At 28.4% G+C, this 81957-nt stretch carries 81 protein-coding genes, 6 tRNA genes, 1 other RNA gene and 2 pseudogenes (1 of these 90 running past the window's edge); 51 read left to right on the top strand and 39 right to left on the bottom strand.

Annotation, left to right across the window (positions count from 1 at the left end; translation table 11 throughout):
- The first annotated feature begins 122 nt into the window (after positions 1–122).
- Entirely contained in the window at positions 123–599 is a 477-nt protein-coding gene (ruvC, locus tag CINS_RS07555) for a crossover junction endodeoxyribonuclease RuvC (protein WP_039651245.1), read from the top strand.
- On the opposite strand, the gene CINS_RS07550 is transcribed toward ruvC, so the two are convergent.
- Both CINS_RS07550 and CINS_RS07545 read right to left on the bottom strand, forming a co-directional pair.
- Positions 596–1222, bottom strand: coding sequence for a hypothetical protein (locus tag CINS_RS07550; RefSeq protein WP_039651244.1), 627 nt, complete (start codon positions 1220–1222; stop codon positions 596–598). The genes ruvC and CINS_RS07550 overlap by 4 nt on opposite strands.
- A 60-nt stretch (positions 1223–1282) precedes the next feature.
- The gene (locus tag CINS_RS07545; RefSeq protein WP_039651241.1) at positions 1283–2044 is read right to left on the bottom strand and encodes an IclR family transcriptional regulator; all 762 of its coding nucleotides are present in this window, start codon (positions 2042–2044) and stop codon (positions 1283–1285) included.
- 211 nt (positions 2045–2255) lie between these two features.
- Here CINS_RS07545 and CINS_RS07540 point away from each other — a divergent pair, with 211 nt between their 5' ends.
- From CINS_RS07540 to CINS_RS07500, 9 genes are all read left to right on the top strand, one after another.
- Positions 2256–3164, top strand: a complete 909-nt coding sequence (locus CINS_RS07540; RefSeq protein ID WP_039651239.1) for a dihydrodipicolinate synthase family protein — start codon at positions 2256–2258, stop codon at positions 3162–3164.
- On the top strand, positions 3161–3424 hold the full coding sequence (locus CINS_RS07535) for a D-galactarate dehydratase / altronate hydrolase (RefSeq protein ID WP_039651237.1): 264 nt from the start codon (positions 3161–3163) through the stop codon (positions 3422–3424). The genes CINS_RS07540 and CINS_RS07535 overlap by 4 nt, the downstream gene beginning before the upstream one ends.
- Positions 3421–4587, top strand: coding sequence for a D-galactarate dehydratase / altronate hydrolase (locus CINS_RS07530; RefSeq protein WP_039651235.1), 1167 nt, complete (start codon positions 3421–3423; stop codon positions 4585–4587). Before CINS_RS07535 ends, CINS_RS07530 begins: the two co-directional genes overlap by 4 nt.
- Positions 4588–4614: 27 nt before the next feature.
- Positions 4615–5397 (top strand): SDR family oxidoreductase, encoded by a 783-nt coding sequence (locus tag CINS_RS07525; protein ID WP_039651232.1) that lies wholly within the window; start codon positions 4615–4617, stop codon positions 5395–5397.
- A gap of 18 nt (positions 5398–5415) precedes the next feature.
- A complete protein-coding gene (gene fucP / locus CINS_RS07520) occupies positions 5416–6660 on the top strand; it encodes an L-fucose:H+ symporter permease (RefSeq protein WP_039651230.1) in 1245 nt (414 codons plus the stop codon).
- Between the two features lies 1 nt (position 6661).
- Positions 6662–7432, top strand: coding sequence for an amidohydrolase family protein (locus tag CINS_RS07515; RefSeq protein ID WP_039651228.1), 771 nt, complete (start codon positions 6662–6664; stop codon positions 7430–7432).
- Between the two features lie 2 nt (positions 7433–7434).
- The gene (locus CINS_RS07510; protein ID WP_039651225.1) at positions 7435–7752 is read left to right on the top strand and encodes an L-rhamnose mutarotase; all 318 of its coding nucleotides are present in this window, start codon (positions 7435–7437) and stop codon (positions 7750–7752) included.
- 21 nt (positions 7753–7773) lie between these two features.
- Entirely contained in the window at positions 7774–9213 is a 1440-nt protein-coding gene (gene aldA, locus CINS_RS07505; RefSeq protein WP_039651223.1) for an aldehyde dehydrogenase, read from the top strand.
- A 105-nt stretch (positions 9214–9318) separates the two neighbouring features.
- Positions 9319–9738: a DUF417 family protein gene (locus CINS_RS07500; RefSeq protein WP_039651221.1), complete on the top strand. Its 420-nt coding sequence runs from the start codon at positions 9319–9321 to the stop codon at positions 9736–9738.
- Between the two features lie 26 nt (positions 9739–9764).
- Here CINS_RS07500 and CINS_RS07495 read toward each other — a convergent pair whose 3' ends face one another.
- The 3 genes and pseudogenes from CINS_RS07495 to CINS_RS08025 all read right to left on the bottom strand — a co-directional run.
- Complete coding sequence (locus tag CINS_RS07495; protein ID WP_052251999.1) at positions 9765–12806, bottom strand: restriction endonuclease subunit S; 3042 nt, start codon at positions 12804–12806, stop codon at positions 9765–9767.
- A 504-nt stretch (positions 12807–13310) separates the two neighbouring features.
- Positions 13311–13760: a type I restriction enzyme HsdR N-terminal domain-containing protein gene (locus CINS_RS07665; RefSeq protein ID WP_052251998.1), complete on the bottom strand. Its 450-nt coding sequence runs from the start codon at positions 13758–13760 to the stop codon at positions 13311–13313.
- Positions 13760–14037 (bottom strand): annotated as a pseudogene (locus CINS_RS08025) (site-specific DNA-methyltransferase); the annotation flags it as partial. The pseudogene CINS_RS08025 and the gene CINS_RS07665, both read right to left, overlap by 1 nt.
- Before the next feature lie 460 nt (positions 14038–14497).
- Here CINS_RS08025 and CINS_RS07490 point away from each other — a divergent pair.
- On the top strand, positions 14498–14917 hold the full coding sequence (locus CINS_RS07490) for a TOBE domain-containing protein (protein ID WP_039651219.1): 420 nt from the start codon (positions 14498–14500) through the stop codon (positions 14915–14917).
- A 103-nt stretch (positions 14918–15020) separates the two neighbouring features.
- Here CINS_RS07490 and CINS_RS07485 read toward each other — a convergent pair.
- From CINS_RS07485 to CINS_RS07475, 3 genes are all read right to left on the bottom strand, one after another.
- Positions 15021–15096: transfer RNA gene (locus CINS_RS07485), tRNA-Val, on the bottom strand.
- 48 nt (positions 15097–15144) lie between these two features.
- The gene (locus CINS_RS07480) at positions 15145–16335 is read right to left on the bottom strand and encodes a replication-associated recombination protein A (RefSeq protein ID WP_039651217.1); all 1191 of its coding nucleotides are present in this window, start codon (positions 16333–16335) and stop codon (positions 15145–15147) included.
- Positions 16335–17510 carry a hypothetical protein gene (locus CINS_RS07475; protein WP_039651215.1) on the bottom strand — a complete coding sequence of 392 codons (1176 nt, stop codon included), beginning with the start codon at positions 17508–17510 and terminating at the stop codon, positions 16335–16337. The genes CINS_RS07480 and CINS_RS07475 overlap by 1 nt, the downstream gene beginning before the upstream one ends.
- Positions 17511–17641: 131 nt before the next feature.
- Here CINS_RS07475 and glmM point away from each other — a divergent pair, with 131 nt between their 5' ends.
- The 3 genes from glmM to hemJ are packed head-to-tail and all read left to right on the top strand — an operon-like array spanning position 17642 to position 19867.
- Positions 17642–18979: a phosphoglucosamine mutase gene (glmM, locus tag CINS_RS07470; RefSeq protein ID WP_039651213.1), complete on the top strand. Its 1338-nt coding sequence runs from the start codon at positions 17642–17644 to the stop codon at positions 18977–18979.
- On the top strand, positions 18972–19424 hold the full coding sequence (gene lspA / locus CINS_RS07465; protein WP_039651212.1) for a signal peptidase II: 453 nt from the start codon (positions 18972–18974) through the stop codon (positions 19422–19424). The genes glmM and lspA overlap by 8 nt, the downstream gene beginning before the upstream one ends.
- Positions 19418–19867, top strand: a complete 450-nt coding sequence (gene hemJ, locus CINS_RS07460; RefSeq protein ID WP_039651211.1) for a protoporphyrinogen oxidase HemJ — start codon at positions 19418–19420, stop codon at positions 19865–19867. The genes lspA and hemJ overlap by 7 nt, the downstream gene beginning before the upstream one ends.
- A gap of 25 nt (positions 19868–19892) precedes the next feature.
- On the opposite strand, the gene CINS_RS07455 is transcribed toward hemJ, so the two are convergent.
- Both CINS_RS07455 and CINS_RS07450 read right to left on the bottom strand, forming a co-directional pair.
- Complete coding sequence (locus CINS_RS07455; protein WP_039651484.1) at positions 19893–20567, bottom strand: class I SAM-dependent methyltransferase; 675 nt, start codon at positions 20565–20567, stop codon at positions 19893–19895.
- Positions 20568–20617: 50 nt separating this feature from the next.
- Positions 20618–21949: a coproporphyrinogen III oxidase family protein gene (locus tag CINS_RS07450; RefSeq protein ID WP_039651210.1), complete on the bottom strand. Its 1332-nt coding sequence runs from the start codon at positions 21947–21949 to the stop codon at positions 20618–20620.
- Positions 21950–22019: 70 nt separating this feature from the next.
- Between CINS_RS07450 and CINS_RS07445 the strand changes: the two genes are divergently transcribed.
- Positions 22020–22211, top strand: coding sequence for a mini-MOMP protein (locus CINS_RS07445; RefSeq protein ID WP_126437501.1), 192 nt, complete (start codon positions 22020–22022; stop codon positions 22209–22211).
- Positions 22212–22226: 15 nt separating this feature from the next.
- Here the strand turns inward: CINS_RS07445 and CINS_RS07440 are convergent, their stop codons facing one another.
- From CINS_RS07440 to ccoG, 5 genes are all read right to left on the bottom strand, one after another.
- Positions 22227–23669, bottom strand: a complete 1443-nt coding sequence (locus CINS_RS07440; protein ID WP_039651208.1) for a TolC family protein — start codon at positions 23667–23669, stop codon at positions 22227–22229.
- A complete protein-coding gene (locus CINS_RS07435; RefSeq protein ID WP_039651207.1) occupies positions 23662–26784 on the bottom strand; it encodes an efflux RND transporter permease subunit in 3123 nt (1040 codons plus the stop codon). Before CINS_RS07435 ends, CINS_RS07440 begins: the two co-directional genes overlap by 8 nt.
- Positions 26784–27878, bottom strand: coding sequence for an efflux RND transporter periplasmic adaptor subunit (locus CINS_RS07430; protein ID WP_039651205.1), 1095 nt, complete (start codon positions 27876–27878; stop codon positions 26784–26786). The genes CINS_RS07435 and CINS_RS07430 overlap by 1 nt, the downstream gene beginning before the upstream one ends.
- 90 nt (positions 27879–27968) lie before the next feature.
- Positions 27969–28592 carry a TetR/AcrR family transcriptional regulator gene (locus CINS_RS07425; protein WP_052251997.1) on the bottom strand — a complete coding sequence of 208 codons (624 nt, stop codon included), beginning with the start codon at positions 28590–28592 and terminating at the stop codon, positions 27969–27971.
- Between the two features lies 1 nt (position 28593).
- The gene (gene ccoG, locus CINS_RS07420; RefSeq protein ID WP_039651200.1) at positions 28594–29958 is read right to left on the bottom strand and encodes a cytochrome c oxidase accessory protein CcoG; all 1365 of its coding nucleotides are present in this window, start codon (positions 29956–29958) and stop codon (positions 28594–28596) included.
- Positions 29959–30140: 182 nt separating this feature from the next.
- On the opposite strand from ccoG, the gene rpsU reads away from it, so the two are divergent.
- The 8 genes from rpsU (at position 30141) to CINS_RS07380 (ending at position 36471) form a co-directional block, all read left to right on the top strand.
- Entirely contained in the window at positions 30141–30353 is a 213-nt protein-coding gene (gene rpsU / locus CINS_RS07415) for a 30S ribosomal protein S21 (protein ID WP_002780697.1), read from the top strand.
- Positions 30354–30393: 40 nt separating this feature from the next.
- The gene (locus CINS_RS07410) at positions 30394–30999 is read left to right on the top strand and encodes a LysE family translocator (protein ID WP_052251996.1); all 606 of its coding nucleotides are present in this window, start codon (positions 30394–30396) and stop codon (positions 30997–30999) included.
- Positions 31000–31060: 61 nt separating this feature from the next.
- Complete coding sequence (locus CINS_RS07405) at positions 31061–31672, top strand: UPF0323 family lipoprotein (protein WP_039651196.1); 612 nt, start codon at positions 31061–31063, stop codon at positions 31670–31672.
- A 13-nt stretch (positions 31673–31685) separates the two neighbouring features.
- Positions 31686–32855, top strand: coding sequence for a glutathionylspermidine synthase family protein (locus CINS_RS07400; protein WP_039651194.1), 1170 nt, complete (start codon positions 31686–31688; stop codon positions 32853–32855).
- The gene (locus CINS_RS07395; protein WP_039651192.1) at positions 32852–33784 is read left to right on the top strand and encodes a D-2-hydroxyacid dehydrogenase; all 933 of its coding nucleotides are present in this window, start codon (positions 32852–32854) and stop codon (positions 33782–33784) included. Before CINS_RS07400 ends, CINS_RS07395 begins: the two co-directional genes overlap by 4 nt.
- On the top strand, positions 33774–34265 hold the full coding sequence (locus CINS_RS07390) for a YajQ family cyclic di-GMP-binding protein (protein WP_039651190.1): 492 nt from the start codon (positions 33774–33776) through the stop codon (positions 34263–34265). Before CINS_RS07395 ends, CINS_RS07390 begins: the two co-directional genes overlap by 11 nt.
- On the top strand, positions 34265–34747 hold the full coding sequence (locus CINS_RS07385) for a hypothetical protein (protein ID WP_145961683.1): 483 nt from the start codon (positions 34265–34267) through the stop codon (positions 34745–34747). The genes CINS_RS07390 and CINS_RS07385 overlap by 1 nt, the downstream gene beginning before the upstream one ends.
- Before the next feature lie 11 nt (positions 34748–34758).
- Complete coding sequence (locus CINS_RS07380; protein ID WP_039651186.1) at positions 34759–36471, top strand: ATP-binding protein; 1713 nt, start codon at positions 34759–34761, stop codon at positions 36469–36471.
- 35 nt (positions 36472–36506) lie between these two features.
- Here the strand turns inward: CINS_RS07380 and CINS_RS08105 are convergent, their stop codons facing one another.
- Together CINS_RS08105 and CINS_RS08100 are read right to left on the bottom strand one after the other, a co-directional pair.
- On the bottom strand, positions 36507–36947 hold the full coding sequence (locus tag CINS_RS08105) for a methyl-accepting chemotaxis protein (protein WP_414973615.1): 441 nt from the start codon (positions 36945–36947) through the stop codon (positions 36507–36509).
- Positions 36948–37772: 825 nt separating this feature from the next.
- Positions 37773–38342: pseudogene (locus CINS_RS08100) on the bottom strand (cache domain-containing protein); the annotation flags it as partial.
- A gap of 291 nt (positions 38343–38633) precedes the next feature.
- Between CINS_RS08100 and CINS_RS07370 the strand changes: the two are divergent.
- From CINS_RS07370 to CINS_RS07355, 4 genes are all read left to right on the top strand, one after another.
- A tRNA-Gly gene (locus CINS_RS07370) sits at positions 38634–38708 on the top strand.
- A gap of 10 nt (positions 38709–38718) precedes the next feature.
- A tRNA-Leu gene (locus CINS_RS07365) sits at positions 38719–38807 on the top strand.
- A 22-nt stretch (positions 38808–38829) separates the two neighbouring features.
- A tRNA-Cys gene (locus tag CINS_RS07360) sits at positions 38830–38903 on the top strand.
- Between the two features lie 36 nt (positions 38904–38939).
- Positions 38940–39027, top strand: a tRNA-Ser gene (locus CINS_RS07355).
- Between the two features lie 9 nt (positions 39028–39036).
- Here the strand turns inward: CINS_RS07355 and ilvD are convergent.
- The gene (gene ilvD, locus CINS_RS07350; RefSeq protein ID WP_039651182.1) at positions 39037–40710 is read right to left on the bottom strand and encodes a dihydroxy-acid dehydratase; all 1674 of its coding nucleotides are present in this window, start codon (positions 40708–40710) and stop codon (positions 39037–39039) included.
- 127 nt (positions 40711–40837) lie between these two features.
- Here ilvD and CINS_RS07345 point away from each other — a divergent pair, with 127 nt between their 5' ends.
- Positions 40838–42190 (top strand): Na+/H+ antiporter family protein, encoded by a 1353-nt coding sequence (locus tag CINS_RS07345; protein ID WP_039651180.1) that lies wholly within the window; start codon positions 40838–40840, stop codon positions 42188–42190.
- Positions 42191–42222: 32 nt separating this feature from the next.
- Here the strand turns inward: CINS_RS07345 and CINS_RS07340 are convergent, their stop codons facing one another.
- A complete protein-coding gene (locus CINS_RS07340) occupies positions 42223–42810 on the bottom strand; it encodes a molybdenum cofactor guanylyltransferase (RefSeq protein WP_039651178.1) in 588 nt (195 codons plus the stop codon).
- 42 nt (positions 42811–42852) lie between these two features.
- Between CINS_RS07340 and CINS_RS07335 the strand changes: the two genes are divergently transcribed.
- The 8 genes from CINS_RS07335 to CINS_RS07300 are packed head-to-tail and all read left to right on the top strand — an operon-like array spanning position 42853 to position 50877.
- Positions 42853–44157: an NFACT RNA binding domain-containing protein gene (locus tag CINS_RS07335; protein ID WP_039651176.1), complete on the top strand. Its 1305-nt coding sequence runs from the start codon at positions 42853–42855 to the stop codon at positions 44155–44157.
- Positions 44158–44159: 2 nt separating this feature from the next.
- Positions 44160–44480, top strand: coding sequence for a hypothetical protein (locus CINS_RS07330; RefSeq protein WP_039651174.1), 321 nt, complete (start codon positions 44160–44162; stop codon positions 44478–44480).
- A gap of 10 nt (positions 44481–44490) precedes the next feature.
- The gene (locus CINS_RS07325) at positions 44491–45219 is read left to right on the top strand and encodes a phosphatidate cytidylyltransferase (protein ID WP_039651172.1); all 729 of its coding nucleotides are present in this window, start codon (positions 44491–44493) and stop codon (positions 45217–45219) included.
- Positions 45216–46292, top strand: a complete 1077-nt coding sequence (gene dxr, locus CINS_RS07320) for a 1-deoxy-D-xylulose-5-phosphate reductoisomerase (RefSeq protein WP_039651169.1) — start codon at positions 45216–45218, stop codon at positions 46290–46292. The genes CINS_RS07325 and dxr overlap by 4 nt, the downstream gene beginning before the upstream one ends.
- A complete protein-coding gene (gene pgp1 / locus CINS_RS07315; protein ID WP_039651167.1) occupies positions 46292–47680 on the top strand; it encodes a peptidoglycan D,L-carboxypeptidase Pgp1 in 1389 nt (462 codons plus the stop codon). The genes dxr and pgp1 overlap by 1 nt, the downstream gene beginning before the upstream one ends.
- Entirely contained in the window at positions 47677–48684 is a 1008-nt protein-coding gene (tsaD, locus tag CINS_RS07310; RefSeq protein ID WP_039651164.1) for a tRNA (adenosine(37)-N6)-threonylcarbamoyltransferase complex transferase subunit TsaD, read from the top strand. Before pgp1 ends, tsaD begins: the two co-directional genes overlap by 4 nt.
- Positions 48681–49247 carry a type II secretion system protein gene (locus tag CINS_RS07305; protein ID WP_039651162.1) on the top strand — a complete coding sequence of 189 codons (567 nt, stop codon included), beginning with the start codon at positions 48681–48683 and terminating at the stop codon, positions 49245–49247. The genes tsaD and CINS_RS07305 overlap by 4 nt, the downstream gene beginning before the upstream one ends.
- Before the next feature lies 1 nt (position 49248).
- A complete protein-coding gene (locus tag CINS_RS07300; protein ID WP_039651160.1) occupies positions 49249–50877 on the top strand; it encodes a multidrug ABC transporter permease/ATP-binding protein in 1629 nt (542 codons plus the stop codon).
- 36 nt (positions 50878–50913) lie between these two features.
- Here the strand turns inward: CINS_RS07300 and cgb are convergent, their stop codons facing one another.
- Entirely contained in the window at positions 50914–51342 is a 429-nt protein-coding gene (gene cgb / locus CINS_RS07295) for a single-domain globin Cgb (RefSeq protein ID WP_039651158.1), read from the bottom strand.
- 186 nt (positions 51343–51528) lie between these two features.
- Between cgb and CINS_RS07290 the strand changes: the two genes are divergently transcribed.
- From CINS_RS07290 to CINS_RS07275, 4 genes are all read left to right on the top strand, one after another.
- The gene (locus CINS_RS07290) at positions 51529–52533 is read left to right on the top strand and encodes a Fe(3+) ABC transporter substrate-binding protein (protein WP_039651156.1); all 1005 of its coding nucleotides are present in this window, start codon (positions 51529–51531) and stop codon (positions 52531–52533) included.
- A gap of 82 nt (positions 52534–52615) precedes the next feature.
- Positions 52616–54145 (top strand): ABC transporter permease, encoded by a 1530-nt coding sequence (locus CINS_RS07285; protein WP_126437499.1) that lies wholly within the window; start codon positions 52616–52618, stop codon positions 54143–54145.
- The gene (locus CINS_RS07280) at positions 54133–55110 is read left to right on the top strand and encodes an ABC transporter ATP-binding protein (RefSeq protein ID WP_052251994.1); all 978 of its coding nucleotides are present in this window, start codon (positions 54133–54135) and stop codon (positions 55108–55110) included. Before CINS_RS07285 ends, CINS_RS07280 begins: the two co-directional genes overlap by 13 nt.
- Positions 55111–55198: 88 nt before the next feature.
- Positions 55199–56422: an HD domain-containing protein gene (locus CINS_RS07275; protein WP_039651154.1), complete on the top strand. Its 1224-nt coding sequence runs from the start codon at positions 55199–55201 to the stop codon at positions 56420–56422.
- A 5-nt stretch (positions 56423–56427) separates the two neighbouring features.
- On the opposite strand, the gene ffs is transcribed toward CINS_RS07275, so the two are convergent.
- An RNA gene (gene ffs, locus CINS_RS07705) (signal recognition particle sRNA small type) lies at positions 56428–56525 on the bottom strand.
- 52 nt (positions 56526–56577) lie between these two features.
- On the opposite strand from ffs, the gene CINS_RS07270 reads away from it, so the two are divergent.
- Positions 56578–57009 (top strand): hypothetical protein, encoded by a 432-nt coding sequence (locus tag CINS_RS07270; RefSeq protein ID WP_039651151.1) that lies wholly within the window; start codon positions 56578–56580, stop codon positions 57007–57009.
- 9 nt (positions 57010–57018) lie between these two features.
- Here CINS_RS07270 and CINS_RS07265 read toward each other — a convergent pair whose 3' ends face one another.
- From CINS_RS07265 to CINS_RS07250, 4 genes are read right to left on the bottom strand one after another with little or no spacing between them, the layout of a single operon-like run.
- Positions 57019–58644: a flagellar hook protein FlgE gene (locus tag CINS_RS07265; protein ID WP_039651149.1), complete on the bottom strand. Its 1626-nt coding sequence runs from the start codon at positions 58642–58644 to the stop codon at positions 57019–57021.
- Positions 58645–58647: 3 nt separating this feature from the next.
- Positions 58648–59745: a flagellar hook assembly protein FlgD gene (locus tag CINS_RS07875; RefSeq protein ID WP_052251993.1), complete on the bottom strand. Its 1098-nt coding sequence runs from the start codon at positions 59743–59745 to the stop codon at positions 58648–58650.
- Between the two features lie 50 nt (positions 59746–59795).
- Complete coding sequence (locus tag CINS_RS07255; protein ID WP_039651147.1) at positions 59796–61442, bottom strand: flagellar hook-length control protein FliK; 1647 nt, start codon at positions 61440–61442, stop codon at positions 59796–59798.
- Positions 61443–61445: 3 nt separating this feature from the next.
- Positions 61446–61778, bottom strand: a complete 333-nt coding sequence (locus CINS_RS07250; protein WP_039651145.1) for a hypothetical protein — start codon at positions 61776–61778, stop codon at positions 61446–61448.
- Positions 61779–61904: 126 nt separating this feature from the next.
- On the opposite strand from CINS_RS07250, the gene typA reads away from it, so the two are divergent.
- A complete protein-coding gene (gene typA / locus CINS_RS07245) occupies positions 61905–63713 on the top strand; it encodes a translational GTPase TypA (protein ID WP_039651142.1) in 1809 nt (602 codons plus the stop codon).
- A complete protein-coding gene (locus CINS_RS07240; RefSeq protein WP_039651140.1) occupies positions 63713–64351 on the top strand; it encodes a hypothetical protein in 639 nt (212 codons plus the stop codon). Before typA ends, CINS_RS07240 begins: the two co-directional genes overlap by 1 nt.
- Positions 64352–64354: 3 nt before the next feature.
- On the opposite strand, the gene CINS_RS07235 is transcribed toward CINS_RS07240, so the two are convergent.
- The 9 genes from CINS_RS07235 to CINS_RS07195 all read right to left on the bottom strand — a co-directional run bounded on the left by CINS_RS07235 (position 64355) and on the right by CINS_RS07195 (position 70654).
- Positions 64355–64978: a protein-L-isoaspartate(D-aspartate) O-methyltransferase gene (locus tag CINS_RS07235; protein WP_256374749.1), complete on the bottom strand. Its 624-nt coding sequence runs from the start codon at positions 64976–64978 to the stop codon at positions 64355–64357.
- Positions 64979–65073: 95 nt separating this feature from the next.
- Positions 65074–66591: a disulfide bond formation protein DsbI gene (gene dsbI / locus CINS_RS07230; protein ID WP_039651138.1), complete on the bottom strand. Its 1518-nt coding sequence runs from the start codon at positions 66589–66591 to the stop codon at positions 65074–65076.
- Between the two features lie 10 nt (positions 66592–66601).
- On the bottom strand, positions 66602–66769 hold the full coding sequence (gene dba / locus CINS_RS07225) for a disulfide bond formation protein Dba (protein ID WP_039651135.1): 168 nt from the start codon (positions 66767–66769) through the stop codon (positions 66602–66604).
- 125 nt (positions 66770–66894) lie between these two features.
- Positions 66895–67917 carry an aerobic ribonucleoside-diphosphate reductase Ia, B2 protein subunit NrdB gene (locus tag CINS_RS07220; RefSeq protein WP_039651133.1) on the bottom strand — a complete coding sequence of 341 codons (1023 nt, stop codon included), beginning with the start codon at positions 67915–67917 and terminating at the stop codon, positions 66895–66897.
- Positions 67910–68329, bottom strand: a complete 420-nt coding sequence (locus tag CINS_RS07215; RefSeq protein WP_039651130.1) for an RDD family protein — start codon at positions 68327–68329, stop codon at positions 67910–67912. Before CINS_RS07215 ends, CINS_RS07220 begins: the two co-directional genes overlap by 8 nt.
- 8 nt (positions 68330–68337) lie before the next feature.
- The gene (gene pyrE / locus CINS_RS07210) at positions 68338–68946 is read right to left on the bottom strand and encodes an orotate phosphoribosyltransferase (protein WP_039651127.1); all 609 of its coding nucleotides are present in this window, start codon (positions 68944–68946) and stop codon (positions 68338–68340) included.
- Position 68947: 1 nt separating this feature from the next.
- Positions 68948–69505 carry a ribosome recycling factor gene (gene frr, locus CINS_RS07205; RefSeq protein ID WP_039651125.1) on the bottom strand — a complete coding sequence of 186 codons (558 nt, stop codon included), beginning with the start codon at positions 69503–69505 and terminating at the stop codon, positions 68948–68950.
- A 10-nt stretch (positions 69506–69515) separates the two neighbouring features.
- Positions 69516–69848: a preprotein translocase subunit SecG gene (gene secG / locus CINS_RS07200; protein ID WP_039651123.1), complete on the bottom strand. Its 333-nt coding sequence runs from the start codon at positions 69846–69848 to the stop codon at positions 69516–69518.
- 104 nt (positions 69849–69952) lie between these two features.
- Positions 69953–70654, bottom strand: a complete 702-nt coding sequence (locus CINS_RS07195) for a Bax inhibitor-1/YccA family protein (RefSeq protein ID WP_039651121.1) — start codon at positions 70652–70654, stop codon at positions 69953–69955.
- 156 nt (positions 70655–70810) lie between these two features.
- Between CINS_RS07195 and CINS_RS07190 the strand changes: the two genes are divergently transcribed.
- Both CINS_RS07190 and CINS_RS07185 read left to right on the top strand, forming a co-directional pair.
- Positions 70811–71443 (top strand): carbonic anhydrase beta, encoded by a 633-nt coding sequence (locus CINS_RS07190; RefSeq protein ID WP_039651120.1) that lies wholly within the window; start codon positions 70811–70813, stop codon positions 71441–71443.
- On the top strand, positions 71440–73314 hold the full coding sequence (locus CINS_RS07185; protein WP_039651118.1) for a mechanosensitive ion channel family protein: 1875 nt from the start codon (positions 71440–71442) through the stop codon (positions 73312–73314). The genes CINS_RS07190 and CINS_RS07185 overlap by 4 nt, the downstream gene beginning before the upstream one ends.
- Here the strand turns inward: CINS_RS07185 and CINS_RS07180 are convergent.
- The 4 genes from CINS_RS07180 to dnaG form a co-directional block, all read right to left on the bottom strand.
- Entirely contained in the window at positions 73311–73652 is a 342-nt protein-coding gene (locus CINS_RS07180; protein WP_039651115.1) for a hypothetical protein, read from the bottom strand. The two genes, CINS_RS07185 and CINS_RS07180, sit on opposite strands and share 4 nt — an antisense overlap.
- A gap of 8 nt (positions 73653–73660) precedes the next feature.
- Positions 73661–74011, bottom strand: a complete 351-nt coding sequence (locus CINS_RS07175) for a hypothetical protein (protein ID WP_069107218.1) — start codon at positions 74009–74011, stop codon at positions 73661–73663.
- Positions 74012–74115: 104 nt separating this feature from the next.
- A complete protein-coding gene (locus CINS_RS07170; protein WP_039651113.1) occupies positions 74116–75099 on the bottom strand; it encodes an MnmA/TRMU family protein in 984 nt (327 codons plus the stop codon).
- Positions 75100–75157: 58 nt separating this feature from the next.
- Complete coding sequence (gene dnaG, locus CINS_RS07165; RefSeq protein WP_039651110.1) at positions 75158–76951, bottom strand: DNA primase; 1794 nt, start codon at positions 76949–76951, stop codon at positions 75158–75160.
- Positions 76952–77026: 75 nt separating this feature from the next.
- Here dnaG and CINS_RS07160 point away from each other — a divergent pair, with 75 nt between their 5' ends.
- Genes CINS_RS07160 through CINS_RS07135 form a run of 6 tightly spaced genes read left to right on the top strand, consistent with a single transcriptional unit; the run spans position 77027 to position 81919 of the window.
- Positions 77027–77989 (top strand): hypothetical protein, encoded by a 963-nt coding sequence (locus CINS_RS07160; RefSeq protein WP_039651108.1) that lies wholly within the window; start codon positions 77027–77029, stop codon positions 77987–77989.
- Complete coding sequence (rnhA, locus tag CINS_RS07155) at positions 77986–78426, top strand: ribonuclease HI (RefSeq protein ID WP_039651106.1); 441 nt, start codon at positions 77986–77988, stop codon at positions 78424–78426. The genes CINS_RS07160 and rnhA overlap by 4 nt, the downstream gene beginning before the upstream one ends.
- Entirely contained in the window at positions 78383–79087 is a 705-nt protein-coding gene (gene rnc, locus CINS_RS07150; protein ID WP_052251992.1) for a ribonuclease III, read from the top strand. Before rnhA ends, rnc begins: the two co-directional genes overlap by 44 nt.
- A complete protein-coding gene (aroC, locus tag CINS_RS07145) occupies positions 79084–80169 on the top strand; it encodes a chorismate synthase (protein WP_039651101.1) in 1086 nt (361 codons plus the stop codon). Before rnc ends, aroC begins: the two co-directional genes overlap by 4 nt.
- Positions 80170–80223: 54 nt before the next feature.
- Positions 80224–81267 (top strand): Cj0069 family protein, encoded by a 1044-nt coding sequence (locus CINS_RS07140; protein WP_039651099.1) that lies wholly within the window; start codon positions 80224–80226, stop codon positions 81265–81267.
- Positions 81268–81298: 31 nt separating this feature from the next.
- Entirely contained in the window at positions 81299–81919 is a 621-nt protein-coding gene (locus CINS_RS07135; protein ID WP_039651097.1) for a trimeric intracellular cation channel family protein, read from the top strand.
- Positions 81920–81937: 18 nt separating this feature from the next.
- Here CINS_RS07135 and CINS_RS07130 read toward each other — a convergent pair.
- Positions 81938–81957 (bottom strand) — tRNA-Glu (locus tag CINS_RS07130); it runs 55 nt beyond the window's last position.

The following is an 81957-nucleotide window of genomic DNA, read 5'->3' as shown; positions in this document are numbered from 1 at the left end:
GCAATTTTCTTAAAAATGTAGTAATTATTATCGTTAAAATTCTATCTTAATTTTTATAAAAACTGGTTAAAATTATTCACTTAAATAAATTTCACACTATGTTGTGAAATAAAGGTGAAAAATTGAAAGTATTAGGAATTGATCCTGGTTCTAGGTATTGTGGCTATGCTATCATTGAAAGAAATAATGGTAAAAATCAACTTATAGAAGCAGGACTGATAAAAATTAAACCTAACAATTTACAATATCAAATTACAGAGCTTTGTGAAGGACTAGATTTAATATTTAAAAATCACCAATTTGATGAGGTTGCTATAGAAGATATATTTTTTGCATATAATCCAAAAACGGTTTTAAAATTAGCACAATTTCGTGGAGCTTTAAGTCTTAAAATTTTACAACTTCATGGAGATTTTGCAGAATATACTCCATTACAAGTTAAAAAAGCAGTTACAGGTAAAGCTAAAGCTACTAAAGAACAAGTTTCTTTTATGGTAAAAAGATTGCTTGGTATATCTAAAGATATAAAACCATTAGACATTACAGATGCCATTGCAGTAGCTTTAACACATCTAGCAAATTTGAGAATAAGAAATTAATTTCCTATGAAATAAATTTCTACATCTCGCAAAAGTTTTTCACATATAGCAGAGTCTGTATTTTTATCCACAACTAAATTTATATGGTTTTTTGTGTCTCTAAAACTTCCAGCTGATTTTGAATTTTTCACTTCTAATTTTTGATTATCTTTTAAATATTTAATTGTTATCACAAATTTAGTAGCTGCAGAAGCTTCTCCAAGATTAGTTTCTATGACTACATTCATATTTGCAGCTTTGGTTAAAGTTGCTTGAGTTTTATTAAGAATTTCTTTCATTCTTCTGTTAAGTTCTATAATTTTTGAAATATATTTATTATCAATACTTTCAAAAGAAACCTTTAATTTATTCATAGTTTCTTGATTTGTTAGTTTATCAGGAGCAACATACACCATATAAAATCCATTTTTAATATCAACTTTAGTGCTTTTTGTATCTCTTCCTGTAGCAAAAACTTTAACATAAACAGCATTATCAAGATACACTCTATCTATCATAGGACCATAAATTTCGTATTCTCTTTTTCTTACTATGACTTCTCTTGCTGCTACTTGAATTTTTACTGAACATTCATGAATTATTGGTTCCATTTCTTTTTTTATTTCAAGTAGTTCTTTAAGCATCAATCATCCTTGTTGAATTATTTTTTTGCGATTATAACAAAAAAATATTTAATTTTTTAGTTAGTATATTTTTTCTATATTAGGAAAGTTTAATAAAAGAGTTTTTTCTATTTTATTTTTTTCTTCAAGTAAAATCTTTTTATTTTTTTCTCTAAAATCTTCATTAGAATAAAAGATAAGATAAGAAATACTAATTGCAGCTATAATTTTTCCTTTATGTTCTATACCTATAGCCATACATTCAATTTGAGGATTCATTTCTCCACTTTCTATAGCAATTTTTTCTTTTTTAATTATTTGTAATTGCTCATATAGTTGCTCAATGCTATTTAAAGTATTTGGTGTAATTTTTGTAAGTTTTTTTTCATATATCGTTTGAAGTTCTTTTTTACTTTTTTTTTCTAATAAAGCTTTTCCTAAAGAGGTTGCATAGGCAGGATAAGTTGTTCCTATAAAAGATTTAAGTTGTATTTCATTATTTGTGTCAAATTTTTCAAGGTATAATACTTGTCCCCCTTTTAAAATTCCCATTTGACAGGTTTGACCACTTAAATCTCTTATAATTTTCATATGTTTTTTTATAAGTTCCATAACGCTATTTTCATTTTTTATACTTAAGCTTAATTCTAAAATTTTATTATCAAGACAATAAAATTTATTTTTACAAAATATATATCTATTTTCTTGTAAAGTTTTTAATATTGGCGAGAGTGTTCCTGTTGGAATATCTAAGTTTTTTGCAATTTGACTTAAAGTTAAATTTTTTTCACAAGCTAATAACTCTAAAATTTTTAATACTCTTAAAGTAGGTTGATGTTTCATTTTTACTCCTTTAATTATATTTTTTTACATTTTGTAACACTTTGTATAAAATATTTTTTTAGCTAATTGTATAAAAATTATGTGATTTATTCGTAATTAGGCTTATTTTATTGAATTTTTGCTTATTTTTAAAATTTAGAATATTTTGTTATATTTTTTGCATATAAATAATATTTTGTATATACAAAAAATATAAGTTAAAGGATTGAAAATGGGAATTTTAAAAGGAACTTTGCCGGCTTTATTGACTCCTTATCATAAAGATGGAAGTATCAATGAAAAAGAATTTATTAATTATTGTGAATTTGGAATTTCTAAAGGATTAGATGGGCTTTTTTGTAATGGTAGTGCAGGTGATTCTCAAGCTTTAAGTGTAGAAAAACAAATACAACTTATGAAATTAAGTAAAGAAGCTTCAAAAAATAATGTACCCATAATTACAGGTATTACTTCAAGTGTTTATGAAAATACAACTATTTTGGCTCAAAAAGCTTATGAAATAGGTCTTGATGCACTTTTGCTTGCTATGCCGTATTATTATAAGTTTAATGAAGAGACGCTTTTTGAATATGTTAAAGATATAGCAAGCAAGGTTAAGCTTCCTTTATATATTTATAATATACCGCTTTTTGCTCCACCGCTTCCATTAACACTTATTGAAAAACTTTCTAAAATTGATAATATAGTTGGTATTAAGGATAGCAGTGGAGATGCTCTACTTTTAAACCATATTTTAGATATTGTACCTGATGGTTTTGATGTTTTTGTAGGTAGAGAAGAATTTTATGCTGGAGCTTTATTTGCTGGAGCTAAGGGTTCTATGACAAGTGCAGGAGCTGTGTTTCCAGAACTTATGAGCGAAATTTATAAAGCTATGAATGAAAAATCTTACGAAAAAGCTTTAAAGATACAAAAAAGTTTATTAAAGGCTATAAGATTTGGTATGAGTATAACTTTTCCTATGGGCTTTGCTTTGCTTTTAAAAGCTAGAGGTTTTGATTTTGTAGACTTTAGTCCACACCCTCTTTCAAAAATAACTCAAGAAGCTTTGCACAATCGTTTTGATGAAGCTAAAAATATTATTAAAGAACTAGAAGAACAAACAGGAATTAAATTATGAAAGGCTTTGTTATAGTTAATGAAAAAGACAATGTAGCAACAGCCTTGCAAAATTTTCAAAAAGGGCAAAACATTGCAGGAGTTATTTTACAAGAAGATATACAAAGTGGTCATAAATTTGCACTTAAAGACATTAATACTAAAGAATTAGTGATTAAATATGCTGAAGCAATTGCAATTGCAAGTTGTGATATTAAAGCAGGAGCTTGGGTACATGTGCATAATACAGAGGGTATTAGAGGTAGAGGAGATGAACAATGAATAAATTAATGGGTTATAGAAGAGAAGATGGAAAATTTGGCTTAAGAAATAAAGTTATTATCATTCCAAGTGTACATTGCGCAAATAAAGTATGTGAAAATATTGCTAAAAAATGTCAAGGAGCAGTATATATCAATCATCAACATGGCTGTTCTCAGCTTGAATTTGATGCTTTGCAAACAAGAGATGTTTTAATAGGTCATGGAAGTAATGCCAATGTTTATGGAGTTTTGATTGTAGGTTTAGGTTGTGAGGTAATACAAGCAAAAGTGGTTGCAGAAAAAATTAAAGAAGCAACTCCTTATAAAAAAGTAGAGTATTTAGTTATACAAGAGTGCGGTGGTACTCAAAATACACTTCAAAAAGGTATTGAAATAGTTCAAAATATGCTTGATGAAGCTGCAAAAGTACAAAAAAGTGAAGGAAACTTTTCTGATTTGATTTTGGGTACAGAATGTGGTGGAAGTGATAGTTATAGTGGACTTAGTGCAAATCCTGCTTTAGGAAGTTTAAGTGATTTTGTTATAGATGAAGGAGGAGCAGTAATTTTAGCTGAGACAACTGAACTCATAGGCTGTGAAGCAATTTTAGCTAAGAGAGCTAAAGATGATGAAGTAGCAAAAAAGGTTTATGACAAGATTTTAGGTTTTGAAAATTTAGTCAAATCTTTTCATGCTGATATACGTGGAGCAAATCCGAGTCCAGGTAATATAGAGGGAGGTTTAAGTAGTATAGAAGAAAAATCTTTAGGTTGTGTTTATAAAGCCGGATCTAGAATATTAATGGATGTGATTGATTATGCCAAGCCTGTACTTTCTAAAGGACTTACTTTTATGAACACTCCAGGCAATGATATAGAGCAATTATCAGCAATGGTTGCAGGAGGTGCAAATATCTGTGTTTTTACTACAGGTAGAGGTACGCCTACGGGTTCTGCTATAGTGCCAACTATAAAAATGAGCTCTAATACTTTTTGCTATGAAAATATGCAAGATTGTATTGATATTAATGCAGGAAGTATTATAGATGGGACAAAAACAAAAGAAGAAGTAAGAGATGAGTTAATTGATTTGATTATGAGAGTTTCGCAAGGACAATTAGTTAAAGCAGAAATCAATGAACAAAATGATTTTTCAGTTTGGAGACTTGCTACAACTTGCTAAAATAAATTTTTAAATAAAGGAGAATAAATGGATTTACAAATTAAAAATAAGGTTTGTATTATCACAGGCGGTGCTAAAGGTATAGGATATGGCATTGCTAAGTTATGGGCAAAAGAAGGTGGTATACCAGTTGTTCTTTCAAGATCTATGCCACAAGAGCACGATGAAGAATTAAAAAAATTATGTCAAGATTATGGATTTTATGAGATTGATTTAAAAGATTATGAACAAATAGGAAAACTTATCAATGAGATTGCTACTCGATATGGTGGAATTTATGCTTTAGTTAATAATGCTGGAGCTAATGATAATCTTCATATTGAAGATACCACTACGCAAGATTTAATCAAATCCTATGAAAATAATCTTTTTCATTATTATACAGTAACAAAAGAATGCTTACCTTATATTAAAAAAGAGCAAGGTAGCATTTTAAATATAGTTAGTAAAACAGGACTTACAGGGCAAGGTAGAACCTCAGCTTATGCTTCGGCAAAAGCTGCACAAATAGGATTTACTAGAGAGTGGGCTTGCGCATTTGCTAAAGATAATGTAAGAGTTAACGCCCTAGCTCCAGCTGAAGTTATGACCCCTCTTTATGAAAAATGGCTTTCAAATTTTTCTGACCCAAAAGAACAATACAAAAAAATTGCTAAAAGTATTCCTTTAGGGCATCGTTTTACTACTATAGAGGAAATTGCAAATACATCAGTTTTTACACTAAGCCCTCTTGCTTCACATACTACAGGTCAAATTTTGTTTCCTGATGGGGGTTATGTGCATTTAGATAGAGCTTTAAATTGGGATTAAATTATAAAGGAGTAAAAAATGAACGAAAATTCAAGAAATATTAAAATAGCAATTATTCTTGTTACTTCACTTTTCTTTTTATGGGGTGTAAGTTATGGTCTTATAGATGTGATGAATAAAAATTTTCAAAATCACTTGCATATTACTCAACATGAGAGCGGTTTTTTGCAACTTGCTTATTTTGGAGCTTATTTTATTATCGCTTTACCTGCAGGTTATATAGCAAATCGTTTTTCTTATAAAATGGGTATTATTTTTGGTTTGGCTTTATATGCCATTGGTTGTTTGCTGATTATACCAGCGACAAATATAGCAAGTTTTGGCTTATTTTTATTTGCCTTTTTCATTTTAGCTTGCGGTATAGGATCATTAGAAACAAGTGCAAATCCTTATATGGTAAAACTTGGTGATGAAAAAAATGCAAGTTTTAGAATCAATGCAGCACAAAGCTTTAATGGTTTTGGACAATTTGTGGGACCAATCATTGGTGGAGCCTTGTTTTTATCCATAACAAAACAAGAAGAAGGAGCAAGCGCTGATCAAATAGAGCAAGCACTTTTAGCAAATATGAGTAATGTTCAGCTTGTTTATGTGGGTATTGCTGCTATAGTGCTTTTAATTTTAATACTTTTTGCTTTAAATAAAATTCCAGAAGGTTCTCAAGTAAGTAGTGATTATGCTAAAGAAGATACAAGTAAAGCTTTTGGAGTTTTTAAACATAGTCATTTTAATTTTGGACTTATAGCACAATTTCTTTATATAGCTAATCAAGTTGCTGCTGGAGCATTTTTTATTAATTATGCTACAGAACATTATGAAGGACTTAGTGATGAACAAGCAGCATATTATTTTTCTATAGCTTTAGTAGCTTTTATGATGGGCCGAATTCTTTCTACACCTTTAATGAAAAAAATTAAAGGAGAAAGTATTTTAGGAATTTATTCTTTAATTAATGTTATTTTATGTGTAGGGCTTTATTTTAGTAGTGGTTTGTTTAGTGTTATTTTACTAATTACATTATTTTTCTTTATGAGTATTTCTTTTCCTACTATTTTTGCTGTTTCTACAAAAAATTTACCTTTTCATCAGGTTAAATTAGCAGGTTCACTTTTAGTTATGAGTATAGTAGGAGGTGCTATCAGTCCTTTAATTATAGGGGCTATAAATGATCATTTTGGTACTAGTATGGGCTATTTAGCTATGGCACCTTTATTTTTATATGTAGCTTGGTATGGCTTTTTGGGTTCTAAAATAAGGGCTTAAAATGCAAAAAATTTTTGATGCACATCTTCATCTTTGGGATTTAGATCAAATGAGTATTCCTTGGTTGAAATTTAATGAGTGCTTAAATAAAAATTTTAATTATGAAGATGTGATAAAAAAATATCAAGATTTTGATTTAATTGGAGCTATGTATGTTGAAGCAAATAGTGATGATAAAGATAGTGAAGCTTCTTTTGCCTTAAAGCAAAAGGAGCTTTATGGTTTTAAACTTTGTTTAGCTGATATAAATTATAAAGATGAAATTTCAGCTTTTAGAGAAGTTTTACACACAAGTGTAAAGGGAGCTAGAAGGCTTTTAGAAGAGGATTTTTTACAAATTTTAAAATATTTAGAAAAAGAAAATTTAGTTTTTGAAGCTTGTATGAAAAATGAAGAGCTTGCTATGCTAGAGTTTGTTTTTAGAACTTGTCCTAAATTAAAAGTTTGTCTTAATCATTTTGGAACACCTTCTAAGGAACATTTGGATCAATATAAAAAAACTTTAGAAAAATTTTCTCATTATTCGCAATTTTTTATAAAACTTTCAGCTCCTGATAATTTTTCACAAGAAACTCCAAAAGATTTTCTTTTTGAAATTTTTGCTTTTTTAAAGGCTTGTTTTGGAGAAGAAAGACTTTTATTTGGTTCTAATTTTCCTGTGGCGAAGTTAGAGCCAAATGAGTGGGCAAAGCTCATTATACAAAGTGAAGTTTTTGAAAATTTAGATGCTATTTTTTATAAAAATGCTTTTAATTTATATGAAAGGAGTTAAAAATGCAAAGATATGGGCAGATTATTAAGATCAAACCCGAAAAAATTAAGGAATATAAAGAGCTTCATGCAAGTCCTTATAAAGGAGTTTGTGAAATGATTAAAGAGTGTCATATACAAAATTATTCTATTTATCTTTTTGGGGAATATTTGTTTGCTTATTTTGAATACGTAGGCAATGATTTTAAAAAAGATATGGAAAAAATGGCAGCAGATGTAAATACTCAAGAATGGTGGAAAGTTACCGATCCTTGCCAAATTTCTTTAGGGAATGCTGGAGAAAAATGGCTTGATATGGAAGAAGTTTTTCATTTGGATTAAACCCAAAATTAAGGAGACACAATGACAACATATTACAATTTTATTGACGGAGAATTTATCCCTCATAATGGTGAATTTATCGAAGTTATTAATCCTGCGACTAAGGAAGTGATTTCTAAAGTAGCAAGTGCATCTTTAGAGGATACACAAAGAGCCATACAAGCAGCTAAAAAAGCTCAAAAAGCTTGGGAGGCAAAACCTGCGATACAAAGAGCTAATCACTTAAGAGAACTTGCAAATTTAATACGCAAAAATGCAGATTATTTAACTGAAGTTTTGATGCAAGAGCAAGGTAAAGTTAGGTCTTTAGCTAGTGTAGAAATTCATTTTACAGCAGATTATATGGATTATACAGCCGAATGGGCTAGACGCTATGAAGGTGAAATTATACAAAGCGATAGAGCTAATGAGCATATCTATCTTTATAAAAGTGCTCTTGGAGTTGTTAGTGGAATTTTACCTTGGAATTTTCCTTTCTTTTTAATTGCTAGAAAGTTAGCTCCAGCTTTACTTACAGGTAATACTATAGTTATTAAACCAAGTAGCGAAACTCCAAATAATGCTTTTGAATTTGCTAAACTTGTTTCTCAAAGTTCTTTACCAAAAGGTGTTTTTAATCTTGTAGCAGGTAAAGGAAGTGTTGTAGGAGAAGAATTAGCAAGTAATGAAAATATTGCTATGGTAAGTCTTACAGGAAGTGTTGATGCAGGTACAAAAGTTATGCAAGCAGCAGCTAAAAATATTATTAAAGTTTCTTTAGAGCTTGGCGGAAAAGCACCTGCTATAGTTTGCAAAGATGCAGATATTGATTTAGCAGTTGAAGCGATAAAAGCAAGTAGGATTTGCAATAATGGGCAAGTTTGCAATTGTGCTGAAAGAGCTTATGTACATAAAGATGTTTATGAGGAATTTGTAGATAAATTTGTTAAAAGTATGAGTAAAGTAAGTGTTGGAAATACTTTAAAAGGTGATTTTGATATGGGACCTCTTGTGAATCAAGCAGGACTTGATAATGCTTTAGCTATGCTTGATAGAGCAGTGCAAAAAGGAGCAGTTGTAGAATGTGGCGGAAAGCTTAATGATACAAGTGGTTATTATTTTCCAGCTACTGTTTTAACGGGTGTTAAACACGAAGATGAGATCATGCAAAAAGAAATTTTTGCTCCTATTTTACCTATTACTAAATTTGATACTCTTGATGAAGCTATTGATATGGCAAATGATTGTGAGTATGGACTTACAAGTTCTATTTATACACAAAATTTAGACATAGCTATGCGCGCAAGCAGGGAGATTAAATTTGGTGAAACTTATATTAATCGTGAAAATTTTGAAGCTATGCAAGGTTTTCATGCAGGATGGAGAAAAAGTGGTATAGGTGGAGCTGATGGTAAGCATGGGCTTGAAGAATATTTGGCTACACATGTAGTTTATTTGCAATATAACAACAACAAACAATAATCTTGCTTTGAGGCTTAAACCTCAAAGTACATTTGACAAACTCTGATATAATCATTTTGCTAGCAAAATTACTTTGATACTTATCAATTTTTATAAAGGTATTTTATGAATAAACTTGCAAATTATTTTATTAATACAAATATCGATAAGTTTGTATTGCGTTTTGTGGTTATTTTAGTTTTTCTTGCTTTTGGTATTTCTAAATGGTTTGATTTTGAAGTAGAATTGTTAAAACCTTTATTTTCTAAGACTTGGTTGGCTTTTTTGCCTCATTTGTTTGGTGATGCTGGAGCTTCTTATGCTTTGGGTATTGTAGAGGGAATTATTTATATTTGTTTAATTATTGGATTTTTTAATCCTAAATTTGGTGTTATAGGTGCTTTGGGGGTATTAGCTACTTCTTTAACTACTTTAAGCTTAATGATACAACTAGGTTTTGATGGATTTTTATTTAAAGATGTATTATTTATAGGTGCTTCTTGCGTGATTTTAAAATTTGATTTAAAAAGAATCTTGGAAAAATAATGCAAAGCTAAATTCTTTAAAGATATTTAGCTTTGATAGAGGTATTTTTGCAAAATTTCTTGAGTGTTATTATGCATATTGTCAAGCTTATTTTTTAAAATTTGCTTTCTGTTTTCTATGTAATCAATTATTGCTATAAGCTTTTCTTGTTCTTGTAGTGGAGGTAGTGTGATTTGTAAGGATTTTATCCTATCTATTGATGCTCTTAATTCCCTACAAAAACCTTTATTATGTCCTGATTGCTCTAAAGCAAAGCTAAACAATTTTGTATTTATCTCATTACTTTTTACCCTTAAAAATCCACAATGGTCAGTCGGATAGAATGGCGTATTTTTTGGAATAAAACTTACCACCCAATCCCCATCAATCCCCCATAAAATACTATCTTTATTATAATCGTTTAAAATTTCTTTATTAATATATCCAAAAATCTCTTTAACATTTGCACTATATACAGGAATTTTTCCGCTTTCTTTTACTTCATCTTTAAGGACTCGTTTGCCTATTTGTATTGCAAATTTTTTGTTATCACTTAAGCGATGTTTTTCCCATGTTTCTTTTGGTGGAGTGGGGATAGAATCTAAAAGGCTTTCTAGTTGTTCTATATCAAAGGTATTATTAGAATCTGGTGCATTAATAGCTAATGCAATATCTTGTGTGCTATATAAATGCTTAGAATGTGTTGTGCTTGGCTGTGTTTTAGAATCTTTATTTTTACTTATATTTATATGGTGAGATTGCATTGTTATCTTAGAATCTAGGCTTAATTCTTGATTGTTAATTATTTGGAATAGGCTTTGCGTATCATTATTGTGAGCTTCTGTAATTATATCTGCTTTAAATAAAACTGCTTTTATAAGATTTTCATATGCTTGTATCAAATCGTTTATATTTTTAGTATAGCTTTCTACTTCCTCGCATTCTTTTACAATTTGTTTTTGAATCTCAAGTGGCGGTAGGGGGATTTTAAAACATTCAAATTTATTTGTATCAAATTGTGGATATTGAGAACCGCTTTTATATAGTTTTTGTCCATATGCTTCAAGTATATAGTAGGTATAGTCAAACAATATTTTTTCATTTTTAATGCTAATAAGTTTATTGTTGGCTGATACAAATTTGCCTTTAAATTTCTTAATATTTGCGTATCTTGCGACACCCAATGCTATTACTTCGCCCTCATTAATATAGCCTTTAGCTATATTTTCATCTGTCCACCAATCGTAATTTTTTGAACTAGGTAAAAGCTTTATGTTCCCATTATTAACTTTCATGCTTTTTAATTTTTCCGCACTTACTTGATGTTGGAACTTATTGATACTACACACTTCCCCCAACTTTACAAGCTCATATTTAGAATCTATAAAGGGATTAAGGCTTGTGCTATCTTGTGTTGTATTGAGTGTTATTGTTTTGTTAAATTCTATGGTTTTAAAGTTTAAAAGATTGCAAGTTATAACATAGCTTATGTATTGATTAAAGCTTTCATGATTATGAAAGTTACCCTTGAAACTTTGTTTAATTGCATAGGCGATCTTATCTTGTGCGTTGCGGTTTTGCTTATCGCTTAAAAGCCCCTCTGTTTCACTCAAGCCACTTTTGCTATTTTTAGATTTGCTTATCACATAGCCCAAGAATTTCTTTTGTTCATCTGTATCATCTGGGGCTTTTATAATGAGTGTTTTTTGCTTGTAGGTGAGTGCAAAAAAAGTTAGCTTCACTTTTTCTCTCTCTAGGATATAGCTAAATAGCCTATTTTGCATTTCCTTATCTTGCTCTTGCTTATCTAGGGCTTTAAAATTTTTTGAATCTTTGTATTTTTTAATATCGTTTAGATTCTCAAAAGCATTTTTGTATTCTTCAAAAAGGGGATAGTTTGGCAAAGCTTTTTGTTTTAACAAGCCTATATAATCTTGCTTTTCAAATTCTTGCATCGCTAGATAAGATTCTAATATTTCATTATCTGTAAAATTTTCTTGCATTGTATGAGCAAAAATTGCATTAATGCTATCTTGTAAAAGCTCTGTCTTCTTTGGCGGTTCATCAAAGCGACTTAAAAATAAAATGATTGTATTTGTGCCTGTTGTGCCAAAGGTTTGGCTACCAAAGGAGCAAATGGCATGAATGTTAAAATTTGATAAGATGATTTCTCTTGCTTTGATTGTAGCTTGATCTGTATTTGAAAGGATTGAGCTAGGAAGAATGATTGCTGCTAAGCCTTTTGGTTTTAAGATATGAGTTAGCCTTTCTACAAAAACATTTTCTATCATTGCACTATTTAAGCTTGTAAATTCTAATACTTCATAAGGCTTATTGCCCTCTTTGCCTTTTAGGACATTTTGGCTTAAATGCTGTTTGAAGTCTTTGACTGAATAGGGTGGATTTGCTACTAATATATCAAAAATTTGTTGCTTAGCTCCATAAAATTCTTGATCATATTCTAAGCCATCAATAAAGCGGATTTTTGCTTTATTCGCACCATTTAAAAGCATTGCAACTTGGGTTGTCCTTGCTAGGCGATCATCTTTATCTATGCCATAGAAATTTTCTGATAAGGCATTATCATCTATGCTGAGTTTATCTTTGCAATAATCACTAAACGCATTTACGCCCTCTGTCAAAAAATGCCCTGCACCACAAGCAAAGTCTATAATTTTTGGAAACTTTTTATCTTTGAGATTAATAAAATCTTCAAAAGGTAGGGCATTCCACATAAAGCGAGTAATTGGCATTGGGGTGAAATATCTACCCTCATCTTCTTTGAAGCCTTCGTTTAAAAATTGCTCAAAAAGATCTCCTAAAAATTGATACTTGCTAGAATAGGAAAAGCGGTATTTCTCAAAAAGCTGTATAACCTCTGCTAAAACTTTGCCATTTTTCTCAAAAAGCTTTTTATTGTAGCTTTGCTTGAAATTAAAAAATTGTGCAGAGTAGATTCTTGCTTTTTGTAATTCTGTTTCTAATATCTCTTGTAGTTTTTTACGATTTGCACCTGTGTAGGTTTGCAAGGTATTAGCAACAAAGTTTTCTTCTGTGTGATAAACTTCTTCTTTTAAAAAATCTTTCATGCCTTTAATAAAAAGATTTAAAAGTCTTTTATATAGGCTAAAATAATCATCTTTAAAAGGGTTGTAATAAAAGTCTAATTCTTCATCATCTTGTTTGCTTGCTTCATCTACACATTTACAAAGAAAAAGGGCTAAGAGTGAATTAAAGGCATTTTGCGGGTCGCTTATGTTGTTATGTCTTAGAATCTCTTTGAATTTTACATTTAAACCATCGCTTTTTTCAAATTCTTTTAAGTCTTTTTTATAAAGGGGTAATATACCTATATCATAAGCTTGTGATTTAAAAATGAGATTTTCATAGGACTTTTTGTTATAGGTTTCTTCTCAAACCATGAAAAAATCGCTTACACCTGATGCTTTTTGAAATGTCTGTATTGAATTATCATTTAAACTTAGATTTAAAATATTTGCATCATCTTTAAATTTAATAATCTCTTCTTTTGTTATTATTTCTGAATTTTTATAATCACTGGCATATAGGCATAGCCATTCTACGCTTCTAGCTTATGCGGCATAGCTAAAAAGTTGGTTGCCATCGCTATTATTAAATAAATCTTTTTTAGCATTATCAAATTCTTTTCCCATAGTTTTACATTCTATAATGCAATAAACATAACTTTCTTTATTATTTTCATCGCTTTTATATATTGTAATATCTGCTCTACCGCTTTTAGCACTATGCCCTAGCTTCCAAGTTTTTTCTAATACTAAGTCTTGAGCTTTGTAGCCTATTTCTAAGAGTTTATGCACACATTCAAAAACAACAAAATTTTCATTTTGTGAAAAATTGCTTGTTGTATCACTTTCAGTAGTGAGCTCTTGCGGATATATGAGCTTTTCTTTATTAAAATCTACTTGCATTGTGTAGCTATTTATAGTTTTAGAATATTTATTATCCTCTTGTTTAAAACCTAATATTGCCAATACTTCTTTAAAGTTATCCTTTGTTATCATAAAAAGCCTTTTGTTTTAAAGCTAAGCCCTATTTTATTTGCATAACTTGTGAAACTACCGCTTAAATTTCTAAGATCTAAAAAAGTTAAAAAGTCATTGAGTTTAAAAATTAAAGCATTCTTTTGTGTGATAAAAAATCTACTTTTAATTCATCTTTATATATGCTTTGCTCTAAAAGATAATCTAATAATCTTTCATCATAATTTTGTGCTAAATTTCTAATGTGATTTAGCGTTTCAAAATGATTCTCTAAATTTTGCAATAATTCATTTTGCATATATACTCCTATTTGCGATCTATGAAAGAGATTTTTGATGCGTAAATATTTATAAATTTTTATTTCCTTAGTATAATTATATCAAAGATGCTTTTTAATAAAATTGAATAAAAATATATTCTAAGATATTATAAGTCTATCTTATAACATCAAAAAGCTATTAGATTTTGTTCTTTTTATATTTAATCAATTTTAAATTTTTTAATTAAATAAATATAGCAAAAATAATTTTGTTAATTTATACCACTAAAGTTTGAATTTATCGTAGTTTGCTCAATGCTTTTTATTACCGAGATTTCTTTTATCTGATGAAAAAATATATAAAGATATGTAATACCTGATTAAGAAAATATTGTTAAGATAGCAAGAATATAGTTATTAAATCATGATAAATATTATAAAGAGTTTTTACAGGTGAGTGAATTTTAAATTATAATAATTTCATAATTAAGGAGTAAAAATGCAAATTAGTGCAAGAAATGTTTTTTCAGGAAAAGTAGTAGAATTAGTTGCAGGTGCAGTAAATGCAGAGGTGGTATTAGAGTTAAAAAATGGGATAAAAATTGTTTCAATCATAACTAAAAATTCTATAGAGAATTTAGATCTTAAAGTTGGTAAAGAAGTAAAAGCTATCATTAAATCAACATCAGTTATGATAAGTAATGAAAAAGATCTTAAAATTAGTGCAAGAAATATCTTAAAAGGTAAAATTACAAATATAAATAAAGGTGTAGTTAGTGCTGAAGTTAGTTTAGATTTAGGAGAAAATCAAATTTTAACATCATTAATCACATTAAATTCTGCTCAAGATGTTGATTTTAAAGTTGGTGATGAGGTTTGTGGAATCATAAAATCAACTTCAGTGATGATAGGTTTATAAAATCAGCAAGTCTATGCTTATTTATTTTCTTTAATTTTATAAAGATTGATTAGATTTTAAATACTCTTAAAATTATAGTAATTTAAGTTAGAAAACTACAAAATGGTGGCTCCGATTGGACTTGAACCAACGACCACCACCATGTCAAGGTGGTGCTCTACCAGCTGAGCTACGGAACCATAAGGTGAAAATTATATAAAAATTTTTTTATAATGTGCTTAAAGTAATTATGTTTGATGCTTTTTCATTTGTGTTAGCCATAAATTTAGTTGTTGTTCAAATCCTATGTTCTTGCTATGGTAAAATTTTAAATCTTTTTCTAAATATCTTTGTTTTACCCAACCTCCAAAATCATGAGGATACAGGTAAGTGTTTCTTTTAGGGTGATTATTATCAAGATGAGGAAGTGTTTTTAAGGCAGGGTTATTTTTGACATAGGTTAAAGCATCGTTTATAGCCAAATAACTTGAATTTGATTTAGGAGAGCTTGCTAAAAATACCACACATTGTGCTAAGATGATTCTAGCTTCAGGATAACCTATGTTTTTAACTGCTATAAGTGTGCTTGTAGCTAAATTTAAAGCTTGAGGGTTGGCATTAGAGATATCTTCGCTAGCAAATATAACTAATCTTCTAGCTATGAAATCAGCACTTTCTCCTCCATCGATTAATCTAGCAAGATAATATAAACTAGCATCTACATCACTTCCTCTTAAGCTTTTAATCAAGGAACTTGCGAGTTTGTAGTGCACATCTTTACTAGAAATACTATCGTTTAAAACATTAGCTCTTAACTTTTTTAAAGTTTGAAGTTGTATGTTTAAAGGATTAAGGGCTAATGCAAATTCACATAAATTTAAAAAACTTCTTGCATCATTTGCGCTTGAATTAATTAAAAAATCTTTAGCATCATCATCGATTGTACAGTTTAATTCTTTTTGTACTCTTAGGGCTAATTTTTCTAAATCTTGATAATTTAATCCTTGAAATTCAAAAAGCATACTTCTGCTTCTAATACCTGAAGTTAATGCAAAATAAGGATTTTCGGTGCTTGCACCTATAAAAATACAATTTTGATTTTCTAAAGGCACTAAAAGCATCTCTTGTTGAGTTTTTGAAAGTCTATGAACTTCATCTATAAAAATTAAAGGTTTATAAAGTGAATTTTCATATTTGTTTAATACTTTTCTTAGCTCATCAAGCCTAAAATTTCCACCATCAAATTCATAAAAATCAAGTTTAAAATCAAAAGCTACTGCTCTAGCAAAAGAGGTTTTTCCACATCCTGCGGGTCCAAAAAATATACTATGTGGCAGTTTTGAAAGAGATATAAATTTTTTAAAAATTTCTACTAAATTTTCTTGTCCTAAAACTTCGTTTAGAGTTTTAGGACGAAATTTGAGACTTAAATTATTCATTAATTAACAGACATGAAATCTGTTTGTTCGCCATTTATAATTGTCTTGATATCGGTTTTGTTTGAATCATCATAAATCAAATCAAATACATAAGATCCATTTTGATCAACAAAAAATTCGTTAAAATTTTCTAAATCACCTATGATTTGACTTGGAAGTAGTTGAGATTGGATATGAACTTGACTTTTTATTGAATTATCTTTGACTATGGTTTGACCATTTGAAACAAATTTTTTATTTTCTTTTGAAAATGAAAAATTATTTAAGAAAATTTGAGGATCAGTTTGTAAAAAATTGTTAGCTAAGAGTATTAAAGAAAATAAATTAGTATTAGAACTTTGTAATATTTTGTCATAAACTTCTTTGGAAATATTTTTAAAATCCATAGCTAAGGCTATATCATCTAAGATAAAATTATTTGGTAAAAGCTGTAAATTTGCGAGATTTACTTCTAAGATATTGTCATAATTGTTTTGTGGGTTGGTGGTTGTTTTTGTATAGATATTTAAATTTTTTAAAATTATTTCATTTAAAAAATTTATACTTTCTATAGTTGTATTTTGTTCGCTATTACGTGAAGGATTTAAAATATCTTCAAATTTTAATTGACTTGTAGGAATTTCAGAAATTTTTATATTTTTTAATTCAACCATACCATCTTCTTGAGATGGTTGCCCAAAGAGGATATAATCAGCATTTAATTGCATATTGTCTATAAAAATATCACTACCATTGATGATAAAATTCAAATTTTTTATAACTATATCTGTATCATCGTATGTGGTATTAAGATCGTTTAATTTAGCATTTACGATAATTTTCTTGTTTAGTTTTGTATTAATTAATATTTTTAAAATTTCTTCGTTAGAAAATATATTTGATAAATCTTCATTTTCATTAAGAATGGAAATTTTTATATTGTTGCTTGTTAATATAATATTAGAAAAATCAATATGAACTTTAAAACTATAAGGAATATTATTAAGAGTTACTTTAAATTCACCTTTTGAATTTAATAATCCTTTAGTATAGTTGATATCTTCTACTTTGTAATAAGATGTATCTGCATTAAGATATGAAAATACTTTTTCATTTAAAGAATTCATATAAAAACTTGAAGCAAAAAAAGCAACAAATGCAAAAACTACAATAATACCTAAGATGATTTTTTTCATTGATAACCTTTAAATTTTTTAATTTTAAGATTATATATTGATTTTGCAAACTAATGACAATATTTCACTTGCTTTAGACATTGCTTAACTTTATTTTCTTATAATTAACATTTAAAATCAAAGGGAGAAGTATGAAACTTTTTGGAACAGATGGAGTTCGTGGTAAAGCAGGGGAACTTTTAGATTCGTTTTTAGCAATGCGTTTGGCTATGGCTGCTGGAATTTATTTTAAAGATAAAGCAATTACTAATAATATTTTAGTAGGTAAAGATACTAGAAGAAGTGGATATATGATAGAAAATGCTATCGTTTCAGGACTAACCTCTATAGGTTATAATGTGATAGAAATAGGACCTATGCCAACTCCCGCAATTGCTTTTTTGACTGAAGATATGCGATGTGATGCTGGTATTATGATTTCTGCTTCGCATAATCCTTACTATGATAATGGTATTAAATTTTTTGATGCACATGGTAATAAACTTGATGAGCAAGCAGAAGCGCAAATAGAAGAAATTTATTTTAATGACAAATTAATAGAAGAAGCAAAAATAACTAAATCTCAAATTGGTCAAGCAAAAAGAATTGATGATGTTATTGGTAGATATATTGTTTCTATTAAAAATTCTTTCCCTAAAAATTTAACTCTTAAATCCTTACGCATAGTACTTGATGTGGCTCATGGAGCAGCTTATAAAGTAGCACCAACTGTATTTAAGGAGCTAGGTGCTGATGTTATTGTGATTAATGATAGTCCTAATGGTTTAAATATTAATGAAAATTGTGGAGCTTTACATCCTTTAAATTTAGCCTTGGAAGTGAAAAAATTTAGAGCCGATGTAGGTTTTGCTTTTGATGGAGATGCTGATCGTTTGGTTGTGGTTGATGAAAAAGGCAGTGTAGCTCATGGAGATAGTTTACTTGGAGTGTTAGCTTTATTCTTGAAAAAACAAGGTAAGTTAAGATCTAGTGTTATTAGTACTATTATGAGTAATGGTGCTTTAAAAGAATTTTTAAATAAGCATAAGATTAAACACGAAACTTGTAATGTTGGTGATAAATATGTATTAGAAAAACTAAAAGAATGTGAAGGAAATTTTGGTGGCGAGCAAAGTGGACATATTATTTTTAGCGACTATGCTAAAACAGGTGATGGATTAGTAGCAGCTTTACAATTTAGTGCTTTAATGCTTAGCGAAGAAAAAAATGCAAGTGAAATTTTAAATCAGGTAAAGCCTTATCCACAACTTTTACACAATCTTAAAATTTCGCAAAAAAAAGATTTATCTCAAATAGAAGGCTTGCAAGTTTTGAAACAAAATTTAGAAAAACAAGGAATTTCAAGCTTGTTTCGATATTCAGGAACTGAAAATTTAATTCGCTTACTATTAGAAGGAAAAGATGTCAAACTTTTAGAAAAACAAATGAAAGAAGTAGAAAAATTTTTTATGAAAGCACTTAATGCTTAAATTTTCATATTTAAAATTCTGTTTAATTTTTATCTTAGTTTTTGTTTTGGATCAATTAAGTAAATATATATTTTTACAAGGATTTGTATATAAGGGTGAATTTTTTGATTTGATTTTAACTTATAATACAGGTGTTGCTTTTTCTATGTTTGCCTTTTTAGGTGAGTATTTAAAGTATATACAACTTATTTTTATTATTATTTTATTTTTTTATTTGTTTTATCAGAAAGAATTTTTAAAAACCCATATAATAGCTTTTGCTATGATGCTAAGTGCAGGATGTTCTAATTTGCTTGATAGATTTATGCATATTGGAGTGGTTGATTTTGTTTTTTGGCATAAATGGTTTGAATTTGCTGTTTTTAATTTTGCTGATGTAATGATAAATATCAGCGTAGCTTTGATTTTAATAAAAGAAATTTTTAATAAAGGAAAAAAATGTTAGATTTTTTAAATGAGTGGTATTTGTGGATTAAAGTAATCCATTATTTAGCTTTTGTTTCTTGGATGGCTGGAATGTTTTATTTACCAAGACTTTTTGTTTATCATGCTGAAAATAATCATAATAAAAATTTTGTAGATGTGATAAAAATTCAAGAAAGAAAGTTATATTTTTATATACAAACTCCAGCGATGATAGCTACTGCGATAACTGGTAGTTTAATGATGATAGCTAATAAAGATGTTCTAATGGTTGGTGGATATATGCACGCAAAATTAACCTGTGCATTGCTTTTGATTATTTATCATTTTCAAAATTACTATTATTTAAGGCAACTTCAAAATGATATTTGTAAAAAAAGCGGAAAATTCTTTAGATTTTATAACGAAATACCAACTATTTTATTTATCATAATCGTTATAATGATGGTGGTAAGACCATTTTAAAGCAAAATATTTTGCTTTAAAATGATTATTTTTGTCCTATGTAAATGTAGTGTTCTACACTTCCTTCAAAGTTGTGTAAATTCATTAGTTCATAATCTCCCCAAAATAAAGGTTTAAAAGGCTTAAAATTATCTTTTAAGTCTTGTATATTTTTAATAAATCTCATGTAAGTTGAGCTATTTAGTCTTCCTGTGTGTTTAACTTCACACAAGCCATTTTCTAAAGCTTCGCTTCTTTCAAAGGCACTATAGCCTTTATTGCTCATCATGGTAGCAAAAATGATTGCCCCATCGTTGCATATGTCATAAAATTCTTGTATAGTATTTTTAAAATCTTCTAAAGGTAGATAATATAAACTTTGATTTGCAAAAATTAAGTCCATTTTTTCATTAAATAGTTTTTTTATACTAGCGTTAGGTTTAATGACATGGAAATTATTTTCATTGATATTTGCATCATTTTTCCATGTGGTGTTTAAGCTTTCTACTATATCAACACCAAAAGTTTTAAAGCCTTTTGTTTGAAAATATTTAGAATGAATTCCATTGCCACAACCAAAATCTAGTAAATTACCACTAGTTTTTTGGAGTTTGTATTTTAATATTCTTTCATAAAATCTTATTACGTGACCATCAGGATATTGTAAACCATAATTTTCTTGATCGTATTTTTGAGTGTAAGCTTCTAAAGAATTATCAATCATAAATGTACCCCTTGTGTATTTTTCATGATAATTATATATCAAGAAGCTTAAAAATTCATACTGTCAGGACTAAGGGGATCAACATTTTCATGCATGATATTAATATGTTCTTTGTTCTTGATGCGTTTATCATCTCTAAATACAGCACGCACTAAATCCATACCAGTGTAAAAATCTTTCATCAAAACCATAAATAAATAGCGTCCAAATTCACTTACCTGTAGAGTATTTTGATTTTGTATTAAGGCTTTGCTTACTTTAAGCCCTAAAAGTTCTACGAAAAGATCTTTTTTGATATTGCAATCTAAAGTTTTATTTAGTTGATCAATTTCTATTTTTCCAGCAAACATTTCTGTTAAAAAGATATATTTTATGATTTCTTTTTTGCTAAAATTTGCCTTGGCAATGTTGGCATTTTGTTTTTCTTTTATCAATTTAGAATAATCATTTAAATTAAAAGCATTGATTAAAAGTTCTCCATCTAAAAAGCTAAAAGCCCCGCTTCCAACACCTAAATATTCATGATGAGAGCTTACGTATTCATCGTTAAAACTACTTTTTTCTAGAGAAAAAGACCAAGCGTTATTTCTTTCATAATCTTTAAAATAATCTACTATTATGTTATAAAATTTAAATTCATTATCCTGAAAACTTACACCCAAAGTCTTAGCAATATTGTCTTTGGTAAGATTTGATTTCATGAGAGGATAAGTGGTAATTTGCTGAGGTTTTAAATTTTTAGCAATTTCTAGATCTTTTAATAATTGTTCTTGAGTTTGACTTGGAAAATTAAAAATTAAATCAAGACTCATAACAGGAAGTATTCCTATAGCTTTTGAAAGTTTTTCTTGAAGTTCTTTGCTTGAGCCAAATTTATTATATCTCGCTACTTTTTTTAAAATATCATCATTAAAGCTTTGTACACCACAACTTAAACGATCAATTAAACCTTTAAACATTTTTAATTTTTCAGGTTCTATGTGATTGGGATCAGTTTCGCAAGAAATTTCTTTAATATTGAAAAGTTTTTTGCAAAGCTCTAAGGTTTTTGCTAGTTCTTCTTCGTTGATCAAAGTAGTCCCTCCACCAACATACATAGAGGTAAAGTCAAAGCCTTTGAGTTTTATTTGCTTAATTTCTTCTCTTAAACTTTCAAAATATTGTTTTGCTAAGTTTTCATCATAATAGTATTTATGAAAACTACAATACGGACAAAAAGTATGACAAAAAGGTATATGTGCGTAGAGCATGTAAGATTTTTTCGGATTGTTTTTTTTCTCTTGCCCGTTTTTTAAAAGTTGTACATTAAATCCATTTTCTAAAGATTTTTGCATGGCTTTGTGTGAATAAGAAAGCGCTATTTTTTGTAAAAAATTCATATTTGTCCTAAAATTATTTGCAGTTATTTAAAAAGGATTATAATTGTATCATATTTTTAAAGGCTTAAATATGGAAAAATTACTGATTAGCTTTTTTGTTTTGATATTTGCATTAGTTGGTATTTTAAATGGCGCTGCTTTAGATGAAATTTTTCAGGATGTAAATGTATCAGGTGATGTGCGTTATCGTTTTGAGCATAATAATCCAAAAAATAAAAATAATAACAATGCACAACAAAGAGTTAAAATTCAAATGCATTAAACAACTAAGTCAAGCTTAGTTGTTGTAGAAATTAGATTTTAAATTTTCTTCCATATCTTTGATATTATCTTTTGAATTTTCCTTCGCATTAAATCCACCACCAAAAGCTTTTATAACATCTACAATAGAATTTGCTAACTCATAAGAAGAATTAATATAAGCAAGTTTTGCGTTAAGGTAGTTTCTTTGATCTTGTAAATAATCGGCTAAATTTATAACTCCATTTTCGTATCTTACATTGGATATTTCATAAATTTTACTCTGAGCTAAGAATAAATTCTCATAATTTTTTTCGTTTTCATAGTAGTTTCTGCGATTAAATAATGCAAGTTGAATTTCTCCAAAAGCTTTTTTTAGTGTATTTTCATATTGTAAAAAAGCTTCGTCTTTGCTAAGCTTTGCAATATTTACGCTATTGTAAATTTCACCCCAGTGAAAAATAGGCATCATAAAATTTCCAGCTACACCCCAAGTTCCACTACCATTTTTAACCAACAAATCTAAATCTTTACTTTCATATCCTAAAAGTCCAGTCAAAGAAAGATTTGGTAAAAATGCGCTTCTAGCAACTCCTACAAGATAATTTTTTTCTTCAAGTGTTTTTAGAGCACTTTGTATATCAGGTCTTTGAAGTAAAATTTCACTTCCTATACCTTGAGGTATATTAACATCGTATTGTCCAATTTTTGTATAATTTACACTATTATAAAGTATATCATCAATAGTGTTAGAGGTAAGTATTTTTAGAGCTTTAGTGTTAGATTCTTTTTTAATTTTAGCATTTGTAAGTAAAATTTTAGAATTATCAAGCTCTGCTTTGAATTTGCTTAACTCATATTCACCTATAGCACCTATTTTGAAATGTTCTAATTTTAAATTATAAGTCTTTTGATAACTTTGAACACTCTCTTCTAAAATTTTAACCTGCTCGCTCAAGCTTGCTATGTTAAAATAAGTCTTTGTAACATTAGAAATAAGACTTAATCTAGCACTCTCATAATCAAATTCGCTTGCTTGAAGTTTTGATTTTGAAGCACCATAGTTATCTCTGTATTTTCCCCAAAGATCAATCTCATAGCTTAAATTTAAGCCTAACTTAAAATCATTTCCAAAAGCAAAGTCCTTACTTTTATTGCTTGGAGCGTTAATGCTTGTTTTAGATCTTGCTCCACTAGCACTACCATCAAGTTTTGGTAAAAGATCGCTTCTTGATATGCCTAGAGCTTCGTAAGCTTTTTGTAAATTTATATAGGCTATTTGTAAATCATTGTTGTTTTTTAAGGCTTGTTCAACTAGATAATTTAAATTATCGTCATTAAACATTTTCCACCATTGTTTATTAATGCTAATATTTTCATCTAAACTTTTTGTGTAATTTACATCAGATATTTTTAAATTTGGTTTTAAACTACAAGCTGCTATAAAAAAACAGCTTGCGATAATCAAGATTTTACGCATGTGTTTTACCTCTTTTCATATCTAGCCATTTATTGAAGCTTTCTAAAATATAAAAGAATAAAGGCACAAAAAATATTGCAATAGTAGAAGCAACTATCATACCACCTATAACACCTGTCCCTATGGCATGTCGGCTTGCACTACCTGCTCCGTAAGCAAAAAATAAAGGCAAAATTCCACAAATAAATGCTAGTGAGGTCATAACAATAGGCCTAAATCTTAATTTTGCTGCACTAATAGAAGCTTCAAAAATACTCTTACCTTTTTTTAAGTGTTCTTCCATGGCAAATTCTACGATTAAAATTGCATTTTTGGCAGAAAGTCCTATAAGAAGCAAAAGACCTGTTTGAAAATATATGTCGTTTTCTAAACCTCTAAGCCACACAAAAAGTAATGAACCAAATACTGCAAAAGGAACAGCAGTAATAACCGCTAAAGGCATTAACCATCTTTCGTATTGTGCTGCCAAAATTAAAAATACAAATAAAAGTCCTAATACAAATGCGATTGAACCAGCCCCACTGCTTGTGACCTCTTGATAAGCTGAACCTGACCATGCTATTGAGTACTCTTCTCCTAATGTTTCTTTTGCAACTTCAGCAATAGCATCTATAGCCTGTCCTGAAGTATATCCAGGAGCAGGATCACCTTGTACTAAAGCCGAAGGAAACATGTTAAATCGTTTAACATCATCAGGTCCAATACTTCTTGATAGTGTTAAAACGCTATCAAGTGCTACCATTGATCCATTATTTGCACGAACGAAAATATTTTTTAAAGCATTTTGTGTATTTCTAAAATCACCAATAGCACTAATATTAACACGATAATTTTTTCCTAGCATAGAAAAATCGTTTACATAATAAGTTCCTATGGTTGCATTTAGAGTGCTAAATATATCGCTTAAATTTAAGCCATAAAGTTTAACCTTATCACGATCAATTTCTAATCTTAATTGAGGAAAATTTGTATTTAATGTTGTTCTTACATTGCTAAGTTCTGGTCGTTTGTTTGCTGCTTCAACCATTTTATTTACATCAATTTGAATTTCATCATAGCCTTTTCCGCTACGATTTTGCGCATACATTTCAAATCCACCGGTTAAACTTAAACCTTGTATTGGTGGTGGGTTTATAAAAAATGATTGGAAATTAGGATTTAAAAAATATTGTTTATTATACATACTTGTTATATCAAAGCTACTTGTATCTCTATCATTCCAATCTTTTAAATTGATAAACATTGCTCCTGCATTTTCTTTTAAAGAACCTGTAAAAAGATCATATCCTATAAGTCCTACTATATTGGTTATATTCTCATTTTTTCTTAATTCATCAGCCATAGCATCCATTGCTTGGGTTGTTCTATTTAAAGAAGAAGCAGCTGGTAAATTTACAACAGATAAAAAGTTACCTTGATCTTCATTTGGAACTAAAGAATGTGGAACTATTTGAAAAAGCCCAAATAAACCTATTAAAAATATAAAAAATATAAGTACAAATCTTACAACTCTTTTTAGCATATATGCTACACCTGCACCAAAAATATTGATAGACCAATCAAATAGATCATTAAATTTTTTTACAAAATAAAAAGGTTTGCTTTCATTTCTTTTTAAAAATATGGCACACAAAGATGGAGTTAGGGTAAGTGCGACAAAGCCTGATATGGTAACAGATATTGCTAAGGTTATAGCAAATTGTCTTTGAATTTCCCCCACAAAGCCTGATATAAAAGATACAGGTATAAACACAGCACAAAGTACAAGTACAATAGAAACTACAGGTGCAGCAACTTCATCCATAGCTTTAATAGCAGCATCTTTTATACTTATATTGGGATCTTCATGTATAATTCTATCTATATTTTCTACAACGATTATAGCATCATCAACAACTATACCAATAGCTAAAACTAATGCAAATAAAGTAAGTAGATTTATACTAAAACCTAAGATATAAAGTCCTGCAAAAGTTCCTAGAATAGATACAGGAACGGCAATCATTGGAATGATAGTTGAGCGAAAATTCTTTAAGAATAAATACATTACGATAACAACAAGAAGTAGTGCTTCAAAAAATGTTTTTATCACTTCTTCAATAGATGCTTTAATAAATAAAGTCGTATCATATGGTACTTTATAGGCTAAGCCTTCGGGAAAACTTTTAGAGAGTTCTTGAAATTTAGCTTGAATTAATTCTGCTGTATTAACTGCATTAGCACCTGTTTGCAAAAAAATTAATATAGGAGTAGCACTACTACCATTTAACCTGCCATTGAAAGTATATTCTTTTGAGCCAATTCCAACTTCAGCCACTTCTTTTAATCTTAAAAATGAACCATCGCTATTAGTTCTTAAAATAATATTTTCAAATTCTTTAGGATTTTTTAATCTTCCTTGCATAGTAACTGAATACACATAAGGAGATCGTTCCACTACTGGTTCTTGTCCAATTTTACCTGTGGCATATTGAGCATTTTGCTCTCTTACAGCAGTAATTACATCTGTAGCAGTGATTTGATATTTATTAAGCAAATCAGGATTTAACCAAATTCTCATAGAATAATTTCTAGATCCAATTGCAACTGCATTGCCAACACCAGGAACTCTAGCAAGATCATCTAAAATATTTAAAGCAGCATAATTATAAACTTCTATTGCATCCATAGAACCATCAGGGGAATACAAGGTCGCAACTTCTAAAATACTAGAACCTGTCTTTCTAACACTAACTCCAGTTTTTTTAACATCTTCAGGAAGCTTTGCCATAGCAGCTGAAATTCTATTATTTACATCTACTGTTGCTTGATCAGGATCAGTTCCTATATTAAAATATACACTTAAACTCATATCACCTGAAGAGCTTGAAGTTGAATCCATATAAATCATATTTTCAACACCATTAATTGCATCTTCAAGTGGAATAGCAACTGTTTGTGCAACTGTTTGTGCGTCAGCACCTGAATAGGTAGCATTGACTTTAACTACCGGAGGGGTTAAGGAAGGATATTGCTCTACGGGTAAAGAATAAAGTCCGATGATTCCAGCTAGTGAAATTATAATAGCAACAACACTAGCAAACACTGGTCTTTCTATAAAAAATTTAGAAAACATTATTTATTCTCCATTACGCTTACGCTAGCACCAGGTCTAATTTTTTTGAAATTATTGATAATCACTTTATCTCCATTATTTAAACCAGTGTTGATAATAGCTTTATCTGATGTTTGATAAATCACATTAACAATATTTTTCACTACTTTTCCATCAACTAAGGTATATACAAAAGTAGTGCTATCATCTTGTAAAAGTGCAACTTGTGGAATTTCAAAACCATCTTTTTGAATAAAACCTCCAACAATTACATTTGCAAATGATCCAGGCATTAAATTTGAAACATTATTATCAAATATAGCCTTAGCTTTTACTCCACCGCTATTTGTATCTATTACATTATCTATAAAATATAATTTTCCATTATAAAGTTCACCTCCAACTAAGGCTCTAACTTGAACATTTTCTAACTGCCAATTTCCATCTTTTATATTTTTATTCATATTAATTTTATCTACATCTGAGATATAAAAGTCTGCATAAATAGGATTGATATTTGTAATACGCACAAGCTCTGTGTTTGAAGCATTGACATAATCACCTATATCCATAAGACTATCACCTAAGATTCCATCAAATGGCGCGCTAACTATAGTGTATTTTAAGTCCAATTTTGCATTAGAAAGTCTTGCTCTAGCGCTTTCTAAAGTCGCCTTAGCAGAATTAAATTTAGCTAAACTTGCATCAAATTCTTTTTGAGAAATAGCGTTTTTTTCTATTAATATACTATCTCTTTCAAAATTTTTTTGTGCATCTTCAAAATTTGCTTTTGCAACTAATGTATCTGCATATGCAATATTTGCATTGGCTTGATATTTGTCAGGCTCAATCAAAAATAATTTATCACCTTTTTTTACAGCTTGACCGCTTTTAAAATACTTTTTCTTGATTTCACCACTGACTTTTGGTTTTATAATAACATCTAAGTCTGTATTTAATCTTGCAGGATAAGAAAATTCTAAAGGTAAATCTTGACTTTGCATTGTTATAACATTTACTGGTTGAGGTGGAAGTTGTTTTGGTTGTGTCTTTTTGTTATCTAAGCAAGCACTTAAAAGTAATGAAGCACATAAAACAATAATCTTAGTTTTCATTGAATTCCTTAGTAATGGTATTTATCTATAATTTATTAAAATGTAATTAAAATTACAAAATATCTCTATTAGAATCATAGCAATTTTAAGTTAATTAAAATTAACAATACCTTGCATAAAAAGTTTAACGACTTTGTTTGCATATTCTTTTTGTTGAGTTTTATCCATAGAAATTTTATTTGCAAAAGTGCTTTGTACAAAAAAAGTTCCTCTGAGCATGGCGCAAAATGTATGACTTAAAAATTCAGCATTACTTGCTATATTTTTATTTTCTTTAGAAAGTTTTTGTTGAAGTATAAAATCTATATTTGTTTTATTATTGCCTTTGAGCCACTTCATAAAATCTATTTTTTCATTATAGACTTCAGAGTATAAAAGTCTTGCTATGGCTATGGTTTTAGAATTATTAAAAATTTCTAAATAAGCTAATGCAAAATAATATAAAAAATCTTCTAAATTATCATCATCTTTAGCTTTCATATGATCATTAAAAATTTTTAAGAAATGATTTTGAGTAAAATCATTTAATATAGCTTCAAATAATCCTTCTTTATTTTTATAGTGTTCATATACAGAGGAAAAAGAGCCACCAGCTTCTTTGATGATATCTTTAAGACTCGTTGCCTCATAGCCATTTTTTAAAAATGACTCTGCGGCAATTTGTTTTATTTTTTCAAGTCGTACCTGTGATTTTTGGCTTATTTTTTTATCCATTTTATTTGTTATTTAGTGAAGAATTTTTAGGATAAACAAAATTACTTTCTCTAGTAACAACAATTTTATTATCATCAAGCGCATAAGCTTTGATGGTTAAAGGTATCACGGTATCTTTTCTGTCATTATCTGCAAGTTTTTTCTTAGCCTTTAAAACTACTATTTGTTTATTTTTCTCTCCCGCATTTAGTTTAAATGATTTTTTAGGTCTACTTATTTCTAAACCTTCATCTATACCTTTTAAATCCACATCAAAATAATATTCATGTGGTTTGTTGTCTGTATTTTGAAATAAAAATATATAAGCATTAGTGATTTCTATATCATCGTGTGTACGTCTTATTTGATATAATTCACTTGAGCGGTTGATATTTAAAAGCATATTTTCTTTTTTGCTTCCCATGAAAATTAGTGCAATAAATACAATACATAAAACTACCAAATATCCAATAGTTCTGAATCTAAAATATTTTACCTTTTGCTTGTTTTTTATAGCTTCAGCACTTGTCCAATTGATTAAGCTTGGACGATCAAATTTTGCTTGAATTTTAGAACATGCATCAGCGCATTCAAGACAATTAATACATTCAAGTTGCATACCTTGACGTATATCTATATGTGTTGGGCAAATTTTTACGCAAGCTTCACATCCTATACACTCTCCTTGAGGCGGTTTTTTATGAAGTTTTGTGTGTCCATCATATATTACTCCTCCTCTTTTGTCATCATATATTACTTGGATAGTATTATTATCAAACATAACAGATTGAATCCTTGCATAAGGACATACATAGATACAAAATTTTTCACCCAAATACACAATATCAAAAGTAAAAGCTAAAGAGGTGCAAAATAAAATTCCTAGAAGCAACAAATGATCTTTGGGATTTTGAATATAAACAAAAAAATCTTCAGGCGGAACAAAATACCATAAAAAAGCACTCATCATAATAAGAGAAAAAATATAAAATATTACGACGCTTAATAATTTTTTTATAAAAAATCCTTGGGCTATTTTTTGTTTGTTTTCAATACTTTTATAAATCTTAAAAATCTTAGTTTGCAAAAGATCTCTATAAATTACCCGAGCTATGGTTTGAGGACAGGTCCATGCACACCAAACTCTTCCTGCAAGAGTTGTAATAAAAAGTATAGTTAAAAACATCCCTATAATAACAAAAGGCATGAGATATAATTCCTGTGTGTCAAAAGCAATAAAAAACAAATTTAGCTTTTTATGATCAAAACTAAGAAGAAAAAAATGATTTTCATTGATTTTAACAAAAGGTAATAGAATGAAAATTATCATAGAGATAAAATAAGCTATATATCTTTTTTTTGTAAAATTTGTAATACAACCACTCATTAAATATCCTTGTGATTTATAATTTGCATAATTTTAGTCTTATAAAAATTAAAAGATTCTTTATTTTATATTGTTAATTATTTATTTTTTATTTATTTTTATTGATATTTTTTGTTTAAATATTTTTAAAATATTGTGATATAATTTCAATCCAAAATTTTTAACGAAAGGTGGTGAGGGTCGTGCCAGGAATTAAGGTGCATCCTAATGAGTCTTTTGATGAGGCGTATAGAAAATTCAAAAAACAAGTAGATAGAAATTTAGTTGTAACTGAAGTTCGTGCTAGAAGATTTTTTGAGCCTATGACTGAAATTCGTAAAAAACAAAAAATTTCAGCTCGCAAAAAAATGCTTAAAAGACTTTATATGCTTAGACGCTATGAGTCAAGACTCTAATACCCAAAAAGCCGAGAAATCGGCTTTCTTATGAAATATCGTGTTTTTTTCTATTTTAATCGTTCATTTTTTTGGGCTTTTATTGCCAGGGCCTGATTTTTTATTGGTGAGTTCTTACGCTTTAAAAAATGGTGTTAAAAGTGCTTTAAAAGCAAGCCTTGGAGTGAGTGTTGCTATGAGTATATGGATTATACTTTCTGTACTCGGTTTAAGTGTTATATTTCATCAATTTCCATTTTTACAGATAATTTTGTCAAGTTGTGGTGCTTTTTATCTTTTATATTTGGCATTTATTATTTATAAAAATGCAAAAAATGGCAAATTAAAAATGCAAAAAATTTCTATTTCTCCATTTTTTAGTGGATTTTTAACTAATTTATCAAATCCAAAAGTGATTTTTTACTTTGCTAGTGTATTTGCGACATTTAATTTTGATGCAATGCAAAGTGTTTTACTTGTTATGGTAGTAATATTGTTTTTAGAAACTTTTGTGTATTTCTCGCTCATAGGAATTTTGTTTTCAAATACTTTTATAATTAAATTTTATGAGAAAAAAATAAAGCTAATTGATTATCTTAGTGCCTTTATATTTTTAATTTTTGCATTATATGTTTTGCTAAGTAATTTATATTATTTTGCTAAATAGTGATTATTTTTTGTTAATATATTCATTAGAAATTAAATTTTTATATTTATTAGGAAATATTATGAAGCATATAAAAACTATATTAAAACTTAGTATGATAAGCGGTATAGCTGCTATTAGTGCAGGTGCTTTGAGTGCTTGTGGTAACGGATCTAATGCTGATTCAAATAATGCTTTAAATCAAGCAGCAAATACTCAAGGCGCTTTTGTTATTATTGAAGAAACTGCACCAAATCAATATAAAATAAAAGATCAATTTCCAAGCGATGAAACTAGAGTTGTGTTAAAACAATTAGATGGTACTGAAAGAGTTCTAAGCAAAGAAGAAATGGATAAGCTTATACAAGAAGAAGCTGCAAAAATTGATAATGGAACTTCAAATTTAACTAATTCAAGCAATGCTCAAATGAGTAGCGGGGGTCTTTCTTTAGGGGAAACTTTGCTTGCAAGTGCAGCTGGAGCTATACTTGGTAGTTGGATAGGTTCAAAACTTTTTAATAATCAAAATTTTACCAATCAACAAAGAGGAGCATTTTCTAATCAAAGTGCTTATCAAAGAAGCGTAAATAGTTTTAATAAAGCTGGTACAGCTACAAATTCTGCTTCTGGGGCTAAAAAGTCAGGGTTTTTTGGTGGTGGATCAAAAGCTAGTTCCCAAACTTTTGGCTCATGATTAAAGGTTAAATATGAAATTTTTAAAAGTAAATTCTCTAGAAAAATCTTATTTAGAACAAACAGGGTTTTCATGGCATACAGATAGCGATGGAAGTGATTATCTAGATTCTAATTTGGTGTGCGTTAGCGAAAATGAAGCTAATGCTTATTATGAAGCGGTAAATGAGCTTTATGATATGTTTGTAGCAGCCGCACAAGAAGTTATTGATAATAATCGTTTTGATGAGCTTGGTATTCCATTTAATTTGATAGAAGCTATAAAAATGAGTTGGGAAAATGAAGTGCATTGGCATTTGTATGGAAGATTTGACTTAGCAGGTGGTTTAGATGGAAAGCCTATAAAGCTTATAGAATTTAATGCTGATACACCCACATCTTTGTTTGAAAGTGCTATTTTGCAATGGGCTATTTTAAAACAAAATAATTTAGATGAAAGTTTGCAGTTTAATAATATTTACGAAGCTTTAAAAGATAATTTTAAAAGGTTAATTGTATTAGATGATGACGTGAGTGAATTTGAAAAACATTATGAGGGGTGGAAAATTTTATTTTCTTCTATAGCTGGCAGTGATGAAGATATGATTACAACAAAATTTTTGGCATATATTGCACAAGAAGCAGGTTTTAAAAGCGAGTTTTCTTATATTGATGAGGTGGAGTTCTCATCCGAAGGTGTTTTTAAAAATGATGTTAATTTTGAGTATTTTTTTAAATTAATACCTTGGGAAAGTATAGCTGTAGAAGAAGGTGAACTTGCAATGTTGTTAACGCAAATTATGCAAAATCAAAAAGCTATCATTTTAAATCCTGCTTATACTTTACTTTTTCAAAGTAAGGGTATAATGAAAATTTTATGGGAGCTTTATCCACACCATCCTTTATTATTGGAAACTAGCGATAAAACTTTAGTAGGAAAAAAATGTGTTAAAAAGCCAGTTTTTGGTAGAGAGGGAGCTAATGTTTCTATTATAGAAGCAAACGGTGATATTAGTTTTCAAACAGATGGAGATTATCAAAATAATCGTTTTGTGTATCAAGAATTTGCTGAATTTAATCACCACGAAAATACATACTATCAAGCGGGTGTTTTCTTTGCTTATGAAGGTTGTGGTTTGGGCTTTAGAAAAGGTGGTCTTGTGCTTGATAATTATTCTAAATTTGTAGGTCATATTGTAAAATGAAAATAGTGTGTCTTGATGCGGCTACTTTAGGAGGAGCCGATTTGTCTATATTTAAAGAATTTGGTGAGTTAGAAATTTATGATTTAACTTCAAAAGAAGATGTTGTTGCAAGAATTTCCAATGCTCAAGTAATAATGATTAATAAAATAATCATAGATAAAGAAGTAATAGATAAAACAAATTTAAAACTTATTTTGCAGCTTGGCACAGGTGTTAATAATATTGATACATCTTACGCAAAAGAAAAGGGCATAATTGTAAAAAATGCTAGTGGATATTCCACTAAAAGTGTTTTAAGTCATACATTTGCTTTAATGTTTGCTTTTTTAAATCATATTCCATATTATGACAAATGGAGTAAAGAGGGAAAATGGTGCGAGAGTCCTATTTTCACAGATTTTAGTAGAATTTTACATTCTTTGTGTGGAAAAAAACATGGTATTATAGGACTTGGAACTATAGGAAAAGAAGTTGCTCAAGCTTCTACTCTTTTTGGGTCTGAAGTATATTATTATTCCACTTCCGGTGTTAATTTTGATAAACAATATAAAAAATTGAATCTTGAAGAGCTTTTAACAATATGTGATGTGATTAGTATCCACGCACCTTTGAATGAAAAAACTAAAAATTTAATTACAAAAAAGGAATTAAAACTTCTTAAAGATGAGGCTATTTTGATTAATGTTGGTCGCGGCGGTATTATTGATGAAAATGATTTAGCTTGGGCTATAGATACAAAAAATATTAAAGTGGGGCTTGATGTATTAGAGATTGAGCCTATGATTAAAAATCATTCTTTATTGCAAGTAAAAAATAAAGAAAATTTAATTATTACACCACATGTTGCTTGGGCTAGTGTAGAATCTATTCAAAATTTGATTCAAATGGTATATGAAAATCTTAAGGAGTATGTAGAAAATGGCAAATGAACATAGTTTTGATATAAGTGGAGAGATTGATAAGCAGGAATTAAAAAATGCTTTAGAACAAGCTAAAAAAGAATTAGATAGTAGATATGACCTAAAAGGTGTTAAGAGCGATATAAAACTTAATGAAAAAGAAAGTAGCTATAAATTAATTTGTTCTAGTGAGGCTAAGATTGAAGTATTAAAAGATATTATTATTTCAAAACTCATCAAAAGAGGGATTAATCCTAGTGGTATTAAAGAATTAAATAGAGAGAGTGGGGCTAATTTTAGGTTAACTTTAAAAGTTAGCGATGCTATAGATGCAGATAGTGCCAAAAAGATTAACAAAGCCATAAAAGATAGTAAATTAAAAGTGACTTCTAGTATAAGAGGAAATGAGATTCGCGTTGTTGGAAAACAAATTGATGACTTGCAAAATGTGATGAGGATTGTAAAAGATTTGAATTTAGAATTAAACCTGAGTTTTAAAAATTTGAAATGATGAATTTGTTTAAAAAAGTATTTTTGTTTATTTTATGTGTATTTCTTAGTGCTTGTTCTACAAAAACTCAGATAAATCCTAAAAGTACATTTGTTGTTTTGAAAACTCCACAAATTAAATTTTCAGATTATGGTTTTTTGTATCGAAGAGATAAAATGACTATTTTGGAGCTTTATAATGCTTCTAAACCTATATTTGAGTTAAAAATTATGGATAAAATTTGTATCAATGGTGTATGTTATACAAAACAAAATTTTAATAAAAAATTTTTTAATTATGAGCACTATAATGATTTTGTGCAAGATCTTATTAATAAAAAGCAGATTTATCAAGGAAAAAATGCTATTTTAACTTCCTGTGGGTTTAATCAAGAGTTAATAAGCAAAAATTATAATATTTTTTATGAAGTTTGTGGTGAAAATATGAATTTTACTGATAGGCAATCAAAGATCAAATTTAGCATCACTGATATTGGTAATTAAAAAAGGAAAAAATGAAAGATTTAAAAATATTTTTAAACAATACCACAAAAAGTGATATATATAAAAATTTACAATGCAATGAAAACGAAATACTAATTTTAAAGCAATTATGCAAAAGCTATTTGCAAGCAAATGCAAGTGTTAATACATATAATTTACTTAGTGAAATTTTTGGACAAGAAGAATATCAATATCTTGATTGTTTAATTGATGTAAAAAATCTTATAGAAAAAGGTTTTATTGTTCAAATTTTTTCTGATTTCAAAATCAGCAAAAATTCAAATTTAACTTTAAATTTACTTCAAAGTGATTTGAGTTTAAGTGAGGTATTTTTACAAGTTTTAGAAAATAAGCAAATCGATGAATTTTTAAAAGACGAACCTTATGAAAACTATGCTGCATATTTAAAAGATGAATTTTTTAGAGTGGAGTTATATCAAAGATTAAGATTTCTACTTAAAAATACTGCAAATACAAAAATTAAAGAAGATATAAAAAAATTTGAAAATTATATTAAGCAACGTCTATATAAAAGCAAGATAACTAATATTTTGGCAGATATATTTAAAGAGCATAATTTAAATGATAAAGAAAGTTTGATATTTATTAGTTTATTAAAAGAAGAATATCTGTTAAATACAGAAAATTCGTATAGTAGGGATTACAATTTTTTACTTCATTTAATAAGTGATGATGAAAAAGATAAAAAGCAAAATTATCTTTTGTTAGATGAAAATTCTAAGCTTTTAAGCTCTAATTTAGTTGAGATGGATGAGTTTGTAAATTCTTTAGGGGATATATCTAAAACCTTTTATTTGAGTGATGATATTTTACAAAAAATTGTAAATTTTAAAGAGCCAAAAAAGAATAAAAAAATTCAACTGAAAAATTTAGTAAAAGAACAAGATATCTTTGAATTAATAGAGTCAAATACAGATATAAATGATGTAATCATGCCACAAAGTACTAAAAATTTATTAGAAAATATTTTAAAACAGCAAGATAAAAAAGTACTTGAAAGATTAAATAAATGGGGTATAAAAAGCAATAAAAATATAGAAGCTAAAATTATTTTTTATGGCCCTGCAGGAACTGGTAAAACAATGAGTGCATTAAGTATGGCTAAAGCTATGAAAAAATCCGTATTGAGTTTTGATTGTTCTAAAATTTTAAGCAAATATGTAGGTGAAAGCGAGCAAAATGTGCGAAAAATTTTTGATACTTATAAAGAATTGTGCCAAAATAGCAAGCAAAATCCAATATTGCTTTTAAATGAAGCAGATCAGTTTTTAAGTACTAGAATTGAAAGTAGTGGTGGGGCTGATAAAATGCATAATCAAATGCAAAATATTTTTTTAGAACAGATTGAAAATTTTAGTGGAGTGATGATAGCAACAACGAATTTTTTAGAAAGTTTAGATGTAGCTTTTTCAAGAAGATTTGAATATAAAATAGAATTTAAAAAACCTGATTTTACTCAGCGACTGATGATATGGGAAAAATCTTTACCTAAAAATGCGAAATTTGATGAACAATTTGATAAAAAAATTTTAGCAAATTATGATTTAAGCGGTGCGCAAATTGTAATGGTTATAAAAAATACAGCACTTAAGGCAGCTATTGCAGAAGATGGTACATTCAAAATGGATTATTTTATCGAAACTATAGAAAAAGAATTACAATCATCTTTTGATAAGAATAAAATAGTTGGCTTCCAACATTAACAACAAAGAGGTATAACAATATACCTCTTTAATTATTAAAACTTCTTCTTCCCTGCATCTTCTAAGATATCATGAGCTATTTGATTTACATTCTCTGATATAACTGAACTATCTTTAGCTATTTTTAAATTCTCTTGAGTTACATGATCAATTTGAGCTACAGCATCATTAATTTGAGTAATACCTGTAGTTTGTTCTTTAATACTTTCACCCATTTCATTAATAGATTGAACTAAGATATTAGTATTAGCTTCAATTTCACCTAAAGACTTTTGAGTTCTTTCAGCTAGATTTCTAACTTCATCTGCAACAACAGCAAATCCACGTCCATGTTCTCCAGCACGAGCTGCTTCTATTGCAGCATTTAATGCTAATAGATTGATTTGATCAGCAATATCTCCTATGATAGAAGTAACATTTTTAATCTCTTCACTTTGAGCTATTACTTCACTAGTTTTAGATGAAACATTTTGCATAGAAGAAGTTATTTCTTCTAAAGCTGCTGCAGTTTCTTCTAAAGAAGAAGCTTGACTAGAAGATGAATCTGTTAATTCTCTAACAGCACTTTGTAATTTACCACTTTCTGTTGCTAATAAATTAGCAAATTCAGAAGATTGTCTTAACATTTGAACAATTTCTTGTCCTAATACATTAGTAGTTACTTCTACTTCACCTTTAGCATTTTTAACTTCAGTAGTAAAGTCTAATGCTTTATAGCTATCAAATACACGATTGATTTCATTCATATTAGAACCAACTTTTGCTTCTAATACACTAAGCATTTTATTTAATACATTTTTTAATTCTATTAATTGAGGATTAGCAGGTATTGCAGTAATTCTTGCTGTTAGATTACCACTTTCTATTTCTTTAGCTGTTTCAACTGATTGTTCTACTGCTAGACCATCTTGTTCTAAAGCATTTTTAGTTTTAGTAATGTTTTCATTAATAGCTAAAGCCATAGCACCAAATTCATCATTAGTATTAACATTAATCATAGCAGAGTCTTTTGTTTTATGATTGATGAAGTCAAAGAATGAGTTTAGGCCGGTTGTAATGATAGAAATAGGTTTTAAGTTTTTTGTGATAGAAAATCTTATTAAGATTAAAGCTAATATTATAGCAATAATAGCGATAATGATTTGTTGAAATAAGACTTTATTTACAGCATCAGTATAAACAGATTCTTCTGTGATGGAGCATATGACATATTTTGGATTTAAAGCTTGGGTGCAAGTTGCAACTTGTGTTTTTCCAGCATCATCTTTAGCATAGAATAAAGTATCTTCTTTTGTTGGATTAGCTAAATCAGGGTCAACTTTTATAGCATTAGCTATGTTAATACTTAAATCATTTTTTGTAAGCATTCTATCTTTTTCTTCGTGAAATATAATATTTCCTTCTTTGTCATAAACAGCTGTATAAGCATGTTCAGAATGTCCTAATACCAAGACATCTTTGGCAAATTTATGTAGATTATAATCTCCACCAACTACGCCTATAAATTCGCCATTTCTATAAATAGGTGCTGCGTATGATATAGTAATAGAATTATCTTCTATGCTTTTGTAAGGATCAGAAGCAATAATATTTTTTTCTTTTTTAGCACCTATATACCATTCTCTTGTTCGAGCATCAAATCCAGAATCTCCAACGTTTCTTATGATTCTATTAGATTGATATAGTTTTCCATCATTTTCAAACCCTACATAAACCACATCAAAATCAGCAGCAATTTTGGCATTTTCTAAAATATTAAATATTTCATTTTTACCAATCTCAGGGTGGTTGCTTATAGAAGTTGCAACGGCTTGAACGGCATTTCTCTTACTTTGAGCATATATATCATAAGCTTTAGAAACATCAAACATTGTCTTGATTTGTAATTGCTCTAAGTAAGAGTAAGTATTTTCTTTAGAGTTATAATAGTTGATTATATTAATAGTAATCAATATAATTGCTATTAATAAACACACAATAAATGTTAACTTACTAGCTAAACTATTGAATTTAAACATTATCTTTTCCTTCTTTTGTAATTTTTAGTAAACACGGTTTTAATTTTATTTAATTTTGTATTAAAAAAATATAAAGAAAGTTGTTCTGTATTATTTTTTATAAAAATTTAAGTTTTATATTATATAATTTCAACTTTAGTTTACGCGGGAATAGCTCAGGGGTAGAGCACAACCTTGCCAAGGTTGGGGTCGCGAGTTCGAATCTCGTTTCCCGCTCCATAAATCACCCGCCCGGGTGGTGGAATTGGTAGACACAAGGGACTTAAAATCCCTCGGAATTTTTCTTCCGTGCCGGTTCAAGTCCGGCCTCGGGCACCACTTTAAAATTTTGGTAACTCAAGGCGACATAGCCAAGCGGTAAGGCATGGGCCTGCAAAGCCTTGATCTCCGGTTCGAATCCGGATGTCGCCTCCAAGTGCGAGCTTGATTAATATCTTAATATATAATATACGGGAGATGGCTGAGTGGTCGAAAGCGGCGGTCTTGAAAACCGTTGAGGGTAACACCTCCAGGGGTTCGAATCCCTTTCTCCCGGCCACTTTTATCATTATATGTTTAGCACAGCTCCTTTACTAGCATTACCAACAAGTTTTTGATACATTTTTAGCCATCTTGAATTTATTTCTTTTTGAGGTATTTTGAATTTTTCTTTTCTCGCATTAATTTGTTCACCACTTAAAATTGCTTGTATAGTGTAAGAATCAATATCGATTTCTATTTCATCTCCATCTTCTAAAAGTGCTATTAAGCCGCCTTCGGCTGCTTCAGGAGAAATATGACCTATACTAAATCCTCTTGTAGCACCGCTAAATCTTCCATCTGTAATTAATGCAACATCAGCTCCAAGGCCCATTCCTGTTAGAAGTGATGTGGGGCTAAGCATTTCTTGCATACCAGGTCCTCCTTTTGGGCCTTCATAGCGTATAACACACACATTACCTTTTTTAACTTTACCTTTAATGATACCTTTTATTGCTTCATCTTGAGAATTAAAACAAATCGCTTTTCCTCTGAATTTTCGTCCTCCTATTAATCCAGCTGTTTTTATAACACAACCTTGTTCTGCTATATTTCCAAATAATATAGCAAGGCCACCAACATCAGAATAAGCATTGTCTAATTTTCTAATTATCGCTTCATCTTGAATTTTTACATTTTGTATGCTTTCTTGTAGAGTTTGTCCTAAAATATTTATAGCATCAAGTTCTAAAATATGATTTTTTTTGCTTGCTAATTCGGCTATTACTGCACTGACTCCACCAGCTTTGTGTATATCTTCCATATAAACAGTATTTAGCGATGGAGCTATTTTAGCTATATGGGTTACATTAGCACTAATGTTATTTAATTCTTCTATATTTAAGTTTACACCTGCTTCATATGCAATAGCAAGCATGTGCAATATTGTATTTGAGCTTCCACCCATAGCCATATCAACTATAAGAGCATTTTTTATAGATTTTTTATTGATTATATTTCGAATTTTAAATCGCTCATCTAATGCTATTTCGCAAATTCTTCTTGCAGCTTTTCTTAAAAGTTCTTCTCTTTCAGCACTTAAAGCTAGTATGGTTCCATTTCCTTTTAAGGCTATGCCCATAGCTTCGCATAAAGTATTCATAGAATTTGCAGTAAACATTCCTGAGCAAGATCCTCCACTAGGACATGCTGAGCATTCTATATCTTTTAAATCATCTGCATTAATTTTTTTAGCCTCAAATGTTCCTACGGCTTCAAACACTGAACTTAAACTAATTTTTTCACCATATTTACTAACTCCAGCTTTCATAGGACCACCACTTACGAAAATAGTAGGAACATTAACTCTTAAAGCTCCCATTAGCATACCAGGGGTTATTTTGTCACAATTTGGAATGCAAATTAAAGCATCTAATTGATGAGCATTCATTACAGTTTCTACAGAATTTGCAATAAGTTCTCTACTTGGTAAAGAATATAGCATTCCCTCATGACCCATAGCTATGCCATCATCTACTCCTATGGTATTAAATTCAAAAGGAATACATCCATTTTTTAGAATTTCATCTTTGATAATTTTTGCATAATCATTTAAAAAGAAATGTCCAGGAATTATATCTATATAGCTATTTGCAACCCCGATAAAAGGTTTGTCAAAGTCATCATCATTTAAACCACATGCTCGAAGCAAAGAACGATTTGGTGCTTTTAAATGTCCTTTTTTGATAGCATCACTTCGCATTGTTAATCCTTTGTTAAAGTAAAAATTATGTTTTTATTCTACAATTTTTATTTAAATTTTTTAAACTTAAATTTTTGTTTAAATAAATTTTATTTACAATGTAAAATCTTTTTTCTTAAGGAAAAATATGCTTTTATCTAATCCTGTATTTATCGGTGTTGTATTAATGACGCTTTTGTGTTTTTTTAGGTTTAATGTATTATTAAGTGTGTTGCTAAGTGGTATTTTAGTTGGAGTTTGGTCTCAATTTATGAATGTTGAATATTTAGATATAATGAGTTTTTTTGCAAATTTACCTCAAGCTATGATGAAATCTATGCAAATTTTAATTGATGGTATGCAAGGAAATTTACAAACTGCATTGAGTTATATTTTGCTTGGCGCAGTTGCTGCTGCTATTTCTAAAACTAATCTTACAGCGTATTTGATTAAAATTGTTTCTCAATGTATATCACAAAAAAAATATTTACTTATACTTTCTTTAGCATTGATTGCTTGTTTTTCGCAGAATTTAATACCCATTCATGTGGCTTTTGTACCTTTACTAATACCACCTTTGCTGAAAATTTTTAATAGATTAAAAATTGATCGTAGAGCAATTGCTTGTGCTTTGACTTTTGGTCTTACCACTCCTTATATGGTGCTTCCTTTAGGATTTGGACTTATTTTTCAAACTTTACTTGTGGAAAATTTAAATTCCAATGGTGTTCAAATTAATTTAAATGATGTATCTCAAACTATGATTTTTGCGGTTATGTGTATGCTTGTTGGTTTATTTTTAGCAGTATTTATTTTTTATGCTAAACCTAAAGAATATAAAGAAGAACAAATTGCTAAAATGGATTTTGAAAATTTAAATATGGGTAGAAAAGAATGGGGTGTGTTAATAGGTTTAGCTCTTACTTTAATTTTACAAATTTTAACACATAATTTACCTTTGTCTGGACTCTTAGGATTTGTTTTAATGGTGATATTGGGTGGGGTTGAATATAAAAAAGTTAATTTGGTTTTTGATGATGGTCTTAAGATTATGGGCTATATTGCTTTTGTTATGTTGGTGGCTTCTGGTTATGGTGAGGTTTTAAAGCAAAGCGGAGGTATAGCAGATTTAGTTAAAGTAAGTGTACCATTTATGGAAAAAAGTCATTTAATGGCTATTGCTATTATGTTATTAATAGGACTTTTGATAACTATGGGCATAGGAAGTTCATTTGGAACTATTCCAATTATAGCGGCTCTTTTTTGTCCAATATGCCTTGAACTTGGTTTTTCTCCTGCTGCAATAATTTTTATTATAGGTGTTGCAGGTGCTTTAGGCGATGCAGGATCTCCAGCAAGTGAAACAACTCTTGGCATAAGTGTTGGGTTGAATGCAGATGGACAAAGTGATCATATAAGAGATACTTGTATACCTACATTTATATTTTTTAACGGATCTCTTTTGATTTTAGGAAGTATTATTGCTTTTTTATTGCTTTAATCTGATATTTTGTAAAAATTTACTTAAAAAATTCAATTTTTAAGTAAATTTTTTGTATTAAGAATCCATTTTTTATATTCGTCATAATAATTTAGGTTTATAAATTCATTTTCGTCGCTAAAATATATAAAATTTGCATTTACTTTGTCACAAAATAGCGCTAATTTATGATTGTTTTCTTTCAAAAATTCTGAAGATATCTTATAATTTTCCCCATGATAAAATCCGCATAAGTAGTGTTTATGGCTTTGAGTGCTAGCTAAAAGTATTTTTTGATTTTGAAGATTTTCAAAAAGACGCCACAATGTTTTTTGTGATATATTTGGTGTATCTACGCTAATAATAAACACATAGGTATCTTGGAATTTTTTTAAAATGGAATTTAAGGCAACCAAAGGAGAATGTGTTGAAGAATCATCTAATATGAGCTTAATATTTTTATTGTTAAATTTATCATTTTTAGTACTTATAAAAACATCTTTGAAAAGATGGCTTAATTTTTCATATTGATATAAAGCTAAACTTTTTCCATTAATTTCTAGTAAACTTTTGTCTTGTTTCATACGAGAAGATTTGCCACCACATAAAATTACGCAGGGATAAGGAATTTTTTTATTCATAAAACCTCACAAATTTTTATCAAAATATTTTATAATACTTGTATGAAATATACAGATTTAATACAAATAAAAGATTATTTTAATTCTTTCAAAAGATTAAATTATTTAAAACGCTTAGATGATAATTTATTAGAATTGAGTTTAGATTATCAAAGTTTTATTATTGATTTGACTCGTTCAAAGAGTGCGATTTATCAAGATAAAATTCAAGCGAAAAATTATAATGCTCCATTTGATTTTATGTTAAAAAAATATTTTTCAAATGCAAAAATTTTAGGCATCAAGGTGCTTGATGGTAATAGAATTTTGCGTTTTGAGGTATTATCAGAAAAATCTTATAAATCCTATGAAGCTAGAATTTATTTTGAATTTACAGGTAAAAATACAAATGCTATTATTACTGATGCAAATGATTTTATTATAGAAGCTTTAAGACACATAGATAAAAGCTATCGTATAGTAAAAATTGGTGAAAAATTGCAAGCTTTAAAAGCTTATGAAATTAAAGAAGAAGTTATAAAGATTGATGATTTTAATCTTTATTTTGCAAACAAGGCAAAAGAAATTCAAACGAAAAGATTGCAAGAATTAAAAAATAATAAAATTGCAAATATCGAAAAGAAAATAAAATTTTTAAATGAAAGTATTGAAAATTTAGATGAAGAAGATAAGTTATTAGATAAAGCAAGAAATTTAAGCGAAAAAGCAGATATTCTTTTTGCAAATTTAAATACTTTAAAAGATTTTCAGAGAAAATTTATTTTGAGAGATTTTGATGGAAAAGAACTTCTATTTAATTTAGAAGATAGTCCTAAAAATAGTGCCAATGATTTTTATAAATTAGCTAAAAAATTAAAGCAAAAAGCAAAAAATATCAATATAGAGCGAGAAATTTTAAATGAAAAACTAGATTTTTTAATTAATTTAAAAACTCTAGTTTGCAAGAGTATTTCTTTGTATGAGCTTGAAATTTTAATGCCTAAGAAAACAAAAAAAACTAAAAAAGAAGAACTTAATGCTAGAATTAATAGTTTTTATTTTGATGAATTTAAAATTAGCGTAGGATGTAATGAAAAAGCTAATGAATATTTGCTTAAAATAGCAAAAAAAGATGATTTGTGGTTTCATGTCAAAGATTATCCAGGTGCTCATGTCATCATAACTTCAAATAAATTAAAAATAAGCCAAATGGTGCTAGAATTTGCAGCAAAACTTTGTGTGGAATTTTCTAGACTAAGTTCTGGAGTTTATTTGGTCGATTATACGAGTAAGAAATTTGTTAAGGTTAAAGAGAAAGCTTTTGTAAATTATACAAATTACAAGACTTTAAGCATTTTAAAGGAGTGAATATGCCTATAAGTCCTTTAGGTGGTATTAATTTTGCCAATCAAAATGCACCCGTGCATTCTGCACAATTGGGTAATGAACTTGCGAAGGATTCTTTTGCTACTTTAGTTAATATGAGTGAATTTCAAGCTAAAGAAAAGACGATTGAAAAACTTGAAAAAGTGAGTGAAACTCATGAAGTAAATGATGAGATTAAAGAAAGACAAAAAGAAGAAAAAAAACATTCTTCAAAACATCATGAAGAAAATTTAAGTGAAAATGAAGAAGATGAAGAACAACAAGATGAACAAAAAAGTTCTCATTTGCTTGATTTGAGTATTTAAAAGGAAAGAAATGTTTTCTAAAACAAGAATTTTGAGCGCTATTGTGATGATAGCTACTGTTTTGATTATAGCTATAGTGAATAATTTTTTTATTAATGTTATTCTTTTTGGAATTTTGCTTTATTTAGCTTTTAATGAAGCAAAAAATTTATTTAGCACTAAAAATGCAAGTGCTTTAGTGGCTTTATGTATTTTTATTATTGCTGTATTTTTAGATAAGCCTTTTTATATTGGTTTGATGGGTGTGATAATTATTTTGGGTTATTTAGTTTATAAAAAGAGTGATAATTTAAAAGAACTTATGCCATATATTTATCCGACTTTACCTATTTTAATGCTTTATGAGGTGCTAAGTTATGGCGGTATGTTTGTATTGTTTTGGTTGATAATGATTGTTGTTGCTTGTGATAGTGGTGCTTATTTTATAGGTAAATTAATAGGCGAAAGAGCTTTTTCTCCAACAAGCCCTAATAAAACCCTAGAAGGAGTTGTTGGAGGTATTGTTTGTGCTGGAGTCGTTGGAACAATTATAGGAACTTTTGAATTTAGCGTGATTAAAAGTATTTATATTTCTTTAATTGTTGCAATTTTTGCTGTGATTGGTGATTTGCTTGAAAGCTATTTTAAAAGACAAGCTGGTATCAAAGATAGTGGAAACATTATACCAGGACATGGAGGTATTTTAGATAGAATTGATGCAGTAATTATTGCTGCATTTGCTATGGCAACTTTGATATGATTTTACTTGGGAGCACAGGAAGTATAGGAGTTAATACTCTTTTTATTGCTGAGTGTGAAAAAATATCTATAGAAGCCTTATCTTGTGGTAAAAATATCAAACTTTTAAATGAACAAATAGCTAAATTTAAACCTAAATTTGTTTGTATACAAGATCCTAAAGATAAAATTTTAGTCAACCATGATAAAGTGTTTTGTTCACAAGATGGTCTAAAAGATATGATAAGTCAATGTAAAAGTGATTTAGTAGTTAATGCAATTGTAGGATTTGCGGGTTTAAATTCAAGCTTGATGGCTCAAAAACTTGGTAAAAGTTTAGCCTTAGCAAACAAAGAAAGTCTTGTGGTGGCTGGGAAATTTTTCGATGTTTCTAAAATTAGAGCAATAGATAGCGAGCATGCAGCTTTAAAATGCTTGATTGACAAAAGAAAAGATATTAAAAAACTCTACATAACAGCAAGCGGTGGAGCTTTTTATAAATATAAAATTAAAGATTTAAAATATGTTAGTCCCAAAGAAGCATTAAAGCATCCTAATTGGTCTATGGGAGCTAAGATTACTATAGATAGTGCGAGTATGTGTAATAAGCTTTTTGAAATTATAGAAGCTTATCATTTGTATGGTATGAAAAATATTGATGCTTTGATAGAAAGAAAGTCTTTAGTGCATGCTTTGTGTGAATTTGAAGATGGGGGAATTAGCGCATATTTTTCTCATGCAAATATGTGCTTATCTATAGCTCAAGCTATTTTAAAATTTCATAATAAAAATTTTATAGAACCACTTAATTTATCAAAGATACAAAATTTAAAATTTAAAAAAATTAGTTTAAAAAAATATCCTATATTTACATTAAAAGACGAAATTTTAAAATATCCTGATATTGGCGTTATTATAAATAGTGCTAATGAATATATGGTATATAAATTTTTAGAAGAAAAAGTGGGATTTTTAGATATAGCAAAAGGTATTTTTAGAGCACTTGATCATTTTGGTGTGCCAAAAATTGAAAGCATTGATGATGTATTTGAATATGATATGCAAGTAAAATTGTATTTAGATAGGGGAATTTAGTGAGATTTTTTATATGTATATGTATGTTTATAAATTTGGTTTTAGCTTTAGATTTTAGTGTTAAAGAAAATGGAGTAAGTTTAGATGATAATAATACCGTTTTAATTCTTGGAGGTATTCAAGGTGACGAACCTGGTGGTTTTCATGCAGCAAGCTTGCTTTTGAGTGATTATAATATCACTAAAGGAAAAATAATTGTAGCGCCTAATTTAGCTTTTGAAAGTATTATTGCAAGAAATAGGGGAAATTTTGGCGATTTAAATAGAAAATTTGCTCATATTAGTAAAGATGATCCTGATTATTTTACTATAGAACGTATTAAAAAGCTTATTTTAAATCCAGAAATTAATATGGTTATAAATTTACATGATGGAAGTGGTTTTTATAGACCACAATACGAAAGCAAAGATAAAAATCCAAATAGATGGGGAAATACTAGTATCATTGATCAAAGTGAAGTAAATTCTACAAAATATGCTGATTTAGAAAGTATTGCAAATGAAGCTGTTGAAAATATTAATAAAGCTTTAGTTAAAGAAGAACATCAATATCATTTAAAAAATACAAAAACACAAGAAACTAATGATAAAGAAATGCTTAAAGCTTTGACTTATTTTGTTGTATCTAATCATAAAGCTGCTTTTGCAAATGAAGCAAGTAAAAATTTACCTACTCATCTTAGAGTATATTATCATCTTTTAGCAGTAGAGTATTATCTAAAAAAAGCTAATATAGAATTTACTAGAACTTTTGAGTTAACCCCAAAAGGAGTATATCAAGCCATAGAAAAACCTTTGGAAGTGAAACTTTTTAATGATAAAATTTTACTTGTACTTGATCGTCCAAATCCTACTATTAATTTTTTACCTTTTCCTGTTAATCAGACCTTAGATTATGAGGCTAGTAATGAAATCACAGCAGTTGTTGCTGGAAAAAATTCATATTCTGTAAATTATGGGAACCGATTGCAAACTAGAATTTATCCTGAATATTTTGAATTTTCAAACGCATTAGACAATGTGCAGTTGATAGTAGATGGTCAAATTATACAAAGTCATTTTGCTAATAAGGTTTTAGTTAAAAACAATTTTGAAATTCCTGCTATTAATGGGGTGAGAGTTAATATTATAGGTTTTGATAGAGGTAGTGATGAAAGTGGGATATTAATTCACAAAAATCAGATGCAAAGTAAATATTCTTTAGATAGAAAAAGAAAAATTTATAGGGTGGAATTTTATGAGTTGAAGAATGCGCATCTAGATGAACAAGTTTTAATGTATAGCAACCACACAAAAGAAATAAAAGATGCAAATATACCCTATGCCCTTATAGACAAAACAGATCAAAAAGATAAATTTCTTGGAATGATTTTGGTGGAATTTGAATGAAAAATCTTATTTTAGCTATAGAAAGTTCCTGTGATGATAGTTCTATTGCAATTATAAATAAAAATACTTATGAATGTGTTTTTTATAGAAAAATATCTCAAGAAAATGAACATAGTAAATATGGTGGAGTAGTGCCAGAACTTGCGGCAAGATTACATACTCAAGCTTTACCTAAAATTCTTGATGAGTGTAAAATATATTTTGATAATTTATGCGCTATAGCTGTTACAAACGAGCCAGGGCTTAGTGTGAGTTTGATTGGTGGAATTTGTATGGCCAAAATGCTTGCATTGAGTTTAGATTTACCTCTTATTGCTGTTAATCATTTGAAAGGTCATATTTTTTCTTTATTTTTAAAAGAACAAATTCAGACTGATATGGGAATTTTGCTTGTTAGTGGTGGTCATACTATGGTGCTTTTTGTGGATCAACAAGGAAAAATGATTGAACTTGCAAGAACAAGTGATGATAGTTTTGGTGAGAGTTTTGATAAAGTTGCTAAGATGATGGGTTTGGGATATCCTGGTGGTGCTGTTGTAGAAAAGTTAGCTAAAAAAGCAAGTGATGTTGTTTTGGAATTTAGCATACCTTTACTTCATTCTAAAGAATTAAATTTTAGTTTTTCTGGATTGAAAAATCAAGTTAGGTTAGAGATTTTAAAAGAAGAATTAACAGATTATAAAAAAAGTCATATTGCCTATGCCTTTCAAAAATCTGCTATATTGCATATTATGCATAAACTTACTAAAATTTTTCAAAAATATCATTTTAAGCGTTTTGGTATAGTTGGTGGAGCTAGTGCAAACTTGACTTTGAGAAATCAAGTCGAACTTTTGTGTAAAGAATATATGTGCGAACTTTTATTAGCTCCGCTTGAATATTGTTCTGATAATGCATTGATGATAGCAAGAGCAGCTTGTGATGCTTATGAAAGAAAAGATTTTGTGGATATTTCACAAGAATTAATTAATCCAAAAGTACAAAATTTACAAGGCTTGTTATGAAAAAAGCTTTTACAATCATGGAACTTGTATTTGTCGTGATTATATTAGGAGTTTTAGCCGCTATAGCTTTGCCAAAACTTGGTACAAGTAAAGATGAGGCAAGTGCTATACAAGCTTTAAGTAATCTTAAAATTTTTATCAATGATATTAACAATTATGTCTTAAAAAATGAAGAGCTTTCAAGTGTGGCTTTAATGAGTAATATTTCTAATATTAAAAATGTAGATTTGTCTAGTTTGCACAACACAACGCAAGAGCTTGATTTTAGCGTAGGAAATGATGAGCAGTGTGTTAAAATAACTTTTGCAGATAAAGAAAGTGTTTTACTTATGGGTGTTAGTGTAGGATCAGGTAGCAAATTTCAAACTATAGCAAATTTAAAAAATGAACTTTTAAAAGACCCCAAAAATCAAAATTTAAAAGTTCAATTAGATGAACTTTTAAAGAAGCTAAGCGAGGAAACATACCATAGCACTTCTAAATCAAAATCTTGTCAAAATTTAGTCAATTCTAAATCTTTCAAAGATCTAGCAGGTAAAATATATATATTAAGTGGTAATTAGTTTGAGCTTTATTTTAACTTTATTTAAAGAAAACAAAATAAAAATTTTTATTTTTTTATTTTTTAGCATTATCACAAGTTTAATTGGTGTTTTGACTTTAGTATTTATTAATGAATTTTTACTGAAATCAAATCTTGAAAATCCCAATATTATAGTGTATTTTGCATTTTTGTTAATTTTATTTTTTCTTAGTTCATCTTTTGTGGAAATTTCTCTTAGTTCTTTTGGCCAAAAATTCATTTTTAAAATGCAAAGAAGGGTAGTAAAGCAAATTTTAGATACTAGTATTTTAAATATATTAAATACCACTAAAGCAAGAATACTTGCATCTTTAAACAATGATGTAAGGAGTATTTCTTTTGGGCTTTTGCGTTTTCCAGAATTTATCCAATCTAGCGTTTTGATATTTTGTACAAGTGCTTATATAGCATATCTTTCTTTTGAAATTTTTTTATTATGTTTTGTTTGGATAGTCTTTGTATTTGTAATAAATCATTTTTTGATGAGTAAAGTATATTTTTATTTTAAGCGTGCAAGGGAAAATGATGATGCTTTACAAAAAAATTATCAAAATATTTTACAAGGTCATAATGAACTTACTTTAAATCCACTAAGAGCAAAACAATATTATGAAAGTGAATTTGAATTTAATGCATTGAAAAAAAAGAAAAACTCAACCATAGGAAATGTTTTACATATTTTGTCAAATAATTGGAGCAATAGTGCAATGCTAGCTTTGGTTGGGGTTGAATTTTATATAGTTTTAACATATAAACTTACTGGTATTGAAAATGCTACGACGATAGCTTTAAGTATACTTTTTTTAAGAACTCCTTTAGTATCTATGATAGGAAGTTTTCCTACTATTTTGATGGCAAAAATAGCTTTAGATAAAATTGCAAAGCTTAATTTGCAAGAATATAGACAAGATTTTAAAATTATAAATAAAAAAATTCAATGGAAAAAAATAGTTTTTAAAGACGTTTGTTTTGCTTATGGTGAAAAATTTTCTTTAAAACCTATAAATTTTGAATTACAAAAAGGTGATACTGTATTTTTAATAGGTAAAAATGGTAGCGGTAAATCAACTTTTTCTATGATTTTAGCGGGACTTTTTACTAATTTTAATGGGAAGCTTTATTTGGATAATGAGGAAATAAATTTAAAAAACATATACAAATATAGAGCTTTAATCAGCGCTATTTTTAGTGATTTTCATTTATTTACAAAAATTTTAAGAGATGAAAATTTTTTAGAAGAAGATTTAAAATATTGGCTAGAAATTTTAGAACTTGATGAAAAAATAGAACTTATAGAAGATAATTTTAGCACTATAAAGCTTTCAGCAGGGCAAAAAAAACGCTTAGCTATGTTAGTTGCTTTACTTGAAAAAAAAGATATTTTGATACTAGATGAATGGGCAGCTGATCAAGATCCTATGTTTAGAAAATTTTTTTACCAAAAATTATTACCACTTTTAAAACAAAAAGGTATTACCATCTTTGCAATCACTCATGATGATACTTATTTTGATATAGCTGATAGAATTTTGCTTGCTCAAGATGGGTATATTCAAGAATTACAAGGAGATATAAAAAATATCGCAAAAAATGTAGTAGAGAAATTTTAAATATTAAAGAAAATAATCTTAGGCTCTAACCTAAGATTATTGATTTTTTGCATAAATTTCTTTTTCTATATCTATATAAAATTTAGCAATAATTCCATATGCTTTTTCCCATGCTTTAAGCGTTGTATCATCAGCATTTAGTATAACTTTTATAGCTTTTAAAAGACAAGCTCCAACTATAGGGTAATGTTCTTCTTTAACATTTAAATTTGTATGAGTAATGGCTACTTTATCTACAAAAGATCTCATGTTTTCTAAATTTTCTATATTTTTAGCAGCTGTTAAAATAGCTAAAGCTAAAGCCTTTGGTTGCTCTCCCGAATTTTGTTTATCCATATTAAACATAGGTTTTACTTGAGGATATTCTTCAAACATAATTTTATAAAATTCTCTTGTAAGTACTTCACCATTTTGTTGTAAAATCGGTACGCAATCTTTGATAATTTGAATTTCTTCTTTAGTCATTTACTTTCCTTGTGTTAAATTTTTACATATTGTATAAAAATAAGAGATAAAATATCTTGATTAATGTTAATTTTTAAAATTAGATATGAGAAATTATTAATATGTCTTACTTAAGCGAATGCAAAGACAAATATAATATAATAATCCTTATCAATTTCAAAATATTAATTTTTAAGGAAAGTTAAAATGAAAACAAAGTTAGTTTTATTGTCATTATTGGCCGCTGTTAGTTTAAGTGCTCAAGAACTTACGATTTATTCTCATAGACATTATGATGCTGATAAAGGAATTTTTAAATTATTTCAAGAAAAAACAGGGATTAGTATTAATGTAGTGCAAGCTAAAGCTAATGAACTTGCTAAGAGATTAGAAGTTGAAGGTAAAAATTCAAAAGCAGATTTGTTTATGACTGCTGATGCTGGAAATTTGGAGCAAGTTCGTACAAGTGATCTTTTTGTTTCTGTTGATTCTCCAGAATTAGAAAAACTTTCTCCTAAAGAATTAAGAGGTAAAAATAACCAATGGTATGCTTTTACCACAAGAGCTAGGATTATTATTGCATCTAAAGATAGAATTAAAGATGGAGAAATTAAAACTTATGAAGATTTAACTGATCCAAAATTTAAAGGTAAAGTTTTAGTAAGAAGCTCAAATAATGTTTATAATATCTCTTTATTGGGTGCTATGATAGATACTTTAGGTAAAGAAAAAGCAAAAGAATGGGCAAGCGGTATTGCTAAAAATTTAGCTCGTACTCCAAAAGGCGGTGATCGCGATCAAATTCGTGCTATTTATGCAAAAGAAGGTGATGTAGCTATTTCAAATAGTTATTATTTAGGACATTTAGCGAATTCTAAAAATCCACAAGATATAGAAGCTGCAAATTCTGTAAAAGTGATTTTTCCTAATCAAGATGATAGAGGAACACATATTAATGTGAGCGGTATAGGTGTTTTAAAAACTTCTAAAAATAAAGAAGCAGCCATTAAATTTATTGAATTTATGCTTTCAAAAGAAGCTCAAGAAATTCTAACAAATCAAAATTATGAATACCCAGTCAATAAAGAAGTAAAACCAGCTAAAATTTTACAATCTTGGGGTGATTTTAAATCAGAAAAACCAAATTTCGAAGCTTATTGGGGTAACGCTAAAGAAGCTTTAATGATATTTGATGAAGTTGATTGGAAATGATAAGGAAAAATAGAATTTGAAATTTTTAAGTTTAAGGTGGCTTTTGCCCACCTTTTTTTTATGTATTCTTATAATTTTGCCTATGTTGGCTATTGTATTACATATTCCATTTATAGATATTGGTACTTTAGAACATTTAAGTAAAAATGTCTTACCACGTTATGTATATGGTAGTGCTATAATTTTGTTTGGCACTTTAATACTCTGTTTAGTGTTAGGTTTAGTAAGTGCTTATTTGATTTCTTTTTATAAATTTTTTGGTTCTAAATTTTTTGAATGGTTTTTGATTTTACCTCTAGCTATACCATCTTATGTGATGGGTTTTGTCTGGATTGATTTATTTGAATTTAAAGGCTTAATTCCTACTTTTTTAGGTATTGAAAGACGGATTGATATAATGAATTCTTATGGAGTCATTGTTATTTTGTCTTTTGCACTTTATCCTTATGTGTATTTTTTTGCTAAAAATTCTTTTTCTCATGGGCTTGGAAGTATTATTTTAAGTGCGAAAATTCTCAAAGCTTCGAATTTAAAAACTTTTTTTAGAATTATTCTACCCTTTTGTCGTATTGGTATAATCTCATCTTTACTTTTAGTTGCAATGGAAACTTTGAGTGATTATGGTTTGGTTGCATATTTTGGTGTAGATACTTTTAGTGCTGGTATTTTTAGGACTTGGGGAAGTGGAGGTGATGAGGTTAGTGCGGTAGCTTTAAGCGTAGCTTTGCTTGTTTTTATTGCATTATTGATGTTATTGGAAAAAATTCAAAGAGGTAAAAAATCCTTCACACAAAATGTGTTTTTACCAACCCCTAAAGACGAGTTAAAAGGTATTAAAGCTTTTTTAGCTTTTTTATGGTGCTTTTGTCTTGCTTTTTTAGCTTTTATTGTGCCTATTATTTGGCTTGTTTATTGGGCTAAATTCGATTTTATTCAAAGTTTTTATAATATTTTAACTCCATCTTTGTATAGCTTAAGTGTTTCATTAATTAGTTCATTTTGCATTGTATTTGTGGCTTTTTATTTATGTTTTGTGATTCGTTTAAATAATACAAAATTTTCAAAAACAATGCTTTGGCTTGCTACTTTAGGGTATTCTTTGCCTGGTGCGGTTGTGGCTGTTGGAATTTTGGTAATTTTAGGTGTTTTAAATTGGATTTTTGATGTATTTTCTTTTGAATATGCTGTAGGTGGTGGTTTTTTAGTTTTATTTTTTGGTTATTTTGTAAGATTTTTAGCTTCTGGAATTTTTGCTACTCAATCAGGTTTTGAAAGAATTTCACAGCATATAGATTATGCAAATTTGACTTTAAAAATTAAACCTTTTAAGATATTTGCCTGTATTCATTTTCCTTTGATGAAATATTATTTAGCTTTAGCTGTAGTGATTATTTGTGTGGATATTTTAAAAGAACTTCCTATTTCTACTATATTATCTCCATCTGGTTTTCAAACTTTATCATCTTTGGTGTTTGCATATAGTGAAACAGAATTAATCTACAATGTCGCTTTACCTTCTTTAATTATAGTGCTTTTTGGAATTATCCCAACTTTTTTAATGCATTATTTACAAGATAAAAACAATCAGAGGAAAAATTCATGCAAGTGTTGAGAATAGAAAATTTATATAAATCTTTTTTTGATGTTGAAGTTTTAAAAGGTATTTCATTAAGTTTAAGCGAAGGTGAAATTTTAAGTATATTAGGCGAGAGTGGTTGCGGAAAAAGTTCTTTGCTTGGTTGTATAGCTGGATTTTTTGAGATAAATGATGGTAAAATTTATATAGAAGAAAAATTAGTTGCTTCTAAAAATTTGTATCTACCTCCTCAAAATCGTGATGTCGGTGTTTTATTTCAAGATTATGCTTTATTTCCACATCTTAGTGTAAAAGAAAATATTTGTTTTGGTATTTCAAATCTTAGTAAAATAGAACAAGAGCAACGATTAAACGAACTTTTAGAAATTTTAAATTTAAATGAACTTTTGTGTCGGTATCCTAATGAACTAAGTGGTGGACAAGCTCAAAGAGTAGCTTTAGCAAGGACTATTGTTGCTAGACCAAAAATCATACTTTTTGATGAACCTTTTTCGAATTTAAATCACACTTTAAGTGTAAAAATGCGAAAAGAAATTAAAAATATTTTAAAAATGCACAAGCTTAGTGCAATTTTTGTAACTCATGATAAAGAAGATGCTTTTTACCTTTCTGATCATATAGCATTGATTCATGAGGGAAAAATTTTAGATTATAATGATGCTTATAACTTGTATTATTTTCCTAAAAATATTGTAAGTGCAAAATTTTTAGGTGAGGCTTTCAAATTAGAAATAGACAAAATTTCTAATTTAGCCTTTAAAGAATACTTACATCAAAAAAATGGAATTTTACGCCCCAATGACCTTAAAATTTCTAAGATACCAACTCCTTTAGAAGCTTTTGTTTTAGAATGTGATTTTTATGGAGATTTTTATGAGCTTACTTTAAATTTGGATGGTAATATTTTTAGTATTTACCATAATAAAGCACTTAACAAGGGAGAAAAAATTTATCTTGAATTAAGTGTAGAAAATTATTAAAAATTAGTAAATTTTTATAATAAAGATACAAAAATAAATTTGCTAAAGCTTTTAAAATAAAGTAAAATCACAATTAAAAAGGCAAATGATGATTAGCGTTGAGTTGATAGAACATATTTTCAAAGCTGCTTCTATATCAAGATGGAATGATTATCCTAAAATGATAAATTTGGTGGAGCTTGATAAGCAAGCACATAAATTTATTATCGCATATTTCATGGCGAAAATGGAAAATGATGTCAATGTGCGTTTTGTAATCGAAGCAGGTATTTTTGAATTCTTAAGTCGTGTTGTTGTGACTGATATCCGTCCTGATGTTTATCATGAAATTTTACGTCAGAAAAATACACAGATAAATGCTTGGGTTTTGACTAAAATCGCTCCTATGATACAAAATATTGAAAATGGTGAATTTTTAAAAAGATACGAAAATTTCTTGCAAGGGGAAGACTATACCAAAGAGAGACTTATTTTAAAAGCTGCTTCATATTTTGCTACAAGATGGGAATTTAATATAGTTTATCAAACAAGTTCTTTTTTACACGATATTGATGAGATTAAGACTAAAGTGGAAGAAGAATTAGAAGATTATTATGAACTAATTGGAGCAAGAAAAATAGCATTAAATCAAAAAATTGCTAAAATTATTGACTTAAGTGGACGATTGCGTTTTCAAAAGCGTTGGGCACAAACTCCAAGAATTCCTGAAACTGCAGTTTTAGGACATATGTTAGTGGTGGCTATTTTAAGTTATTTTTATTCTTTAGAGGTAAAAGCTTGCAATAGTAGATTAGAAAATAATTTTTATTGTGCTTTATTTCATGATTTGCCAGAGAGTCTAACGCGAGATATTATAAGTCCTGTTAAATATGGTATAGATGGTTTAAATGAAGTTATCAATGAATATGAAATGAAGTTAATTAATGAAAAAATTTTACCTTTTATTCCTCTGTCTTTTAGAGATGAATTTAGTTATATATTAGGTATTAGAGAAAAATCAGAAGATGAAAATATTTTTATAAAAAATGAATTTGAAAATAGAATTTTTAATAACAAACCTAGTGTTTATAGTGGTAGTTTAGATGCAGTTAATGAGGATCGTTTTAAAGCTATTGATGGAAAGGCGTTAAAATATTGTGATAAACTTGCAGCTTTTATAGAGGCAGCTTTATCTATTAGTTATGGAGTTAAATCAAAAGAATTAGAAAGCGGTTTTACTGGAATGTATGAGTATTTTAAAACAAATCCAACTATCAATGGAGTAAATTTTTTTAGAATATGTGAAGATATCAAAGAGTATTTTAAAATCTAAAAAACCTTCTTCCAGATGACTGCGGCACACACTAATATCAAGTGCTCTGCTGTGTTCCCACCCTGAAGCGGTGCTTAAAATTAATATTGCACAGGTCTAAAAGAAGGCGACTAAAATGATATCTTAAAATATCTTAAAAAATATTGAGGTGTAAAATGGTGAATTTATTTGCAAATTTTTTATCTAGATTTAGAGAAATTTTTGTTCCAAGTCATTTGTCTTTAGAATTTAGAGCAAAATCTTTTGCTGCAATTATAGTTGCAAATAAAAATATAAAACCAGAGTTGTGGGATATTTTAAATGAAATATCAAAAGAAATTTATCCTGATGATAAAAGTAGACAAGCTGTACTAGTGCAAACAACTAAAGAATATACTGATTTAGTATTAAAAAATGAGTTGAGTTTAGATTCTTTGCTGAAAAATATTTCCTTTCTTTTAAAAACTCATCCACGTTATGCTCAAAAGATAAATTTTAATAGATTGAGAAAATTTTTAGATAAAAACGAGGAAGAATCTTTAGTGCAACAAAGAGTGATAGAATTTTTTGAGCAAGAAATACATTATATTGCATCAAAAAATATATGAAACATTAAATTAACGTTTCATATTGATAGCTTTTTGAATCATTTGATCAGCTGTACTAATGCTTTTACTACTTGAATCATATGCTTTTTGTAGAGTTATTAAATTAGTAAATTCTATCGCCAAATCCACATTGGATTGTTCTAAATAAGAACCTTTAAAATTTGCTGTACTAAATGTTCCGTTATTGCTTAGCAAAAATGTTGGTTCTCCACTATTGCTAGTTTGTCCGTATAAATTTTCACCAAGTTTTTCTAAACCTTGTTCGTTGATAAAATTAAACAAGGCAAGTTTAGCCATAGGAATTTGATCACCATTGGTAAATGTAGCTACTATGGTTCCATCTGTGTTGATAGCATAATTGTTTAAAAAACCTTCTCCAAGTCCATCTGTTTTCGTATGTACAGAAGATTGTTTATTGCTTAAAGCATGTAATCCATCATATCCTGAATTTGGAATTTTTGGATCATAAAAAGATCCAAGATTAATATTAACTTTAGTTCCATTATTGTCAACTGAAGTTAAGGTGTTTGCTACCAATGCACCTGATTCATTAAAAGTGATTAACCCTTCGGTTGTACCTCCGATTTTGTTATTGTTATTATCATATACTTGTGCAACGGCTTTGTATTCTAAGTTTGTGCCATTTTGAGGTAAAACTCTGTCAAGTTTAACTTTTACCCAATTAATAGAACCATCAGGGTTGATGAGTTTTGCAGATAATTCTGAACTATCAGCAAGCTCTTTTTCCATACTTAAATGAGATGATTCTAATTTAGCACTTTGTGGATCAATTTTTTCTAATTTTTGGTTTTCAAGATTAAAAGATAGATCATCATTTAATGTAGCTTGAAGTGTTTGAGTAATACCTTTTTCATCTGTAATATTAAAATAAATCATAGTTCCAGGTTTTAAACCAAATATTTGTTCGTCTTTAACACTTCCTGATATATTAAAAGTCCCATCGGCATTTTTAGCAAAAGTAAATTTTTGCACATCAAGATCAATATTAACAGCTTCTGTTTTAGTACTTGTGTCTAAATTACCACTCCAAGTGATATTTTGAGTTGCTTGTGGGGGTAAATAAAGATTTTTAGGAACAGAAATAGGACCTTGTGCTCCAACTCCACCCATTTGAAAATTTACTCCTGGTTTTCCTGTAAGAGCTGTTGTTACCTTTTGACCAAGTTGTTGTCCAAACATATTTGAAACTCTTTCGCTTAATGGTATTTCTTGCAATGATGGATTCATCGTTCCAAGAACATAATTTCCATTTGAGTCTACTAAATTTCCATTGGCATCAGGTTTAAAAGCTCCATTTCTGGTGTAATATACACCATTGCCATTAGATACTCCAAAAAACCCTTTTCCAGCAATAGCTACATCAAATTCATTATCAGTTGACATCAAAGGTCCTTGTTCAAATGTATCATTTATAGAACCAACTGAAGTTCCATAACCTGCTTGACCTTTATTATAAGATTGTGTCGTCATTGTGCTATAAAACACATCTTTAAATCCAACTTCAGAGTATTTAAATCCGACTGTATTTACGTTAGAAATATTATGAGCTGTATTATCAATGCTATAGCTTTGAGATTTTACCCCATTTACTCCATTATAAAGTGCTGTAAACATATTTTATCCTGTAATTTCTTTAAGGTCTTCCCATTTAACCCAGCTTCCGCCCATTCCAACTAAGGCTTCACCTTTTTCAAATTTAACACCTGTTATAGGATAAGCTCCATAAGTTGAATTAACAACTTTTCCAGATTCTCCTGTATAGCTTGCTTTGACATAGTATTTTCCAGAAGGAACAGGTGTTCCGCTATCATTGGTTCTATCCCAAATAATTTGTTTCATACCTGCACTCATATCTTTAACATTTATAGTTCTCACAGGATCTCCAGCTTCATTATAGACTGTGAATGTTACAGGAGCACTATCTGATTTATAGGCTGAATTTATTTTAGCTGTTTTAATATCTACGGTTGGTTTGTATCCTAGTATTTTAAATGTTTGATCTTCTCCTACTACAGCTTGAAGGGTTTCTTCTTGATCTTTATCATCTTTTAATTTTATATGAATAGTATCTCCAGGTTTTGCTATTTCTTTATCAACTTTACCACTTATATCTAATTTATCTTCACCATTTTTCTTAAGTTCAAAATCTTTTGATTCTATGTTGGTTTGTTTTCCTTTTTGAGGTTCTTCAGGTAAATACATATTAATTTGAAATTGTATATCATCATCTGCTACCATTAGATAATTATCTTTAACCGTTGCAAGTTTTCCAACTGCTGCTAAAGCACTCATACCTGTACTAGCTGCTATGGAATTTTGTAATTTTGTCATAGCATTTACAAGTTGAGTCATGGTCTTATTGGTGTTATCTTGCATTTCAAGTGCAGAAAGCTGTGCTGTTTGAGTAAGCATTTTTTCTGTGTCCATAGGGTCTGTAGGATCTTGATGTTGAAGTTCAATTAAAAGTAATTTTAAAAAAGCATCTTTATCAAGCTCTGCTTTTGGATTGCTGATAATACCATCGTTTTTATTAATTCCATTATCTACTTGAGGAGTATTTTCTGTGTTATTAAAATCTCTAGTGTTTGCTCTAGGAGAAATTTCTACATTTTTATCACTTTCTTTATTTTCTTGAGGGATGTCTCTTGTATTTTTAAGATCTCTTGAGCTGAAAACGAAAGGACTTTGAGTGTTTTGTGTGTTTATATTTTGCATAAAAATCCTTTTTTTGTAAATTTATTATATTAAAGCAAAAAATATTCCATTTAGAAATATTTTGCTAAAACCATTTTTAAACTAGGTTTTTCCTGAATTTCATTTTCGAAATTCACCTTATTTTTTTCTCTGTCATCATTTTTTTTATGTTTTTGTTGATTATTTTGGTCCTTTTTTCCTTGATCACTAAAGTTCATTTCTAAATTTGTAAATCCCATATTTACTAGTGAATTTTTAAATTCAGCTTGGTGTTGTATAAAAAGATTAAGCGTATTTTGATTTGAATTAAAACTAATGTTAAGATTTGATCCTCTTTGTATTAAAGTAACTTCCACTTCACCTAGATTATTTGGATTTAATGTGATATTAAATCTAGTTACAGGAGCTTTATAACTTTCAACTTTTTCTTTAAATTCTTGGGCAAAATCATTAAAAGTTTCTTTTATATGTACTCCTTGATTTTTGACGAAATGATTAGAGGCTCTATTCATTTCTCTAACAAAAGAATTTAAATTATCTTGTGGAGTTTCGTTAGTTTCTTTTGCAACTTCTTTTGTACTCGTGAAAATATCTGATACAATATTAGTGTTTTGTTCATTTTTTTGATTTTTTATGGTTGTGTTTTGTATATTTAGTGGATTTTCAAAATTTGTTTTATTTTCTTGGATATTTTGATTTTTTAAACCAATACTTTCTTTTTTAGCATTTTTTAAATTTTCTGATTTTGAATTTTCTAATACAAAACCAACTTTTTTTTCGAAATTTTCTAAATTATTAATTGTTATAGAATTTGATTTTTCTTTGGATTGTTCTAATTCTTTTTTGATGCTAGAATTATGAGTCATATTGATTACTTCTATATCATTTAATTTTTTACCATCGTTTAAATCTTTATTTGATTTTAAAATATTATTTGTGTCAATTAACTTATCTTTTTCGTTAATCAATATTTTATTATCAATATGTTCTTTTGAAGTTATTTTTTTATCATTTTCATTGTTATCTACTTTTGTAGTTTTTTTAGATAAATCAATATTCTTTAATGCAGAAGCTAATAAAGAAGCAGAATCGTTATCTTTGTTTTTGACAGCAGGTTTTTTCTGTTTAGATTCTTCTTTTAACAAATTTGAAATTTTTTGATTAATTAAATCTTGAAAAACACTAGTTTTACTTGTGTTTTTTATATCAAAAAAACTTTTTTTATCTAAATTTGGAAAATATTTTTTTAAATCTTGTATTTGTTCAAATTTAATATTTTTTACATTCAAACCAAGATCTTTTGCTATATTTAAAAGTTCATTTATATTTTTAATATTTTTTAGTTTATGAATATTTTTTTCAACATTTAAAATTGCTGTATTGTTTTTGATTAATTTATTAAGTTTAATATCTTTACTATTACTTTGTAACATTTCTAGTAAAGATAAAATTTGCATAAAATTTGCATTTTCAAATAATTTTGTAGCACCTTTTTCATCAAGCATTTTATTTTCGCTTGAAGAAGTGCTGTTTTTATTTATATGAGATTTTTTACTATTTGAAGTTTTATAATTATTTAAATCTTTTCCATCAATTGCTTGAATTAAAGATTCTAAGAATCCTTCTTTATCGTTTGACTCTGTATCTTTGGATGTATTTTTGTTTTTTGGTGAGAGACTTAATATATTTAAAGCCTCTCCAGTGTGTATATTTGACATAAATTAACCTACAATAAAATTACTTTTTGCTAAATTTGGAAATAAATTTTGAAGTTTTAAAGCGCAATCAATTTTTAAATTTTCATGTGAAATGTTAAAATTTTTAAAAATAACTAATAATTCTTCTATATTTTTAGCATTTAAAATGGCATTTTCATTATGCACATCATCTAAAATTTCGCTGATTTCTCCTGATAACTTTGCATAATTTAATTCTTTTTTTGATTTACTAACTTCTAAATAATTTAAAAGCTCCATAAAATATTCGCTATTTAAAACTGAAATTCCTTGTTTTTGTAAATTAGCATCTAAAATTTGTGTGTCTAAGTTTGACATATTTTTCTCCTTAAAAATAATAACTTCGAAAATAAAAGCAATAAATGTTCCAAATTTTGGATTTTAATTTTTAAGTATTTTTTATATATAATGTTAGACTTTAAAAATTAAGCTTTGGAGATAAACTTGGATAATATTAGGAATATAGCTGTTATAGCTCACGTTGATCATGGTAAAACAACTATGGTAGATGAATTATTAAAACAATCAGGTACTTTTAGCGAGCGTGAACAAATAGCAGAGAGAGTGATGGATAGTAATGACATAGAAAAAGAAAGAGGCATTACTATACTTTCAAAAAATACTGCTATTGATTATAAAGGTACTAAAATTAACATTATTGACACTCCAGGACACGCTGATTTTGGAGGTGAGGTTGAGCGTGTTTTGAAAATGGTAGATGGGGTGTTGCTTTTAGTTGATGCACAAGAAGGAGTTATGCCCCAAACAAAATTTGTGGTAAAGAAAGCTTTGTCTTTAGGACTTAAACCTATAGTTGTAATTAATAAAATTGATAAACCAGCAGCAGATTCTGAGCGCGTAATTAATGAAATTTTTGATCTTTTTGTTGCATTAGAAGCAAATGATGAACAGCTTGATTTTGCTGTGGTTTATGCTGCTGCAAAAAATGGTTATGCAAAACTTAATTTAGATGATAGTAATGATAATATGGAACCGTTATTTAAGACTATTCTTGAGCGTGTTCCAGCACCAAGTGGTAGCGATGAGAATCCTTTGCAACTTCAAGTTTTTACTTTAGGATATGATAATTTTGTGGGCAAAATAGGTATAGCTAGAATTTTTAATGGCAAAGTGAAAAAAAATCAAAATGTGATGCTAGCCAAGGCTGATGGTACAAAAGTAAATGGTAGAATTTCTAAATTAATTGGTTTTATGGGATTAGAGAGGACTGACATTGAAGAGGCTGGAACTGGAGATATAGTAGCTATTGCTGGTTTTGAAGCCTTAGATGTGGGTGATAGTGTGGTTGATCCTAATAATCCTATGCCACTTGATCCTCTTCATATAGAAGAACCAACTTTAAGTATAGTATTTTCTGTTAATGATGGTCCATTAGCAGGTACTGAAGGCAAACATGTAACATCAAATAAAATTGCTGAGCGTTTAGAAGCTGAAATGAAAACAAATATTGCTATGAAATATGAAAATAGTGGTGAAGGAAAATTCAAAGTAAGTGGAAGAGGTGAGCTTCAAATTACTATTTTAGCTGAAAATATGCGTAGGGAAGGTTTTGAATTTTGTATGGGAAGACCTGAAGTTATTGTCAAGGTAGAAGATGGAGTTAAAACTGAACCATTTGAACATTTGGTAATTGATGTTCCAGATGATTTTACAGGAGTTGTAATAGAAAAACTAGGAAAAAGAAAAGCTGAAATGAAAACTATGACCCCAACAGGTGATGGGCAAACTAGACTTGAATTTGAAATTCCAGCACGCGGGCTTATTGGCTTTAGAAGTCAATTTTTGACAGATACTAAAGGTGAAGGTGTAATGAATCATAGTTTTTTAGAGTTTCGTCCATTTAGTGGTGCAGTTGAAAAAAGGAACAACGGGGCATTGATTTCTATGGAAAATGGTGTGGCTTTAGGATATTCTTTATTTAACTTACAAGATAGAGGCGTGTTGTTTATAGAACCTCAAACTAAAGTTTATACAGGAATGATTATAGGCGAACATTCTCGTCCAAATGATTTAGACGTAAATCCAATTAAAGGTAAGAATTTAACCAATGTTAGAGCAAGTGGAAGTGATGATGCTATTAAATTAGTGCCACCTAGAAAATTAAGTCTTGAAAGAGCATTGGAATGGATAGAAGAAGATGAACTTGTTGAGGTTACACCACAAAATATTAGAGTAAGAAAAAGATATCTTGATCCAACTCAAAGAAAACGAATGGAAAAGGCTAAATCTTAATGGATTTTGAGGCTATACGCCTAGGTTTAAATAAAAGACTCAAGGCTTTACAAATTTTATCTTTTGTAGAAGCCTTAATTATATTTTTTCTGATATTTCAATTTACTCAAGATATTATTATTGCTTTGTTTGGTGGAGTTTTAGCAGGAGTTTTATTTTTTAGAGTTTTAGGGAAAAAACTTATGTGGGGTCGTAATGAACTCACTATAAAAATATGTGAAGAGTTCTTAAAACAAAACAATGCAACTTTTTACAAAGAGGGCTTTCAAGAAAAAAAATTTAACAAAATTGGTTTTGATTTTGCTTTAAAAACTTATCATTCTCAAAATTCTTTTGTATTTAAAAATTTTACATTATATGATGTCAAATTTAAAGATGAATTTGGAAATTTTTTTTGTGGTGTTTTAATGTATAGTAAAAATTTAAAACAAGATATTAATATTACAAATGATAATATTTTTGAAAAAGTTAAAGAAAAAGAATTTTCTACGCAAAAAATACTCAAACAAAATGATTTTTTGCTTATAGCATGTTTGAAAAATCCTTTTTTCGCTGATTTAAAAATCAGTGTTGATCTTAATTTAAGATTTTTTAAAAAGAATTTAGAACAGATTCAAAACTTAATTTTTATTTTGTAAATATTATTCTTTACCATTTTTAATAGGAACAAAAAGACATTCTTCTAAAATTTCTTTGGTAATTTCATTATTTTTTTTAATAAATTTTGTGATAAATTGTTGATTTCCTATTAATAAAGGTGCGACTAAAATTCCATTTTCTTCTAGTTGATCAAATAAAATATTTGGTATTTGTTCTATATAAGCAGAGAGTAAGATTCTATCATATGGAGCATAGTTTTTCCATCCATTTTGACCATCATCAAATTTCACATGTATGTTTGAATAATTTAAGGTTTTGAATTTTTCCATAGCACCAATTGCCAATTTTTCTATGCGTTCTATTGTAAAAACTCTTCTTATAAGTTTACTCAAAATGGCTGCTTGATACCCGCTACCACATCCTATTTCTAAGATGCTATCAGCATCTTTAAAATCAAGTGCCATTGTCATTTTTGCTACGGTTAATGGAGAGCTTATCCATTGATTTCCCATTAAAGGAAGTGCATCAAGTCTATAAGCATGAGTTTTTAAAGGTGAAAAGATTTCTCTTGGAGTAGAACAAAATGCTTTAAATAATTCTTCATTTATAAAGGTATTTTTTTTTATTTCTTCTGCCATAGTTTGACATTGCTTTTGCTCAAATATGCGATTCAACAACAACCCCTTAAAAAATTGTTATTTTACCTTAGTTTTTATTTATAAAACTTAAAAACATTTCTTAGAGCTAAAGCTCTAAGAAATTAATCAAGTGCGTAAAGAATATTTGCATTATCTTGATAAGAAAGAATGTTGATTTTTCCATTTTTAAAGAATAAGCTTCTTGCATTGGTAATGTTTTCAGGGAAAGAAATAGTTTTTACAATTTCTTCTTTATCTAAGTCTATTACCGCAATAACATTGTGATTTTTACTTAATGCATAAAGCTTGCCATCTTTATAAGTCATAGAAGTAATATAAAGATCACCTAGAGTTTTATTTTCTTTTAATTTTGCTTTCGGTGTAAATTCAGCTGAAAGTACTCTGTCGGCTAATGAAATTTTAGAAATAACAAAAGTTTTCATATCTTTATTATTTGGAGTAGTTGCAACATACATAAAATCATTATCAGTTGCAGTGCTTGCAATGTGATTGAATTTAGCTCTTATAGTATCAATTCTTCCACGACCCAAATCTTTTCCTTGTCCTTCAAATTTATCTGAACCTTTCATAAAATCAGCATATTGTAAAGCATCATCTGCATTTGGATTTTTACCAAATCTTAAAAATGTTTTGTTTGAGCCCATTAAGATATACTTATCATCTAAATAAGGAATAATTCCAACTATTGGATTAATAGTAGCAGAAAAATATGGATCTAAAATAAAATCTTCTTTAATTTTGAAGCTATTGTCTAGAAAATATACGTCATATTTTGAGCTTGCTACATATTCTCCATTAATATAATCAAGCGTATTAAGAGGTTTTGCAATGTCAATTTTCATTTCATTAATAATTTTTAAATTTTCATCAATATGTGTAAATGGACTATTGCTAATATTATTATCGAATTTGATGCCAAGTTTATCACTTGCTGGTGCAAATGCAAAATCAGGTTCTTTAACATCACGCTTACCTAAGAAAGATATACCATTCCATCTTTTATTCCATCCAGAATCATCCCAGATTATGTATTTTGGATTTAAACTAAAACGCACTGGATCACCTTGTCCACTATATGGAGGGATACCTGTACTTACAAAAGCTTGAAATACATTAGAAGCTATAATAAGAGCTGTTATGCTCATTGCTATTAAATTAAATTTGGTGAGTTGTCTAAAGCTTGATCCTTCCATTTCTTTTTCAAATGAACCAAACTTAGGAGCAAATGCAAAAATTACACCTAATAACAACACTACTGCCCAAAAAACTACTTCAGCCCAAAAATAAGTGTGTAAGCCAAAAATAGGTAAGCCAAAACCTTGATCAAGATCACGATGAGCATGACCTGCAATGTGATTGAATGATTGCCATAATCCAAAAGCCGTTGCTATTAAAAGAAAAGCTAAAAATTTACCTTTAACACCATAGCGAACTATAAATAAAGCGGCCACACCAATGAAAACCATAGATTCTCTTTGTCCCCAACAAGATGTGCAAGGACTATCAGCCAATACATAGCCAAATATTAAATTTGCTATACCTACAGGTAATAAAATAATTAAAAACCCTGCTAGACACATTAAAAAATAAAAGAATTTAGTTTTATTAATATCACACATATATTCCACCTTATAAATTGATTAGGCTTAAAATTGCGCCTGATTTACGACCTAAATAGTCAAATACCATAATAGCCCATGATATTACAAGTATAGAAAAAGCAAGCTTTTCTTTTTCTGGTTTTGCTATCATTAAGATTATGGCAATTAGAATTAACAAAAGTTCTAAAAATTCCATAATGACTCCTAAATAGTGAATTATAAAAAGTGAATAATTTTATAACAAAATGTTAAATAAAAATAAAATATTAATAAAGAATAAAAAAATATTATAAATTTGTATAATGGTTTTAAGTTTTGAGACTAAAAGTCATCAAAACTTAAACTTCCTTTTGAGTAATTTGTTACTTTACTCTCGAAGAAATTGCTTTTTTGGTCGTTAAATTTAGAAAAATCGTCTACCCATTTAATAGGATGTTGTGCATTGTAAATTTTATCTAAATTAATAGCTATAAGTCTTTGATCTACAAGATAATGAATGTATTCTTCTATGATATCATCTGTAAAGCCCATAATCTGATTTTGTGTGATATATTTACCCCATTTGATTTCAAGCTCTCCAGCTTTTTTAAACATATCGTATATTTTATTTATATTTGCTTCGTGAAATAAATCAGGTCTTTCTTTACGAACCGAATTAATCATATTTTGAAAAAGTAGCAAATGGGTTATTTCATCTCTTTGAATAAATCGTATCATTTGTGCTGAACCTAGCATTTTTCCCGCACGAGCAAGGGCATAAATCGCAGTAAAACCACTATAAAAATATACCCCTTCTAAAATTTGATTTGCTACCATAGCTAGTAAAAGCTTATCATCATTTACTTCTCCAGCTAATTCTTCATAAATACTAGAAATAAAATCATTTTTTTCTCGCAAGGTTTCATCATGTTTTTCCATTTCATAGATTAAATCAGTATTTTCGCAAATGGCTTCAACCATTACTGCATACGATTTTGAATGATTTGCTTCTTCATAAGCTTGTCGTGCTAAAACAGCATTAATTTCAGGTGCGGTGATATAAGGGTTGATGTTGTCTGCTAAATTATTAGTTTGAAAACTATCCATAGAAATAAGTTGTGACCATACTAAATCATACATTCTTTTTTCAGCTGATGTAAGATTACAGCGATAATCAAGGGCATCTTTGGTGGTATCTACTTCTTTTGGAAACCATGTATTAGCTTCCATTAAATCCCAAAGTTTTAAAGCCCAAGTGTATTTTGCCTTAGTGAAATTTAAAATCCCATGGGGATTTCCATTAAATACTTTTCTGTCGTTTAAACTTTCATTTGATTGAGGGTTATAAATTCTTTTTCTATTCATTTTTTATCCTTACAACAATAATACTTTGACTTAATACATCATGTAGTGCTAAAGTATCTTTTCTTAAAAAGCTCACAATAAATCCTATGAGCAAACCAAAACTGACTATAAAAATAATATATCTAAATATTATTTGAAAAAAATTTAATTTTTTTCCTGTTTTTATATTGATTAAATATAAATCATAGGCTTTAAATCCAGGACTTTGAGCTTTTTTAGCTAAAAATATAGCTTGAATAAGACCAAATACAAAAGAGCAAAAAAAAACGATGAACTGATTATTTAAAAAAGCTTCTTTGGAACCTAAAATAAAATAAAATAAATATAAGATTGGCACATATAATAAAAAAATATCTATCAAAAAAGCTTTAAAACGTAAAAAACGAGATGCTAATTTTGCCTTTGTTTTCATTATGATTTTTAATTGCCACGACTACCCGGTTTAATAGCTTGACTACCATTTTTACAAAGAGGACAAATATTTGCTTCATAGATTTCAAAGTCAAAATTACCCAAGGTAAAAAGTGGTAAATTTTCTGGTAATTTAGCAGTATCTAATCTTGGATTATTCAAATTTTTGACCGAACAAAAACCACGATTTGCCAATGCTGCAAAAGCGACTACTTTCCCTCCCAGTTTTTCTATGATTTTAGCGCTTTCAAGTGCTGAACCACCTGTTGTTATAATATCTTCGCACACAATAAATTTTTCATCTTTTTGAATTTCAAATCCGCGTCTAAGAGTCATTATGCCATCAACGCGCTCTGTGAAAATAAAGCGTTTGTTGCAAGCTCTTGCTAATTCATAGCCAGCTAAAATTCCACCAAGTGCTGGAGAACAAATGCTATCAAATTCAATATTGTAGTTTGTGATTATCTTAGCTAATTCATCGCATAATTTTCCAGCAAGTTTTGGACTTTCTAAAACTTTAGCACTCTGGAGATAAAATTCAGAGTGTTTTCCAGAACTAAGTAAAAAATGACCTTGTAAGTATGCTCCACAATCTTTATAAATTTGCTCTAAATTCATATCAAACCTTTAGTAATTCTACTTCTTTATTTTTTACTAATTCGTCTACTTTGGCAGTGTAATTATCGGTTAATTTTTGAACTTCATCATAAGCTTTTTTAGCTTCATCTTCTGAAATAGTTTTATCTTTTTCAAGTTTTTTTACAGAATCATTAGCATCTTTTCTAATATTTCTTATGGCTACTTTAGCTTTTTCACCCATAGCTTTAGCATTTTTAGCATTTTCTTCTCTTTGTTCTCTCGTCATAGGAGGAAAAAATAATTTTATACTTTCTCCATCATTGTTTGGATTTACACCTATGTTTGCTGCCGCAATAGCACTTTCTATAGTTTTTAACATAGGTTTTTCCCAAGGAGTAATGCTGATGGTAGAAGCATCAGTTGCTAAAACTGTTGCCACTTGATTCAGTGGAGTCGCGTTTCCATAATAATCTACGTGAACATGATCAAGTATATTAATATTTACTTTGCCAGTCCTTATTGTGGTAAAATCTTTTCTTAAATTTTCTAAACTTTTATCTGAGTGTTGTTTTTGTTTAGTATAGATTTCGTTTAGCATATTTTTTCCTTTATTTACTAGTATTAGTTTCCATCATCGGCGCGTTAGGAATAGTAGTGTTTGATTCAGGTATTTTTGGTAGAATTTGCTCAGCTTTTTCAGCTAAAGAATTCGAATTGGCATTATTATACATATAGCTTAAAGCTACCGTATTCGCTATTAATAACAATCCCATAATAAAAGTAAATTTTGCTAAAAATCCAGCTGGCCCTTTAGCACCAAATAAACTTTCATTGCTTCCACTATATGCACCAAGTCCTATGCTTGAGCTTTTTTGAAGTAAAACTGCAATACAAATAATAATAACAATTGCAAATTGTAAGAAAATTAAAAGAGTAATCATTGATATTCCTTGATAATATACAAAAAAAGTTATTTTAACTTAAAAAGCTTGATATAAACTTGAAAGAAAAAAAAGAAATTTACGAGAGTTACTCTCGTAAATTTTTATCTGCTATTAAAGCTTCTTAAAATATTAAGAAGAGATATAAAAAGATTGATAAAATCAAGATAAAGTGCAACAGCACCTTCGATAGGTGTTTCGTAATTTCCTTTTATAATGTTTTGAGTATCATAGAGAATGTAGAATGAAAACAAAATCGCACCGATTCCTGAAATAGCCAAACTTAAAATAGAGCTTTGAAAAAATATATTAATTAAAGAAGCTACGACAATAACGATTAATGCCACAAACAGCATTTTACCCATTACGGTGAAATCTTTTTTTGTATTCATTGCAAATATACTTAGAGCACCAAATGAAACAGTGGTAAGTGCAAATGCTTGTGCTATAATGCTAGCTCCAGCAGGTATAGCTAATACTGAATATAAAAGTGGCGTTAAAGTCAATCCAGAACAAAAAGTAAATCCAAAAAGCAAAATTAAATTTAAAGGAGCTTCTCTTTTTTTCCATTGTAAAGCAAATAATAATCCTAATTCAACAATAAATAAAATCCAAAAAGTTGCTTGTGATTGTATAAAAAGGCCTGCTAATGCATAAATTCCAACATAAGCTCCAGCGGTTGCAGCTAGTAAAGAAGCGGCAAAAAGTTGATAGGTTTGTTTTATAAAAATACTTAAATCACTTCCAGTATAACCTTCAAATTCTTGAGTTTTAGAGTTTGAGTAATCTCTATCGTAAAGACTCATAAAATTCCTCCAAATATTTTAAATTTATTTTAAAGATCTTAAATTTACAAAAAAAAGATAAATGAAAGATTAAGATAAATAAAAACAGGATCTGCATTATTTTGAAAAAGTGCTAATATTAAGTATAATTTTACAATGATATGTTAAAGGAAATTTTTGAAAGATTTAATCGATGGTGCTTTGAAATTTATGCAAGAAGATTTTAAAGAGCATGCACAATTATTTGAAAGTTTAAAAAATAATCAAAATCCTCATACGTTATTTATTGGTTGTGCTGATTCAAGAGTAATACCTAATTTAATTACCAATACAGGACCTGGTGAGCTTTTTGTAATAAGAAATATTGGTAATATAGTGCCACCTTATAGGATAGGAGATGATTTTTTAGCTACTACTTCAGCAATTGAATATGCATTTAATTCTTTACACATTAGAAATATTATTGTTTGCGGTCACAGTAATTGTGGGGGATGTGCAGCTTTATATGCTGATGTGGATGATTTAAAATGTATGCCTAATGTAAAAAAATGGCTTACTTTATTAGAGCCTATTAAAAATAAAGTATTGAAAATAGCTCAAAATGATAGAGCTATGAGAGCTTGGATGACTGAAAAGATGAATTTAGTTAATTCTTTACAAAATTTACTTACTTATCCAGGTATTGAAGAAGCATTAAATAATAAAGAAATAGAAATTCATGCATGGTATTATATTATCGAGACAGGTGAAATTTACGAATATGATTTTAATTTTGAAAATTTTGTTTTAATTCAAGAGAGGCGTCCATGAAAAAAATATTTATTTTTATATTATTTTGTTGCTGTATTAGCTTTACAAATGCTCAAGAAAATAATGAAACTAAGATAGATAAAAATAGCATCTTTTATTTGGTTCAAAATTATATAGAATTAAATTTTGTGTTAGAAAGTTTTAATGGATCAGATAATAATACTAGTGATTATCAAGATAATATAAGAGAAATAGAAAAACAAAAACAAGATATACTAACTCAAATTCCTTTAAGGATGATTTCACAAAAAGTCGATGAAAAAGAAGTTGAAGCATTTTTGAATACAAAAAATAATTTGGAAAAAAAAGTAGAGTATGCTCAAGCAAAAAAACAATATTTTGAGTATATAGATAGTAGAGTAAAATTAATAAATCTAGTTGCTTCAGAGCATTTTTATTTTTGTATTTTTGAGCTTGAAAAAATTTTTATACAAGGGGCTCAAAGTAGTAAAATTCGTTCTATTGTAGATAATGCGATAGAGCTTTTGAAAGAAGATATAAAATTTAATTTTTTACTAGAAAAGGAAAAGATAAATGATATAGAAAAAATTAAAGTTTTAGAAGAAAAAGAAGAGAATCTAAAAACTACGATTAAATCATACAATGAGATTTTACTTTATCTAAGAAATAATGCAAAATTATTAGAAACTAATTTTTTGTTTAATGAGCTTGGTTTGCAAAATGCGATTAATTATATTAATCACAAGACTTCCATCGAAAAAGTTAATGTTGGAAAGATTGTTATTTCAATTTTGGTTGTTGTATTTTTTTATTCTTTGAAATTTTATCTTGCTAAAATTTTATCTTTTATTTTGATGAAATTATTTAGACAAAATTTAGCAAATGTGGAATTAAAAACACATTTTCTTGCAAAATTACAAAATCCCATAGGGTGGTTTTTGTTAATATATGCTATAGGAATTTGTTTTACTATTGTTTATTATCCAGCTCCAGTTGATATAAGAATAAGTAATGCATTGTACATAGTATATGCTATCTTGAGTGCTTGGATTGTAATTAGTATTTTTGACAGTTATGGTATGGTAGTCATATCTAAATTAGCTGAAAAAAGTGGCAAAAGAGAAGTTGTTAATTTAATTATCAAAATTTTATATTTTATTATCATCGTCATAGCCACATTGTTTGTTTTGGCACATTTGGGTTTTAATATTTCAGCACTGATTGCATCTTTAGGTATAGGTGGTTTAGCGGTTGCATTGGCAGCTAAAGATATAATTGCGAATTTTTTTGCATCTGTGCTTTTATTGTTTGATAATAGTTTTAATCAAGGTGATTGGGTTGAAATTTCTGGAGTAGAAGGTACTATAGTAGAAATAGGTCTTAGAAAGACTACTATTAGAACATTTGATAATTCTTTAGTGTTTTTGCCAAATTCAACTATTATGGGGGCTAATATCAAAAATTGGAGTAAAAGAAAAATTGGCCGTCATGTGAAAATATATGTGGGTGTGACATATGATGCCAAGCCACATCAATTAGAACAACTTGTAGATGATATTAGATATTTGCTTGCTACTAGCCCATTAATAGCTCAAGTAGATGATAGTGCATTGAAACTTGGTGGATCAAGAGCTAAATATAGAGAAAATTTAGTTTCTGTAAATGATTTAGAAGGCTATAAAAATAATACTTATGTTGCAGTAAGTGGTTTTGGTGCAAGTTCTATTGATATAGAGGTATATTTTTATACCAAGGCAGTAGATGCAGCTGGCTTTAGGGAAGCTAGACAACGCATTTTACTTGAAATTATGAAAATTGTAGATAAAAATGAATTAAGCTTTGCTTTTCCATCTCAAAGTCTTTATATAGAAAAAATAAATACTGAACAAAAAGAAGAGCTTTTGACTTAATAAGCTCGTCTTTTATCATCACACTCGACTAAGACTTTATCGGCTACGATTATATTTTCATTTTTATTTGCATTAATTTTGACAAGACTACCTAATCTTAAATCTTTAATTCCTGCTAATTTTTTATTGCTACCAAAAATACCACAAGCATAAATTTCGATCTGTGTTTGTGGTAGGATGATTACTATAAGATTATCGTTTGAATTAGTTTTTAAACTGATGGAATTCCTTGAAACATTTTGTAAAATTCCTTGATCTTTGTACGCAAAAGCCGTATTTATAAGTAAAATCAAAAATAAGAAAAGTCTCACAAGATGTTTTGTAGAATTGTTTTGCATTTAAAAACTCAATAAGCTCTTTTTTTGCAATCTATTTCAATTTTCTTAATGGTCATATTTTGTGGTTGATCTTGAGTGTTGTTTTGCATATAACCTTGAAAAATTTCAGCTTCTATAAAAGTTCCTATTGTTAAATCTTTAAAAGTACCATGTTTATCCATGCCAAGAAACCCACAATTATCCATATCTATTTCTGTGTTTGGTAATATTTTCATATTTACTTTTTGTCCATAGGTTGTATCCACTAAAATTGTTTTTGTTGTATCATCTACATTTACAATTGTTCCATATATTCCATCTGCATATATAAAATTTGAAAATCCTAGAATAGCTAAGATGGCAGCTATTTTTTTTATCATTTTATCTCCTTTACAATTTTTTATCTGTAATTATAATATACTTTATTGGTTACATAATAGTGAATTAAAATAAGCAAAAATTTAAATAAATATTATTAAAGGCATTAATTTATAAAAAATTCTTGAATCTTATCTTTATTATCAAAAGCCATACTTTGAAATATTTTATCTTTAAAACCTATGTTGTAACAAATATTTGTTTGAGTTTTTGCATATGTTAGTGCTATACTTAAAGCTAAATTTAAATCTTCATTGTTTATCTTTTTATCAACTAAAGAATAAGCTCCTACTAAATCAAATAATTTCAATTCCTCATATTTATCAGTTTTCAATTCTTTTAAGAATCGGTTTTCTAGTTCATTTCTTCCAACAATCATCTTAGAACCATTTGGAAGTCTTAAGTGGCGACCATATTTTAATAATTGTGCGTCATTAACTTGCATATCTTTATCAAATTTTATAAAATCTCTTATTTTATTAGAAAAGCTTTCAAGTGTTAATAAGCAACCCCCGCCAGGACTTTCAAAATCTTCAAATCCAAATTTTGCAGCAAGTTCAAGTTGCCTTTTTCTGCTTCTACCACTAATATTTTCTAATTTAATTCTATCTACCCAACCTTCTCGTTCAGGCTTTGTTATAGGTAAATTTTTTGCACACATAGGACGTAAAATTAAATCTTCTTCATCTGAAGCTAATTTTTTTACTTTGGCCATAGCATCGTTTCTTTGGCTCATAGGACGTTGACCTACTACTTCTCCTGTGATGATAAAGCTTGCATTTTCATCTTTTAACATAGAAAGAGCAGTTTTAAACATAAAAGCATGACAATCAATACAGGGATTAAAATGCTTTCCATAGCCATATTGTGGATTAAATAAAACTTCTTGTAGGTAAGCATTTCTTACATCTATCATTTCAAAGCTAGCTCCAGCCATTGCAGCCCGTTTAGCCATAATTTCACTTTTATCGCTTGTTCCGCCAAATCCTATATTTATATTAAGAGCTTTTACTTCTATTCCTTGTGAAGTTATTAATTTTATAGCGAGCATAGAGTCAAGACCGCCGCTAAAAAGTGCCAATGCTTTCATTTATTCCTTTCAATTTTTTTATAATTTTATTTTAAAAAATTTAATTTATTTTTTAAATTTAGAAAAAATCACTATCAATATGTAAGCAAAGTAGATGTTTTTTTTTAATACTTTGTTGTAAATTTACAAGAAAAACCTCTAATTCATGTTCATTGTTTAAAGTTTGTATAGTCTGTAAAATCTCATTTAGATGAGAGGTAAAAATAGTATTATCTTTACAAATTTTTTTAATTTTTTCTAGGTTTTGATTTAAGATATTAAAAATTTGTTTTTTTAAAGCTTGAGTAAGATTTAGATTTTTTGATCTATTAAAAAAAGCTAAATTAATTTTACAGATTGCATATAAAAATTCTTCAAAATTATTTAATTTTTTTATATTTTCATATTCGTATAATTCTCTAATACTTGAATTTTCAAAGTTTTTATTTTCTAAAATAGCTTCAATAATTTCTTGATGTATAAAATATTCTTTAGAACTTATATTATTAAAAATTTGTATTGATTTAGGATTTTCATGTAGAAATTTTAGTAATTCTAATTCGCTGATATTATTAATTAGAATTTGCTTTTTAGGGAATAAATTAGTAGTAAAAGTTTTAGATTTATTTATTTTTGAAAGTTTGATATCTTGAGAATTTACTCCTAATAAATTTGCAACTAAATTAACATAAGAATTTGCAATTAGAGGTTCTAATAAAAATGTATATTTTTGTACTTCTTCTAAGGCTTTTTGTTTATTAAAAATCGAATTTAAATCAAAATTCGCAATTAAATTTCTTAAATAAAATTCGCACAATTCCACACCTTTTTCTAATATAGAAAATAATAATTTTTCTTGATGATTTGCTACAAGTTCAGCTGGATCTTTTCCACCTTCAAGTAAAACGACTTTACCATCAATTTTTGCTAAGCTTAGTAAATATGCTGAACGGATAGCAGCTTGTAATCCAGCATTATCATTATCAAAACACAAAATAACTCTTGCTTGTAATCTCTTGATTAAAGGAATATGATTTTCTCCTAAAGCAGTTCCTAAAACTGCTACCGAATTTTTAAATCCAGCTTTATGTAAAGCAATAGCATCCATGTACCCTTCACAAATTATCATTTCTTTTTGTTTGTAAATTTCATCTTTAGCGAGATTGAGTGCATAAAAAATTCTTGATTTATCAAACAATTTATTTTGTGGAGAATTAACATATTTTGCCATATTATTTTCATCTAGAGTTCTTCCACCAAAGCCTACTAATAAATTTTTGTGATCATAAATACTAAAAGTAATGCGATTAATAAAACTTGCATATAATCCGTTTTCATTTTTTTTGATTATGCCAACTTCTAAAGCATCATTGGTGTTTATTTGCTCATTTTGTAATAATCTTAATGTTTCGTTTGAGCTAGGAGCATAGCCTAATTCGAATTTTCTAATATCATCATCATTAAGACCTCTTTTGTAAAGATATGACAACATTTCTTTATTTTTAGATAAATTTTGTTTATAAAATACATTAAGACTTGGCAAAATATGCATAATAGATTTTTGATTATCTTGTTTTTGTGAAGTATAATTGAGTGAAAAGTTACTCCATGAAGCAACTTTTTCAACTGCTTCAATGAAATTTAGTTTTTCATAATCCATTACAAATTTAAAGACATTTCCACCTGCTTTGCAAGCAAAACAATGATAAAAACCCTTTATAGAATTAATATGCATGCTAGGATTTTTATCATCATGGAAAGGACATTTACAAACATAGCTTGAGCCTTGTTTTTTTACTTCAATATAATGAGCTATAATATCAACAATATCTGTTTTTTGTAAAAGTTGTTCTATACTTGCTTGTTCTATCATTTTTATACCTTAAAGAAAATTATATAAGCATTTAGCTATAATTGTTATAAATTTAAAACTTAAAGTTGTGGTTAGATGGATTTTTTCTTTGTAGAATATAGAGATCCTTTGTTTGGACTTATTGTTTTGACTATATTGGTCTTTACTATAGCTAGCTCGCATTATATTTGGTGTTTTTTTGCCAATAAAGATCAAAAAAATAAATTAGATCGTTTTGTTAAGAAATTTGAAATTAATTCAACTCATCAAGAGCTCTTAAAGAACGCTAATTTAAGTATAGAAAATTTAAATTTTTTAGCTGAAATTTTTACTAAAAGTGGAGAATTTGAAAAAGCTGTTGGAATTTATTTAATCGCATTGCAAAAAACAAATGAAGCAAATCAAAAAGAATATATATTTTTTTCTTTAGCAAAAGTATATTTAAAAGCTGGATTTTTAGAACGTAGCGTAGAATCTTTACTTAATGCTTTAAAAATAAGATCTCGCAATAAAGAAAGTTTAAAACTCTTAAAAATAGTGTATTTAAAATTAAAACAATACGATAAAGTTTTAGAGGTTTTAGAGTGCTTGTTTGAACTTGGAGAAAATATCTATCAAGAAAAAGCTTTGATTAAAGCTTTAAAAATTCAAGCAAGTTCAAAAAATAAAGAAGAAAAAATTCGTAATATTTTAGCTTTATCCAAAGATAATGAAAGTGTTTTAAGGCTTTGTTTTTCCTATGATAAAGATAGTATGGATAACATGCCTAAATTTGAAAATATTATTGATTTGCTAGAGAATTTCGATGAAAGTTTTAATATTAAAGATTCTAAATATCATGAATTTTTTTATGCTAAAAACATTGAAACGAGTCCTATTAAATTGAGTAATGAAAAATTTAAGATATTAAAAATTTTAAATGATAATGGAGTAAGAGCAAAACTTTCTTTTACTTATATTTGCGATAATTGTAAAAATCAATCTCCTTTATTTTTTTATCATTGTCCAGTATGTTACGAATTTAATACTTGTAAAATTTATTATGAGGTTAAAACTTGAAAAGTATTGAAATTTATACTGATGGTTCGTGTTTAAATAACCCTGGATTTGGTGGGTGGGCTTATATACTAAGTTACAAAGATCACAAAAAAGAAAATAGTGGTGCTTGTGAGAATACAACAAATAATCGTATGGAATTGATGGCCATTATACAGGCTTTAAAGGCTTTGAGAGAACCTTGCGATATAAAATTATATACTGATTCTAAATTGATGGTTCAAAGTATTAATGAGTGGCTAAAAGAATGGATTAAAAAGGATTTTAAAAATAAAAAAAATACCGATTTATGGCAAGAATACCTTGCAATTTCAAAAATACATAAGATTGTTGCTATTTGGATAAAAGCACATAATGGACATGAATTTAACGAGCGTTGTGATATGTTGGCAAGAAATGCTGCTTTGGAGTTGCAAAAAGAAAGGTCTAAAAATGTTTAAAAAACTTCAAGAACGTTTGAATTATTATTTTAAAGATGAAAATTTATTAATTGAAGCTCTTACGCATAAAAGTTACAAAAAGCCTTACAATAACGAAAGATTAGAATTTTTAGGTGATGCGGTAATGGATTTGGTGGTTGGAGAATTTTTATTTTTTAAATTTAAACAAGATTCAGAAGGAAATCTTTCAAGATTAAGAGCAGCATTGGTGAATGAAAAGTCTTTTACTCATTTAGCGGAAAAACTTGAGCTTGGAACATATATTTTTATGTCTGCTGCAGAGGAAAACAATGAAGGAAGAAATAAATCTTCTATACTATCAGATGCTTTTGAAGCTTTAATTGGAGCATTATATTTGGAAATTGGTTTTGAAAAAACTAAACAAATAGCCTTAAAATTACTAGAAGAAGTTTATCCTCATATTGATACTCAAAGTTTATTTAGCGATTATAAGACTAAGCTTCAAGAAATAACACAAGCTGATATGGCATCAACTCCTGAATACATTGTAATAAAAGCTTTTGGACCCGATCATAAGAAACAATTTGAAATAGCTGTAAAAATTCAAGGTGTAGAATTTGCAAGATCAATAGCAAGTAGTAAAAAAGAAGCTCAGCAACAATGTGCAAAAATTGCTTTAGAAAAATTAGGAAAATTATGAATACTTTTGGAACTAAATTTAAATTTACAAGTTTTGGTGAATCTCATGGGAAAGCAGTTGGATGTATTATAGATGGTATGCCTGCTGGAATTAAATTTGATGAGGAATTTTTACAAAAAGAGTTGGATAAAAGAAAACCTGGAAAAAATAAATTTTCTACTCCACGCAAAGAAGAAGATAAGGCTCAAATTTTAAGTGGTGTTTTTGAGGGTTATACAACCGGAACTCCAATAGCTATAGTTGTTTTTAATGAGAATCAACATTCAAAAGATTATGAAAATATAAAAGATTTATTTCGTCCAGGACACGCTGATTATACTTATTTTCATAAATATGGTATCAGAGATTATAGGGGCGGTGGAAGATCTAGTGCAAGAGAAAGTGTAGCAAGAGTTGCAGCGGGTGCTGTAGCAAATATGCTTTTAAGAGAATTTGATATTCATGTTATGAGTGGAATTTATGGAGTGGGAAAAATTGAAAGCGCTTTAGATAGTCATCAATATGATTTTGATTATGCTTTAAATAGTGAAATTTATACCTTAGATAAGGAATTAGAACAAGTTTTTAAAGAAGAAATTTTAAAAGCTAAAAAAGCAAAAGATAGTGTAGGTGCAAGAGTTTTTACTAGGATAAAAAATCCTTTTAAAAATTTAGGAGAACCTATATATGATAAACTTGATTCTAAGTTAGCACATGCAATTATAGGAATAAATGCAGTTAAGGCTATAGAATTTGGTGAAGGTTGTAAAAGTAGCTATATGTTTGGTAGTCAAAATAATGATTTTATAAAAGATGATAAATTTTTAAGCAATCACAATGGAGGAATTTTAGGTGGAATTTCGAATGGAAATTTCATAGAATTTAGAACTTTTTTTAAGCCTACCCCTTCTATATTTTTACCTCAACAAACTCAAACTATTTGGGGCAAAAATACAATTTGTAAATTACAAGGTAGGCATGATCCTTGTGTTGGAATTAGAGGGAGTGTTATTGTAAATGCTATGGCTAGTATTGTTATGGCTGATGCACTTTTAGTTAATACTAGTACTAATATAAATAATTTAAAGAAAGCATATAAATAAAATTTAATACTTGCTTGGTTATTATTGTATTACATTTTATAAGAAGGAGCTAGTATGAAAAAAAATATAGTTTTTTTCGAGGTTAGAGGCGGAAGCGATAAAGGTGAGGATGGCCATAGAAAAGACACTATGCCAATGGTAAATGCCCTCAAAGAACAAGGCTGGAATGCTGAAGTTATCTTTTTTGAACTTGATAAAAAAGATGAAATTTATGAATATGTAAAAAATAATGCTGATGCTTATGTTTCAAGGATTAATCCAGGAAATTTAAAAGAGGAAAATGAATATTTTGATATGTTAAGAAAACTTTGTGCAGATGGTGTTATAGGTATGCCTCATCCTGATGCAATGATAGGTTATGGGGCAAAAGATGCACTTACAAAACTTAATAAAACCGCCTTAGTTCCTGAAGATACTTACGCATATTATGATATTAAAACTTTTAAAGAAAATTTTGTAAAAACTTTGGCAAAAGGAGAGAGAGTTTTAAAGCAAAATCGTGGTTCTACTGGTGAGGGTATTTGGCGTGTAAGATTGATAGATGAACTTGAATCAGGTGTAACAAGTGTCCCTTTAGATGCTAAAATCAAATGTACTGAAGCAAAAGATAATCATACAGAAGAAAGAAAACTTGGTGAATTTATGGATTTTTGCGAACAATATATCGTAGGTGATAATGGTATGCTTGTGGATATGACTTTCTTACCTCGTATTAAAGAAGGTGAAATTAGAATTTTAATGCTTTATCATACTCCAATATATGTAGTACATAAAAAACCAGCCGAAGGTGCTGACGCTTTTTCTGCAACACTCTTCTCTGGTGCTAAATATAGATATGATGAACCAACAGAATGGAAAGAATTAATTGAGTGGTTTTTAGCTACTTTACCAGAAATTCGAGCAAAACTTGGAAATTATGATATTCCTTTAATTTGGACTGCAGATTTTATATTAGATACAGATGAAAATGGTAAAGATAAATATGTTTTAGGTGAAATTAATTGTTCTTGTGTAGGATTTACTTCCCCAGCTGAATTTGTTAATCCTATCGCTAAAAAAGTTGCTCAAAATATCATAGATATTGTTAGTAAAAACTAATCCTTGTTATTTTAACAAGGATTTTTAATTCATGCTTTTAACTATACTTTATATTATAGGAATTACTGTTGATGCTATGACTGGTGCCATAGCTGCAGGACGTCATAAAATGGATCTTTTTGGGGTGATATTCATTGCTTTGGTTACAGCAATCGGTGGAGGATCTATTAGAGATATATTACTTAATCACCACCCTCTTACTTGGATTAAAACTCCAGAATATGTAGTTTTAGTTTGTGTTGCTGCAATGATTACAACAAAGATTGCAAAATATGTGATTAAACTTGAAAAATTGTTTTTGATTTTGGATGCCATAGGATTGGTAGTGTTTAGTGTATTAGGAGCTCAAATTGCCATTCAAATGGGTTATGGATTTATTATAGCTGTAAGTTCTGCTGTTATAACAGGTGTTTTTGGAGGAATTTTAAGAGATATACTTTGTGCTAGAATTCCATTAGTTTTCCAAAAAGAAATTTATGCTGGCGTAGCTATATTAACTGGAGCTTTATATTATATGCTTCATATTATTGAAATAAGTGACTTATGGGTAATATTAATTTCTTTATCTATAGGAACTATAGCTAGATTGCTGGCGATATATTATGGTTTATCATTACCTATATTTTCTTTTAAAGAAGTAGATAAAAAGTAGCTTTTTATTATGTAGTGGTGGTGACCCATACGAGACTC

Origin of the sequence: Campylobacter insulaenigrae NCTC 12927 (assembly GCF_000816185.1) — a bacterium.
Classification (GTDB): domain Bacteria; phylum Campylobacterota; class Campylobacteria; order Campylobacterales; family Campylobacteraceae; genus Campylobacter_D; species Campylobacter_D insulaenigrae.
The sequence above is the reverse complement of the archived record's forward strand: the minus strand, read 5'-3'. Positions and strand labels throughout refer to the sequence as shown.

Bases quoted from the DNA above. Each gene is read 5' to 3' on its own strand.
- fucP (WP_039651230.1), top strand. From the start codon at position 5,416: ATGAACGAAAATTCAAGAAATATTAAAATAGCAATTATTCTTGTTACT.
- CINS_RS08105 (WP_414973615.1), bottom strand. From the start codon at position 36,947: ATGCAAAATGTTTCATCTAAAACTAGTGAAGTAATAGCTCAAAGTGAA.
- hemJ (WP_039651211.1), top strand. From the start codon at position 19,418: ATGTTAGATTTTTTAAATGAGTGGTATTTGTGGATTAAAGTAATCCAT.
- CINS_RS07175 (WP_069107218.1), bottom strand. From the start codon at position 74,011: ATGATAAAAAAAATAGCTGCCATCTTAGCTATTCTAGGATTTTCAAAT.
- CINS_RS07400 (WP_039651194.1), top strand. From the start codon at position 31,686: ATGAAATTTTTAAAAGTAAATTCTCTAGAAAAATCTTATTTAGAACAA.
- CINS_RS07535 (WP_039651237.1), top strand. From the start codon at position 3,161: ATGAAAGGCTTTGTTATAGTTAATGAAAAAGACAATGTAGCAACAGCC.
- CINS_RS07380 (WP_039651186.1), top strand. From the start codon at position 34,759: ATGAAAGATTTAAAAATATTTTTAAACAATACCACAAAAAGTGATATA.
- CINS_RS07425 (WP_052251997.1), bottom strand. From the start codon at position 28,592: ATGGATAAAAAAATAAGCCAAAAATCACAGGTACGACTTGAAAAAATA.
- CINS_RS07160 (WP_039651108.1), top strand. From the start codon at position 77,027: ATGGATTTTTTCTTTGTAGAATATAGAGATCCTTTGTTTGGACTTATT.
- CINS_RS07875 (WP_052251993.1), bottom strand. From the start codon at position 59,745: ATGCAAAATATAAACACACAAAACACTCAAAGTCCTTTCGTTTTCAGC.
- aroC (WP_039651101.1), top strand. From the start codon at position 79,084: ATGAATACTTTTGGAACTAAATTTAAATTTACAAGTTTTGGTGAATCT.
- dsbI (WP_039651138.1), bottom strand. From the start codon at position 66,591: ATGTGTGATATTAATAAAACTAAATTCTTTTATTTTTTAATGTGTCTA.
- CINS_RS07255 (WP_039651147.1), bottom strand. From the start codon at position 61,442: ATGTCAAATATACACACTGGAGAGGCTTTAAATATATTAAGTCTCTCA.
- CINS_RS07215 (WP_039651130.1), bottom strand. From the start codon at position 68,329: ATGAAAACAAAGGCAAAATTAGCATCTCGTTTTTTACGTTTTAAAGCT.
- CINS_RS07240 (WP_039651140.1), top strand. From the start codon at position 63,713: ATGGATTTTGAGGCTATACGCCTAGGTTTAAATAAAAGACTCAAGGCT.
- CINS_RS07665 (WP_052251998.1), bottom strand. From the start codon at position 13,760: ATGATAACAAAGGATAACTTTAAAGAAGTATTGGCAATATTAGGTTTT.
- CINS_RS07305 (WP_039651162.1), top strand. From the start codon at position 48,681: ATGAAAAAAGCTTTTACAATCATGGAACTTGTATTTGTCGTGATTATA.
- CINS_RS07185 (WP_039651118.1), top strand. From the start codon at position 71,440: ATGAAAAAAATATTTATTTTTATATTATTTTGTTGCTGTATTAGCTTT.
- CINS_RS07285 (WP_126437499.1), top strand. From the start codon at position 52,616: ATGTTGGCTATTGTATTACATATTCCATTTATAGATATTGGTACTTTA.
- CINS_RS07430 (WP_039651205.1), bottom strand. From the start codon at position 27,878: ATGAAAACTAAGATTATTGTTTTATGTGCTTCATTACTTTTAAGTGCT.
- CINS_RS07340 (WP_039651178.1), bottom strand. From the start codon at position 42,810: ATGAATAAAAAAATTCCTTATCCCTGCGTAATTTTATGTGGTGGCAAA.
- CINS_RS07495 (WP_052251999.1), bottom strand. From the start codon at position 12,806: ATGAAAGATTTTTTAAAAGAAGAAGTTTATCACACAGAAGAAAACTTT.
- CINS_RS07385 (WP_145961683.1), top strand. From the start codon at position 34,265: ATGAATTTGTTTAAAAAAGTATTTTTGTTTATTTTATGTGTATTTCTT.
- CINS_RS07335 (WP_039651176.1), top strand. From the start codon at position 42,853: ATGAAATATACAGATTTAATACAAATAAAAGATTATTTTAATTCTTTC.
- rnc (WP_052251992.1), top strand. From the start codon at position 78,383: ATGCTGCTTTGGAGTTGCAAAAAGAAAGGTCTAAAAATGTTTAAAAAA.
- CINS_RS07265 (WP_039651149.1), bottom strand. From the start codon at position 58,644: ATGTTTACAGCACTTTATAATGGAGTAAATGGGGTAAAATCTCAAAGC.
- CINS_RS07140 (WP_039651099.1), top strand. From the start codon at position 80,224: ATGAAAAAAAATATAGTTTTTTTCGAGGTTAGAGGCGGAAGCGATAAA.
- CINS_RS07290 (WP_039651156.1), top strand. From the start codon at position 51,529: ATGAAAACAAAGTTAGTTTTATTGTCATTATTGGCCGCTGTTAGTTTA.
- CINS_RS07270 (WP_039651151.1), top strand. From the start codon at position 56,578: ATGGTGAATTTATTTGCAAATTTTTTATCTAGATTTAGAGAAATTTTT.
- glmM (WP_039651213.1), top strand. From the start codon at position 17,642: ATGAAACTTTTTGGAACAGATGGAGTTCGTGGTAAAGCAGGGGAACTT.
- dxr (WP_039651169.1), top strand. From the start codon at position 45,216: ATGATTTTACTTGGGAGCACAGGAAGTATAGGAGTTAATACTCTTTTT.
- ilvD (WP_039651182.1), bottom strand. From the start codon at position 40,710: ATGCGAAGTGATGCTATCAAAAAAGGACATTTAAAAGCACCAAATCGT.
- CINS_RS07135 (WP_039651097.1), top strand. From the start codon at position 81,299: ATGCTTTTAACTATACTTTATATTATAGGAATTACTGTTGATGCTATG.
- CINS_RS07280 (WP_052251994.1), top strand. From the start codon at position 54,133: ATGCAAGTGTTGAGAATAGAAAATTTATATAAATCTTTTTTTGATGTT.
- CINS_RS07480 (WP_039651217.1), bottom strand. From the start codon at position 16,335: ATGAATAATTTAAGTCTCAAATTTCGTCCTAAAACTCTAAACGAAGTT.
- CINS_RS07540 (WP_039651239.1), top strand. From the start codon at position 2,256: ATGGGAATTTTAAAAGGAACTTTGCCGGCTTTATTGACTCCTTATCAT.
- CINS_RS07405 (WP_039651196.1), top strand. From the start codon at position 31,061: ATGAAGCATATAAAAACTATATTAAAACTTAGTATGATAAGCGGTATA.
- secG (WP_039651123.1), bottom strand. From the start codon at position 69,848: ATGATTACTCTTTTAATTTTCTTACAATTTGCAATTGTTATTATTATT.
- CINS_RS07515 (WP_039651228.1), top strand. From the start codon at position 6,662: ATGCAAAAAATTTTTGATGCACATCTTCATCTTTGGGATTTAGATCAA.
- CINS_RS07440 (WP_039651208.1), bottom strand. From the start codon at position 23,669: ATGCGTAAAATCTTGATTATCGCAAGCTGTTTTTTTATAGCAGCTTGT.
- CINS_RS07450 (WP_039651210.1), bottom strand. From the start codon at position 21,949: ATGAATTTTTTACAAAAAATAGCGCTTTCTTATTCACACAAAGCCATG.
- CINS_RS07500 (WP_039651221.1), top strand. From the start codon at position 9,319: ATGAATAAACTTGCAAATTATTTTATTAATACAAATATCGATAAGTTT.
- aldA (WP_039651223.1), top strand. From the start codon at position 7,774: ATGACAACATATTACAATTTTATTGACGGAGAATTTATCCCTCATAAT.
- CINS_RS07220 (WP_039651133.1), bottom strand. From the start codon at position 67,917: ATGAATAGAAAAAGAATTTATAACCCTCAATCAAATGAAAGTTTAAAC.
- CINS_RS07180 (WP_039651115.1), bottom strand. From the start codon at position 73,652: ATGCAAAACAATTCTACAAAACATCTTGTGAGACTTTTCTTATTTTTG.
- CINS_RS07530 (WP_039651235.1), top strand. From the start codon at position 3,421: ATGAATAAATTAATGGGTTATAGAAGAGAAGATGGAAAATTTGGCTTA.
- dba (WP_039651135.1), bottom strand. From the start codon at position 66,769: ATGGAATTTTTAGAACTTTTGTTAATTCTAATTGCCATAATCTTAATG.
- CINS_RS07525 (WP_039651232.1), top strand. From the start codon at position 4,615: ATGGATTTACAAATTAAAAATAAGGTTTGTATTATCACAGGCGGTGCT.
- CINS_RS07550 (WP_039651244.1), bottom strand. From the start codon at position 1,222: ATGCTTAAAGAACTACTTGAAATAAAAAAAGAAATGGAACCAATAATT.
- CINS_RS07345 (WP_039651180.1), top strand. From the start codon at position 40,838: ATGCTTTTATCTAATCCTGTATTTATCGGTGTTGTATTAATGACGCTT.
- CINS_RS07475 (WP_039651215.1), bottom strand. From the start codon at position 17,510: ATGAAAAAAATCATCTTAGGTATTATTGTAGTTTTTGCATTTGTTGCT.
- dnaG (WP_039651110.1), bottom strand. From the start codon at position 76,951: ATGATAGAACAAGCAAGTATAGAACAACTTTTACAAAAAACAGATATT.
- tsaD (WP_039651164.1), top strand. From the start codon at position 47,677: ATGAAAAATCTTATTTTAGCTATAGAAAGTTCCTGTGATGATAGTTCT.
- pyrE (WP_039651127.1), bottom strand. From the start codon at position 68,946: ATGAATTTAGAGCAAATTTATAAAGATTGTGGAGCATACTTACAAGGT.
- CINS_RS07490 (WP_039651219.1), top strand. From the start codon at position 14,498: ATGCAAATTAGTGCAAGAAATGTTTTTTCAGGAAAAGTAGTAGAATTA.
- CINS_RS07330 (WP_039651174.1), top strand. From the start codon at position 44,160: ATGCCTATAAGTCCTTTAGGTGGTATTAATTTTGCCAATCAAAATGCA.
- lspA (WP_039651212.1), top strand. From the start codon at position 18,972: ATGCTTAAATTTTCATATTTAAAATTCTGTTTAATTTTTATCTTAGTT.
- CINS_RS07545 (WP_039651241.1), bottom strand. From the start codon at position 2,044: ATGAAACATCAACCTACTTTAAGAGTATTAAAAATTTTAGAGTTATTA.
- CINS_RS07275 (WP_039651154.1), top strand. From the start codon at position 55,199: ATGATTAGCGTTGAGTTGATAGAACATATTTTCAAAGCTGCTTCTATA.
- CINS_RS07195 (WP_039651121.1), bottom strand. From the start codon at position 70,654: ATGAGTCTTTACGATAGAGATTACTCAAACTCTAAAACTCAAGAATTT.
- CINS_RS07390 (WP_039651190.1), top strand. From the start codon at position 33,774: ATGGCAAATGAACATAGTTTTGATATAAGTGGAGAGATTGATAAGCAG.
- CINS_RS07435 (WP_039651207.1), bottom strand. From the start codon at position 26,784: ATGTTTTCTAAATTTTTTATAGAAAGACCAGTGTTTGCTAGTGTTGTT.
- frr (WP_039651125.1), bottom strand. From the start codon at position 69,505: ATGCTAAACGAAATCTATACTAAACAAAAACAACACTCAGATAAAAGT.
- CINS_RS07170 (WP_039651113.1), bottom strand. From the start codon at position 75,099: ATGAAAGCATTGGCACTTTTTAGCGGCGGTCTTGACTCTATGCTCGCT.
- CINS_RS07395 (WP_039651192.1), top strand. From the start codon at position 32,852: ATGAAAATAGTGTGTCTTGATGCGGCTACTTTAGGAGGAGCCGATTTG.
- CINS_RS07325 (WP_039651172.1), top strand. From the start codon at position 44,491: ATGTTTTCTAAAACAAGAATTTTGAGCGCTATTGTGATGATAGCTACT.
- ccoG (WP_039651200.1), bottom strand. From the start codon at position 29,958: ATGAGTGGTTGTATTACAAATTTTACAAAAAAAAGATATATAGCTTAT.
- CINS_RS07510 (WP_039651225.1), top strand. From the start codon at position 7,435: ATGCAAAGATATGGGCAGATTATTAAGATCAAACCCGAAAAAATTAAG.
- CINS_RS07250 (WP_039651145.1), bottom strand. From the start codon at position 61,778: ATGTCAAACTTAGACACACAAATTTTAGATGCTAATTTACAAAAACAA.
- CINS_RS07445 (WP_126437501.1), top strand. From the start codon at position 22,020: ATGGAAAAATTACTGATTAGCTTTTTTGTTTTGATATTTGCATTAGTT.
- cgb (WP_039651158.1), bottom strand. From the start codon at position 51,342: ATGACTAAAGAAGAAATTCAAATTATCAAAGATTGCGTACCGATTTTA.